Here is a 115,343-nt window from a genome sequence, read left to right as displayed (position 1 = left end):
CGATCCACGAGGCATTGCTCGCGCGGCTGCGGCCGGAGCGCAATACCGGATCGCCGGCAAGAGCGGCACCGCGCAGGTGGTCGCGATCAAGCAGGGTGAGCGTTATGACCGCTTGAAAACCCGAGAGCGTAACCGCGATAACGCCTTGTTTGTAGGGTTCGCCCCGGCCGAGCACCCGAAAATCGTCATCTCGGTCATGATCGAAAACGGCGAGGCGGGTGGCCGCGTCGCCGGGCCGGTGGTGCGACAGATCATGGACGCCTGGCTACTGGATCAGGACGGCCACCTGAAACCGCAATACGCCAGCCCCACCAAATTGCCGGGCGATCCCCACGTATAAGAAATTGACGATCCATGCTGTGGAGTGCTGAGGATTGGATCGATGAGGACTGTCAGAATCCTCTGGTCACCAGGCTGTCCCGGCAGCGGGCAGGCTCCAGAACCGGTGCTCATCGGGGTACCGGGCAGCTCATGTCACCTTCCTCACATTTGAGGTAGCCCTTGAATGTCTTGACCCGTTCGTTGGTCATAATGCTCAGGCAGTTGGCGTAGATGGTCGGGTAGACGCTGCCACCCGTCACGGTGGAGGCCGAAAAGCCGCACTCTGCATCGCGGTAGGCAACCCAGGCACGTTGGGCGCTCACCAGCAGCTTCTTGGTGTCGGGGTCGTCTTTCAGGCGCCCATTGATTTGTTTGTACAGGGCGTTGAGTTCGGCATCGGCGCTTTTGTACATCTTGCCGTAGCACTCATTCATGGTGAGCTGGTCCCTGGCGCTGCCGCAGTCTTCGGCTTGAGCCATGGAGAGGAACAGCAAGGGCGAAAGCGCCACTAGAACACGTTTGTACATGGGAACTCTCTTCTTGAAAAATCGGTGGGCCAGGAGGCCGGCAGTTTAGACGCTGCGGCGCGCAGTCGATGCCAGTAACAGAGCGTCGGCCATTGCCTCAATCTCATCGGCCATGTGCAGCTTGGCTCGCCAGCTCTCGGGAATGCCTTGAGCACCGTAAAACGCCCCGGCCAATTGGCCGACAATTGCCGCCGTGGTGTCGGCATCATCCCCCAGGTTAGCGGCGTGCAGAATGGCGTCTTCCAGGGTGTCGGTGTGTTCGAAGCACCAAAGGGCCGCTTCCAGTGACGCAACACAATAACCGCTGCCAGTGATCTCGGCCCGGGCTTTTGCCCGGTAGCTGCCACGGGCGATGGCCACGACGTTGGGTTCGGTAAAGCGCGCAGTGTCCAGGTTGAACAGCTCGGATTTCGATGCGCCTTGCAGGGCTTTACCGATCAGTTCGGCGAACAACTGACAACACTCGATGGCTTCCGGGGCGGCGTGGGTGGTGCGTGAACTGGCGGCAGCAAACTCGCGCACTTGATGGCACTCGGGGGAGTAAAACAGCACCGCTGGCGCCAGCCGCATCAGTGAGCCGTTGCCTGCCGAGTAAGGATCTGCCGAACCTGCGAATGGATCACCGGTGAGCTGATAACGGCTCAAGGCATCACGTACGGTCATGCCAATGTCGAAGCAATCGCCGGTCGAACTCAGGTAACCCCACTGCCACCAATTAAGATATCGCCCCATCTGGTCGATGGCATCGAAGCCGTTTTTTCTCAGCAGGCTTTCTGCCAGGCACAATGCCATTGAGGTGTCATCGGTCCACTGGCCCGGTTTGAGGTTGAAGGGACCGCCGCCCACCATGTCGGTGAGGGGCCGAAATGACCCTCGTGGCTGGAACTCGACACTGGTGCCAACGGCATCGCCGCAGGCCAGCCCCAACAAAGCGCCGCGATAACGATCGCAAAGAGTGAGTGGCATGAATCGTCCTTGGTCTGGTTTTATCGTCGGCGACAGTAGCATTTTCCACCGTCATCGCAGGCCGACAGAGTCTATCAAAATGTATTAATGCAACACTCAGGTTGCGGATTTCCCATTACCGACCTAGGGTCAATGCAGGAGGTGACCCATGAACCTGTCCGATCGCATCGAAAGAAAGATTCTGCTCAAGGCTCCACGCTCTCAGGTCTGGCGCGCACTGGCCAACGCCGAGTCCTTCGGTCAGTGGTTCGGTGTCGCATTGGAGGGTAAGCGGTTTGTCGCCGGTGAGCGTACCGAAGGGAAAATTACCTACCCCGGATATGAACATTTGTTCTGGGATGTTCAGGTCATGCGGGTCGAGCCCGAGCGCGTGTTCGCCTTTCGCTGGCACCCGTATGCCGTGGACCCCGAGGCCGACTATTCAACAGAACCCACTACGTTGGTGCTGTTCGAACTCGAGGACATGGACGGCGGCACGTTGTTGCGGGTTGTGGAGTCAGGGTTCGATGGCATTCCCGCCGAGCGCCGTCTCAAGGCCTTTCGCATGAACAGCCGCGGTTGGGACGATCAAATGACCAACATCGAGACTTACCTTGCCGCTCCCTGACATCACGACGTTGAAACCCGCACCGCGCCATTCGGCGCTGGATCAGTCTGCTTTGACCTTCGCCGCACTGGGAGACGAAACCCGGTTGCGGCTGGTGGCGGTGCTGTGCGGCGGAGGCGCGATGTCCATCGCGCAACTGACCCAAGGCACCGATATCACGCGTCAGGCCGTGACCAAACACCTGCGGGTTCTGGCGGACGCGGGCCTGGTACGCGATACGAAACTGGGGCGCGAGCGGTTATGGGTGTTCGAACCGACGCAACTGAATGACGCACGCCATTCGCTGGAGGTCATCAGCCAGCAGTGGGATCAGGCGTTGCAGGGGCTGAAGGCGCTGGATGCCTGACGTCTCTAGGGGTTTACGGTAGTGCGGTTATGGCGAAAGGCTTACACGTGTTGGTAGCGTTGTCGTCTTTTGCACACGGGTTCCAATGCGTAATCTACACCCATCAACTGAAGCACAGGATGTGCTCAGGATCACGGATGATCGACCATAAGCAAGGAACGCTGCCGACATGGAGTCGTAATGGTCTTGAAAAAAACCCGCTTAGGCGGGTTTTTTTTCGTCTGCACAACACCCGATTTCTCGACAGCGCTGTCAGATCGTCAAAGGCTTACACACGGTGGATGCTTTGTCGTCTGTTTACCCCTGGACGATGCGTCTAATCTAGCTTCATCAACTGAAGCGCAGGACGCGCTCAGGATCATGGATGATCGACCATAGGCCAGGATGGCCGCCGACAGGATGTCGTTATGGTCTTGGAAAAACCCGCTTCGGCGGGTTTTTTTATGGGCGATGGAAAACCCAGGGTCAGACTTCTTCCCCCCTCACACACGCGGGCACCGGGTCGGATATGCACCGCTGTGAGTCGCCTTCGGTGAGCTCAGCGCCCAGGTGTTTGCGAGCACAGGGCCATGCACCGCGTGCTTTGTATCCAGATCAATTTTTTGTCTGTATCAGATCGGCGCCCTAATCTACGGCCTTAAATGACGGAGCGCCGTGGCCATGGTCGACCTTACAAGCCTTTCGATGTTCATCGGTGCGGTGTTGCTCTTGCTCATGTCGCCGGGGCCGAACATGGCGTTTGTCATCAGTCATGGCGTGCGATACGGCTGGCGCGGCGGCGTTGCGTCGGGGATAGGCATCGGGGTCGCCGACTTGTTGCTGACCGTCCTGACTGCGACGGGCGTCACGGCGATCATTGCCGGTTGGCCCCCGGCTTTTGACCTGATTCGTTATGCCGGTGTGCTTTATTTGCTTTGGCTGGCGTTCAAGGCTTTGCAGCGCCCGGTCAGCGACATAGTGTCGCAGGCACCCCTGGTTCCATTAAAAACCGTGCTGGTGAGGGCGCTGCTCAATAGCGTTTTGAACCCTAAGGCTGTGCTGTTTTTCATGGTGTTCCTGCCGCAATTTGTCCGTCCGGAAGAGGGGGCGGTCGCCTTTCAGTTGATCAATCTGGGCGTTGTTTTGACGCTGGTGAGCGTTGTGTTCCATACGCTACTCGGTGTTTTCGGTGGCGCCCTGAGTCGCTGTTTCTCGGCCTCTTCGAGGTTTTCACGTGCGCAGGCGCGGGTTTTGGCCGTCGTGTTGCTGGTGCTTGCCTTGCGTTTGGCCTTGATGGCACGTCCGGCTTGATCCTGCCCAAAAACGCGGTAGACGGGCGCTGAAATCGTTGACGGTGCAACAGCTCTACCGTTGAGAAAAATTCTCAATGCAAGCACGGATCATCCGTGAGGACCAGTTTAGAGGACCTACCAATATTGGTAGGTTTACCGTAGGAAGAATCCGAGTAGAGTCTGGAACACAAGACGGGGATAACCCCGGATGGAAGACCATTCCTTATTTTTCATGCCCGCAAAGGGACGTGATGATTTGAAATAAGGAGCGGGCGTTTTTCATTCTGCTTAGTTCAATTAAAAAATGTCGCAATTTAGCCTGGTGCTTTGCTGTGTGCGCGGATTCTTTTGTTTTTTAGCTTCAAATATTACGAAAAAGTTATGCCCGGTGGGCATTTTTTGCTGCTTTATTTTCGTTGGTTATTAGTTGGGCTGTCATTAAGTTGTCATGAACTGACTGCCTTGTTATTCGCAGTTTAATAAAAGGGTCAACACGCTTATGAAGCGAGTCCTGGTCGTGCGCTACTCTCAAAGTGGGCAGTTGAGTTCAGTCATCGAAAGTTTGATTTCGCCTTTGCGTGAGGCGAGTGAAGTGTCCATTCATGAAGTTGTCTTGAAGCCTGCGTCGGCCTATCCGTTCCCGTGGCCGGTCACTACGTTCTTCAACGTATTTCCTGAAACCGTGCAACTTTCACCGCCGGCAATCGAGCCGTTGCAAGTGGATACGCAAACGCCCTATGACCTGGTCATCCTGGCTTATCAGGTCTGGTACTTGTCGCCGTCACCGTTGATCACCGCGTTCCTCAAGAGTGAAGAGGGCAAGCGCCTGGTGTCCGGGCGCCCGGTAGTGACAGTGATTGCCTGCCGCAACATGTGGTTGATGGCCCAGGAGGCAGTCAAGCGATTGCTGACCGAGGGCCGGCGCCCAGTTGCGCGATAACGTGGTGTTTACTGACCGTGCCAACACCTTCGCCACCCTGATCACCACGCCGCGCTGGATGTTGACCGGGCGTCGCGAGTCGTTTTTCGGGCTGCCGCGTGCCGGGATCAGCGACGCCGATATCAAGGGCGCCTCGCGATTCGGTCGGGCGCTTCGCGAAGCACTGGCCAATGATCGGGAAAAAATCGATGCGCCGATGCTCAGCGGCCTGGGCGCTGCCGTGGTCAACCCGGGGTTGATTCTCAGCGAGAAAGCAGCCCACCGCGGATTCAGATTCTGGTCCGGTCTTATTGTCCGTTGCAGCAAGTATGGAAGCGCAGTAAGAGCGAGCTTGATGATGTTGTTTCTCGTGTACCTGATGTTGGTAATTACAACCGTTCTGCCGATTTCGTTAGTGTTACGTCGTTTGCTTCATCCCTTCATCCGGGCGCGTATCGATGCATTGCAGCATTACTACGAACAACCGTCCGGGTCGCAACTAAACCTTAAAGCCGAAGAGTGAAATGCTATGAGTGATTCGTTTGCCTATATTACGAAGACGTCCACTTTCATGCCGGGTGAGGCAGTGGACAACGATACGATGGAAAGCATTCTCGGTTATGTGGGTGGGCGTCCTTCAAGATCGCGTCAGGTGGTCTTGCGCAATAACGGCATTAAACAGCGTTATTACGTACTCGACCGGGAAACCGGGATTCCAAAGTTCACCAACGCCGATATCACGGCACTGGCAGTAAAAGGCCTGGTGGGTGATGGTTTTGCCCTCGATAACATCGAATGCCTGTCGACCGGCACCACCTTGCCTGACCAACTCATGCCTAACCACGGCGTGATGGTGCACGGTGTTCTGGGTAACAAACCGTGCGAAGTAGTGTCCACGGCCGGTATCTGCCTGGCCGGTTTGACCGCACTGAAATACGCGTACCTGTCGGTTCTGTCGGGTGCCAGCAACAACGCGGTGGCCACGGCCTCCGAAGTGCTGTCGCCAGTGCTGCATGCACGCAACTTCGACAGCGAAAACGAAGCCCTGGTCGCGCAGTTGGCGGCACGCCCGGAAATCGCGTTCGAGAAAGACTTCCTGCGCTGGATGCTGTCCGACGGTGCCGGTGCGTTCCTGATCGAGAACAAGCCACGCAACACGGGCACTTCGCTGCGGATCGACTGGGTGGACATTTTCTCCTACGCCGACGTCCTGCCAACCTGCATGTATGCCGGTGCAGAGAAGGGTGAAAACGAGGAACTGACCAGCTGGAAACTGCTGAGCCCGGCACAGTGGGGCGAGCGTTCGATTTTCGCGATCAAGCAGGACGTGCGCCTGCTCAACGAAAACGTGGTCAATTACTCCCTCGGCAAGCCGCTGCGTGAAGTCATGGTCAAGCGCAACCTGTCGCCAGAGCACATTGACTGGTTCCTGCCGCACATGTCCTCCGAGTACTTCCGCAAGCCGATTGCGCAGTGCCTGGCAGACAACGAGTTTGATATTCCTCAGGAACGCTGGTTCACCAACCTGTCGCAGCGCGGCAACACCGGCGCGGCATCGATCTACATCATGGTGCATGAGCTGATCGAGTCGGGTCGTCTGAAACAGGGTCAGCGCATTCTGTGCTTCGTGCCGGAAAGCGGCCGATTCTCCGGTGGCCTCATGCAACTGACTGTGATGTAAGCAACCGACCTCTTAATTAGTGCAACACACCAAGGAATGGCTATGGACACTATCGAACAACGCGTCAAAAGAGTGGTAGCAAGGGAATTGGGCGTCGAGGAAGCCAAAGTGCTGAACGTCCATTCGTTTGCCGAGGACCTGGAAGCCGATTCGCTGGCCAGGGTTGAACTGGTGCTGGCACTCGAAAACGAGTTCGACATCACCATCCCGGACGATCAGGCCGATGGCTTGCAGACCGTCCAGCAAGCGATCGATTACGCTCGTGAGGCGCTAGGCAGCGCGGTCACGGCCTAACGTCGCAACGTCGATGTGGCCGGGGCCTGGTTGGCTGGCCGGAGTAGTTACCCCCGGACCACATCTACGTTTGAACACACCCATGGCTTATGCCCGATCAAGTCGCGCCGCAGCACGCTCGACGATCTCGGCACGCAGCTTCACCGATTGCACGGAACGCCGGTTGGCCTCTTCCAGTACTGCCCGTGGCGCAGTCTGCGGGGTGCCGGAGTCGAATGGCGGGGCCGGTGCATACTCAAGTTGTAGCTGAACCAGTTGCGCCACATCATCGCCGAACAGTTCGGCGGCCAGGGTCAGCGCAAAGTCGATACCTGCCGTAATCCCGCCGCCGGTCAACAGATTGCCGTCGCGCACCACCCGATCCTGAACCGGGATCGCTCCCAACGGTTTCAACAAGTCGTGGTAGGGCCCAGTGCGTTGTCGCACGTTTGCCCCGCAATAACCCTGCTGCGCCCAGCACCAACGCTCCCGTGCATACCGAGGTGACATACCGTGCGCTGGCGGCTTTGTGCTGGATGAATTCCAGTGTTTGCGGGTCTTCGATCAATGGCCCGACGCCGCCGCCACCGGGGATGCAGATCACGTCCAGGGCCGGGCAGTCGGCGAACGTGGTGGTCGGCAACAACACCAGGCCGGTGCTGGCAGTCACTGGGGCGAGGTCTTTCCAGATCAGATGCACTTTCACGTCCGGCAGCGAGGCCAGCACGTCGTAAGGGCCGGTCAGGTCCAGCTGCTGAACCTGTGGAAACAACAGAAAACCGATGTGTACCGTCATGGCGTAATCCCTTGGGGCTGGTTGGGCGCACCCGGCATGGGTGGACGGTTTGACTGTAGGCCCGTAGGATTTGGCGTATACGCCAATCACCCCACGAATCACGCCAATCATGCACACATCGCCGAAAACCATTCATGTGCTGGCCTTCGCCAACGTGCAAGTGCTCGACGTTACCGGGCCGTTGCAAGTGTTCGCCTCGGCCAACGACCTGGCAGCCAGCCAAGGCCTGCCGCTGCCGTATGCCGCCAGCGTGATCGCCGCGCCGGGCGGGGCGGTGATGTCTTCGGCCGGGTTGGCGTTGGTGGCCGAGCCGCTGCCGACACAGGCATCCGACACGCTGATTGTCGCGGGTGGCTGGGGCGTTTATACGGCGGCCGAGGACCAACCGCTGGTGACCTGGGTGCGCGAACAGGCGGCAGTGTCGCGGCGGGTGGCGTCGGTGTGCACCGGGGCATTTTTGCTTGCGGCCAGTGGCTGGCTCGACGGTCGTCGAGTGGTAACGCACTGGACACGCTGCGAGCAACTGGCGCGTCAACACCCGTTGCTGAAGGTCGAGCCCAACCCGATTTTCATCAACGATGGGCCGGTCTGGACCTCGGCCGGGGTCACCGCCGGCATTGACCTGGCCTTGGCGCTGGTGGAAGAGGACCTGGGGCGCGCCATGGCCCTGGAAGTCGCCCGGCAACTGGTGGTGTTTCTCAAGCGGCCGGGCGGGCAGTCGCAGTTCAGCGTGACGTTGGCCTTGCAGAACGACGGCCAGCGCTTCGACGACTTGCATGCCTGGATCGCCGAAAACCTGTCGATGGACCTGGGCATTCCCACGCTGGCGCTGCAGGCCGGCATGAGCGAACGCAGTTTCGTGCGTCATTACCGCGCCGACACTGGCCAGACCCCGGCGCGCGCCATCGAATTGATTCGTGTCGAGACGGCCCGGCGCTTGCTCAGTGATACCGGCGTGGCGATCAAGCGGATCGCCGTACAGTGCGGTTTCGGCAGTGAGGAAACCTTGCGTCGCAGTTTCTTCAGGGTCATGGGCGTAACGCCCCAAGCGTACCGGGAGCGTTTTTCGGCCGAGCGCTGAGGGCTTTACTGCACCCGCGTCAACTCACCATCGCGGTACAGCACTTCGCAGCCCAGCCAGGTCGGGTCCACGTGGGGCAACACTGCCGAAGGTTTGCGCAACTCGCGCAACAAGGTCGAGCCGTGGGACAAGCGCCCACCCATGCGCGCGATCACCGCCCGTGCGGCTTGATAGTGGGCGTGACGGCCGGGGTCGAGGGTGTCTTCGAGCAGAATGTCGTCGCCCAGAATGCCTTGCACTTGCCCAGGATAAATCATGAACCCGGTGGCGTGTTCGGTGCCCTCGCGCCCGTCCTGCCAGAAACTCCCGTCGCGGCTGCGCACCTCCGTGTGAGGCGCGAACCAGTAGGCGCGGTCGGCCTGCGGCACCGCGTGGTGCAGGCGGAAAAACACCCGCATCAGGTTGTCGCGATACCACTCGCGCACTTGCAGGTAATGACCGCGCATGCCCGGCAACCCCAGCGAATGGGCGAGGCTGATCGCGCCGGACCACTGTGCAAACGCCTGTAACGGCAACGCCGTCGGTGCCGGGCGTGGGGTGCCCGGATCGGTTTCCCACGGCAGACGATGCGGGCAGTGCTCGAGGTTGTCGTACGCGGTGGGCGGACGGCCCAGCAGGTCGCCGCCGCTGCTGGCCAGCGCCGTGGCGATGCACAGGTTGCCTTGCACCACGAACACGTAGAAACGCGTGAACCAGTCGGCGAGTTGCTGGCCACTGGCGCCAACCGCCGTCAGTTCGGCCAGTTCCTGATCGAAGCGCCGCAGCCCGGTTTCCAGGGTCCGCAGATGCTGGCGGGCCTTGCGCTGCATGCGCAGGAACAACGGCAGCGAGCGCAACAGGCGCAGCGGCTGCCACGGCAGGTGCGGCGTGGCGCCACCGACTTCGCCGGCATAACTGGCGGCCGACACACCCCAGTCCGCCAGCCGTGCCAGGAACAGGTCATTGTTGATATAGGACGCGCCGCCGAACACGGCGGTGAACGGTTCGTTGTCCTGCAAGCCCCGTGAATCCCAGCGCGCCATGATTGCCGGAATGCTCGCCGCTGCGCGCCGTTGGGCGTACTCCACCAGGCGGCTGGGTTGCGGCGGCAGGATCTCGGCGATGTTGGCGGCGGTCAGGTGCCGACGCCAACCGTAATCGCTGATCGGCCGGTATTGCAGCAACCACAACTGGCGGCCGTCCCAGGCCCATTCGACATCGCCGGGCACGTAATGAAAGACCCGCAGCACGCCTTGCAGGAACCGCCACAAACGGTCCGTTGTCAGGCCATGCGTGGTCTTGAATTCACCGCTGCGCCAAGCTTTGCCGAGTCGCGACAGAATCGCCCGCTCAGGCGTGACGTGACCATCGGCCAGAGATTCGAGATGACCTTCGACCCATTCCAGCTCCACCGACAGATGCCGCACGAACGCGATCCCGGACAGCAACGGGGTGATGAAGCGTTGCACCACCACTTCCTCGACACCGTCCGCGCTCAGTTGCGCGATGCGTGTGGGCACGTTATCGGTCGGTTCACGCAGGAACGTGGTGCTCAACCCGGCATTCGCCGCGTCGGCCTGATCCTCGCCGTAGCTGGACGAACGCACCGCCCAGCTCGCGCCGGGCTGGCTCGCCAGAAACGCCGGCAACCGCGCATCGTCGCAGGCGTTCAGCGACAGGGCGGGCGGCACCGCTTGCCCGGCCAGCGTCGCCAACCGCAACCGACCGCCCTTGGTGTGGGCGACGAAACCGCGCTCGCCGGATTCCAGCCACGCGGCGAACTCGGCCGGCGCATCGATCCACGGGTAATGGCCCCAACCGGGTTTCAGGCTGATGGTCAGGTCCGCACGGGCGAGGATGGCTGACCATGCCGCCGCTTGTTCGATGCCCAGCACCTTGTCCTGATCGCCCCAGACCAACTCGACCGAATCGCTGACCCATTCCAGCAGCAGCAGCGCGGTGTCGGCTCGCAGTTGTTCCCAGTACGGCACGAAAGCCCGGCAACGCTTGTAACCGGCACCCATGCGCTGGTACTGCGCGGGCGTCCAGGTCCGGGCGGAAAACTTGTGGGCAAACAACGTCGGTGTGTTCGCCAGCAACCAATGAATGGTTTTACGGATCGGCAGCGGCGACATCAGTGCCGGCAACCGCCGTTGCCACAAAAATGCTCCCACTGGTGCGAGCAGGACGCTGCGGGAAAAGTGCCCCGGTTTGCGTTGCAAGGCATGCAGCACCAACAGCGCGTTGACCCCGACCGCCATGATCGCGCTGCCCACCACCGTCGCGGCCAGTAATGCCTGGGCGTAGGCGCCCAGGTCCGCGCACGGCGCTTGCGGGTTATCGCCAAAGCCTGGCAACTCCAGCGGCACCACCTGGTAGCGTTGGAAATGCGGCACGGCGTCGTCCCACCAATCGGCGGCGCTGCCGTTGCCGGCCAACAGGTACAACAAGGGCTTGCTCATCGGTCGTCCTCAGGCCAGGTCGCGCAGGGCGGCGTCGAGCGTCGGGTAGCGGAAGGTGTAGCCGGCCTCGCTCAAGCGTTTCGGCACGACGCGCTGACCGTCAAAAAACAGCTGCGCCATCTCGCCCGCCAAGGCCCGCACGGGTGCGGCCGGAATGTGCAACCACACCGGACGCTTGAGTGCCTTGCCGACGCTGTCGGCGAACATTGCCTGACTGATCGCGTCCGGGGCGACCACGTTGTACGTGCCGCTCAGGCTGCTGTCGTTGAAGGCGCGGGCGATGACCTGAATCACGTCGTCGCGGTGGACCCAACTCATGATCTGCTGACCATCGCCCATGCGCCCGCCGAACCCCAGGCGGAACGGAATCAGCAGCGGCAACAACGCGCCGCCGGGGCCGAACACCACGCCCAGGCGCATCACCACCTGACGCACGCCAAGGGCCACGGCCGGTTGCGCGGCGGCTTCCCAGCGTGAACACAGTTCGGACATGAAACCATCGCCCATCGAGGCGTTTTCATCCAGGGTTTGCGAGGCATCGCGCACGCCGTAGAAACCAATCGCCGAGGCTTGAATCCACAACTCGGGCGTGTGCCTGGAGTTCTTCAGCCAGGCGATCAACGCCTCGGTGGTATTGACGCGGCTGGCGAGCAACTGTGCCTGGCGCTTGGCGCTCCAGCGTGGCCCTGCGACGGGCGCGCCGGCCAGGTTGATGATCACGTCGAAGGTTTCGCGGTGGCCCAGTTTGCTCAGCGAGCGCAGGCAACGGGCGCGGCCGTCGAACAGGTACGCGGCTTTCAGTGGATCGCGCGCCAGTACGCTGACCGTGTGGCCGGCGTCGAGTAATTGGTTGACCAGGGTTTCACCGATGAACCCGGTGCCGCCCGTCACCAGCACGCGTTTGTAAGCGCCGCCGCCGAACGGGTTAGCCGGTTTGCCTTCGCGCTGCATGCGCAGGGCCGCGAGACCGTCGCGAATTCCCGAGGCGGTCACGCCCACCGCAAACAGCGTGAGCAGCCAGCCGCGCCAGCCGAAATCGATGGCCACCAATCCTGTGGGGAGGTCCGACCACTGCGCCAGTTGCACGCCGTACAGGGCGAAAAATGCACCGCCGTTGACCGCCAGCACCGTGTGCATGATCCGCTCGATGGCCGGCAATTTACGGGTGCGGTCCTCGACCACGAAATCCCACAGCGTCAGGCAGATTTCGAGGGCAAACAACGCCGCGATGACGATCGCCCAGGTGCCGTGAAAGGCCAGATGGGCCATGCCCATGAAGAGGATGCCGTAGAAGCACGAGCGCATCGCGTGGATCGACAACTCCAGCCGCGCGCCGTGGCGATAGGGCAGGGCGACGGTCAGTTCGTGGTGGTAAATCGTGTCCAGCGCACCGAGCATCGCTTGCGCGATCAACAGGGCGACCGCCCAGTCCAGAAGGGAAAAATCAGGCATGGTCAGACTCATTCAATGAATTACGACGGTCATGGCGGTACAGCCATAACAGCGGCGGCAATAGGGTCAGCAGCGCAACGCTGTCGAACCACAGGTGGGACCAGACTTGGGCCTGGATGGAAAGCAGCATGTCCTGCGGCGCCCAAACGATGATCCCGGCCATCAGCCACCCCCAGGCCATGGAAGTTTTGAGCCGATTGCCGATATGCACCAGCGCCAGCATGTACAGCGAATAACTTTGCAGCGTGGCGCCGAACAGCGCGAGCCACCAGACTTGCTGCGAGCGGGCGGCGGCGGGTACGGCATCGACCCAAAAAGCGTGTTCGATGGTGTTCAGATAGCCGTCGAGCACACCCGAGTGGCCGGCCCAGGTCAGCACCAGGCTGACGAGCAAATGCACGAGGGCGGCGGCGTACAGCCAGCGCACCAGCGTGCGTCGAAGGGGAGAAGAGCGGGGCAACATTCCGTGTCCTGATGGCGTCCTTGGCGGGCCGTCAGTGTAACGATTTTTGCCCGGCCAAGGGCCGATCAATCAGAGGTCCGCAACTTGTAGGTGGCGCCAGACAGACTGCCCGGCGCCATGGGGGGGCCTCAGGCAGACATTTCGGCAGGCTGGTTGAAGTACTTGGACTTGTCGGGCGTGAAGGTCACCTGCATCTGCGTCCGGGAGCAGGTCAGCGCCTGTTCCTGAGTCAGGTCGATGTCCAGGTCTTCGCCGCGCAGGCCTTGCCATTGCGCGAGGTATTTGAGGGAGCCGTATTTGTCGCGTTTCTTCAGGCTGCGACTGACGCCGCCCTTCCAGCCGAGCACCGGCAGTTCACCGGCCAGGCAGCGTTGCGCCAGTTCGGGGAAGCGGGCGGCGCGTTCGCGGCCGATTTCCCAGCATTTGATCAGGCCTTTGTCGGCGGCTTCCCAGACTTGGTCCCGGCTCAGGCCTGAGCGGGGAGGGGCATCGATGCTGCACTGCACACGGTGGGTCATTCTGGCTCCTTGAAATCGGGTTTTTATTGAACAGCTCCGCTGTACCCGTTGACGGTTGAATCCTGGGAGGAGGCAGGATAGCTGACAACGGCGAAAATGTTGGCGCCGTGTGGCATTAACCGACGCGTGACGCAGCACGCGTCGTGCTGGGGTCACACCGCTTCGGAGTAACAGGCGATGTGCGTGCGGTTGCAGTTGGTGCCATGGCCCCAGCAGCATGCGTAGGCGCGGGCGCGTTCCTGGCCGTTGGAGCGGAAAATAATCACACGCTCGCCTTTGTGCACGCCTCGGGTCGTCAACGCAGCGCGAGCGGTGAACGGCGTGCCGTCACCCGTGGTGGCGTAAGGCGTGGTCGGGTTGGCGTAAATGTGGGTGAAGGCCGCGTCGAACGTCATGCGGTTGTGTGCGGTGTTGGCGTGGGGGCCGATGTTGGGTTTAGTGGTCATGGCGTGGCTCGCTTGGTGTGGGCACAGGGCCGGGGCGGTGTTGAACGGTGCAGGATGATATCAAGGTGATAGCGGTTTTCAGTGAATGTTTATCGCTGTCGGATGGGTTCCTACGGATACCTTGCGGGATGAGGATATTTCCGACCGGGTTTTCAGGTTGTGGTTGGGAAGGGGGCGCGACTAACCTTTGAAGGTCGCTGCACAATCAGCGGCCGGGTTTGGTCACCCGTTCAATGTCAGGCGCATGAGCGCCAGCCTCAGCATGTCGGCGCTTTTTTTTGCACTTGCCGTTATGCTTCGCGGTGGGCTGTGCGCGGGGCACTTTCGAGTGCGCCGGGTGCCTGACTTCCCGGTTGACCAACCTGCGTACCGCCCACCACCCATCGTTTGGTCACGATGTGGGTGAGCTCCATAAATGTCAGGAGAGTCACGTCATGCACAAGATCACCCCCAATCCTCCCGAAACCCCCAGCGTCTCCCCCTACGAATCCGCCGACACCCGCAAACTCCACGAAGCCGCCGAGCGTGCCCTCGACTACCATCTGCCGCCGGCCTTCCACAAAGCGAAACTCGACACGCGGCCCGGCAACATGTTTGCGGTGGTGCCCGACGTCGACATTGAAACCTTGCTCGCTCACGCCAGCGAAACACTGGCCTCGCTTAACGTCATGGCCAGCGACCTGGCCTTTGAAATCGAAGGTTCGCGGCGGCACATGGCCCTGGCGATTCAACAGATGATCGTGTTGGGGCAGTTGTTGGTAGACCGGGCGCTGGACACCCTCGACCCGCCGGATTCGGACGCCTGACCCACAGGTTTGCCGTGGCCTCGGGCATTGGCAAAGCCTGAGGCCATCAACGTTCGTTGATGGCATCTATAGCATTGGCATCTGCCACCACGCGCAACCCCCGTAACAACAACTCCAGCCCTTGCAGCGCCTCGCGCAGCCGTTCGCCGGGGGCTTCGTCGCGGGCAATCCACAGGGCCGCGTCCACCAGGCTGCCGTTGATCAGGCGTGCCAGCGCTTGCGGTGGGGCGTGGGTGACGAGGTTTTGTTGCATCAGGTGTTCGAGCAAACGGCTCAGGGTGTGGATGCAGTCGTGTTGCAAGGTCAGGGTCAGGTCGCCAAGGACGGCCGGGGCATCGAGCAGCATAATGCGCTGGATTTCCGCTTCCTGAGCCATTTCCAGGTAGGCGGTGCAGCGTTGGCAAAAACCGCTCCAGGGGTCGCTGGCGCTGGCGGAAATCGCGTCGAGCCGGGTGTCCATTTCGGCGTCGATCTGTGCGACGACGGCGGCGAGCAGGCCTTTTTTGTCACCAAAGTGGTGGTACAACGCGCCACGGGTCAGGCCGACCTGCGCGGTGAAATCGTCCATCGAGGTGTTGCCGTAGCCTTGGGTACCAAAGGCCTGGCGAGCACTGGTGATCAGTTTGGCGCGGGTTTCTTCGATCATTTCGGCGCGTGGACGCTGGCTCATGGCTCTCCCTCGGTCAGCGGTTTTCGGGTTTGACATACGGTGCGTATGTTCTCATGCTTTCTCACATACGCATCGTATGTATTTTTACCGCAACGCCCGAATGTGGCAAGTTGCAGGGACTTTCAGAGGTCGGGACGACATGGCAAACCCTTATCGTGAACTGTTCAACGCCCCGGGCAGCCGGGCGTTTGTGCTGGCTGGAATGATTGCGCGCATGCCGATCTCCATGACGGGCATCGGGCTGATCACCATGCTTTCGCAATTGCACGGCGGGTATGGTCTCGCCGGGGCTGTGGCCGCGACCTTTGCCTTGGCCACGGCGTTTTGCGCGCCGCAGGTGTCGCGCATGGTCGACCGTTTTGGCCAGGGCCGGGTGCTGCCGGTCTCGGCGCTGGTGGGGGGCGGGGCGCTGTTGATGCTGTTGCTCTGCACCCGTTTGCAGGCGCCCAACTGGACGCTGTTTGTGTTTGCCGCGCTGGCCGGGTGCATGCCGAGCATGTCGGCGATGGTGCGGGCACGCTGGACCGAGTTGTATCGCGGCCAGCCGCAGTTGCAAACCGCGTATGCGCTGGAGTCGGTGCTCGACGAAGTGTGTTTTATCGTCGGGCCGCCGCTGTCCGTTGGCTTGTGCGTGGTGGCGTTTCCCGAGGCCGGACCGTTGGCGGCGTTGCTGATGCTGGCGGTCGGCGTCACGGCGTTTGTCTGGCAGAAGGGCACCGAGCCGCCAGTTCATCCCCACGAGGAAGAAGCCTACGGTTCGATCATTCGCTCCGGAGAGATCCGCCTGTTGATGCTGCTGATGCTCGCCATGGGGGTGATTGTCGGCGTGGTCGATGTGGTCAGCGTCGCGTTCGCCCAGCAACAAGGGCAACCGGCGGCCGCGAGCATCGTGTTGTCGGTGTACGCCATCGGCTCGTGCCTGGCCGGGCTAGCGTTTGGTGCGTTGAAGCTCCAGGTGCCGCTGCCCCGGTTGTTCTTGTATGGCGGCGTGGCGACAGCGGTCACGACCTTGCCGCTGTTGTTGGCGGGGAACATCCTCGGGCTGTCGCTGGCGGTGTTTGTGGCGGGGCTGTTTTTTGCGCCGACACTGATTGTCGCCATGGCGCTGGTGGAACGCATCGTGCCACCGGCCAAACTCACCGAAGGCCTGACCTGGCTGGTCACCGGCCTGAGTGTCGGGGTGGCGATTGGCGCGGCCGGTTCCGGTTGGGTGGTGGATGCTTTTGGCGCACGCAGCGGGTTCTGGATCGCCATTGCGGCGGGCGCGGTGGTGCTGGGGGCGGCGGTGCAAAGTTATCGGCGTTTGGACGGTTTGCGCTAATTTCCCCGGGCCCTCATGCGTTCTCTGGTTAATGGATAACGAATTGAGGGTAAGCGCGGTGACCAAGCTGACACTGCTGTGCCTGCCGTACTCCGGGGCAAGCGCGATGGTTTACAGCCGCTGGCGGCGCAAGCTGCCGGACTGGCTGCAATTGCAACCGGTGGAATTGCCGGGGCGCGGGGCGCGTTTTGGTGAGGCCTTGCACACCGACATGCGCGAGTTGGCCCAGCAGTTGGCCCGCGAACACAAACAGTCGTTGCACACGCCGTATGCGTTGTTCGGCCATAGCCTGGGGGCGTTGCTGGCCTGCGAACTGGCCCACGCCTTGCGGGCGCTCGGTTGCCCGGAGCCGGTGGCGTTGTTCGCCTCGGGGACGGCCGCGCCGAGCATGCGCGCCGACTATGACCGTGCCTTCGCCGAGCCCAAAACCGACGCGCAGTTGATCGAGCAGTTGCGCAGTTTGAACGGCACCAGCGAAGAAGTACTGGGCAACAAAGAGTTGATGAGCCTGACCTTGCCGATCCTGCGGGCCGACTTCCTGCTGTGCGGCGGTTTCCGTCCGCAGGTCCGTCCCTTGCTCAACTGCCCGGTGCATGTGCTCGGCGGGACGAACGACAAGGCGACCACCGCCCAGTTGATCGGCTGGAGCCAGGAAACCCACGGCAGCTTTTCGGTGGACATGCTGGCCGGTGGGCACTTCTTCATCCATGAGCATGAAGCCAAGGTGATCCGCATGATCAAGGATCATCTGGACGTCCATCACCGGCGCCACGCACGTGCGCTTTCGCTCGACAACGCGGCGCTCGCCTCGTCGTTCTGACCTTCCTTTGATGGCTGCACAAGGCCACGTCACCAGCGGTGACGTGGCGTCTTTTTGTGCGCGCCCGGCCATGCCCGGCGGGCCTTTCTGATTGTTGTCCGGTGTCGCTAATTTTTCCCGAGTGCATTCGTTTTATAGGAACGACGTGCCTTTGTGCTTCCTGCCTATCGACCCGGATGTTAAGAAATGAATGCTGATGACGCCTTGAAACTCGCTCGCCGGTTTATCGGGTTGCCCCTGGAAAAGCGCCGGATGTTCCTCGCGGCCCTGAACAGGGAAGGGGTGGATTTTGCACAGTTCCCCATTCCGGTGGGCGTCGAGGCCGAGGATCGTCATCAGCTGTCATACGCCCAGCGCCGCATGTGGTTTTTGTGGCAGTTGGACCCGCAAAGCGGCGCCTACAACCTGCCGGGCGCGGTGCGTCTCAAAGGCCCGCTGAACGAAGCCGCGTTGCAACAGGCGTTTGCCAGCCTGGTGGCGCGCCATGAAACCCTGCGCACGGCTTTCCAGCGTCAAGACGACGAGCGCATTGTGCAGGTGCCGATTGCCGCCGCGTTGACGGTGCAACGGGCGGACTTCAGCACGCTGCCGGTGGCCGAGCGCGAGCGTGCGGTGATGGGCGAAGTCGAGCAGCAGTCGTTGCAGGCGTTCGACCTGGCCTGCGGGCCGCTGCTGCGGGTCAAGCTGCTGCGCCTGGACGCCGAAGAACATGTGTTGCTGCTGACCTTGCACCACATCGTTTCCGATGGCTGGTCGATGAATGTGCTGATCGATGAGTTCATTCGTTGTTACGACGCCCATGACCGGGGCGATGCACCGGATTTGCCGCCACTGGCGATTCAGTACAGCGACTACGCGTTGTGGCAGCGCCGCTGGCTGGAGGCCGGCGAGCAGGACCGGCAACTCGATTACTGGATGACGTGCCTGGGCAGCGAACACCCGGTGCTGGAATTGCCCACCGATCACCCGCGCCCGGCGATGCCGAGCTATCGCGGCACGCGTCATGAATTTGAACTCGACAGCGCATTGGCCGAACAACTGCGCGCCACCGCCAAGCAGCACAACATCACCTTGTTCATGCTGTTGCTGGGCGCCTTCAACATTCTGTTGCAGCGCTACACCGGGCAATCGGACATCCGCATCGGCGTGCCGATCGCCAACCGCAACCGCAGCGAGATCGAAGGGCTGATCGGCTTCTTCGTCAACACTCAAGTACTGCGCGTGCAACTGAACGGGCAGACCCGCGTCGACGCCTTGCTGCGCGACGTCAAGGAAGCCGCGTTGGGCGCGCAGGCCCACCAGGACCTGCCGTTCGAGCAACTGGTGGAAGCGCTCAAACTGGAACGCAGCTTGAGCCACACACCGCTGTTCCAGGTGATGTACAACCATCAGCCGCACGTGGCGGACATCACGGCGGTGACCACTGCGTCCGGTTTGCAGTTGAGCGCGGTGGACTGGCAAGGGCGCACCACCCAATTCGACCTCACGCTCGACACCTACGAGCGTGGCGGTCAGTTGCATGCAGCCCTGACGTACGCCAGCGATCTGTTCGACGCGGCGACGATTGCACGCATGGCTGAACACTGGAAAAACCTGCTGCGCAGCCTGATTCGTCAGCCTGATGCCGCCATTGGCGAGCTGTCGATGCTCGCGGATGAGGAATACCAGTGCATCGTTCACGACTGGAACCAGGCCACCGCGCTGGCCGAGCCCGGCACGTTGCAGCAACTGTTTGAAGCGCAGGTTCAGCGTACGCCGCAGGCGCTGGCGCTGATCGAGGGTCATCACGAATACAACTACGCCCAGGTCAATGCGCGGGCCAATCAACTGGCGCATTACCTGCGCGAGCGCGGCGTGGTGCCAGGTGTGCTGGTGGCTATTGCGATGCCGCGCACCCTGGACCTGCTGACCGGATTGCTGGCGATCCTCAAGGCCGGTGGCGGCTACGTGCCGCTGGACCCGGATTACCCGGCCGAACGCCTGGCCTACATGCTGGAAGACTGCGGCGCGCGCTGGCTGTTGAGCCACGCCAGCCTGCAAGCCTTGTTGCCGGAACAGGCTGGCGTCGAGCGTTTGTTCATCGACGAGCAAGCGCCGCTTTGGCAGGTCTGCTCGCCGGAGAATCCCGAGCTGTTGAACGACCCTCGCGACCTGGCGTACGTGATTTACACCTCCGGTTCCACCGGACGGCCCAAAGGCGTGAGCATCGAACACCGCAACACCACAGCCCTGATCGACTGGGCGCGACAGGTGTATAGCCGCGACGATCTGAGCGGCGTGCTGGCGGCGACGTCGGTGTGTTTCGACCTGTCGGTGTGGGAGTTCTTTGTCACGCTGTCGTGCGGCGGTTTCCTGATCATCGTCGACAACGTGCTGGCGCTGGCGCAGTTGCCGGCCCGCGAGCGCGTGCGGCTGATCAACAGCGTGCCCTCGGCGGCCACGGCGTTGCTCGCCGCCGAGGCGATCCCGACCAGCGTGCGGATCATCAACCTGGCCGGCGAGGCGCTCAAGCAGAGCGTGGTCGACGGGCTCTATGCGTTGCCGCATCTGGACCACGTTTACGATTTGTACGGGCCGTCCGAAGACACCACGTATTCGACGTATACCCTCCGCGAAGCCGCTGGCCGGGCGAGCATTGGCCGGCCGCTCAACGGCACCCGCAGCTACGTGCTCGATGAGCAGGGGCACGTGGTGCCGGTGGGGGTAGTGGGTGAGTTGTACCTGGCCGGTGTCGGGCTGACCCGGGGTTACCTGAACCGCGCCGGGCTGACGGCCGAACGTTACCTGCCAGACCCCTTCGACACGGCGGGCGGGCGTGCCTACCGCACCGGCGACCTGGCGCGTTACCGCGCCGATGGCGTGATCGAATACGTGGGCCGGATCGACCATCAGGTCAAGGTCCGTGGTTTCCGCATCGAGTTGGGCGAGATCGAGGCCAAACTGCTTGAGCACTCGGTGGTGCTGGAAGCCGCAGTGCTGGCTCAGGACCTCGGTCAGGGTCAGCAACTGCTGGCCTACGTGGTCACCGGTACCGAGTCGGTCGGTGCCGAATCCGAGGCTACGTTGCGCCAGCAACTGCGGGCGCACCTCAAACTCAGCTTGCCGGATTACATGGTACCGGCGCAGATCATGCTGCTGGCGCATTTGCCGCTGACCCCCAACGGCAAGCTCGACCGCAAGGCGCTGCCGCAGCCCCAGGGTGTGACGCGTGATGCCGAGTTCTGTGCACCGCTGGCCGGTGTCGAAGCGCAACTGGCGCAGATCTGGCAATCGGTGCTCGGTGTTGAACAGGTCGGCCGTCAGGACAACTTCTTCGAGCTGGGCGGCGATTCGATTATCTCGCTGCAAATCGTCAGCCGTGCCCGGCAGGCCGGGATCAACCTCAGCCCCAAGGATATTTTCCAGTACCAGACCGTCGAGAGCCTGGCCGCCGTGGCCGGGCAAACACCCCTGGTGGTTCAAGAGCAAGGGCTGGTCAGCGGCGACATGCCGCTGATGCCGGTGCAGGCGTGGTTCTTCGAGGAAGTGACCGAGCAGGCGCAGCACTGGAACCAATCGGTGTTGCTGCGTGCCCGCGAGCCGTTGCGCGCCGACCTGTTGAGCCAGGCGCTGCAAGCGGTGTACGCGCACCACGATGCGCTGCGCCTGGGTTTTGCGCCGGGCAGTGAGCGGGCGCAGCATCGTCCGTTGGACGCGCAGGCCGGGCAGGTGATGCTCTGGCAGCGCACGGTCGACTCGCTAGAGCAAGTGACCGCGCTCTGCGATCAGGCTCAGGCCAGCCTCGACTTGCAACAAGGTCCGTTGCTGCGAGCGGTGTTGATCGAAGCCCCGCAACAGCAGCGCTTGCTGCTGGCCATCCACCATTTGGTGGTCGACGGCGTGTCGTGGCGCATTCTGCTGGAAGACCTGCAACGCGCTTACGTGCAACTGCTCGCCGGCCAGGCCCCGCAACTGCCGGCCAAGACCAGCGCCTTCAAGGGCTGGGCCGAACGTTTACACGCCTATGCCGGTGAGCCAGCGGTGTTGGCGGAACAGGCCTACTGGCAAGCGCAACTGGGCGAAACACTGCCCACGCTGCCCCAGGACAATCCTCACGGCAGCCTGAATAACCACTACGCCCGACGCCTGTCGTTGAGCCTTGATGCGACGCAGACCGAGCGTCTGCTCAAGCACGCGACCCTCAGTTACCGGACCCAGGTCAATGACCTGCTGCTGACGGCGCTGGCCACGGTGTTGTGCCGCTGGACCCAATCGCCGTCGGTGCTGGTGCAACTGGAAGGTCACGGTCGCGAGGACCTGTTCGAGGGCCTCGACCTGAGCCGCACCCTGGGATGGTTCACCAGCCTGTTTGCCTTGCGCCTGACCCCGGCTGCGGAGCTGGCCGGGTCGATCAAACAGATCAAGGAACAGGTCCGCGCCGTGCCGAACAAAGGCTTGGGCTACGGCGTGTTGCGCTACCTGGCCGAGCCATCGGTGCGCGAGCGCATGGCGGCGCTGGCCGAGGCGCGGATCACCTTCAACTACCTGGGGCAGTTCGACCAGAGCTTTGCCGATGACGCGTTGCTGGTGCCGTCCGGCGAAAGCAGTGGGGCCGGGCAAAGCCTGGCGGCGAACCTGAGCAACTGGCTGAGCATCGACGGTCAGGTATTCGAGGGCGCGTTGCGTCTGGACTGGTCGTACAGCAGCCAGATGTACCACGACGAAACAATCCAGCATTTGGTCGATGACATGCGTGCCGAGTTGCTGGCGGTGATCGAGCACTGCTGCGACGCCGGGCATCACGGCGTGACGCCGTCGGACTTCCCGCTGGCCCGACTCACTCAGGCGCAACTGGACGCGTTGCCGCTGTCGGCCGCCGCCATGGCCGACGTCTACCCGTTGTCGCCGATGCAGCAGGGGATGTTGTTCCATACGCTTTATGAGCCGCAGGCGGGGGCTTACATCAACCAGCTACGCCTGGATATTCAGGGCCTGGACCTGCTGGCATTCGGCAGTGCCTGGCAGTCGGCCGTGAATCGCCATGACATTCTGCGCAGCAGTTTTCACTGGCAGGGGCTCGATACGGCCCATCAGGTCATCCATCGGCATATCGACGTGCAGATGCAGGTCATTGACAGCCCGCACGCAGACCTCGATGCCTTGGCCGACGCGGAGCGCGCCCGCGGCTTCGAACTCAGCGCGGCGCCACTGTTCCGTCTGGTGCTGGTACGTAGCGGCGCTGACGGTTGGCATCTGATCTACACCAGCCACCACATCCTCATGGATGGCTGGAGCAATGCCCAATTGCTGGCCGAGGTGATTCAGCACTATGCCGGGCAGCCGCTGGCCAAGCCTCAGGGGCACTTTCGCGACTATCTGGGCTGGTTGCAGCAGCAACCAGCGGCGGCGGGTGAGCAGTTCTGGAAGTCGGCGCTGACCGCACTGGAGGCACCGACCCTGTTGGCCGAAGCCCTGCCGACGCCGGTGGGTGGCAGCGGGATGGGCGAGCATTATCTGACGCTGGACGGCGCCGAGACCCAGCGTCTGCTCGACTTTGCGCGCCAGCAGAAGGTTACGCTCAACACTGTGTTGCAGGGCGCCTGGGCGGTGCTGTTGCAACGCTACAGCGGTCAGGAATGCGTGGCGTTCGGCGCGACGGTTGCCGGGCGTTCGGCACCGTTGCCGGGCATCGAACAGCAGTTGGGGCTGTTCATCAACACCTTGCCGATTATCGCCACCGGCCAGCCACGGCACAGCGTTGCGCAGTGGCTGAGCGACTTGCAGGCGCTGAACTTGAGCCTGCGCGAGCATGAGCATGTGCCGCTCTACGAGATCCAGGGGTGGGCGGGGCAGCAGGGTTCGGCATTGTTCGACAGCTTGCTGGTGTTCGAAAACTTCCCCGTGGCCGAAGCGCTCAAGCAAGGTGCGCCGGCGGGCCTGACGTTCGGTGCTTTGCATAATCACGAACAGACCAGCTATCCGCTGACGCTGGGCATTGAGGTCGGCGCCACCCTGAGTCTGGAATTCAGCTTTGATCAGGCGTTGTTCAGCGCGCTGCAAATCCGTCGCCTGTGCGCCAACCTGCTGCATGTGCTGGAACAGTTTGTCGCTCAACCGCAACAGATGATGGGCGCCATCGGCCTACTGGATGCGCAGGCCCGCCAGGACGTGTTGCAACTGTCCCGTCCCGCCGCCCCTGTGCTCGACAGCCCGTTGCTGGCCCATCAGCGTTTCGAACAACAAGCCGCCCGCACACCGGACGCACTGGCCGTGATGGTTGGTGACGAGCGCCTGACCTATGCCCAGCTCAACGCCCGGGCCAACCAGCTCGCACACTGCCTGCGCGAGCGCAATGTCGCGCCGGGGCAAACGGTGGGCCTGTCGGTACGCCGCAATTCGCAGATGATCGTCAGCCTGTTGGCGATCCTCAAGGCCGGCGCCGCGTACGTGCCGCTGGACCCGGATTATCCGGTGGAGCGTCTGGGCTACATGATTGAAGACAGCGGCATAGACCTGCTGCTGGTGCAACCGGGGCTGCTGGCTGACGTGACCCTGCCCGAAGGGCTGCCGTGCCTGGCGCTGGACCTGTCCGGCGAGGCGCTGGCGGCTTATTCCACGCTTGATCCGCGCAACCTTGCCAGCGCCGACGACCTGGCGTACCTGATCTACACCTCCGGTTCTACCGGGCAGCCGAAAGGCGTGTCTATCGCTCACGCCGCGTTGCGTGAGTTCTGTGTGATGGCTGCCGACTACTCGCAAATCGGTGCCGACGACCGGGTTCTGCAATTCGCCACCTTCAGCTTCGACGGGTTTGTCGAGCAGTGCTATCCGCCGCTGTGCGTGGGCGCGACATTGGTGGTGCGCGGCGATGAGGTGTGGGACACCGACACCCTGTATGAGCAGATCATCGAGCACGGCGTGACCCTGGCTGACCTGCCTGCCGCCTACTGGTATTTGTTGGCGCAGGACTGGGCGGCCAATCCGCAGCGTGATAAAGGCTGCTTGCGTCAGGTCCATGTCGGCGGCGAAGCGATGTCGCTGGAAGGCTTGAAACTGTGGCACGCCGCCGGTCTCGGTGCGGTGCGATTGCTCAACACTTACGGTCCGACCGAAGCCACGGTGGTGTCCAGTACACACCTGTGCAGCCTCGACGATACCCACAACAGCCATGGCGTACCCATCGGCCGGGCATTGCCGGGCCGGGCGTTGTACGTGCTGGACACCGAGGGCCATCTGCTGCCGGTCGGTTGTGTCGGCGAGCTGTGCATCGGCGGTGATGCCGGGATTGCCCGGCAGTATCACCAGCGCCCGGCACTGACCGCCGAGCGGTTCATTGCCGACCCGTTCTCGACCACGCCGGGTGCGCGCCTGTACCGCAGCGGTGACCTGGCGCGCTACCGTGAAGACGGCGCGCTGGAGTACCTCGGTCGTATCGACCATCAAGTGAAAATTCGTGGTTTCCGCGTGGAACTCGGCGAACTCGAAGCTCACCTGCAAGCCTTGCCGCTGATCAGTGAAGCGGCGGTGCTGGTGCATGAAGGCGCCGCTGGCAAGCAGTTGATCGGGTACGTGGTGCCTGCGCACGACGACACCCTGGCCCTCGATCCGCGTGAAGTCACCCACACCGTGCGCCGGGCGCTGGGCGAGCGCTTGCCGGAGTACATGCTGCCCGCGCAACTGGTGTTGATGAGCAGCCTGCCGCTGAACCGCAACGGCAAGCTCGACCGTGCGGCCTTGCCAGCCCCGGTCCTGTGGGCGTCGGCGGGCGGCACTCCGCCGCAAGGCGAGTTGGAAACTCGCTTGGCGGCGATCTGGCAGGAGGTGCTGCACGTCGCCCGTGTCGACCGCGAAGACCACTTCTTCGAATTGGGCGGACACTCGTTGCTGGCGACCCGGATCGTCTCGCAGATTCGTCAGCACCTGGGGCTGTCGGTGAGCCTGCGCAGCCTGTTCGAACACCCGCGCCTGGAGGATTTTGCCGCACAGGTGCAAGGCCTGCAGCAGTCGTCGAGCGTGTGTGAGCGTCCGCCGTTGCTGCCGGATCGCTCAGGTGAGCGCCAGCCTTTGTCGTTTGCCCAACAGCGATTGTGGTTCCTCTGGAGCCTGGAACCGGACAGCTCCATGTACAACATGCCGGGTGCTTTGCGTCTGCGCGGTGAGTTGAACAGTGCAGCGTTGCGCCAGACCTTCGCCGCGCTGGTGGACCGTCATGCGGTGCTGCGTACCACGTTCTACGAAGAGGACGGCCAGACCTGGCAGCGGGTTCACCCTGAGCTGCCGTTGAGCTTTGTCGAAACCGACTTGCGTCACTTGCCGGACGCGCAGGCGCAGGCCGAACAACGGGCTCGCGACGAGGTCGCCCGTCCATTCGACCTGCGTCACGGGCCGTTGCTGCGAGTGCATGTGGTGCGCGTGGCCGATCAAGAGCATGTGCTGCTGTTGACGGTGCATCACATCGTGGCGGATGACTGGTCGTTCCGCGTTCTGATCAACGAATTCGTGACGCTGTACCCGAGCCTGAACCGTGGCGAAACTCCTGAACTGCCCGCGCACAGCGTGCAGTACGCCGACTTCGCCAAATGGCAGCGCCAGTGGCTGGAGCAGGGCGGTGAGTTGCAGCGCCAGCTCGACTACTGGCAAGACCGTCTCGGTGAGCAACAGGTTGTGTTGGAGCTGCCGGCCGATGGCGATCAGCGCACGGCGCAGGAAGGCGCCAGCGAGCATTTCACCTTCACTGGCGAACTGAGCCAGAACCTGCGTGACTTTGCCCAGCGTCACGATCTGTCGCTGTTCATGGTGCTGTTGGCCGGTTTTACCCTGGTGTTGCGTCAGCGCACCGAGGTCAGTCGCGTGCGCATCGGCACCGATATCGCCAACCGAAATCAAGCCGAGCTTGAACAAATGGTCGGCTTCTTCGTTAACCAATTAGTGCTGCAAGTTGAAGTGGACGCTTGCCCGGATGCGGCGCACCTGCTGCAAGCCTGTCGCCGTGCGGTGCTGGAGGCTTCGGACCACCAGGACCTGCCGTTCGAGCGCCTGGTGGAAGCCTTGCGTTTGCCGCGTCGGGCCGGGCGTTCGCCGCTGTTCGACATCAAATTGATTTATCAGGAAGGGGTCGGGCGTTTGCCCTCCATGGACAGTCTCCAGGTTGAAGATTTCCCTTCGGGGCGCCAGGCGGCCGAAATCGGCATGGTGGCCGCGTTCTACAACGACGCGGAGCATATCCACCTGAGTTTCGAGACGCCGGTCGGCCGGTTTCTGCCGAGCACCCTGGAATGCCTGTTCGAACAGATTCAGGCGGTGCTTGAAGCGGTGATCGGCCGTCACGAGACGCCGCTGGACGAGCTGCTGAGCCTTGCTGGCGATGTGCAGCGCCGTGCCGATCTGCGCCTGAGCGATCAACGCAAGGCCTTGCTGGGCGGACGTTTCCCGATCAAACGCCGCAGTGCGACCCGCAGTACACCGGTACAGGAAACGGCTGCGGACTGAATCCATCAGCGGCGTCCGGCCCGGACGCTGCTGTTATCTTTTTCTGGAGGGGTTATGAGCGTTTCAACTACCAAGTCCATTCCCAAAATCGGTCGCGGCGCACGCAAGAGTCTGTCCACCGATCCGACCCGCCTGGTGAGTTTTGCGCCGATGTTCGAAGGCGCCAGCATGCCGCTGGTGTGCCGTCCGGCGGTGTCTGGCGTGAGCCTGGTGGAGTGGGCGACGGAGAATCGCGAGCTGATCGAAGCCAAGTTGCTGGAGCACGCGGTGGTCCTGTTCCGCGGCTTCCAGGTCGCGGACATCGGTGAGTTCAATCGCTGTGTCGATGCGATTTCCGGCGGGGCGCTGGAGTACCTGTTCCGGGCGTCGCCACGGACCCAGATCACCGGCCAGTTCAAGATTTACAGCTCCACCGACTACCCGGCGCCGGAAAAAATCTTCCCGCACAACGAACACTCGTACTCGCCAGTGTTTCCGCTGCACCTGTACTTCTTCTGCGACACGCCCTCGACCACCGGTGGCGAAACGCCGTTCGGCGATACCCGTCAGATCCTCGCCCGCATCGACCCGGCAGTGCGTGAAGAATTCCAGCGCAAACGCATCATGTACGTGCGCAATTACGGCGACGGCATGGGCCTGCCCTGGCAGACGGTGTTCCAGAGCGAAGACCGCGCCGAGGTCGAGGCCTACTGCGCGAAGATCGGCATCCAGGCCGAGTGGAAGTCCGGCAACCGTCTGCGCACGCGCCAGAACGGCCCGGCGATTGTCCGCCACCCGCTGACCGGCGAGCGCATCTGGTTCAACCACGGCACCTTCTTCAATGCCCTGACCTTGCCCGACAGCATTCGCGAAAACCTGTTGCGCGAGTTCGGCCCGCAGGACCTGCCGCAAAACACCTTCTTCGGCGACGGCACGGCCATACCGGATGACGTGATCCGTCACCTGCAAAGCATCTATCGCGACGTGATGGTGGAGTTTGCCTGGGAGAAGGGCGACGTGGTTCTGCTGGACAACATCCTCAGCGTGCATGCGCGCAACGAATTCACTGGCTACCGAAAAATTCTCACGGCCATGGCCATCGCCCAGAAAAGCGCCGACCTGGATCAGGAATAAGGACACCCCACATGAACACCCCTGTTATCGACGCTCAAGCAGACGTTTTTCAGACATCGGCCCAACAAGCCTTCTACCTGCGCGCCCAGGAACTGGGCGGGCAATCGCTGTTTGCCTGTCTGACCCTGGAGCTTGAACGCCAGCCGGATACCCAGGCCCTGGTGGCGGCGCTGGACGAACTCGGCCAGCGCCATGAAAGCCTGCGCACGGCTTACCGTCGCTTGCCGGGCATGAAGTGGCCCGTGCAGAGCCTGTACGACGAGCTGCCGGTCAACCTGCTAGGCACGCTGCCGTCCGTGGCTGAAGCGTTGCACCGCAGCCGCGAGATCATGGCCAATGATCCGGCCCAGGTACTGCTGATCGCTCAGGTCGAGCCCCAGGACAGTCAACCGCTGCTGACCCTGGTCGCACCGGCCAGCAGCCTGGATGAGGCGTCGTTGCGCGTGTTGGCCACCGAGCTCAAGGCGCTGTTGCGCGGCGAGGCACTGGCGGACAACGAAGAAGACCTGCAATACCTGGATTACGCCGCCTGGCAGGAAGAGCTGCGCGAAGAAGACATTGGTCATCAGGGCGCCGCGTTCTGGCGCAATGTCCAGCAGCAGTTCGGCGTTGCGCATCATCTGCCGTTCGAAAAAGCCCAGGGCATTTCCCTCCAGCGCAGCCAGGCCACTTGTGTAGCGCCACAGCTGTTGGAGGATGTGCAGCGCTTCGCCACGACCCATCAGGTTGAGGCCGAACGTGTGGCCTTGCTGCTATGGACGGCCTTCGTCGCCCGTATTGCCCATCAGGAAAAACTGCTGATGGGCTGGCAGGCCGACGGTCGTAACGAGCAGACCGCCGCCACCCTCGGTCGCTTCGCGCGGCGTTTGCCGCTGGCGTTCGACAACCGCCCGGGTGACAGCCTGGTGCAGGCGCTGGCCTCCTTCACCACTGGCATCGAGCAGTCGCTGTCGTGGCTGGATTGCCTGAACGAATTCGAACTGAGTGCCGAAGGCTCCGCACCGCAGCGTTATGGTTTCGTGTTCCAGAACCGCATCGAGCCGGGTATCGAGGTCGATGACGGTAACCCTGAGGTGCTGCGTTTGCGCGTCCAGGCTGAGCAGTTTGTGCTGTCCAGCCTTGAGGGTGCCGTGCCGGCCGCGATGCTCGCGGTCTGGCTGGAGCAGTTCGTCGAGTTCAGCCGTCAGGTGCTGGCGGCGCCGACGCAGGCGCTGGGTGATGCCACGCAGGTCAGCCCGGCGGAACTGTCCCGCCTGATTGAAGATTTCAACCCGCAGGCTTCGGGTCAGGCGTTGCCTTACCGCTACTTGCAGGAGCTGTTCGCCGAGCAGGCAGCGCGCCATCCGGGCCGCATCGCCCTGAGCGTCAATGGCCAGCGCCTGACTTATGCCGAACTGGATGATCGTTCCAATCAGGTGGCCAACACCTTGCGTGTGCAGGGCGTTCAGCCGGATCAGATCGTGGCGGTCTATGGCCAGCGCTCGGCGCAAATCGTCATTGCTTTGCTCGGCACGCTCAAGGCCGGTGCGGCCTACTTGCCGCTGGACCCGAATTACCCGCTCGACCGTCTGGCGTTCATGCTCGAAGACGCCGACGCCCGTCATGTGCTGGCGTGCCAGCCGCTGCCGGAACACCTGGACAGCGACCGCGTAATCTCCTTGATGGCCGGGGCGCCGGTCTGGTCCGCCTCGCAGGCAGCGCCAGATTCGGTGGGTGAAGATGCCCACCTGGCTTACGTCATCTACACCTCCGGCTCCACCGGTACGCCCAAGGGCGTGATGATCAGCCACGCGAATGCCGTGGCGTCGACCCTGGCGCGCAGCGTGTTCTATCGTCAGCCGCTGCGTTCGTTCCTGATGCTCTCGTCGTTCTCCTTCGACAGTTCGGTGGCCGGTGTTTTCTGGGCGCTGGGGCAGGGCGCAACTTTGTGCCTGCCGGACGAAGACAACTACAAGGACCCGGTCCTGCTGGCGGCACTGATTAAGCGCGAGGAGGTTTCTCACTACCTGACCTTGCCGTCTTACCACGCGCAAATTCTTGAACACCTCGACCAGCACGCCCTGGCGTGTGTGATCGTTGCCGGTGAAGCCTGCAGCAATGTCCTGGCAGCGCGCCATCGCGAGCAACTGCCGCACGTGGCGCTGGTCAACGAGTACGGCCCGACGGAGGGCACGGTCTGGTGTTCGGCCTGGGAACTGCCTGAAGGGCAGGACGGCGAGACGATTCCGGTCGGCCAACCGATTCCGGGGATGCGCATTCACGTGCTGGGCCCGGACTTGAGCCCGGTGGCCATTGGCGCCGAAGGTGAGTTGTATGTGGGCGGCGCGGGTATTGCGCGCGGCTACCTGAAACGCCCGGTACTGACTGCCGAGCGCTTTGTACCGGACCCGTTCGCCCGTACGCCGGGCCAACGTCTGTACCGCACCGGTGACCTGGGTCGCTATCGCGCCGACGGCGTGCTGGAGTACCTCGGTCGTCTCGACCATCAAGTGAAAATTCGCGGGTTCCGCATCGAACTCGGCGAGATTGAAGCGGCCATGCGCCAGGCGCCGGGTATCGAAGACGCCGCGGTCATCACCCGCGAAACCCCGACCGGCCCGCAGTTACTGGGCTTTGTCATTGCCCCGGCGGACACCGCGGAAATCCGTCTGGCGGAACTGCGCAGTCATCTGGCCGAAGTGCTGCCCGAGCATATGCAGCCGACTCGCCTGCAAGTGCTGGAACGTTTCCCGCTGATGCCCAACGGCAAACTCAATCGTCATGCCTTGCTGGACCTGGACGTGCGTCGCAGCGAGTTCGTGGCACCGCGCAGCGACCTGGAAAAAGTCCTGGCCGCGATCTGGGCCGAAGCCCTGCATGTGGAGCGTGTCGGCGTGCACGACAGCTTCTTCGAGCTGGGCGGGCACTCGCTGCTGGCCACGCGCATTCGCACCCGCATCCAGGAAGAGTTGAACCTGGCGATTCCGTTGCGGCTGTTCTTCGAGGGCGAAACCCTGGAGCGCCTGGCGACGGAAATCGAGCTGTTCCGCGAGCAGAGCGAACACAAGGAAAACGATGTAGACGCACTGGAAGCGTTGTTTGATGAAGTCGACGAGGAACAAACGCGATGAGTGCTGCACCGGACAGAATGATGACCCTGGCTCAGCGTTTCTGTGGCTTGAGCCCTGAAGCCCGGCGTACCTTGCAGCAAAAAATGCACGCTCAGGGGCTGACCCTCGAGCTGTTGCCGATTCCACCGCGTGACCCGGGCGTCGCGATGCTGCCCGCGTCCTACGCGCAGCAACGCCTGTGGTTTCTCTGGCAGATGCAGCCTGAGGCGACCGCGTACAACCTGACCGGTGCTTTCCGCCTCAACGGCGAACTGAACGTCGCGGCGCTGGAGCAGACCCTGGCCGCGCTGGTGCAGCGTCACGAAGTGCTGCGCACCACGTTCGTCCTGGACGAGCAAGTGGTGTTGCAGAAGATCCATGCTCACATGGCCACGTCGCTGATTCAGGTGACGGCAAATGACGAAGCTGAACTGCGGCACCACGTGGGGCTCAATGCCGAGCAGCCGTTCGACTTGCTCAACGGCCCGCTGATGCGTTGCCGTTTGATCCGCCAGGGCGCGCAGCAGCACGTGCTGGCGCTGACCTTCCACCACATCGTGACTGACGGCGCCTCGTTGCCGATTCTGTTGCAGGAATTCACTCAGCTCTACGGGCAGTTGAGCGCCGGTCTGACGCCGGCGCTGCCTGAGTTGGGCATTCAATACGCCGACTTCGCCCGCTGGCAGCGCCTGTGGCTGGAGGCCGGTGAAGCCGAGCGTCAACTGGACTATTGGCGTGGACAGTTGGGCCAGGAACATCCGCCCCTGAGCCTGCCCACTGACCGTCGTCGCCCGGCGATCCCGAGCCAGCAGGGCGCCAGTGTCGAGTTGAGCGTACCGACCGCGCTGTCCGGCGCCTTGCAAGCGCTGGCACGCCGTGAAGGCTGCACGCTGTTCATGGTGTTGATGGCTTCGTTGCAGGCGCTGTTGCAGCGTTACTCCGGCGAGCGCGACATTCGTGTCGGCGTGCCAATCGCCAACCGGACCCGCCAGGACGTGGAAAACCTCCTGGGGTTCTTCGTCAACACCCAGGTCCTGCGTTGCCAGCCCCACGCCGATCAGCCGTTCCTCGAACTGCTGGCCGAGGTCAAGGCTGCCGCGCTGGGCGCCCAGGCTCATCAGGACTTGCCGTTCGAACAACTGGTGGATGGCCTGAATGTCGAGCGCAGCCTGAGCCATACCCCGTTGTTCCAGGTGATGTTCAACCACCAGCGCACGGCGGGCGGCGAGCAGCGCTGGGACTTGCCGGGTTTGCGCGTTGAGCCGCTGATCTGGGATGAAAAGACCACCAAATTCGACCTGATGCTCGACACCGTGGAAAGCGACGACGGCATTCACGCCTCGTTTGTGTACGCCACCGAGCTGTTCGACGCCTCGACCATCGAGCGTCTGGGCCGGCACTGGCTGAACCTGCTGCACGCCATCACCCAGGATGGCCGCGTTGCCCTGGCGGACTTGTCCATGCTGGACGCGCAGGAGCATCAGGCGACCTTGCTGGACTGGAACCGCTCTGCCGGTGCGCCGGTCGCAAGCTCCTCGGCCGGGTTGTGCGCCCACCAACTGATCGAAGCCCAGGTCGCCGCGCACCCGAACGGCATCGCGGTGACGTGTGACGGCGCGACCCTGACCTACGCCGAACTGAACAGCCAGGCCAACCGTGTTGCCCATCGTCTGCGCGAGCGCGGTGTTGGCCCGGATGTGCTGGTGGGCATTGCCCTGGAGCGTTCGCTGGAGATGATCGTCAGCCTGTTGGCGATCCTCAAGGCCGGTGGCGCCTATGTGCCGCTGGACCCGGAATATCCGCAGGACCGCTTGGCCTACATGCTGTCTGACAGCGGCACGCGACTGCTGCTGACCGACTCGACCCTGGCCCCGCGTTTGCCGCTGCCGGACGGTGTCGAGGTGATCAGCCTGGACGACGCCAGTGACTGGCTGGCCGAGGCCAGCGCCGAGAACCTGTCGAACCTGACCACGCCGGACAACCTGGCGTATGTCATTTACACCTCCGGCTCCACCGGCAAGCCCAAGGGGACGTTGTTGCCCCATGCCAACCTGACGCGGTTGTTCAGCGCCACCGAACACTGGTTCGGTTTTGGCCCGGACGACGTCTGGAGCCTGTTCCATTCCTATGCGTTCGACTTCTCGGTCTGGGAAATTTTCGGCGCGCTGTTCTACGGCGGCAAACTGGTCGTGGTGCCGCACGGTACCAGCCGTTCGCCGGAAGACTTCGCGCAGTTGCTGCGTGACGAGCAGGTCACGGTGCTCAACCAGACGCCATCGGCATTCCGTCAACTGATGCCGTTCGCCTGCGCCAACGCCCAGGGCATGGCCTTGCGTTATGTGGTGTTCGGCGGCGAAGCGCTGGACATGGCGAGCCTGCGTCCGTGGTACGCGACGTTCGATGATCGGCAACCGGTGCTGGTCAACATGTACGGCATCACCGAAACCACGGTGCACGTGACCTATCGTCCGTTGTCGCGCCTGGACCTGGACGGAGCCAACAACTCGCCGCTGGGCGAGCCGATTCCGGACCTGCGCTGGTATGTCCTCGACCCTCGCCTCAACCCGGTGGCCAAGGGTTGCGTCGGTGAGTTGTACGTCGGCGGCGCGGGGCTGGCGCGTGCCTACCATCAACGCCCGGACCTGACCGCGCCGCGTTTTGTGCCGGATCTGTTCAGCACCGAGCCGGGCGTGCGTTTGTACCGTACCGGCGACCTGGCGCGCTACTGCGCCGATGGCAGCATCGAGTACGCCGGGCGGATCGACCATCAGGTGAAGATCCGTGGTTTCCGTATCGAACTGGGAGAAATCCAGGACCGCCTGCAAAGCCATCCGGCCATTGAACAGGCGCTGGTGCTGGCGCCGCAGGTCAATGGCAGCCAGCAACTGGTGGCGTACTTCACCCTCAAGCAGGACGACGCCGAGTTGCGCCAGTCCCTGCTCGAACACCTGCGCGCCGGGCTGCCGGACTACATGGTGCCGGTGCATCTGCTTACGCTCGACAGCTGGCCACTGACCAGCAACGGCAAGCTGGATCGCGGCGCGTTGCCGACCCCGGATGCGGCGCTTGCACAGCAGGACTACAGCGCCCCGACGGATGACATGCAGGCCGCGCTGGTCGCGATCTGGCAGGACGTGCTGAAGATCGAGCGCATTGGCATCAGCGACAACTTCTTTGAGCTGGGCGGCGACTCGATCATCTCGATTCAGGTGGTCAGCCGCGCACGTCAGGCGGGCATCCGCATCACGCCACGCGACCTGTTCCAGCACCAGACGGTGCAGAGCCTGGCCGGTGTGGCAGAGCGAAGCGCCGGTCTGGTGATCGACCAGGGCCCGGTGCGCGGCGAGGTGCTGCTGACGCCGATCCAGCACTGGTTCTTCGCGCAGCACATCGAGTCGCGTAACCACTGGAACCAATCGGTGCTGCTGGAACTGCGCGAGCCGCTGGACAGTGCCTGCCTGCAACAGGCCCTGACGGCGTTGCTTGAGCATCACGATGCCTTGCGCCTGCGCTTCCTCCACGTGGACGGCGTGTGGCAGCAGGCCCAGGCCGAACAGTGGAGCAGCGACGATCTGCTGTGGCAGCGTCAGGCCACGCAGGCCGAAGAACTGCTGGCCCTGTGCGATGCAGCGCAGGCCAGTCTTGATTTGCAGGACGGCCCGTTGCTGCGTGCCTTGCTGGTGGACATGGGCGCGGCCGGGCAGCGGTTGTTGCTGGTGGTGCATCACCTGGCGGTGGACGGTGTGTCCTGGCGCCTGTTGCTGGAAGACCTGCAAGCCGCCTACACCCAGGCACGGCAGGGTGAAACCCTGCGTCTGCCGGCGAAAACCAGTGCCTACAAGGACTGGGCGGCACGGTTGCAGCGTCACGCGCAAAGCACCGAACTACGGAACCAGGCTGCTTACTGGCAAGGGCAGTACCGCGACGTGCAGGTGGAACTGCCGGCGGACAACCCGCAAGGCAGCCTGGCCAGCGAGCATGCGGTGAGCGTCGAAACCCTCCTCGACAGCACCTTGACCCGACAGTTGTTGCAGGACGCTCCGGCGGCTTACCGCACCCAGGTCAACGACTTGCTGCTGACCGCGCTGGCCCGTGTGCTGGGCAACTGGACCGGGCAGTCGTCGACCCTGGTAAAACTCGAAGGCCACGGTCGTGAAGACCTGTTCGACGACATCGACCTGACCCGGACGCTGGGCTGGTTCACCTCGATCTTCCCGGTGAAACTGACCCCGGCCAGCGATTTGGCGGCGAGCATCAAGGCCGTCAAGGAGCAACTGCGCGCAGTGCCGGACAAAGGCATCGGCTTTGGCATTTTGCGTTACCTCGGTGATGCGGGGCTGGGCGACTTGCCCGAGCCGCAGGTCACCTTCAACTACATGGGCCAGTTCGACGCCAGTTTCGACGAGCAGGCGCCATGGCGTCCGGCGCGTGAAAGCGGCGGCGCGGAGCAGGGCGCTTCGGCGTCTCTGGACCGTGGCCTGAGCATCAACGGTCAGGTGTACGCCGGGCAATTGCGCCTGAGCTGGACCTTCAGCGGCGAAGTGTTCGCCCGTGAAAACGTGCAGCGCCTGGCCGACGCCTATGCGCTGGAACTGCAACTGCTGATCGAGCATTGCCTCAGCGGTGCCTGCGGCCTGACCCCGAGCGACGTGCCGCTGGTGAGCGTCGATCAGGCGCAACTGGATGCGTTGCCGATGGCGGCGCGGCAGATCGAGGATATTTTCCCGCTGTCGCCGATGCAGGAAGGCATGCTGTTTCACAGCCTGTTTGCCCCGGATGCCGGTGCTTACATTCCGCAGATGCGCGTGGACGTGCAGGGTATCGAGGTCGAGGCCTTCCGCACGGCCTGGCAACAGGCGCTGGACCGTCATGAGATCCTGCGTGCGGCGTTCTTCAGCGAGAGCAATGGCTCGCGGCCGTTGCAGGTGATTCTGGCAGACGTACAACTGCCGCTGACCGTGCTGGACTGGCGCGACAAAGCGAACCTGCCCGAGGCGCTGGAGCGTCTGGCCGAAGAGGACCGCCAGCGTGGATTCGACCTGACAGCCGCACCGCTGTTGCGCCTGACCCTGGTGCGGACAGCGGCGGACAGCCATCACCTGATCTTCACCAATCACCACATTCTGCTGGACGGCTGGAGCACCTCGCAGTTGTTCGGGGAAGTGCTGCAGCGCTATAGCGGGATAACGCCCGCCGCGAGCAGCGGGCGTTATCGCGACTACATGAAATGGCTTGGCGGTCGTGACCGTGTGGCCTGCGAGGCGTTCTGGCTGGAGCAACTGCAGACCTTTACCGAACCGACCCGACTGGCCGGTGCGCTGTCCGCGCCGACGGCGGCGCAAGCGTTGCAGGAGCTGGGCCATCAGACCCATCACCTGACGCTGGAGCGTGACGCCACCGAGCGTCTGAACCAGTACGCCCGCCAGGCCCGTGTGACCCCGAACACCTTGCTGCAAGCTGCTTGGCTGCTGCTGTTGCAGCGCTACACCGGGCAGCGCACGGTGGCGTTCGGCGCCACCGTGTCCGGGCGTCCGAGCGAGTTGCAAGGCATCGAGCAACAAGTGGGCCTGTTCATCAACACCTTGCCGGTGATCGCGACCCCGCACCCGGAACAGTGCGCGGCGCAGTGGGTGGCCGAGGTTCAGGCACTCAACCTCAAGTTGCGCGACGTCGAGCACACGCCGTTGGCGGATGTGCAACGCTGGGCCGGGCATAGCGGCGAGTCGCTGTTCGACACCTTGCTGGTGTTTGAAAACTACCCGGTGGCCGAAGCCCTGGAGAATGGCAACCCGAGCCCGCTGAAGTTTTCTTCCATCGCGCACTGCGAGCAGACCAGTTTCCCGCTGTCGCTGGCCGCCGAACTGGGCGAGAGCCTGCTGCTGCGCATCAGCTACGACAGCGCCCTGTTCGCCCGAGACGCCATTGGCGCACTGACGCAGCATTTGGTCAGCTTGCTCGATGGCTTGTGCACCACGCCTGAGTGCAAGCTGGGCGACCTGCCGATGCTCAGCAACGGTGAAAACCGCTTGCTGCTGGAAGACTGGAACCACATCGAAACCCGCTACCGCCTCGATGAGTGCGTGCATGAAGTATTCGAGGCGCAAGTGGCCCGCGCGCCGGACAGCCTGGCGCTGATCTTTGGCGAGCGGCAATTGAGCTACGCCGAACTCAACGCCCGCGCCAACCGTCTCGCACGTCGTTTGCGCGAGCAGGGTGCCGGTCCCGAGCAGCGTGTCGGGCTGGCGGTGGAGCGCTCGGTGGAAATGGTCATCGCCTTGCTGGCGGTGCTCAAGTCCGGCGCGGCGTACGTGCCGCTAGACCCGGCGTATCCGCAGGAACGGTTGACCTACATGATGGCCGACAGCGGCATCCGCCTGTTGCTGAGCCAGGCACGCGTGGTCTCGACCCTGCCGGTTCCGGCGGGCCTGAACACCTTGCTGCTGGACGATGCCGATGCACCGACGAATGAGGCCGATGCGGTCAACCTGCCGAACCTTAACGTGGCGCAGAACCTTGCATACCTGATCTACACCTCGGGCTCGACCGGTCAGCCCAAGGGCGTGGCGGTTACCCACGGTCCGCTGGTCATGCACTGCCGTTCGATTGGCGACCTGTATGGCATGACCCCGCAGGACCGCGAGCTGCAATTTGCCTCGATCAACTTCGACGGTGCCCATGAGCGTTACCTGACGCCGCTGTTGTTCGGTTCGGCGCTGATGCCGCGTGACAACGACCTCTGGGGCGTGGACCGCACGGTCGATGAAATCGAGCGCCATGGCATCACCATCGCGTGTTTCACCCCGAGCTACCTGCAACAACTGGCGGACTACGCCGGTGAGGCCGGGCGTCGCCTGCCGATCCGTTCTTACACGGTGGGCGGTGAAGCCACGTCCCGTGCCTGCTTCGACCATATCCAGCAGACTTTGCAGCCGCCGCGCATCATCAACGGCTACGGTCCGACCGAAACCGTGGTCACGCCGCTGATCTGGCGCGCCCATCTGGGTGAAGGCTTCGATGCGCAGTACATGCCGATCGGTCGTCCGGTGGGCGAGCGCACGGCGTACGTGTTGGACCAATGGCTGAACCCGGTGCCGGTTGGCGTCAGTGGTGAGTTGTACATCGGTGGCGGCGGCCTGGCCCGTGGTTACCATGAGCGTCCGGGGCTGAGTGCCGAACGTTTCGTGCCGGACCCGTTTGCCCGCGACAGCGGTCAGATGCTGTATCGCACCGGTGACCTGGTGCAGTACCGCGCAGACGGCGTGGTGGCGTACATCGGACGCATCGATCACCAAGTGAAGATTCGCGGTTTCCGTATCGAGCTGGGCGAGATCGAAACCCGCCTGTTGACCCATCCTCAGGTCAGCGAAACGGTGGTGGTCGCACACGATGCGCCACGCGGCAAGCAACTGGTGGCGTACCTGGTGCTGACCCCGGACGCCGACGGGCAGGCCGAGGCGCAGATCAAGGCCTGGCTGCAAGCCCACCTGCCGGACTACATGGTGCCGGCGCACCTGATCGTGTTGACGCAGATGCCGCTCAACCCGGCAGGCAAGCTTGACCGGCATGCATTGCCGGCTCCGCAGATTGCCCAGCGTCAGCAACAGGTCCAGGCACCGACCAACGAGATGGAAGCAGCGCTGCTGGCCATCTGGCAGGACGTGCTTAACGTCAGCCCGCTCGGGGTCAAGGACAACTTCTTTGAACTGGGTGGCGACTCGATCATCTCGATTCAGGTGGTCAGCCGGGCGCGGCACCAGGGCATTCGGTTCACGCCCAAGGACGTGTTCCAGCACCAGACCGTGCGTGAACTGGCAGCCGTGGCGCGCCTGAGCAGTGTGTCGATGATCGACCAGGGCCCGGTGCTGGGCGAACTGGCGCTGACGCCGATCCAGCACTGGTTCTTCGAACAGGACATTCCACAACGTCACCACTGGAACCAGTCGGTGCTGCTGGATGTGCGCGAGCCCTTGCAGTCGTCGATGCTGGAAAGCGCCTTGCAGCACGTGCATCAGCAGCACGACGCATTGCGTCTGCGCTGGCACTCGAACACCTCGGGTGCGTGGCAGGCCGAGCATGCGGCCATCGGTGAGCAGCCGTTGCTGACCTGCGTCGACGTCGACGTCGCCGACAGCGACGCTTTGCTGGCTTGCTGCGAACAGGCACAAACCAGCCTTGATCTGGAGCAGGGGCCGTTGTTGCGTGCGGTGCATATTCGCCTGGCCGACGGCGGTGAGCGCCTGTTGCTGGTGGTGCATCACCTGGTGATTGACGGGGTGTCGTGGCGCATCCTGCTGGAAGACGTGCAGTCGTTGTACCGCCAACAAGTGGCCGGGCAGGCGATGACGCTGCCCGCCAAAACCAGTGCGTTCCAGAGCTGGTCCCGGCATTTGCACGACTATGCAGGCAGCCCGCAGTTGCTGGCCGAACTGCCGTGGTGGCAGGCTCAGGCCGGTGATCACGGGACGTTGCCGCAGGACAATCCTCAAGGCAGTTTGCAGACCCGGCATTTCGCCTCGGTCAGCAGCCGTCTGGACAGCGACCTGACGCGCCAGTTGTTGCAGCAAGCGCCTGCTGCGTATCGCACGCGGATCAACGAGTTGCTGCTGACGGCACTGGCGCGGGTGATCTGCCGCTGGAGCGGACAACCGTCGGTGCAGGTGCAACTCGAAGGCCACGGTCGCGAAGGGCTGTTCGAGGAGGTCGACCTGACGCGTACCGTAGGTTGGTTCACCAGCATGTTCCCGCTGCGGCTGACCCCGGCCGACGACCTGGCGAGCAGCATCAAAGGCATCAAGGAACACCTGCGCCGCGTGCCGAACAACGGCATCGGTTATGGCGTGCTGCGTTATCTGGGGCAACAACCGGCCCTGGAAAACACCACGCGCATCACCTTCAACTACCTGGGGCAGTTCGATCAGAGTTTCGATGAGCATGCGCTGTTCGTGCCCGCCAGCGAAAGCAGTGGTTCGAGCCATGATGACCGTGCACCGCTGGGCAACTGGCTGAACATAAACGGCCAAGTGTATGGCGCCGAACTGGTGCTGAGTTGGAGCTTCAGCCGCGAGATGTACCGAGAAGACACGGTGCAGTATCTGGCCGATGCCTACAGTGCTGAATTGCGTGCGCTGATCGAGCATTGCCTGGCGCTGGAAAACGCCGGGGTGACGCCGTCGGACTTCCCGCTGGCGGGTCTGGATCAGGCCCAACTGGATGGTTTGCCGTTGGCGCCGTCGGTGATCGAGGACATTTATCCGCTGTCGCCGATGCAGCAGGGCATGCTGTTCCACAGTCTGATCGAAGCCGATCAGGACGATGGCGCCGGTGCCTATATCAACCAGTTGCGCATGGACATTGACGGGCTCGACGTACCGCGCTTCCAGCAAGCCTGGCAAACCGCGTTCGACCGTCACGCGATTCTGCGTGCTTCGTTCCACAGCCGCGCCGACCTGCCGCAAGCCTTGCAGGTGATTGCACGTCAGGTTGCGGTGCCGTTGCAGGTTGAAGACTGGCGCGACCAGGCGCAGTTGCCGGCGCGTCTCGATGCGCTCGCCGATGAGCAACGCCTGGCAGGTTTTGTGCTGGATCAAGCGCCGTTGCTGCGCTTGCAACTGGTGCGCACGAGCGAGGGGCGTCATCACTTCATCTACACCAGCCATCACATCCTGATGGATGGCTGGAGCAGCTCGCAGCTGTTCGGCGAAATCCTGCAAAGCTATGCCGGGCAGGCCTTGGCGCGAACCGCCGGGCAGTACCGCGACTACATTGGTTGGCTGCAACGCCAGGATGCGGCGCTCAGTGAAGCGTTCTGGAAACCGCTGTTGGCGCAGTTGGACACCCCGACCCGGCTGGCGGCCTCGCTGCCAGCGTTGACCGTCGACGGACCGGAGCGTTTCCTCGAATGGCACCACGACATCGAGGGGCCGGCGATGCAGGGCCTGAGCGAATTCGCTCGCGCCAGCAAAGTGACCCTCAACTCGCTGGTGCAGGCCGCGTGGCTGCTGCTGTTGCAGCGTTACACCGGGCAGCCGAGCGTGGCGTTTGGTGCGACCGTGGCCGGACGTTCGCTGGACTTGCCGGGGATTGAGGAGCAACTGGGGCTGTTCATCAACACGCTGCCGGTTATTGCCACACCGCAACCGGAGGCCAGCGTGCTGGAGTGGCTGGCTCAGGTGCAACAGCAGAACCTGGCGTTGCGCGAGTTCGAACACACGCCGCTGTATGACATCCAGCGCTGGAGCGGGGCGAAGTCGGATTCGTTGTTCGACAACATTCTGGTGTTCGAAAACTACCCGGTGGCCGAAGCGCTGGAGCAGAGTGGCCTGACCGGCCTGAAGTTCTCCGACATCGACTCCCACGAGCAAACCAACTACCCGCTGACGCTGTCGGTGGAGCAGGGCGAAAGCCTGTCGTTCGGCTACAGCTACTCGACCGCGCACTTCACCGCCGAGCGCATCGAACGTTTGCACGGCCACTTGGTGCAACTGTTGATGGCGATGAGCCGGGACCCTGCACGGACCCTGGGCGCGTTGCCGATGTTGAGCCTTGACGAACAACAGAGCGTGGTCGACGGCTGGGGCACCCGTGCCCTGGCACTGCCGTCGAGTGGTCAGTCTGCACGTGTGCCGTTCATGCATCAGCGTTTCGAAGCCATGGCGGCGGTAACGCCCGAGGCGCTGGCGCTGGTGTTTGAAGGCCGCAGCCTGACGTACCGCGAGCTGAACGGCCTGGCCAACCATCAGGCGTACATCCTGCGCGAACACGGCGTGACCCCGGACATGCGGGTCGGCATCGCGGTGGACCGTTCGCTGGAAATGGTGGTCGGGCTGTTGGCGATTCTCAAGGCTGGCGGTGCGTATGTACCGCTGGACCCGGAATACCCGCAGGACCGTTTGGCGCACATGATCAGTGACAGCAACCTGACCTTGCTGCTGAGCCAGCAGCACCTGTTGGCGGCGTTGCCGATCCCCGAGCAGTTGAAGGTGTTGTGCCTCGACCAGGCCTGCCCGCAAGGCAAGGAACTGGCCGAACGTGTGGCGGTGGCCGGTGCGGATGTCGCGGCGGGTGGGTTGAGCCCCGACAACCTCGCGTATGTGATCTACACCTCCGGTTCCACGGGCATGCCCAAAGGTGTGGCGATCAGTCATCAGGCGTTCAACCGTCATTGCGACGTGGCCATCGATTACTTCCGCCTGACGCCTCAGGACCGAGTGCTGCTGTTCTCGACCCTGAACTTCGACGGTTTTGTCGAGCAGCTCTACCCGGCGTTGTGCCACGGTGCAGCGGTGGTGATACGCGGCAACCTGTTGTGGGACAGCGAAACCTTCTATCAGAACGTGCTGCGCAGCGGCATCACTGTGGCCGACTTGCCGACCTCCTATTGGTTCCTGTTGGCGCAGGACTTTGCCAGCGCCGGGCCGCGTGACTACGGTTCGTTGCGTCAGGTCAGCGCCACGGGTGAAGCGATGCCGCCGCAAGGCTTGAGTGCCTGGAAAGCGGCAGGGCTGGAGTCGGTGCGCTTGCTCAACACCTACGGCCCGACGGAAACCACGGTCACCGCGACCTTCCTGGAGTGCGCCGATTACCTTGACGGCCAGCGTGCCGTGCCGGCCGTGATGCCGATCGGTCTGCCATTGGCAGGGCGCTCGATGTATGTGCTCGATGCCTGGCTCAATCCGCTGCCGAGCGGGGTCACCGGCGAGTTGTACATCGGTGGCGACTTGCTCGCCCGCGGCTATCACGGACGCCCGGCCCTCAGTGCCGAGCGCTTCGTGGCCGATCCGTTCAGCCAGCAACCGGGCGGGCGTCTGTACCGCACCGGGGACCTGGTGCGTTATTCCGCCGACGGTGAAATCGAGTACATCGGCCGAGTCGACCATCAGGTCAAGGTGCGCGGTTTCCGCATTGAACTGGGGGAAATCGAGTCGCGCCTGCAACAGCACGAACAGGTGCGTGAAGCGGTGGTGGTTGCTCTGGAGGGGGCCGGTGGCAAGCAATTGGTGGGGTATGTGGTGGCGGTGGACGGTTCGCAGTGCGATGCGTTGCGCGTTGAATTGCTGGAGCTTCTGGCCGAAACCTTGCCGGACTACATGCTGCCCAACCCGTTGATCCTGCTCGACAGCATGCCGCTGACACCGGGCGGCAAACTCGACCGCAGTGCCTTGCCTGCGCCGGACTGGCAGGGCCGCGAGTACGTGGCGCCGGGCAGTCGGGTGCAGCGTCAATTGGCAGCGGTCTGGCAGCAGGTCCTGGGAGTGGAGCGTGTCGGCCTGACGGATAACTTCTTCGAACTGGGCGGCAACTCGATTCTGGCCTTGCAGGTGGTCGCCAAGGCCAAGGCATTGTCTGGCGTGACACTGAGCCTGCGCGACCTGATGAGCCGCCCGAGCATCGGCGAACTGGTACAGACGGCGGACGAAGAGGCCAACCTCAACCCGCTGCTGTTGTTGAACACGCCGGTCAATACGCAGCCTGGGCTGTTCTGTATCCATGGCGGTTTCGGGACGGTGTTCGACTATCAACCGCTGGCCCGTCGACTGGATGGCCAACGCAGTGTGTTCGGTTTGCAAAGCCGGATGTTGCTCAGTGCGCAATGGCAGGACGATGACTTCGAGTCCATCGCCATTGATTACGCGCAGTACATCCGTCAGCAACAACCGCAGGGGCCGTATCAGTTGCTCGGTTGGTCCCTGGGTGGACCGTTGGCGATGCTGGTGGCGCATGAGTTGGAGAAGCAAGGGCAGCCGGTCGAGTTTGTCGGCGTGCTCGACAGTGCGTTGGTGGGCGTGGATAACCTTGAGCCATGGCAGGTCGCGTTGCAGGGTTTCCTCGACAGCGTTCTGCCGGGCCAACCCGCCGTTGTGTTTGCTGAACAGGCGACGGAGCCTGATCTGGCTGAGCTGACGGCGTTGATCGGGCGCGGTGTACGCCAGGGCGGTTCGCTCCAGGCCGGGGTCAGTGCCCACGACCTGGCGCTGGCCTTCACCGTGGATCGCCGCCTGAGTCGTTTGGCGGCCGCACATCCGCGACTGCCCACCGTATCGGCGGAAGTGGTCAGTTGGGTGTTGCCGGCTCATGCGCCGGCGGTGCGTGAGACGTTGGCGGCGTCGGGCAACCGGATCAAGGACGAATACGTGATCGATTGCAGCCACACGGCGATTGTCAGCGAAACCGGGTTCCTCGACAGCCTGCAAGGGCAATTGCAGGAGGTACTGGCGACCAGTTGATCAACGCCTGAAGCAATGCAAAAAGCCCCGGTGCCAGCGATGGTGCCGGGGCTTTTTGCTGTCTGCGATTCGGCCGTGGTTCGGGGTATCGGGTGCGATGCAGGGGGTAGCCGCGATACGCGGACGCAGGACGGCCGGGGCGATCAGATTCAGGGGCTTTGGGGAGGGACGAGGCGAGGGGTGTTACACGCTTCGATCACGCCCTGGGGCGTGATCGAAGCGGGGAGGGGATCAGAACTTGTAGTTCATCGACAGGACAGCGGCACGTGGATCGCCGTACAGCACGCTGCCGTAGGAGTCGCGGCCGAAAGTGCTGTAGTAGTGCGTGTCGAACAGGTTGGTGACGTTGACGCTGGCGGTCAGGTGTTCGTCGATTTTGTAGCGGCCGAACAGGCCCACCACGTAGTAGTCGTCCTGGGTGGCTTTGGCCTTGATGTCACCCACTGTGGTTTTGAAGAACACCTGGCTCTGCCAGGTGACGTTGCCGCCCACGGTCAGCGCGTTCCAGTTGCCTGGCAGGGTGTAGGCGGTGGACAGCTTGAACAGATCGTCTGGCTGGTCACCCTGGAGCTTGTTGCCGTCCTTGTCCTTGGATTCGCGGTGGGTGAAACCGCCCGCCAGTTGCAGACCGGTTGCTACTTCACCCGACACTTCAAGTTCGAAACCCTTGGTCTTGGTGTCGTTCATTGCTTTGTAGATGTCACGCGGGGAGCCATCCGGCAGGGTGATGCTGGTGACGTAGTTGGCGTAGTTGTCCTGGGTTACCTGGAACACCGCAGCGCTGGCGTTCAGGCGGCCGTCGAAGAACTCGCCCTTGATCCCCAGTTCGATGTTGTCGCCTTCCTCCGGATCGATGAAACCGCCACTCGTGTCGCGGTAGCCCTGTGGCCGGAAGATGCTGGTGTAGCTGCCGTAGACCGAGAAGTTTTCGTTGAGGTCATAGACGATACCGGCGTACGGAATGATCCGACCGTTTTCCTGGAAGGTCACGTCCGGGTCGCGGTAGCTCGTCGGGTCGATACGCACGCCGGTGGCTTCACGCTTGAAGTTGACGACACGGGCACCCACCAGGAGCGAGAGCGGATCCAGAGGTTTGAAGCGCGCGGTGGCGTAGTAGCCGGTCTGGGTGTCTTGCTGTTCGTCCTTGCCATCAGCCTGGTACTCCAGGCGCGGGCCGGTACCGTTCCAGTCGAAGAAGTTATCGACTTTCGAACTGGTGGAGTACTTGTAGCGGTCCTGGACCAGGTGCGAACGCGAGGCGGTCATCCCGACGGTCATGTCGTGAATGCGGCCAAAGAGTTCGAAAGGCCCCTGGACGTAAGCATCGACGTTATTGGAGCGGCGTTCGCCGTTGCAATGGCAGCGATACTGATAAACACCTGCGCCGGTGACCTTGTCGGGGTAGCCACCCGACGCCGACATCATCAGCGAATCATCCTTGTCGGACTGGTGGCTGAAAGCGACCTTGGCTTTCCAGTCATAGGCAAGCTGTTGCTCGATGTTGGCGAAAACGGTGCTGTTGGTGATGTCCCAGTAGCTCCAGCGGGTGGCGGTGTTCAGCGAGCGCGAGAACTTGGCCTGGCTGCCGTCGCTGTAGAACAGCGGCTGGCTGCCGAAGGCGGCGCCGTTGGTCTGGCTGATCTGGTAGTCGATACCGGCGGTGAGCAGGGTGTCCGGGGTCAGGTCGGCTTCGAAAATGCCGTAGGCGACTTTCTTGTCGTTGCTGTAGTAGTCACGCAGGCTGTCTTTCTTTTGCATGACGCCCACGAAGCGACCGCGCAACGTACCGGCTTCGTTCAGCGGGCCGCTGACATCCGCTTCGGTGCGATACAGGTCGCGGGTGCCCACGCCCTGGGTGACCGAGGCCTGGAATTCCTTGGTCGGCTTCTTGCGCACCAGGTTGATGGTGGCCGAAGGCGAACCCACGCCGGTCATCAGGCCGGTGGCGCCGCGCAGTACTTCTACCCGGTCGTAGACCGCCATGTCGGTGCGGCCCATGCCGCCGGTGTAGGTCGGGTCGTAGTAGCTGGGCATGCCATCGAACTGGAAGTTTTCGATGTTGAAGCCGCGCGAGTTGAAGTTGAACAACTCACTCTGGAAGTTGCTGACGGTGATGCCGGGCGTGAGGTTGAGCACGTCGGGCAGGCTGGTCAGGTTCTGGTCTTCGATCTGCTGGCGGCCGATTACCGTGATCGACTGCGGGGTTTCACGCAGGCTCAACGGAATCTTCATCGCCGTGCTGGTGGCGCCGGTGGTGTACGAACCCGACCCCTCGGTGGTCTGCCCCAACGCCTGGCCGTTGATCGACACGGGCCCCAGTTGCAAGACGTTGGAGTTGCCTGCAATCGGGATCAGCGACACCGTGTTGCCGGTCAGTTGGAAGGTGATGCCGCTCCCCAGCAGCAAGGTGTTGAGCGCCTGTTCAGGTTCCAGGTGTCCGGACACCGCCGTGGATTTGAGCCCCTGGAGGCTGTCAGGGCTGTAGAGCACTTGCAGATTGGCCTGTTGACCGAGCTGTTGCAGTGCACTCCCCAGTGACTGCGCTGGCACATCAACGTCGACCGGAGTTGCGTTCGCCTGTGTCGCACCCATCAGGAGCAGGGTCAACAGAGCACCGGGCAGGATGGTTCTACGCGTCTTGGTTCGCTGAATGGCCGTCGCCAGAGGTGCGCGGGACAAGGTAGGACTTCGCATTGCTCTACATGCTCCTGAAGGGTCGTGTGCAGTTTTTTAGTTAATGATAATTATTATTAGACGCAGCGCCGTGCCGAAACCGGAAAAACAAATCCCACCGACCGCAAACACAGCTGATTCATTGCGGTGGTGGGTGTGTTTAACCGAGGTTCGGTGGATCAGGCGGGCATGAGTTCGGTGACCACACGCCCCGATTCCATGCGGACCAGTTGGTCGGCGATGTCGAAGTAGCGATCATCGTGAGAGATCACAATGATGGTCTTGCCCAGTCGCTTGAGATCCGGCAGCAGCTCGGTGTAGAAGATCCGGCGGAAGGTCGGGTCCTGGTCGGCCGCCCATTCATCGAACACCAGCACCGGACGCTCTTCGAGCCAGGCGTTCACCAGGGCCAGGCGTTTGCGCTGGCCGGTGGACAGGTCGGTGGTGGTGAAGCTGCCATCCTTGACGCTGACCTTGTGGGCGATTTCCAGGCGTTGCAGGTATTTGTTGGCATCGTCGGGAATGTGCTGGTCGCCCTGGACCACATCATCGAACAGGTAGTAGTCGGCGAAAATCGTGGTGAACAGTTGACGGTAGTCATCGCGATTCAGGGCGTTGACGCTCTGCCCATTGAGCAGGATCTCACCCTGTTGTGGCGTGTAGAGCCCCAGCAACAGTTTGATCAGGGTGGTCTTGCCGCAGCCGTTTTCACCGACGATGAACACGATGTCGCCTTCCTTGATCTTCAGGTTCACCGGCCCCAGGCGAAAGGCATCGCTGCCCGGTACGGCAGGGAAGGCGTAACTGACGTTGTGCAGTTCCAGGCTGTTGACGGTAGTCGCGCGGGTGGACTGATCGTCGAGCAGCAGGTGCGGCTCGGGCGACGAGAACTGGCGCGACAGCTCGGCAATGCGGCGGAACGCGATACGGGCCCGGCTGACCACCGGCAGGGTGCCGACCAGCAGTTCGAGCGGGCCCTTCATGTACAGCAGCACCAGGACGAAGCCGCTCATGACCGCTTTGTCGGCGCTCGGCCAGTAGGATTGCAAGGCCAGCGCCAGGCCGATGACCACGAAAAACAGCATCGAGCCGAAGGTCTTGGCCACCACAAAGGTGTTGATCGCACGGATCTGGGTTTTGCAGATGAAGTCAGTGGTGGCTTTGATGCCCGACTCGAACATGCGTTGACGGCGTGGACGGTGAATGCGCAGTTCCTTGGCGCCTTCGGCAATCGAGCTGTAGTGTTTTTGCAGCGTGTCTTCGCTGTCACGGGCGGTATTGAAATCTTCGCTGCCCTTGCTCTGGGCCAGGTACTGGATGCCGGTGCCGATGACGATTGCCACCACCATCATCAGGAACATTGGCCAGGACAACATGGCCAGGTAGCCCAGGCAACCCAGCGTCACGGTGAAGGAAATGGCCAGCGGCGCGAAGGCGTAGGCGAAGTCGCTGATGGTGTCCACGTCGTGGGTCAGGACGGGGATCAGCCGGTGGGTGCGGTAGCGTTCGATCTGCTCGATCGGCGCCGAGAGCACCTTCTCGCCCAGCTCTTTGCGCAACTTGGCAATGATGTGCTGGCCGACGTAGTTGGTGCCGATGTCCGAGCAGATGGCGCTGAGCAGCGCCAGCACGCAAAGCCCGGCAAACAGCGCCACCACACCCTGGCTCAGGCCGCTGTCGGAATTCAGGGCCGTGTTGATCGTGGCCAGCAACACCGTCACGCTCAGGCCGCCGATCATCCCCAGAATGATCGACAGGGTGACAACGAGCCGAAACGGTTTCAACAGGGCGAACAATTCGACAATTGCGCCACGGGTAGGCTGGGACATGAGGAGAAGGTTCCTTGGGTCGAGGTAAATGCAGATACCCAATAGAACGTCTGGTCAGGCGTTTAATTTAACAGGTCGCCGACTGGCGGCGACCTGTGGCAAAGCGGTTGAAAACGGGGGTTCAGAGCTCGCGTGCGACGCGAAAGCCAATCCAGTCGCCGCGCTCTTGCGGGTACTGACTGTTGCGGTTGCCCGAGCGGGAAAACACCGGTGCTTCGCCCCAGTCATTGCCGCGAATGCGCACGGCCTCACAGTTGGCCTCCAGCCAGGCGCTGCCGTCGCTGGGTGCGCCGACGTAATCGGGGTGTTCGCAGTCGGGCGTCCATTCGTACACGTTGCCATGCATGTCGTACATGCCGAACGCGTTCGGCGGGTAGCTGCCTACCGGCGAGCTGTAGCTGTAGCCATCGGTGGGGCCGTAGGTGTTGGCGTGTTTGGCGATGCTGTATTCCTTGCCTTCATCGAACGGGAAGGGGAACGGCCCGCTGGAGCCAGCGCGGGCGGCATACTCACGTTGCGCTTCGCTGACCATGTGGTAGCGCTGGCCGGTTTTTTTCGACAGCCACGCCACGTAGGTTTGCACCTCCTCGACGTTCATGCACACCGCCGGTTGGCGCGGGCTCTGTGCATAACGCGGCTTGCTGGCAATGCATTCGCGACCGGGGCGCGTGTCACCGTTGCCGATGACGGTGCCGCTTTCCTTGAGGTAGCTGTCCCACTCACCGGCAGTGACCTGGAAGCGGCTCATGGCGAACGGCTTGGCGAAGGTCACCGGGTGCATCGGGCTTTCGTCAGGTTCGCGGCCGACTTCATTGTCGGGGGTGCCCATTGTGAATGTGCCCGCGGGCAGCACGACCATCTGCGGGCACTCTTTGCAATCCTTGAATACCTTGCCTGCCAGAGGGGCCGTGGCGGCTTGGGCGCTGGCAGGCAGCAAGGCGCCGAGCAGGGCGCTGAACGCCAGCGCTGCAAGGGTCTTGAGGGGCGGAGCGGCGAGGGTGTCACGGTTCATGAGTTCTCTCGTTCAAGGGGAAAAGGCCCGGGTTCAAACGGTTTTGGCCAGCGTGCGCATGAACCGGTCAAGGTCCGCTTCACTGTTGAGCAGGCAGGGCGCGGTGCGCACGACCGGGCCAACGTCACGGTCCACCGAGTCGCAGATCACCTGGTTGGCCATGAGGTACGCGGCGATCTGCTCGCTGTCCTTGCCCTTGACCCGGAAGAAGGTGAAACCGGCAGACAGTTGCGGGCTGGTCGGGGTGACCATCTCGATGTGCGGCAGAGCCAACAGGCGTTGCTTGAGGTCACTGTTCAGGGCATGGATGCGCGCTTGAACGTCGGCCTTGCCCAGTTCCAGGTGCAGCTTGAACGCCTCGTCCAGCGCCCAGCGGTGTTCGAACGCGTGGTAGCCGCCGGGGGTCATGATGGTGGAGAAATCGGTGGCTTCGGAAAAGGTCGGGATCGTCGGCGTGACGTCGGTGAGGACTCTGGATTTGGCGCAGATGATCCCGGTGCCACGGGGGCCATACATCCACTTGTGAGTGCCGGCAATGAAGAAGTCGCAGTGCATGTCGGGGAAGTCGAGGTCCTCCACGCCAAAGCCGTGTACACCGTCGACCACGTAAAGGATCCGGTCTTTTTCGTCACGGTTGCGGTTGAGTGCTTCTACCAGCTTCCCGATCTTGCCAATCGGCAGTTTCACGCCACTGCCCGAGTGTACCCAGGTCATGCCCAACACACGGGTTTCGGGGCGGATGCCACGTTTGATCGACGTGAGGATTTCATCCTCCGAGACACTGTGACTGTTCTCGAACAACGTGAGCTTGCGCACCCGGGTACGGTCTTTTTGCTGGCGGTAATCGAGCGTGTAGTGGGTTGCGTAATGCTCGTGTTCGGTGGTGAGGATTTCCTGATCCGGGCGTACGTGAATCCCGCCGTAGATCATTGCCAGGCCTTCCGTGGTGCTGCCGGTCAGGGCGATCTGCCGCGGGTCGGCGTTCAGGTAGCGACCGGCCCAGACGCGCACGTTCTGTTCACGCTTTTCGGTTTCACCCAGGTCCCAGTCCATGGCCAGGCCGGGGTTGCGATCAAGGCTGGCGCGGTGCATCGCGATGGCATCGCGTACCGGTTTGGGGTGGGACGTCACCAGAAAGTTGGCCAGGTGCACCTGCGTCGGATCAAGGTCGAACTGCTGGCGTAACCGGGTCCATTTATTTGGGCTGACTGCGGGCTGGGCCGTGGTGCTGGCACAGGCGGGCAGGGTGCCGGCCAATGGCAGGCCGGCCGCGAGGATGCCCGCCTGCTTGAGGAACGTACGACGGTCACTCATGGCTTGTTCCCTTCCTGGCCGGAAATCAGCACCGGTTTGGCGGCTTTCTGTACCACAGCCCAGACCCGCAGGAAGTTGCCGCCCCAGAGCTTGGCGATGTCTGCTTCGGAGTAGCCGCGCGAGATCAGTTCGGCCGTCACGTTGCGACCTTCGCTGACGTCCTTCCAGCCGTCCAGGCCGCCGCCGTCATTGAAGTCGGAACTGATGCCGACGTGATCGATGCCGATCTTCTTGACCGCGTAATCAATGGCGTCGCCATAGTCCTTGAGCGTGGCCTTGGGTTCTTCCTCAAGGATGCCGTAGAGGCCGCTGGCGTATTCGCCGAAGCGCTGTTCCGACCAAACGGTAATGATCGGGTCGCCCGGCATCAGGGCCATTTCCAGAGTGGTCAGCGGTTGCAGGTCAAAGCGTGCGCGCAGCGCATTGAGCTTGTCGCGGGTGGCCTGGCTGAGCGGGCGGATATAGGCCGGGAAGCCGACAATCTGCACCACGCCGCCGCTGTCCTTGATCAGTTGCATTTCCTTGTCGCTGAGGTTGCGCGGGATATCCACCAGCGCGCGCGGTGCCGAGTGCGAGGCCACCATCGGCGTACGGCTCAGTTGGGCGACCTGCTCCAGGGTTTTGGTCGAGCTTTGCGACACGTCGATGATCACGCCCAGGTCATTGAGGCGCTTGACCGCCTGTTTGCCGATGGCGGAGAGACCCCCGAGGGCGTCCGGCGAGTCATTGAAGAACGGCAGCGGGCGCGAAGAGTCGGCCCAATTGTTATTGCCGATGTAGCTGAAACCGAACATGCGCATGCCGCGTGCGGCCCACAGGTCCAGTTGGTTCAAGTCGTTGCCCAGCGGGTAGGCGTTGAGCATGCTGATGAAGATCGCGAACTTGCCTTCGCCGTGCAGGCGACGGAAATCGTCGGGGGTGTAGGCGATGCCGACGCGCTCCGGGAAGTCGCGCAACAAGCCGCTGATGATCTTGTAGCGCACCTCTTGCTCGTTGCGGGCGCCGTCGATGAAGCCAGCAGTGGGCTTGTGCGGGGCGTTCGGGCCGTTCCAGATTTCCGGCCAGCCGAAAATCGTCAGCGCTGCTCCCGACAGGCGTCCGCGAGCGGCCTTGGCCAGGTCGAACGGGTCGGTGCCTTCCTTGTCCGCTTCATTGCCGGCGGTGCCGAACGTCACCGGCACGGTGATGTGGCTGTCGAAGGAAATGATCCGCTCTTGCAGCTCCTCGGCCTGTTTCATCACCTTGACCGGGTACCCGGGGTTGTTCCTGAACCCGTAGTCCCAGGCGAAAAAGCCGGCTGCGGCGGTCACGGCCAATGCCAGGGGCAGGCCAATGTAGAGAGCCTTTTTCGAACGAGGTTTTGTCATTGCCATCTCAGTCAGGTTCGCCGTCGAAGTGCAGGCACAGGGGCCTTTGCTATCTGGGAAGAACGAGCCGGGGCGGTGGAAATTTAGGCTGAGTCTCGCCAGCCCTTCGCGGCGCTAAATTTTGCCGCGCAACAAACGTTCTAGCTTGGATAAAGCCTGCTTCATGGCTGACACAGGTAGGGCAATGACGATTTCTCGACGATGGTTCATGGCGGGCCTGGCGCTGACCGGTGCCGCCGTTCCTGCGGCTTTTTACGGGCATCGCGAACTGACGCGCGTGGACGAGCCGATCACCCCCGGCGAGGCCACCGTCGACCTGGCGACCACGGCGGGGCAGCAGCTTGCCAACAGCCTGCGCGGGGTGTGGGACATCCGCTTCGAAGGGCGCGATGCGGGCCTGCAAGGTTTGCCGCTCACGGGCCTGGAGTTGTTTCTCGATGTGGCCCATCGCGGCCGTGGCCTGCGCGGCTACCTGGACACCGCCGAACACTTGCGGGCAGAGGCCGAGCCGCGCTACCGCGTGGTGGGCGACCTGTTGGCGGCGAGCCCGGCGCAAGTGCGCTGGCGGCTGGTCAGTCGCGACAGCGCCGAGGGCGCGCCGGATTATGAGTTCATCGTCACCCTGGACGAAGTCTGGGCCGATTTCGGCAATGCCGGCAGCGGCACGCTCAGCGGCGTCATCCTGAACCTGAATCACCCTTTGACGTTGCCCGAGCGCGAGAATCGTTTTATCGCCATCAAGCGCATATTCCCCGAAGCCCGCGAGCGAATTGGCCTGACCCCGACATTGTTGGCGTGGCTGATCTCCCCGGAGCATCGATTGTTCCATCAGCTGTGGCATGCCTCGCGGGACAAATGGCACACCCTGTCCGAAGAAAAACGCGGTGCCCTGCGCGGCATCGGCTGGCAGCCCGGCCCGCGAGACCAGGAGCGTGACGCCCGTGGTCCGCGCAAGGACCGCAACGGTTCGGGCATCGACTTTTTCTTCATGCACCGGCACATGCTGGGCACGGCGCGCTCGATGCAGGACATTGCGTCCTGGTCGAGCTTCCCCATGCCTCAGCCCGAGCTGGAGCGTGATCGCCAGGGCTTTGCCCGGTACTTCGACAACCATGACGGCTTTGCCTTGCCACCGACCTGGATGGCCGAGGACGATGCCGATTACAGCCAGTGGGTCAGCGACATCAAGGCGCCCGAGACGTATCACAGCAATTTCCAGGTCTGGGAGTCGCAGTACCGCGACCCGCGTTATCTCTCGAAATTGACGCTTGGCCAGTTCGGTTCGGAAATCGAACTCGGGCTGCACGACTGGCTGCACATGCGCTGGGCCTCGGTGCCCCGTGATCCGTCCAACGGCGCGCCGGTGCCGATGGCGCGTGATCCGGCGGATTTCTCTGCACGCTGGTTCCACCCTGAAAACGATTTTCTCGGGGACCCGTTCTCGTCCCATGTGAACCCGGTGTTCTGGTATTTCCATGGCTGGATTGATGATCGCCTGGAAGACTGGTTCCGCGCCCATGAACGCTTTCATCCGGGTGAAATCACCCGCGTGGAGGCCAATGGCGTGCCGTGGTTTGCCCAGGGGCGCTGGGTCGAAGCCGGTGACCCGTGGCTTGGGCCGATCACCCATGGTTGCAGCCCGACACCGGGCCTGCAGGTCGGAAAATCGGTGGAAATGGACCCGGAAACCATGAAGCTCGCGTTGCGCATCACTTACGGTGATGAAGAAAAACTCGCCAACCTGTTCAAGCGCATTCCGAAACGGCCTTGGTATGCGCGGCATCTGAAGCTCAAGCAAACCGTGTGATGCGCCGCCGGCCTGTTGCATGACAGGGCCGGCGATGACGCGGGGTGGGCAAGCCTCGCACACTGGATTCACTAACTAATTAGTCCTGTTCGTAACTGCACGTGACCACACTTGTTAATGTTTGGGTGTTGGCGGCTTAAGAAAAGTCTTTATAAAACAGGGTGATAACTATCGCTGGAAAAAGCGGTTGACATGAACTAAATCGTAACGTTATGGTTTCGCCTAGGACAATGACACGCTTTTCATGGACGAAAAATATATGTCTCAAGTTATTCCTCGTTTTACCCCTCCTTATGTTTGAATCAGTGTTGCTGTAGATGCGGACAATAATGCGCGTGCGCGATGAGTTGTCGGCTTATGGCGGTATTGTGGTGGGCGACTATTAAATAAACTTGAAACAGCAAACGTTTGCGAGGACGGAGTCTTGCATTACAAAAATAATATGCCCGCTCGACAAGTATTTACCGGTATCAGTCATGGAACACTGGGTGAACTCTTTCAAGGGCCTCATGAGGAAAGTGGCGAATTAAACATTGCGATTATTTCGCTGCCACTGAAAAGTTACAGTTGGGTGCATTTCAGCGTCGGTCCGGGTGCCAGGCAGGATGATGGCATTGGCGCTCGCTCGAAAACCCGCAAAGCCATCGAACTGTACTTGCAGCACCATTCGCGGACGTTGCCACCGGGGTACTGGAATTTCAGTTCACAACTGCTGCAAGGCAAAGGCATGTCGAGTTCGACGGCCGATATCGTCGCAGCCATTCGTTGCCTGGATTCGCACTTTTCCCTGGAGCCCCAGGTCGGCTTGATGACCGACATCCTGCGCCAGATCGAACGCTCCGACAGCGTGTTTCTCGATCACTACGCCCTGTACCTCAGTGGCAAGCAGAAAGTGGTCGAGGATTATCAGTATTCCCCCAGCCTGTATGCGTGTTTTATCGATGAAGGCGAAGTGGTCGATACCGAGAAAACCCACGACAAGTTGATTGCGCATTACGATAGAAACTTCGAAGCCTATGCACGAGTCTTAACCTTGGTTCGTCGTGGCTTCAAGAGTTCGGATGCGTCAATGATTTGCGAGGGTTCTACACGCAGTGCGATATTGTCTCAGGGGATTCTGCCTAAAAAGAACTTTGAGGCTGTTCTTGAGAGCCAACAGGCGCTCCAGGCGGATGGCGTTGTTGTGGCGCACACAGGCAGTGTGTTGGGCTACTTGTTCATTAATAAACCCAGTGCTGTGGATATTGGCAGGGTGTCTGCCTTTTTCTTCGGGCTGGGCAAGCAATGTTCGTTCGTTAAAGTTGGGCTAAGTTAAGGATGACGCAATGATCACTCATATAGCCGATGCAATGAAAGTGCCGAGTATTATCAGGCTGGATAACAACCTGTTCTGTTTGCGCTTCGAAACGATGAAGATTTATTCGGCCTTGGCCGCGGTCGAACACTTGCTGGCCACGGGCGTGGTGAAAAAGGGCGATACCTTGCTGGACAGCTCCAGCGGTATTTATGCCTATGCACTGGCACTGGCCTGCAACAAGTATGAGATGAAGTGCCACATCATCGCCTCCAAGACCGTCGACAAGACGCTCATGACCCAATTGAACATCATGGGCGTGCACGTTGAACAGGTTCCGCCCTCGGCCACGTTGAAAATGGATCAGAGTTACCGGGTCAACCGCATTCAGGAAATCGTACGCGACAACCCCGGCGTTCACTGGATGCAGCAGTATCACGACGACATCCACTACTTGGGATACGCCGCGGTTGCCCGGCAGATCGAGCAGGACCTGGGGGCCGCCAACCTGACGATCGTCGGTGGCGTGGGTTCCGGTTGCTCCACCGGTGGGCTGGTCAAGCCGTTAAGGGACATCGATCCCTCGGTGAAGTTGATCGGCGTGCAGCCGTTTGGCAGCGTCACTTTCAATTCGGACCACATCGAAGACCCCGGCATCGTGATTGCCGGAATCGGCAGCGGGATCCCGTTCCGCAATGTCGATCACACGCTCTACGACGAAATCCAGTGGATTTCCTTCGACCATGGCCTGTCCGGTTCGGTCGACTTGCTCCGCCAGCATGCAGTGTTTGCCGGGTTGTCCACGGGGTGCAATTACCTCGCCGCCCGACGCGAGGCCGCCATGGCGGCGGATAGAAACATTCTGTTTGTCGCGGCGGACACCGGCCATCGCTACATCGACGGGGTATTTGCCCACCACCCGGACGCCAGGCGTGCGGACGAACTTCAACCGACGGTTATCGAACACATCGACCAGCTCCAACTGCCCTGGGCGGTGATGAACTGGAATCGTCGGGAATTTAACGTTGCGGAAGGTACGGTATGACTATTGTTGCGTTGGAAGCCTTGACCTTTGGCTTGGGCAAAATGGTAAGTGCGGCAGAGCACTTTGGGGTGAAGCTGACGCTGTTGACGCGCGACACCTCGGTTTACGCGTACGAGCTGGCGAACATCGACAGCGATACGCTGGAGATCATTGAACTCGACACCTTCGACAAACCCTTGGTGATCGACACGCTCAAGGCCATGCCCGATGTGCAAGGCCTGTTGAGCACAACCGACACCTGGAGCCTGGATTGCCTGGACATTGCCCAGGCCTGTGGGCTGGACAGCCAGGACCCTGAATCCATTCGGCTGGTGCGCAACAAGTTCCGCCTGAGAAATCGCCTGCATGAGTTGGGCTTGTCGGCCGGCAAGAGCATCGAAGTCACCCCGGCCACGGCCGATTCGCGAGAGGTGTGCCGTGGCCTCGAATACCCGGTCATCATCAAGGACACCGCTGGCACCGGCAGCCAGAACGTCTGGATGGCCCATAACGATGAAGACACCTGTCGCGTGCTGGCACAGGCGCGCCAGGCAGCGCTGAAGGGCAAGATTGCCATCGAGCCGTTCATTTCCGGCACCCTGTACAGCGTCGAAACCCTGTCCTGGAAAGGCGAAAACCGCGTGCTGGCCGTCACCAGTCGGGTGGTCTCCGAAGAGCCTGAGTTCCGTGAAGAAGCCCTCGCGTCACCGGTGAACCTGGGGGAGCCAAAAACGCAGGCGCTGTCGTTGTGGATCGACAAGGTGCTGAGCGGCGTCGGTTACACCAACGGTTTCGCCCATACCGAATTCTTCATTACCGAAACAGGCTTTGAAGTGGTTGAGATCAACCCGCGCCTGGGCGGCGTGCAAATCGGCGAAGCGCTGTGCCGGGTCTACGATTACAACCTGTACGAAGCCTTTATCGAAATGGCCCTCGGGCGCCGGCCCGCGTTGATGGACAGGCCTCTGGTCGCGCAAAAAGGAGTCGGCCAGATCATCGTGTATGCCCGCCAGGCCGGTCACTTTGAGCGCGTCACGGGCCTGGAAAGGCTGGCCGGCCATCCCGGACAACCGATGTTCTATCCAACCGCTGAGCGTGGCAAAGCCATCACCAGCCTGACGGACCAGCGCGCCAGCGTCGGCATTCTGGTGGCCGAAGGCGAGAACTCGGAAATAGCCTTGCTCAATGCCTTCGCGGCCCGTTCAAAACTGACGGTGGTGGTGCAGGCCGGAGGGTCGAACGATGCCTAAGCCTCATCTGTTAATGATCGGCGGCTGGAACGACATCATCGAGAAGGCGTTCGACAACGGGTTTGACGTTTCCTATTTCGGCAGCCTGAGCCCCGCCGTGGCGTTTGATCCGGCGCTCCTGGCACCGGCCCGGCACAAGGTGGCACTGAATGTCGCGCAGATCGGTGTGTGCCTGGCCACGGCGCGGCAGATCCATGCGGAAGAACCGTTCGATGCGGTGATTTCATTTACCGAGCTGGGCATGGAAACAGCGGCGGTGATCGCCGATGCGTTGCAGGTGCCCGGGATGGACCTGTGGGCGGTGTCGGTCACCCGCTACAAGGACAAGATGCGCGAGGTGCTCGACAAGCACCCACACTTGAAACTGCCCTGGCAGCGCTTCAGTGCCACGGAGCAACTGATCGATTTTTACCAGGCCCATGGCCCCTCGATTATCGTCAAACCCATCAGTGGGGCGGCCAGCGTCGGGGTACAGCAGATCCGTTCGGTCGAGGAACTCCAGGGTTACATCAGCGCAGTGCCCGAAGAAGAACGCGTGGATTTCATCGCCGAACAACTGGTGGACAGCGACCAGCTCTACAGCATCGAAAGCCTGTCGGTTGATGGCGAGCATCACATCATCACGATGTCGGTGGCCAGGATGGTGGGTTATCCCTACGCGCTGTCGAACCACATCATCGTTCCGCCGCATAACCTTGATGAGCGTACGAGCGCGAGCATCGAGCGCACCGTGCGCGAGTTCCTCACTGCGGTCCGGTTGAGGAACGGCGTGGCGCACACCGAGGTCAAGCTCTCGCGGGATCACCAGCCCTTCATCATCGAGTCACAGACGCGTGTGGGCGGTGACCGGATCTGGAAAATGCTCGAACTCACCACGGGGGTCAAGCAGGTCGACCTGACACTCAACAACCTAGTGGGTGAAAAGCAGGTGCCGGTGCCGAGCGCGATGAATCAGGTGGCGGCGTTTTTCAGCCTGCTACCGGACGCCGGGGTGGTTGCCAGGGTCAGCGATATAGAAGACCTGAAGTCCATCGGCGGGCTGATCGAGGCGACGCTTGAGGTCAAGGTCGGAGACGACATCAAGCCGATTACCAACAACAGCGAACGCAAAGGCAACCTGCTGTTGACCGCCGATTCGCACGACGACCTGTTCAAGAAATTTGCACAGATTCAAGAACGCCTCTGGATTGAATATGAAAACGGCTCGGTTTGGCATCCATCATTTAAGTAACCTACCGTCGAGCTTGAAGTTCCTGATTTTGAGTTCGTTCCTGATCCCGTTTGGCAGCTTCATGGTGCTGCCGTTCGTGCCGATTCTGTTGACCCGGCACAATCACATGGACATGGCGGCAGTCGGCTGGGTGCTCGGGTTTGCTTCGCTGATCCAGTTCGGTGGCGGCTTCATCGGTGGCGTTGTCGCCGAGCGGCTGGGGTTGAAACGCACCATGCTGCTGGCGCTTACGGTGCGTACGCTGGGGTTTGCGCTGTTGCTGGCGTCCCTTGAACGGGCCGACTGGCTGATACCGGCGGTGATCATCATTGCCACCGGCGCGGCGCTGTACCTGCCGGCGAACAAGGCCTACATCGTCAACGCGGTGCCGGTCAGCGAGCGGCCGTTGTTCCTGTCGTTGTCCAGTTCGGCGCTGAACGCGGGGATGGCCATGGGGCCATTGGTTGGCGGGCTGTTTTTGCTGGGCAACAGCGAGGTCCTGTTCTGGGTGATTTTCGTGGTGTTCGTGGTGTTGACCCTGGCGCATTGGGCCTTTGTCGACAGCGCGGCCCAGGTCAGCAAGCATCCTCCGCGCGCGGGCAAGGTGTCGTACCTGAAGTTGATGGGGGTGCCGTTTGCCTTGAATGCCCTGGCCTTTTACGGTTACTTCTTCTTCCAGAACTACATGGGGCCGTACACGACGAGCCTGCACTCGGCGGGGTTGTATGGCGGGCTGCTGACGGTCAATGCGTTGCTGGTGTTCTTTGGCCAGCCGTTGCTGTCCAAGGTGATTGCCGAGGCGTCTTACCGGGCGAGCATGTTCTTCTCGTTCATGATGCTGTCGCTGAGCATGTACTTCCTGTCGATCGGCAGTGTCTGGGCGCTGATTGTGGGCACGGTCATGATTACCTTCGCGGAGATGGTGCTGTTCCTGAAAGGCGATCTGGAGATCCTCAATGCAGTCCCCGACAAACCGGCGTTCGCCTTTGGCATGCAACGATTGTCGGCAGGACTGGGCGCGTTTGTCAGCGCGCTGATCGGTGGGGCGTTGTACGACTACATGCAAAACAACCAGCAGCTCGGTACGTTCTGGAGTGTTCTTGCCATCCAGGCGTTGGTCGTGGCAGTGGTGGTGCTGGCGGTGTTGTCGTTCAAACGCAAGCTGGCGGTGGTCAACAGTCAGGCTTGAAGCTGAAGCTCAAACAAGAACCGCTCGTTTCGTCTGGAACGGGCGGTTTTTGCATTCAGGCATGGCTCACAGCACTTGCCAGCCACCGCCCAGTGCCTTGTACAGCGCAATGCTGGCTTGCAGGCGCGACAAGCGCAGTTGCACGTTGAGGTCCTGGGCGGCGTACAACGTGCGCTGGGTTTCGAGGACCGTGAGCAGGTCTTCGGCGCCAGCCTTGTAGCGACTTTCGGCGATATCGAAGGCGATTTGCGCCTGGCTGAGTTCTTCGCTTTGCCACTGCCGTTGCTGGTCCAGACCGCGAATGCCGGTCAGGGCTTTTTCGACGTCGGCGAAACCATTGATGATTGCCCCACGGTAGGTTTGCAGCAGTTCTTCCTGGCGGGCGCGGGCCTGGTCGCGCCCGGCGCTCAGGCGCCCGTTGTTGAAGATCGGCGCCACCAGCCCGGCGGTCAGGTTGTAGAACGGACTGCGCAGAATGTCCGACACGGTGTCGGCACCGGAGCCCAGGCTGGCGCTCAAGGTGACGGTGGGTAGCATCGCCGCTCGGGCCACGGTGACGTCAGCCTGGGCGGCAGCGAGTTGCGCTTCGGCCCGGGCGATGTCCGGACGACGGCTGAGCAGTTCGCTGGGCAGTCCGGCGCCGATGCTCGGCCAGTTCAGTTGATCGAGGCGCTGGCTGCCGAGCGTCAGGTTCTGGACCGGTTGGCCGAGGAGGGCGGCCAGGGTAATCAAGGCTTCTTCGGCCTGTTGCTGAACCAGCGGCAACTGGCGTTGTTGAGCGGCGACCAGGCTCTTCTGTTGCGCCAATTCAAGGGTGGTTGCGCTGCCTGCGTCATGTCGGGTCTGGACCAGTTTCAACACGTTTTGCGCATTGGCCAGGTTGAGCGCGGCGATTCGGCTTTGCTCGCGCAGCGACAGGGTTTGCGCGTAAGCATTGGCGACGCCGCTGAGCAGTGTCAGCTCAACGGTCGCCTGATCGAACTCGCTGGCGCGCACACCCAGTACGGCGCTGTCACGGGCCGCGCGACGGCCGCCCCAGAAGTCGATCTCGTAACTGGCGCTCAAGGTTGCATCGAAATAGTCCACGGCTTTATTGCTGTTGTCGGCATCCAACTGGCTGTAGCCGTTACCTCGCAACAGTTTCTGCCGGTTGGCATTCACGCCGGCTTTCACCTCGGGCAACAACGGGCCACCGGCCACGACTGCGCCAGCCTGGGCCTGACGAACCCGGGCCGTCGCTGCCGCCAGGTCGTAACTGCCGGCACGGGCCTGTTCGATGAGGCGATCCAGTTCCGGGCTGCCGAAAGTGGTCCACCATTGCCCGCGTTGGAGCGCGGCGGTTTCGGTGTTCGGCGAGTGCCAGGACGCGGGCGCTTGCAAGCCGCTGTCCGGGCGCGGCACCGGGTTGGCGCATGCGCTGAGCAACAGGCAGAGGGAGAGCAGGGTCAGGGGCGATTTCATCGTTCGATCATTCACTGGTCAGGGCCGTTACCGGGTCGAGCCGGGCAGCTTTGCGGGCCGGCATGAAGCCGAAGACAACGCCGGTCACCAGCGCACAGGCGAAGGCGCCGAGCACCGCGAGCGCGGTGAAGGCCACGGCCACTTCGCTGAGAATCAGAATGCCGCCGACCAGCAGCGCCAGGGCGATGCCGGCGATCCCGCCGACCACCGAGAGCATCACCGCTTCGGTGAGGAACTGGCGCAGGATGTCCCGTTGGCGAGCGCCGGTAGCCATGCGGATGCCGATTTCGCGGGTGCGCTCGCGCACGGTCATCAGCATGATGTTCATCACTCCGATGCCGCCCACCAGCAGGGAAATCGCGGCAATCGAACCGAGCATCAACGACAGGGTGTTTTGTGTCCGGGCTTCGGCCTGGATCATCGCGGCGTTGTTGGTCAACTCATAGTCGTGTTTGCCGTCGTGGAGTTTTCGCATCAGTTCGTCGATGGCTTGTTCGGCTTCCTTGACCTTGCGTGCGTCGGCCGCGGCGATCACCACATATTCGGGGTTGTGGCTTCCAAACAGTCGAACGCTGGCGGCCGAGTAAGGCACGGCAATACGATCGTCGCTGTCCTGGTCGCCACTGCTGGAACCTTTTTCGGCGAGTACGCCGACCACCTGAAAGGGCACGTTTTCGATCAGGATGTACTGGCCAATCGGGTCGGCGACATCCTTGAGCAGTTTGTCGCGAACCTTTTTGCCAATCACCGCCACGGCGGCGGCATTGTCTTCGTCGGCCTGGGTGAAGTAGCTGCCCTGGACAACCGGCCAACTGAAGATCGTCGGGAAATTGGTGTCGTTGCCGCCCACGTAACTGGTGTGATCGACGTTACCGAACCGCACGCCGGCTTCGGCGCCATTGACCGGCATGATGCGTTTGACCTGGGGCAACAAGGAGAGCGCGGCGACGTCACTGAGGGTGACGACCCCGGGCGGTGTGCGCGGGTTGGGCGAGGAGCCACTGAGGTAAATGATGTTCGAACCGAAGGCCCCCATTTGCGCCATGACCTGGCGCTTGCTGCCTTCGCCCACCGCCAGCATCACCACGACCGAGGCGACGCCGATGATGATGCCGAGCAATGTCAGCGCAGTGCGAAACCGGTTGATCCACATCACCCGCCAGGCGGCCTGCATGGCATCAATCAACTCGCCTTTCCATGCACCGGTTATTTCGCTGCCTTCGCTCAGGCGCTGTCGCAGGTCTACCGCTTGCAAGGCTCCCGGGTTGGCCGAGTGCTGCGCGTCGGGGTTGTTGTGTGCGCTGTCGCTGATGATCAGCCCGTCACGGATCTCGATGATGCGTTTGGCACGGGCCGCGACTTCGCGGTCGTGGGTGATCAGAATGACCACGTGCCCCTGGCTCGCCAGTTCATCGAGCAGGGTCATGACCTCGGCGCCGCTGTGGCTGTCGAGGGCGCCGGTGGGTTCGTCAGCGAGGATGATGTGGCCGCCATTCATCAGGGCCCGGGCAATCGACACCCGTTGCTGTTGGCCACCGGACAATTGATGCGGGCGGTTGCCGGTGCGCTCGGCCAGCCCCAGCCGATCCAGCAGGGCGGCCGCGCGGGCGTGGCGTTCGGCTGCCGGGGTGCCGGCGTAGATGGCCGGCATTTCGACGTTTTCCTGGGCTGAACCTGAAGGGATCAGGTGATAACCCTGGAACACAAAGCCAAAGGCCTCACGGCGCAGCCAGGCCAGTTCGTCGCTGTCCAGGTGGGCGACATTTTCGCCGGCGAACCGGTATTCACCACAGGTCGGCCGGTCGAGGCAGCCGAGGATGTTCATCAGCGTCGACTTGCCGGAACCGGAAGCGCCCACAATGGCCACGAACTCACCTGCATGGATCGACAGGTCAATACCGCGCAAGACGTGAACTTCAGGAGCATCGCCACCGCCATAGGATTTGCGAATGTCTTTGAGGTCGATCAGCGGCGTTTGCATTCAGCCTCCGCTGCCGTCAGCCGGGCCGATCAACAGGTGATCGCCCTCGTTCAGACCGTCGAGGATCTGCACGCGCAGCCGATCGCTGATGCCGGTGCTGATTTCGCGTTGTTGGATCTGGCCATTCTGGGCGACGACCCGAACATTCTGGATCGAGGCTTTCGCACCATTTTGCAAGGCGGAGACGGGCGCGGTCAGCACGTTCTTCGCTTCCCCGGCGACAAAAAAGACTTGGGTGGTCATTTCCGCCATTAACGTGTTGTCACTGTTATCGACGTCCAGCAACACGGTGTAGAGCACCACGCGCCCGCTGCCGCTTTTGCTTCCCGACGGGCTGCCACTGCCGCCACCCTGGCTGGTTTGATCCAGCGGTTTTGGGGGGACGGGGAGGATCTGGCGAACCGTGCTGTTCCAGCGTCGGGCACCGCCGCTCAGGGTGGTGAAGTAGGCGTTCATGCCGGGTTTGACGTGGCCGATGTCAGCTTCCGAGACTTCAGCCCAGACCGTCATGGGCGACAGTTTGGCAATCCGCAAAATCAACGGCGTCTGTTGTTGCGCATTGAGGGTCTGGCCTTCGCGCGCGTCCACCGCGACCACCGTGCCGGACATTGGCGCGTAGATGCGCGTGTAACCGAGTTCCGCTTCGTCGCTACGCAGGCTCGCCTGGGCTTGGCGGATCTGCGCCTGGAACATTTCGATGCGCGCCTTGGTGGCGCGCACTTCGGCCTGGGCGGTCTGCACGTCTTCTTCGCGGGTGGCGCCGCCGCTGGCGAGTGTCTGTTGGCGGCGGTATTTCTGCTGCGCGAGGTCGTGCAGGGCTTGCTGCTCTTGCAACTGGGCCTTGAGGTTCTCGATGGAGAAACGCCCGGCGTCGAGTTTGGCCTTTTGCGTGGACGGGTCGATTTCCACCAGCAACTGACCTTCCTTGACCACGTCGCCTGCTTCGACATGAATCTTGTGGATCTGCCCGGAGGCCTGGGCGCCCACATCCACATAACGTCGTGGTTGCAATGTACCCAGCGCGGTCACGCTGCTTTCGATGTCACCCCGGCTGACTAGCACGGTGGCGAACTTGTCCCGGCCGGGCGGGATGATTTGCCAGGCGGCGAGCGCAACAACAGGGATCAGGCAAAGTGTTACAAGCAGGGCGCGGCGGGTCTGTCGGGGACGTTTCATGCAGTATTCCGGCCAATGGAAATCGGCCCGTGAGTCAGGACGTGGTCAAGTCTGGACCACCACTGAATGCTGTCGCAGAGCTGACAGGCACGGGAAACTGTCCATTAAACGATGAAACCGAACGGGAATTTAAGTGAAAACACATGGGGTTACAGGTATAGGGCAGGAAAATTTCCCGGCAAATGCATGGGGCGCTTTAAATCTATATGAGAATTACTATAAATTACGCACCCTAGAATCTGCCATCATCGTGCCGCCATCGTTTCCCGAGGCTGGCGGTGTGGCGCAACGATAGAAACCGCGCCCCAAGCGGTCGGGAGTCATGTTGGAGAACTACTATCGCGAGCTGGTGTGTTTCCTTAACGCCAAGCTGGGCAACCGTCAGGTGGCCGAAGATGTGGTGCATGACGCGTATGTGCGGGTACTGGAGCGTTCCAGTGACACGCCGATCGAGCAGCCCCGGGCCTTCCTCTACCGCACCGCGCTGAACCTGGTGATCGACGGCCACCGTCGCAACGCCTTGCGTCAGGTCGAGTCGCTGGATGTGCTGGACAGCGAAGAACGGTTTTTCACGCCTTCACCCCACAGTTGCCTTGATCACCGGCAGCGGCTGGACATGCTGCAACGGGCGTTGGCCGAGCTGCCGGCGCTGTGCCGCGAGAGTTTTCTGCTGCGCAAGATCGAAGGCCTGTCCCACCCGGAGATCGCCGAGCGCCTGGGTATTTCCCGCAGTCTGGTGGAAAAGCACATCGTCAATGCCATGAAGCATTGCCGGGTGCGTGTGCGGCAGTGGGATGCCCATTGATCCTTTCCCAGTAAATTTTTTTTCATTGTCCTCGTTCCTACTCAACAGACGACCTGCTGTCCTGTCCAGGGCCGGCCAGGTCACCCAGGCTTTCGCTGCCCACTGTTGAGCGGCTTATCCAGAGGACACTGGAAATGACACAAGCAATTGCATCGGCCATCGTTCACGATCTGATTGGCATCGGTTTTGGTCCCTCGAACCTGGCGCTGGCCATTGCGCTGCAAGAGCGCAGCCAGGCGCAGGGCGAACTGGATGTGCTGTTCCTCGACAAACAGGCCGACTACCGCTGGCACGGCAATACACTGGTCACCCAGAGCGAATTGCAGATCTCGTTCCTCAAGGACCTGGTCACGCTGCGCAATCCGACCAGCCCTTACTCGTTCGTCAATTACCTGAAACACCACGCTCGCCTGGTGGACTTCATCAACCTGGGCACCTTTTACCCGTGCCGCATGGAGTACAACGACTACCTGCGCTGGGTCGCCGGGCAGTTCACCGAGCAGAGCCGCTACGGTGAGGAAGTGCTGGCCATCGAACCGGTGATGCATCACCAGCAGGTCGAAGCCTTGCGGGTAATTTCCCGGGATACCCAGGGGCAGGAGTTCGTGCGTACCACCCGTTCGGTGGTCGTCAGCGCCGGCGGCACGCCGCGTATTCCCGAGGCCTTCAAGGGCCTGAAGGATGATGCTCGGGTGTTCCACCATTCCCAGTACCTGGAACGCATGGCCAAGCAGCCGTGTGTGAATGGCCAGGCGATGAACATTGCGATCATCGGCGGCGGGCAGAGTGCGGCGGAAGCGTTCATCGACCTCAATGACAGCTTCCCGTCGGTGCAGGTCGACATGATCCTGCGCGGTTCGGCGCTCAAGCCGGCGGACGACAGCCCGTTCGTCAACGAAGTGTTTTCCCCGGAGTTCACCGACCTGGTGTTCCAGCAGGTCAGCAGCGAGCGCGAACGCTTGGTCAACGAGTACCACAACACCAACTATTCGGTGGTGGACATCGACCTGATCGAACGCATCTACGGCATCTTCTACCGTCAGAAAGTCTCGGGCGTTGCCCGTCACGCGTTCCGTACCCTGACCACGGTGGAAAAAGCCACGGCCACCGAGAACGGCGTTCAGTTGGCGCTGCGCAACAATGCCTCCGGCGAGTTGATGGTTCGTCACTATGACGCGGTGGTCCTGGCCACGGGTTACGAGCGTCAGATGCACCGCAAATTGCTGGCGCCGCTGGCCCAGTACCTGGGGGACTTCGAGGTCGACCGCAATTACAAACTGATCACCGACGAGCGCTGCAAGGCCGGCATCTACATGCAGGGCTTCTGCCAGGCCAGCCACGGCTTGAGTGACACCTTGCTGTCGGTGCTGCCGATCCGTGCCGACGAGATTGCCGGTTCGCTGTACGACCACGGTAAATCACGCGGGCACAGCCGTTCGGTGCTGGACCTGTTGTTGGCCACGGCCAGCTGAGATTTGTGGCACCTGTGAGGTCGCCTTCGTCGGTACGCCGCCCGGAGCAAGCCCGCTCCCACATTAGTCCTGCGAACACAGGTCCATTGTGGGAGCGGGCTTGCTCGCGAAGGGGCCAAAAAGAACACCACAAATCTTCAATCCTGAACCCTTCCTGAAGAACTCCCGGATTCATCCGGCGAAAGCTTTTCCTGGGTTTACTCTCTGAATATCGGCGCGTAAGCTTCGCGCGTTTTCATCAATAGCGGAGACCCACAGTGGGTACTTGTTCGAGTGACAGTAGTCGGCCGGTTACGGCAACCGGCATAGTCTCGGCAAGATAACGCGCAGTCTCCTGTGCCGTTGTCTCGCCGCAAAGCGAGAAGCGGCATCCCGATCACGGCCCGTCCTGGCCCGTGTCCCGACGTCCTCTCACCGACGCTGATCAGCGTGTGATTCCGACTTTCCTGTCGTGATCGCAGCTCTATCGACGCGCCTGTCGTTTACGACAGGCGGGCCAGTCCTGTTTGCCTTTTTTCCAGGCAAACCGTGGGCGGGTGTACCTGCTCGAAGGTTTCCCAGCGTTGACCGTCAGGGGAATAGCCATGGGCACCATCATCATTCAGATCCACTGCCGACAGCATCGACCCGTGCTGCCGATGCGTTTGCGATTGTTCCGGGCGTAAGCCCTCTCGCGAGACTCCTAAAAAATGCCTGACTGTTCCGATTTACGACTGCCTGCGTAGTCACCCAAAAGAGGGTGGGGCGTGGGCGGCGCAGGAGTAACACCATGAAACTCACCCTCTTGAAAGAGTTCTTCGCAGGCTTCCTGCGTACCCGGCACTTTGCCCGGCATTTCCGCCGACTGGCACTGCTGGAAAGCTTCACCGACGCCACGGTCAACCGTGAAGTCCCGCCCACCCTGGCGCAAACCCTGGTGAGCGCGGCCAACAGCGACACCGGCCCGTTGCTGGACACCCTCGGCAGCCATACCGATGGCCTGAGCGACGTCGAAGCCGATGCATTGCGCGAGCAGTACGGCCTCAACGAAGTCGAGCATGAGCAGCCACTGCCATGGTGGACTCACTTGTGGCACTGCTACAAAAACCCCTTCAACCTGCTGCTGACCTTGTTGGCGGTTATCTCGTGGCTGACGGAAGACATGAAAGCCGCCACGGTGATTTTCTCCATGGTAGTGCTCTCGACCTTTCTGCGTTTCTGGCAGGAAACCAAGTCGAACAAGGCCGCCGACGCGCTCAAGGCGATGGTCAGCAACACCGCCACCGTCATGCGCCGAGACTCCAGTGCCGAAGCGGCACCGGTGTTCGGCAGGTTCTACGGCGCGGCGACTCACGCCAAAGGCACGCAGCGTATCGAACTGCCGATCAAGCAGTTGGTGCCTGGCGACCTGATCGTGCTCTCGGCCGGTGACATGATTCCGGCGGATTGCCGTGTGTTGAGCGCCAAGGACCTGTTCGTCAGCCAGGCGGCCATGACCGGCGAATCGATGCCGGTGGAAAAATTCCCCCGCCAGCAAGACAGCGACACCAGCAACCCACTGGACCTGGACAACATCCTGTTCATGGGCACCAACGTGGTGTCGGGCGCGGCGACCGCGGTGGTCCTGACCACCGGCAACAGCACCTATTTCGGCGCGTTGGCGCAACGTGTCAGCGCCACCGACCGCGCACCGACCTCGTTCCAGACCGGCGTCAACAAGGTCAGTTGGTTGCTGATCCGCTTCATGTTCGTGATGGCGCCGCTGGTGCTGTTCATCAACGGTTTCACCAAGGGTGACTGGATGGAAGCGCTGCTGTTCGCGCTGTCCATCGCCGTGGGCCTGACCCCGGAAATGCTGCCGATGATCGTCACCTCGACGTTGGCCAAGGGCGCAGTGTTCCTGTCGCGCAAAAAAGTCATCGTCAAACGCCTCGACGCGATCCAGAACTTCGGCGCCATGGATGTGCTCTGCACCGACAAGACCGGCACCCTGACCCAGGACAAGATTTTCCTGGCCCGCCATGTCGACGTCTGGGGTGAAGAGTCCGATGACGTGCTGGAAATGGCCTACCTGAACAGCTACTACCAGACCGGCCTGAAAAACCTGCTGGACGTGGCCGTCCTTGAACACGTCGAAGTGCACCGCGAGTTGAAAGTCGGGACGGCCTTCCAGAAAGTCGACGAGATTCCGTTCGACTTCACCCGCCGGCGCATGTCGGTGGTGGTCGCCGAGAAGGATCGTCCTCACCTGCTGATCTGCAAGGGCGCCGTTGAAGAAGTGCTGGCAGTGTGCAAGCGCGTGCGTCATGGCGAGGCCGAAGAAACACTCACTGAAGAACTGCTGGCGCGCATCCGTGAGGTCACCGCCGACTTCAACGAAGAAGGCCTGCGGGTAGTGGCCGTGGCTGCGCGGCCGATGCAGGCCGGGCGCGACACTTATAGCCTGGCGGACGAGCAGGCATTGACGCTGATTGGTTACGTGGCGTTCCTTGACCCACCCAAAGAAAGCACCGCGCCCGCGCTCAAGGCGTTGGCGGCCCACGGTGTGGCGGTCAAGGTGCTGACCGGCGACAACGAACTGGTCACGGCAAAAATCTGCCGCGAAGTGGGCCTGGAACAGCAAGGCTTGCTGATGGGCAACGACATCGAACGCATGAGCGATGCCGAGTTGGCAGTGGCAGTGGAGACGACCAACGTGTTTGCCAAGCTGACGCCGTCCCACAAGGAACGCATCGTGCGGTTACTCAAGGCCAACGGGCACGTGGTCGGTTTCATGGGCGACGGCATCAATGACGCACCGGCGTTGCGCACTGCCGACATCGGTATTTCGGTGGACAGCGCCGTGGACATCGCCAAGGAAGCGGCGGACATCATCCTCCTGGAAAAGAGCCTGATGGTGCTGGAGGAGGGTGTGTTGGAAGGACGCCGGACCTTCGCCAACATGCTCAAGTACATCAAGATGACCGCCAGTTCGAACTTCGGCAACGTGTTCTCGGTGCTGGTGGCCAGTGCGTTTATCCCGTTCCTGCCGATGCTGCCGATGCACCTGCTGGTGCAGAACCTGCTCTACGATATTTCGCAGATCGCCATCCCGTTCGATAACGTCGATGAAGAGATGCTGAAAAAACCGCAACGCTGGCAGCCAGGCGATGTGGGGCGCTTCATGCTGTTCTTTGGCCCGATCAGTTCGATCTTTGACATCCTGACGTTCGCCTTGATGTGGTATGTGTTCGATGCCAATACCCCGGACCATCAAACCCTGTTCCAGTCGGGCTGGTTCGTGGTGGGGCTGCTGACCCAGACGCTGATCGTGCACATGATCCGCACGCCGAAGATTCCGTTCCTGCAAAGCCGCGCCGCGATGCCGCTGCTGGTGATGACCGGGATCATCATGGCAGTCGGGATCTTCCTGCCGATGGGGCCGCTGGCGCATTACTTCAAACTGCAGGCATTGCCGTCGATGTACTTCGTGTTCCTGCCGGTGATTCTGCTGGCGTACATGGCCCTGACCCAAGCGGTGAAGGGCTTCTACATCCGCCGGTTTGGCTGGCAGTAAACAGTTCGGACAACACAGTCCCTGTGGGAGCAAGCCTGCTCGCGATGGCGGTGTGCCAGTCACATTTGTAATGACTGCACACCGCTTTCGTCGGGTCGCCGTCTGGAGCTGATTCCTTACCGTTCGTCGGAACTGTCAGTTCTGACAGGTAGCTCTTGGCTTCATGGCGTGTAACAGTCGATGCGCAGCCGTTGCGTCTACGCTTGGCAGGGTGATGCAGCGGGACATCGCCATATCGACAGGGAATTTCCATGAGTTCAGTGCTGATCGTCGACGATCATCCGGTTATCCGGGCCGCGGTCAAAATGGTGCTCGAACAGGAGCGCTTCACCGTCATTCTGGAGGCTTCCACAGGTGTCGAAGCCGTGCAAATGATCCGCGAACACTCGCCTGACCTGGTGATTCTGGACCTGGATATCCCCAACCTCGATGGTCTGGACGTGTTGTCGCGGATCAAGGCCAGTGGCGCCTCCAACCGCGTACTGGTGTTCACCGCGAAGGCCGCACAGTTTTACGTCAGTCGTTGTATGCGCGAGGGGGCCTTGGGTTACATCGCCAAAACCAATGACCTGCAAGAGTTGCGCAAAGCCGTGCAGGCCATCATGAACAACTACAGCTATTTTCCCAGGTTGCCCGAAAGCTCAGTGAGCATGAATGACGTTCAGCGCAGCGAGTTGCAAATGATCGAGAGTCTTTCTGACCGTGAACTGAGCATTTTCCAGTGCCTGGCCCGTGGCTCCAGCAACAAGGACATCGCCGAGGCGATGTTGCTGAGCCACAAGACCGTCAGCACCTACAAAACGCGGTTGATTGAAAAACTCAACGTGAAGTCGCTGGTTCATCTGCGCGATTTCGCCAAGCGCAATCAGTTGATCTGAATGAACACGACTGTGCGTGGCTGGCGGGTGACCCTGACATTGCTCGGCCTGTTGTGGTCGATGGCGAGTCTGGGCGCCGAACCTCGCGCCTTGCATCTGCTGGGGCGTTCGACGGTTGATGGCTACCAGGCAACCTTGAGCGAGGACGACTGGCGCTGGTTGCGCGAAAAGGGCCATGTGCGGCTGGGAGCGTCGGCGCCGGACTATGCGCCGTTCGAACTCACCGTCAATGACAACGACCTGGAGGGCATTACCGCCGACTATGCCGACCTGTTGAGCCAGTTGCTGCATGTCAGGGTCGATGTGCAGCGTTATGACTCGCGGTTGGCGGTGATTGCCGCGCTGAAGGCCGGGGACGTGGACCTGCTGGGCACGGCCAACGGTTTCGAGGCAGCGGACCCGCAACTGCTGATGTCCCTCTCTTACGCGGACGATACACCGGCGCTGGTCGCGCGCACGGGCGCCAGCGGCAAGCTGGCCACGGACCTCGCCGGCCAGCGGGTGGCGATGCTTGATCACTATCTGCCAACGCAGGCGGTCGAGGCTTTTTATCCCAAGGCTCGCCTGCAACTCTATCCCTCGACCCTGAGCGCCATCGGCGCCGTTGCCTTTGGCCGGGCGGACGTCTACATCGGGGACTCCATCAGCGCCAGTTACCTGATCAACAATAACTACCTGAATAATGTGCAACTGGTTGATTTCGCGCGGCTGGAAGTCAACCCGTTTGCGTTTACCGTGGCGGCCGATAACACCCGCTTGCGACGGATCATCGATGCGGCCCTGACGGCGATTCCGCTCGAAGAACGCTCCACCATCCTGCGTCGCTGGAGTGCCGGCAGCCGTTTCAGCAGCACGCAACGGTTGCAGTTGAGCGACAGCGAGCAGCGCTGGCTGCACAGCCACCCGTCGGTCAGGGTCGGGGTGAACGCGCGTTTTGCCCCTCTCTCGTTTTACGACGCCAAGGGTGATTTTGTCGGGTTGAGTGCGCAGATCATGGCCCGGATCAGCCTGCGCACCGGGCTGCGTTTCGAGGTGGTGCCGGGCGATTCGTTGAATGAGCAAATCGCCCAGCTCAAGCACGGCGAGCTGGACATGCTGGCGGTTCTCCCTCCCACCACCGAACTTCAGGCCGAGATGCAGTTCACCCGTCCTTACCTGGTCAACCCGTTTGTGCTGGTCAGCAGCACCGATCTGAAACGACCGCAGACCCTGGATGACATGTCTGGCAAACGTCTGGCGATCTACCGCGGGCACGCCCTGCGTGACTTCCTGCTGGCACAGGTGCCGGGCATTCGCTTTGTCGAGGTGCAAACCCCGGCCGAAGGCATAGAGCTGGTGGCCAAGGGGCAGGCCGATGCCTCGGTGAGTTCGCTGATCATCGCCCGCTACCTGATTGCCCGGCAGTACCGCGACCAGTTGGCGGTGACCAGCACCCTCGGCAATGAGCCTGCGCTCGTCAGTTTTGCCACGCAGCGTGGCGAGCTGGAGCTGAACTCGATTTTGAACAAGGCACTGTTGAGCATTTCGCCCGAGGAAATGGACGAACTGAGCAACCCCTGGCGCACCGACCTGGCGGTGGATGACAGCTACTGGCTGCGCCATCGCAGTGCCCTCATTCAGGGGGTTGTGGGGGCAACGCTGTTGTTGTTGCTGGCGCTGGGCTGGATCGGTTACCAGCGCAGCCAGATCCGCAAGCGCCAGCAACTGCTGTTGCAGCTGCAACAGGCCAAGCAGGCAGCGGACGAAGCCAATCGGGCCAAGACCACATTCCTGGCGACCATGAGCCATGAAATCCGTACGCCCATGAACGCCCTGATCGGCATGCTGGAACTGGCGACGAAGCAGGCCGATCACGGCGTGCTTGACCGTCCCGCGATTGAGGTCGCATCAACGGCGGCGCAGCAGTTGCTGGAGTTGATCGGCGACATTCTGGACATCGCGCGTATCGAGTCGGGGCACCTGACGTTGGCGCCTGAACGCGCCAACTTACGCGCAGTGATCGAGTCGGTGGCGCAGGTATTCGAAGGCCTTGCCCTGCAAAAACACCTGAAGTGGAAGGTGACGCTGGACCCACGCTGTGATCGTGATGTGTTGATCGACCCGCTGCGCCTTAAGCAGGTGCTGTCCAATCTGTTGAGCAATGCCATCAAGTTCACCCGCCAGGGCGCAGTGACGCTGTACGTCGAGATCAAACCGCCGCGCGAGCAAGGGCATTTACGTGTCGCACTGCGGGTCGAAGACAGTGGAATCGGCCTGAGCACGGCTGACCAGCAACGGCTGTTCAGCCCCTTTGTCCAGGCCAGCAACCATGGGCAATCATCCCGTAGCGGCTCGGGTCTGGGGCTGGTCATCTGCCGGGCGTTGTGTGAAGCCATGGGCGGACGGTTACGGTTGGAGAGTGTGTTGGGGCAGGGCACCGAGGTCGAAGTGACGCTGGATGTCCCGAGCCTGGCGCCATTGGAGTCACCGCCGCACGACGAGGCGTCAGCACCGATACGCGTCCTGAACATCCTGGTGGTCGACGATTACCCGGCCAATCGGTTGCTGCTCACCCGCCAGTTGAGTTACCTGGGCCATCGCTTCACCGATGCCCCGGACGGCGAACGGGCGTTGCAGCGGTGGCGGGAGCAGTTCTTTGACGTGGTCATCACCGATTGCAACATGCCGGTCATGAATGGCTATGAGTTGGCCGGTGCCATCCGTGACGAGGAGCGGGCCAGTGGTCAGCAAGCCTGTTTGATCCTCGGCTTCACCGCCAATGCCCAACCCGAGGAAAAGGTGCGATGTGTGGAGGCCGGCATGGACGATTGCCTGTTCAAACCCATCAGCCTGAAGGATTTGGGCGATTGGTTGGGGGCAAGGTTTGCCGATAACCCATCCCCGTCGCCTATCGACGATGAACATCCAGCCTCGGCAGAAATGGACCTGAGCGGCCTGGAAAAATTTGTCGGCAGCGACCGCACGCTGATCAACCAATTGGTGCGTGACCTGGCCAGCAGCAATGCCCTGGACCTGGAACAACTGCGAGAGCTTCACCGACGCGATGACCGTAAAGGCCTGAGTGACCTGGCGCACCGGATCAAGGGCGGCGCCCGCATTGTCGGGGCCCATCGATTGCTGGCCGGGTGCGAACAACTGGAAGCCGCCTGTTGGCAGGACGATGTTCAGTTGCTCAACGCGGCGGTCGATGAACTGCAGCAGGCGATGACACGCTTGGGTCGCAGCCTGGAGCCCAATTGATCGGTGCTTCACTCGCTCAGCCGTTTGACGCTCAAGGCTTGTAGCGGCCGCTAGGCAATATCACTGCGGCTGAATTCCTCCCCCAAAAAGTCGATCAGGGTCCGCACCGACGGCAGCAGGCCGCGCCGCGAGGGGAAGATGGCGTGCACGATCCCGCACTTGGGTCGCCAGTCGGGCACCAGCTCCACCAGTGTGCCCGCCGCCACGTCTTCACGGACCACGACGCTCGGCAGGTGGGCGATGCCGATTCCGGCGATCACGGCAGTGCGCAGGGCGATCAGGTCGTCGGTGACCATGCGCGGACGGTGGCGGATCACCGCGCTGGCGGCGTCGGGGCCGAACAGTTCCCATTGATACTCACGCTGCGCCGCGCCCCAGTGCAGGCTCGGCAAACCGCTGAGGTCGGCGGGGCTGGCGGGGGTCGACAGGCGCGCCAGAAAATCGGGGCTGCCCACCAGGCATTGAGTGCTGTTGCCCAGCACCTTCATCACCAGATCGGTGTTTTCCAAGGGCGGGAAGCGCACGCGCAGGGCGATGTCGAACCCTTCGTGAATCAGGTCGACCCGCCGGTTGGTACTCTCGATGAACAACTCCACCAACGGGTACTTGAGCATGTAGCGGGCCAGCATCGGCCCGACCCAGGAATTGAGCAGTGCGGTCGGGCAACTCAGGCGTACCAGGCCTTGGGGTTCGGAGCGGTTGCGCTCGATCAACTCGGCCGCGCTTTCGGCTTCCACGCGCATGGCCAGGCAACGCTGGTAATACGCCTGGCCGATTTCGGTGAGCGAACAATGGCGGCTGGTGCGGTGGATCAACCGCACGCCGAGGCGTTCTTCCAGTTGGGAAATCCGTCGGCTGAGTTTCGACTTGGGCATGTCCAGCGCCCGCCCGGCCGCCGCGAAACCACCGTGCTCGACCACTTGGGTGAAGTAATAGAGGGTGTTCAGGTCTTCCACTATCGTTCTCCAAATAGAACGCTAAGGGTGATTTTTGCAGTCTACCGCACCAAAGGTCCCGGATTTAAGCTGTGTGCATGTTCTGACTCACCCACATTCGGAGGCACCATGAAAAACATCATCGGTATCTACACCAGCCCAAGAGCGCACTGGGTGGGCGACGGCTTCCCGGTTCGCACCCTGTTCTCCTATGACAACCTGGGCAAACACATCAGCCCGTTCCTGCTGCTCGACCATGCCGGGCCTGCGGAGTTCACCCCGACCACCGCACGACGTGGCGTTGGTCAGCATCCGCACCGCGGTTTTGAAACCGTGACTATTGTTTATAAGGGCGAACTGGAGCACCGCGACTCCACCGGCAGCGGCGGCAAGATCGGCCCCGGCGACGTGCAATGGATGACCGCGGCCTCGGGGATCCTGCACGAGGAGTTTCACTCCGAAGCGTTCGCCAAGAGCGGCGGCACCCTGGAAATGGTCCAGCTGTGGGTCAACCTGCCGGCCAAGGACAAAATGGCCGATGCCGGTTACCAGACGATTCTGGATGGCGACATCCCCAACATCGCCCTCGAGGACAAGGCTGGCAGCCTGCGCCTGATCGCCGGTGAGTTCGACGGCCACACCGGGGCCTGCGCGGACCTTCACCCCGATTGACGTCTGGGACATTCGCCTGAACGCCGGCAAGTTGCTGAATCTGGACCTGCACGAAGGTCGCAACACTGCGTTGGTCGTACTGCGGGGCACGGTTCAGGTCAACGGTCTGGAGGTGGTGCGCGAAGGTCAGTTGGCCCTGTTCGAACGCAACGGCGACCAGCTCAGCCTGGAGGCCAATAGCGACGCCGTGGTGTTGCTGCTCAGCGGTGAACCGATTGACGAACCGATCGTCGGCCACGGTCCGTTCGTGATGAACACCGAGCAGGAAATTCATCAGGCCTTCGCCGACTTCCAGTCGGGGCAGTTCGGCCAGATGCACGGCTGACACAAACGCGTTCAAAACTCCGCTCTACACAGGATGCGTAGGCCGGTTCACAGGCCAGGGATGGCTGTTGCCTAAAAGAAAGAGGAAACGCTCATGAGCACCACGAATGCGGCCAACTTCAATGGCCAGAAACCGACCATCGACCCCAACGACAGCGCGCTGCTGTTGATCGACCACCAGAGTGGACTGTTCCAGATCGTCAAGGACATGGACGTGCCGCAACTGCGCGCCAATGCCATCGCCCTGGCCAAAGCCGCAACGTTGTTGAAGATGCCGGTGATCACCACCGCATCCGTGCCACAAGGGCCGAACGGGCCGTTGATTCCGGAGATTCACCAAGAGGCGCCGCACGCTCAATACGTGGCGCGCAAAGGTGAAATCAACGCCTGGGACAACCCTGAGTTTCACGCGGCGGTCAAAGCCACCGGCAAGAAAACCCTGGTGATCGCCGGCACGTTGACCAGCGTGTGCCTGGCATTTCCGTCCATTGCGGCGGTGCATGAAGGCTACAAAGTGTTCGCCGTGGTCGACGCCTCAGGCAATCACTCGAAACTGGCCACTGATCTGACAATCGCCCGTCTGGCCCAGGCTGGCGTGGTGCCAATCGACATCATGGCTACGCTCTCTGAGCTGCAAGGTTCGTGGAATCGCCCGGACGCCGAGCAATGGGCCGCCGTCTACGCCCAGGCCATGCCGCACTATCAATTGCTGATCGAGAGCTACCTCAAGGCCCAGCAAGTGGCGAACGAACACGAAGTACTGGATTCCCAGCGCTAACCGAGCAACCCCACGCCGACTTCCATTCGGCATCGACAAGAAGCGAGGACTACTGCAATGACTACCTCTTACAAACGTCTGGACAAGGATAACGCTGCCGTTCTGTTGGTCGATCATCAGGCGGGCCTGCTGTCGCTGGTGCGCGACATCGAACCGGACAAGTTCAAGAACAACGTGTTGGCGCTGGCTGATCTGGCCAAGTACTTCAAGCTGCCGACCATTCTCACCACCAGCTTCGAAACCGGCCCCAACGGCCCGCTGGTACCTGAGCTCAAGGCACTGTTCCCGGACGCGCCGTACATCGCTCGCCCTGGCCAGATCAATGCCTGGGACAACGAAGACTTCGTCAAGGCCATCAAGGCCACCGGCAAGAAGCAGCTGATCATCGCCGGTGTCGTGACCGAAGTCTGCGTAGCGTTCCCGGCGCTGTCGGCCCTGGCCGAAGGCTTTGATGTGTTTGTGGTCACCGATGCTTCCGGCACCTTCAACGAACTGACCCGTCAATCGGCCTGGGACCGCATGTCGTCCTCGGGTGCCCAGTTGATGACCTGGTTCGGCCTGGCGTGCGAGTTGCACCGCGACTGGCGCAACGACATCGAAGGGCTGGGGACGCTGTTCTCCAACCACATTCCGGACTACCGCAACCTGATGACCAGCTACAGCTCGCTGACTAACAGCAAGTAATCAGGCAACCCATAACCCCCTGTGGGAGCGGGCTTGCTCGCGAAGGCGGACTAACAGTCAACCCATCTGTTGAATGTTAAGCAGCCTTCGCGAGCAAGCCCGCTCCCACATTGGTTTTGTGGTGTTTTGCAACGTGCATTCAGATCGCAGAATCAAACACTCCTACACTGTGCCCAATGTGTGCGATCTTCCCGCTATTGGCCTTCGCTGGAGTTGCATGATGCTGTCATTGCTCACCAATCACCCGTTGCTCGCCGCCCTGGCGCTGATTGTGATCGACATCGTGTTGTGGCGCTTGATCGGCCTCAGTGGCAGCCACTGGAAACTGGCGGTGCGGCTGGTGATTTTTTCGTTGTTCAGCGTGCTGCTGTTCAACGAAGGCATGAACCCGATGCAACCGGCGCCGTGGCCAGAGAACGTGCCGCTGCACCTGGCGGCCACCGGTTTGCAGATCGGTTGGTGGCTGTTCGGCGCGCGGACCCTGACCGTGCTGATCGGCACGCTGATGATGCAGCGAGTCGGGCACACCGGGCGATTGTTGCAGGACCTGCTGGGTGCGGTGATTTTCCTGATCGCGATCATTGCGGCCATGGCGTACGTCCTCGACCTCCCGGTCAAAGGCGTGCTGGCGACCTCCGGCGCGATGGCGATCATCGTCGGCCTGGCGTTGCAGAGCACCCTGAGCGATGTGTTCTCCGGCATCGTGCTGAACACCACCAAACCGTATCAACTCGATGACTGGATCTCCATCGACGGCACCGAAGGCCGGGTCACTGACATCGACTGGCGCGCCACTCGCCTGCAAACCGCTCAGGGCAGCATGGCGGTGATTCCCAACTCGCTGGCGGCCAAGGCCAAGATCATCAACTTCAGCCGACCCACCGACATGCACGGGATTTCCATCAGCCTGCAAGTCAGCCCCCATGCGCGCCCGCAAACCGTGATCGACGCATTGGAGCGTGCCATGCAGGGCTGTCGGCCACTGCTGGGAAAACCCGCGCCCAGCGTGTCCTTGAAAAGTTCGGGCAGCACCGGGGTGGAGTACGAAATCATCGGGTTTGTGTCGTCCATGGCGCAAAAGCGCGAGGTGCGCAATCAGCTGTTCGACCTGGCGTTCCGGCATTTGCGGGCCAGCGGCGTCAGCCTGTTGTCGAGTGCCGAGACCAGCACACCTCTGGGCCTGTCGCGGCCTCGGGCCTTGCTGGAAAGTTCGAGCATTTTTTCCACCCTGCGTCAGGAAGAGAAAGAAACCTTCAGCCAGAACATGACCCTGCAAACCTTCCGCGCTGGCACGATGATCCTGCCGTCCGGCGAAGTCAGCGATCACCTGTTCATTATTGAGTCCGGTGTGGTGTCGGTGACGTTGACCCGCAACGGCACCCCGTTCGAAGCCGGGCGCATGGGGCCGGGGGAGGTGATTGGCGAGGCCGGGATTCTCTCCGATCAATCGGTGCCCGCCGACTTCACCGCCAAGACCTTCTGCAGCTTGTACCGGATCGAAAAGGAATACCTAAAACCTTGCCTCGATGCCCGGCATGACATCAGCGAAGCCATGAAGGCCTTGCTGGATTTTCGCCTGCACACCGCTCAAAAACTGACGGCGGATGTGCCGCCAGCCATCCCTAAAAAGGGCTTTTTGCAGTGGTTGCGTCAACGCGTTTAGAGGGTGAGCCGAGGGCTTGGCATTGCTTGCGATCGATTGGCTTCCTCAACTTCGTCGACATTGGCTATTGGTGTGATCCGCCGCCGGGGCTAACGTATCCGCCATCCCCACTTGATACGGAGCACGCCATGCAACCTCGTGTTGATTTCTACACCGCCTCCCCGGAGGCCCTCAAAGCCATGATCGCGCTGGAGACCGCCGTCTCGAAGCTGCCGCTGGAAATGTCGCTGATCGAACTGGTCAAGCTGCGCGCCTCGCAGATCAACGGCTGTGCTTTTTGCGTGGACATGCACGCTGCCGATGCCCGCAAGGCCGGCGAGACCGAGCGTCGGTTGTACGCGGTGTCGGTCTGGCGTGAGGCGCCGTTCTTCACACCCCGTGAACGGGCCGCGCTGGCCTGGACCGAATCCCTCACGCGGCTGAGTGAAACCCACGCCCCGGACGAAGATTACGTACAACTGAGCGCCGAGTTCAGTGCCAGCGAAATGGTCGACCTGACCGTGGCGATCTCCACCATCAACAGCTGGAATCGCCTGGCGGTGGGCTTTCGTAAAATGCCCAAGGAGTAAGCCATTGGGCGTGGCCGGCAGCGGTATTTTGATCCGCGATGCCTGCCGGCCAACGCTGGAGTGTTATATCCTGCGCGCCCGCAACAGACAGCCCGCACACAGGACGCAGCATGCTCAAATGGATTGGCAAGGTATTGGGTCAGACCGCAGACACTTCCACGGTCTGGATGAGCCGACTGCAAACGCGCTTGACACCGCTCGACGCGTTGCCCGAAGGCCGTCCTGGCCTGGCCGCCGACATGTTGGCCTATGTGCGCGAGGGCGGCAGTGACCGGATTCTCGAAGAAGTCGCGCAACGCGACGCGGTTGGTAGCTACCTGCAAGTGATGGGTCGGCACCATTGCCATGCTTCCAGTGAAGGCCCCGTGCTGTATCACGACATGCAAGGCGTCGCCCCCGAGCCGTTGCTGCGCTGGGCGCGGGTGCTGGAAGCCAGCGCGACTAACCTTTATCCCCGTTTTCGGTTGTTCATGGCAGACGGTTCCCACTGGGCCGAAGCGTTGTTGATGCACAGCGCCGAGCTGCGCCAGGACCCGGTGTCCGGGAATGCCGCGATGCATCAGAACATCAGCGCCAGCCTGATGGAGGCGTTGTTGTTGCAAGCCGGGTTGCCGGGATCTGCGCTGTTGAGCGCCTGCTTCGGTGATAACGGTGACGAGTCCTTCGATGATTACGGCGTGCACCTGATCACCTGGTTGCCGGAATACTCACCCTGGGTCACGCGCCACGCCGAAACCTTGTGCCCGCTGCTGCTGACCGGCGATGTGATTGGCCGTCTGCAAGTGTTGAGCCTGATGCAGCGGCTCGATCAATCGGCCTTGGCATCACTGGCGGTGGAGCTGTGCGAGCTGGCCTGCTCCAGCAGCAAACAGCTGCGCCCGGTGGCCGAGCCTTTGGTGCTGACCTGCGCCAACGGAGCCATTGACCCCCTGTTGAATATCGCCCAGACCGCCAAACCCGAGCAGCGCGGCCATGCCTTGCAGCTGTTGTGGTCGCTGGCCAATCGGCTGGAGGACGATGGTGTGCACGCCCGTGCCCGGGCCATTGCCCTCGCCGATAAAGTGACCAGCGTGCGCGGTTTGCCCGCGCAGTGGGACATTGCCCGGCAACAGGCTCGCGAGGCTGCTCAGGCGCGGGCCGAATGCGCGGTCCCGGTGATTGAGTGGTCGAGCACGCTGACACCGGTCCTGACCGAGGCGCTCGCACAGCTGTGGCGCGACCTGAATGAGGCCGAGGCCGAAGAGGCTGATGATGAGAGCGCCGCGCCAGCCTATACGCCGTCATTGCTCACGCAGCTTGAGCAGTACCTCGTGTCATCTAGCGTGATCTGCGAGCAGGTCGACGCACTGCCTCACGACCCGGACTGGGCGTTTCTGGCCCGTGCACTGGACGACTTCGTCTGCACCGACGACCTGACCCCGGTGATCCTGTTCAAGGTATTGGCGTTCTTTGTGGCGTTGGCCGATCCCGACGGCACACTCACACAACCGGCGGTGGATGGCTTCAACGTCCTGCATGAGATCAGCGTCCGGCCGACCTTGCTGGAGCTGGCACAGATGCTCAAGGAAGCAGGCCTGCCCACCAACGGGTTGCTGGCCAACTGCAGCACTTGGTGGCGGGCGCTGGCGGTTGATTGGGACGCGGCGGCGGTCGGGCCTTACTTTTCTCACCACGTCGAGTGGCTGGAGCGGGCGATTGCGCTGAACGAGGACCACACTGACCTGTTCGCGTTGTTCCGGGCGGCGGTTGCGTTGCCGATACTGCCTGCGCAGTTGATCGCGCAACTGTATGAGGCAGCGTTGGGCGCCAATACAGAGGCGCGCGACGATGCCCAGCGTGCGCTGGCGACATTGCCCGACATGCAGCGCTACATCGTCGATGCGCTGGCGAGCGCCAAGGCGGACGTCAAGCGCCAGGCCGCGCAATGGCTGGGCCGCCTCGAGTACGCCCCCGCAATTCCGGCGCTCGAGTGGGCGCTGAAAAAAGAGAAGTCCGATGCTGTCCGCTCGACCTTCCTCGATACCCTGGAAACCCTCGGCCAGCCCCTGGAACAGTACCTGGATCGCGACCAGTGGGTGGCCGATGCGACGAAGGCGTTGGCCAAGGGCCTGCCCAAAGACTTGGCGTGGTTCCCGTGGGAAACCTTGCCGCCGCTGTACTGGGCTGATTCGGCAGAGCAGGTGCCGGTAGAAGCGACCCACGGCATGCTGGTGCAGGCGATGAAGCTGAAATCCGCCGAACCCGACGCGTTGTTGCGCCGCTTCGGGGTGATGTTCGAGGCCCGTAGCCGCGAGGCGTTCGGTCAGTTTGTGCTGCAAGCCTGGCTGGATGAAGATGTGCGCCCGATTTCGGCCGAGCAGGCCACTGCGCTGGCCGCCGCACAGGCGCAGCGGTTGCAGCAGCACATGCAGGGTTACCCGCAGCTGTACACCGATTCGCCGCTGTCGGGCAAAACCCCGCACGAGTTGATGGCGCGTTTTCTGCCCAGGTACACGCGTCAGCCCCAAGGGACGGCGATTGCCAGCAAAGGCTTGCTGGCAGCGGTGGCGGTATGTGCGAGCCCGTACGCTGCCGCGCCTGTGGCGCGTTATCTGAAAACCTTTTGCAGTACCCGCACCTCCCAATGCAAGGCGCTGATCGCCATGCTGGCCTGGAGCGAACAGCCGTCGGCCATTCAGCTATTGCTGGCGACGGCCCGTCGTTTTCCCACTCGGGGTTTGCAGGACGAAGCCATTGTGCACGCCCGGGCACTGGCGCGGCGCAAGCAGTGGACGCCGGCGCAATTGGGCGACCGCACGTTGCCCACGGCCGGTTTCGACGAGGCGCGGATGCTGGAACTCAGCTACGGCGAGCGTACCTTCAGTGCGCGGTTGCTGGCCGATTTCACGGTTGAACTGTTGAACCCTGAAGGCAGCGTCATCGCCGCGTTACCCGACCCTCGCCCCGAGGACGATGCTGAGTTGGCGAAGGCGTCGAGGCAAGTGTTTGCCGCCGCCGCCAAAGCCGTCGCCACGGTGGTCCAGCAGCAAACCGAGATGCTGTACGAGGCAATGTGCACCGGGCGCGGGTGGACGTTTGCCGATTGGTCGTTGTACTTCCAGCAACACCCGATCATGGGGCGATTGGTACAGCGCCTGGTGTGGGCGCAGGTCGAGGAGGGCGAAGTGCTCGCCACGTTCCGTCCCGTTGAGGAGGGGCGACTGATCGATGCCCAGGGTGGTTCGCTGACATTGCCAGCCGAAGCGCGGGTGCGTTTGGTCCATGACTCCATACTGTCGGCGCAGACCGTTTTTGACTGGCAACAACAGCTGCTGGTGCGTGACATCGCGCCGCTGTTCCAGCAGTGGGGCAAGGGCACTTACACCGTGTCCGAGGACAATGCCGGGTTGACCGCTATCGAGGACTTCCAGGGCCATTTGATCGAGACCTTTGCCTTGCGCAGTCGTGCCGTGAAGTTGGGCTACACCCGCGGCGAAAGCGAAGAGGACGGCTGGTTCTTCACCTATGAAAAGCACTTCACGGGCCTGGGGCTGTTGGCCGATATCCGTTTCACCGGCAATTACCTGCCAGAAACCAACCGCGCGGCAGCGTTGCTCGACCTGTCGTTTTATCAGGGCGGTGAAGTGCTGCCGCTGTCTGAGGTGCCAGGGGTGCTGTTGTCGGAGTGCTACCACGATCTGCGTCTGATCGCCGCCAAGGGCTCGGGTTTCGATGCACAGTGGCGCGCCAAAACCGACGGTTAAACAGCGGATCAAGTGCTGTAGGGCGCACGCGGCGGGAGTTTAATAAATAAATAGTAGGTAGGACGGGTCTTGCAATTGAATGGGAAGGGTCTGATCATCACGCTCATTGATGATGTGGCATTTGGCCATTGTATTTGCCGCAAGGATGTTGAGTGCCGTTTTCGCTTTCCGTTGCTGCCCGCCGTTTGTTCGCCGCCTGGCCACCCTTGTTGGCTGCACTGCTGAGCCTGAGCATTACCTCGCTTGAGGCGGCAGAGCCTTTGGCGTCCGGTCAGGAAGTGCTGCGTCAGCAACAGCAGCAACAGCAAGACCTGCTGCAACTGCAACTGGAACAGCGTCGCCGGCAATTGCAGCGCGGTAGTTTTGGCGCCCCCCCGATCAGCCCGACACAGCCCTCGGCCAACACTGTGGATGAGCGCTGCTGGCCGCTGAGCGGCATGCGCATCGGTGGCGTCACGTTGCTCGACAGCCGCGAACTGCAAGAGCGCCTCAAACCTCAAGTTGCACCGTGCATGGGCGTCAGCCAGATCAACCGATTGCTGGCGACCATCACCGCGCTGTACGTCGACGCCGGTTACATCGCCAGTCGGCCGTACCTGACCAGCGCACCCGCAGCGGGCCAGTCGCTGGATATCCGGGTCGACGAAGGCTACATCGAATCTATCGAACTGGCCGACCAAAGCCTGCCGGTGGCGCTCGGCGGGGCGTTTCCCGGCATGCTCGGCAAGCCGCTGAACCTGCGTGACCTGGAGCAAGGCCTGGACCAGTTGAACCGCTTGCGCTCCCTGGACCTGACGGCCGATATCGCCCCCGGCAGCGAGCCGGGTGCTTCGCAGATCATCCTGCGCTCGCGTAGCAGCGGTGTGTCACGCTGGACGCTGGGCCTTGGCCTGGACAACCTGGGCAGTGCCAGCACCGGGCGTGACCGCGACACGTTCAGCCTCAGCCTGGACAGCCCGTTGCAGCTCAACGATTTACTGAGCCTCAATGTCAGCGACACCCTCAACCAAGGCCCGCGCTACAGTCGCAACGCCAGCCTGTATTACGCCATTCCTTATGGTTACTGGACGTACAGCCTGTTCGCCAGCCATGCCGAATACCGTGCGCCGTTCAAGCTCAGCCGCAGCACGCTGTACAGCACCGGTTTGACCGACCAGATGAACCTGCGCGCCGACCGCGTGTTGTGGCGCGATCAGGGCCACCAGTTGAGCGCCAGCCTGCAACTGGCCCACAAGAATGTCGACAGCTACCTGGAGACGGCGCGCCTGGGCGTTCAGAGCCCGACGCTGACCGTGGCCGAAGCGGGCTTGAACCTGTTCTGGCTCAACAGCGCAGTGTGGAACCTGGACTTCAACTACGCCCAGGGCTTGCGTTGGCTGGGAGCCGACGATGACGCTCAGCGTCAGGTGAGCAACCTGCCCAAGGCGCAATTTCGCAAGTACCGCGCCGGCCTCAGCCAATGGCGCAATGGCCAGTTCGGCCAACAGGCCTGGCAATGGCAGAGTCAGTTGTCGGTGCAGTACAGCCCGGACCCTTTGCCCGCCATCGAACAACTGCTTGGCACTGATGATTCTGCCGTGCGCGGCTATCGCGAAAACAGCGCCTCGGGCGCGAGCGGCGCGGTCTGGCGCAACACCTTGCGTTTGCCATTGCGCAGCGGTTTGCCGGTGCAAATCACCCCGCGCCTGGGCCTGGACAATGGCTGGGTCAAGGCCGACCACGGTGCCCGCAGCCAGCGCCTGAGCGGTGCCAGTACCGGGCTCAACCTGGCCTGGAAAAACCTGCAAGTGGACATCGATTACCAACGCAGCCTCAACACGCCCAGCGGTTTTCAGCAGGAGCCCGAAACCTGGTTGATGCGTGTGGGGTTGCAGATATGAACACCCCCTGTTTTTCACAGCCTGAAACAGCCGCCGAGCCTGAGCGCGACAGCCGCGGCGTACGACCCAACGCGCAGATTGATTCAGTCAAATTATTGAGAGGTTCTCATGCCTAGAAACACATTTGCGTTCCACCTTTCCCCTCGGGGCAAACTGCGTTGGGCAATCGCCAGCCTGTTTCTGGTCAGCCAATTACCGCTGGCGTTCGGCGCTGGCGTCACCGTTGCACCGGGCCCCGGCGGTACGCCTCAACTGCAGAACCAGGCCGGTGTGCCAGTCGTCAATATCGTTGCGCCCAATGGCGCCGGTTTGTCCCACAACCAGTTTCTGGACTACAACGTCGACCGTCAGGGTCTGGTGTTGAACAACGCCTTGCAGGCCGGGCAATCGCAACTGGCGGGTCAATTGGCCGCCAACCCGCAGTTCCAGGGTCAGGCTGCGAGCGTGATCCTCAACGAAGTGATCAGCCGCAATGCCTCGGCGCTCAATGGTGCCCAGGAAATTTTCGGTCGCCAGGCCGATTACGTGCTGGCCAACCCCAACGGTATTTCGGTGAACGGCGGCAGCTTCATCAACACGCCTAACGCCAATCTGGTGGTCGGTCGCCCGGAGCTGAACGACGGCAAACTGAACGCCTTCAACACCCGCAGCGCCGACGGCAGTTTGCAGGTGCAAGGCCAGGGCCTGCAAAACCGCGAAGGCAGCATCAACCTGATTGCGCCGCGCATCGACAGCCAGGGCAGCATCAGCGCCAGCGACCAGTTGAACCTGACGGTCGGCCGTAACCAGGTCGACTACGCCACCGGCCAGGTACGCTCGGTCGATGTGCTCGGCAACACCCACGATCAACGCATCGACGCCAGCCTGTTCGGCGCCATGCAGGCTGGCCGTATCAATATCGTCAGCACCGCCGAAGGTGCGGGTGTCCGTGTCGGGCCGGTGCAGGTCGAAGGCCGTGATGGCGTGCAGATTCGTTCTGCCGGCGACTTGCACGTCAGTGGCGAAGCCGTCGCCAAGAGCCTCGACGCCGTGCGCAGTGGCGTTCGCAGCAGCCAGGGCGATGTCGGTTTGCACAGCGGCAACGACCTGACTCTGGCGGCAGCCGATGTCACGGGCCGCAACGTCAAGCTCGACGCCAGCCGCAACCTCACCTTGAGCAGCGTCGAAAGCCGCAAGCTTCAGGAAAAACGTGAGAGCTGGGACAACAAGACCATCGGCATCACCTGGGAAACCTACGAGCGGACCCAGACCGACAGCAACTCGCGCCAGCACGGCAGCCAGATTGTGGCCAGCCAGAACGCCGAGCTGTCGTCGGGTGCCAAGACCGAACTCAAGGCTGCCAAGGTTGAGGCCGGTGACACCTTGCGCGTCAACAGCGGTGACGACCTGCGCCTGAGCGCGGCCACCGAAACCCGTACCCAGCGCGACCAGGGCAAGCACCGCAAGCACTTGTGGAAAGCCGATTGGGACAACAGCAGCGAAGAGCAGCGCAGCGTCACCAGCCAGTTGAAAGCCGGGAAAAATATCGACCTGAACAGCGCGGCCACCTTGCAGGCGCAAGGCGCGGAACTGACCAGCAAGGGCGATATCCGGCTCGCCGGCAAACAGGTAGAAGTCACCAGCGCCAGCCGCACCCAAAGCAAGACCACCAGCGGTTACTCCGGTGATCTGGTGGGCGGCGGCTTCTTCGGCAAAACCGGCGAAGGCGATCAAGGCAAGACCGTCAACCAGGGCAGCAAGATCAACGCCGACGGCAAACTGATCGTCAAGGGCCGATGACGTGCGCATCAGCGGCAGCCAGGTGCGCGGGCGCACCGAGGCCAGTGTGATCAGCGAGCAAGGTTCGTTGACCGTCGATGGCGTGCAGGATCGCTCCCACACCAACAGCCATGACAAGGACAGCAAATTCTTTGGCATCGCCAAGGATGAAAGCCGCCAGAACCTCAAGGGCAGCAGCACTGTCAGCAGCGAGTTGAGTTCGGACAGCAACCTGCAGCTCAAGAGCGCCAAGGACATTGACGTCGTGGGCGCGAAAGTCACGGCGGGCGGCAACCTCACCGCCGATGCTACCGGTAACCTCACGGTCAGCTCGGGACAGAACACGGTCGACAACAGCACCTCGACCCAGACTCGCGGCTTTGATGCCTACGCCAAGGAAACCGCGGCGGGTGCCAGCCAGTACCGTGCCGGCATTCACTATGAAGGCAAGCAGGAAAACGCCACCACTCAGGAAACCCGTCAGCAGGGCTCAAGCCTCAGCGGCGCCAACGTGGCACTGGCGGCCGGCGGCGACCTGACCGTCAAGGGCGCCAAGGTCAGCGCCACGGCTGGCGATGCTAGTCTGAGTGGGCAGAACGTTGCGCTGTTGGCCGAACAGGACAGCCAGTCGAGCAACAAGGACACCACCAGCAATGGCGGCGGTTTCTACCTCACTGGCGGGCTTGATCGTGCCGGCAGCGGCGTGGAATTCACCCACACCAGCAGCCAGGACAGCAGCGCTAAAACCACCGCCCGTACCACGGATGTGGACAGCAGCGGTGCACTGACGATCAACGCCGGCAAAGGCACGCTGACCACTCAGGGCGCGCAGGTCAACGCCGGTTCCGGTTTGCACGTCACGGCGGGGAAGGTCGACAACCTGGCGGCGAACAACACCGACAGCACGTCCCACAAGGACAGCAGCTGGTCGGTCGATGTCGGCGCCAACGTCGAGTACAAAGGCATTGCCCGTCCGGTCGCCAAAGCCATCGAAGGCGCAGCGCAGGGCAAGGTTCAACAGCCAGGGCTGCTGGATAACCTTGAGCAGGCCAACGTCGGTATCGATCTCGAAGTCGGGCACCAAAGCAAGGGTCGCAGCGAGCAGAACAGCAACGCTGTGGTCAGCCAGTTCAACGGTGGCCAGGTTGACGTGCAGGTCGTCGGGCAGTTGCAGGACCAGGGCACCCAATACCGTGCAACCGATGGCGGGCTGAACATCAAGGCGGGCAGCCAGGTTGCCACGGCCGCCGCCGACACCCACAGCAGTTCGGAGCAGGCGGCAAACGCCAAGGTCGGCGTGCGGGTCTACACCACCACAGGTGAAGACGTGAACGTGCGCGGCAGCGGGGCGGGTGGCAGCAGCAAGGCCAGCGAATCGAGCAGTAAAGCCGTGGTCGGCAACTATGTCGCCAGCCAGGGTGTGCACATCAACCTGCGCGGCGATGGCCAGTTCGAGGGCAGCCAGTTCAACGGCGGCCAGGGCGGCGTGTCGGTCAAGACCGGTGGTGACCTGGCGCTCAATCAAGCCAACAACCGTCAGGACAGCAGCCAATCCAGCCTGGGCGGCAACGCTTCGCTGACCGTCGGCACCAACCCCGGCACCAGCGGCACCAACGTCAACCTGGGCGCCGGTTTCCAGCTTGACCACAAGGCCAGCCAGACTCAGGACAGCCAGGCCCGCGTGGCGGGTATTCAGGGCGCGGGGCCGATCCAGCTCAGCAGCGGTGGCGATCAGGTGCTGCAAGGCACCACGATTGGCACGGTGGTGAACAAGGTCGGTGACGTGTCGCTGAACGCGGGCGGCAAGCTGGATCTGCAAGCATCGAGCAGCACTCATCTGGCCAATGGCAGCAACCTGGGCGGTGGCCTGAACATCGGTGGCGGTCAAAGCAGCACCGAGAAAGGCACCGGCAAGAATGGCAGCCTGAGCGCCAACTTCAACATCGGTCGGGTCGCTGAAGACAACCAGAACCTGAGCGGCGGCAATGTGCACAGCCAGGGCAAGGTCCAGCTCAACAGCGGCGCGACCGGTGCCGACGCGTTGCACCTGCAAGGCACTCAGCTGAGCGCCTCGAACGTGACCCTCGACGCGCGTCAGGGCGGGATTTATCAAGAGTCCGCGCAGTCGACTCAGGCCGTGAACAACTGGGGCCTGACGTTGGGCGCCGGGGGGAACGCCAGCGTTTCCACGCCGTCGGCGAGCAACGTCGAAGACAGCGCCAAGAACGGCCATGGCTTCGATGCGCGGGCCAAGATCGACGTCGACAATCGTCAGGCCACCACCCAGAAAAACAGCCGTATCCAGGCGGATGGTGTGGTCTTGAACAGCGCCGAAGATACCCGTCTGGCCGGTGCGCGCATCGATGCCAAACAGGTCAGCGGTCAGGTCGGTGGCGATCTGAACGTCGAAAGCCGTCAGGACAAGGACAGCAGCGTCAAGGTGGGCCTCGATCTGCGCTTGAACGCAGAAAAGAACCAGCCCGGCGCTGTCGCCAAACTGGCCAAGCAAACCGGCCCGCTCAAGGACACCGTCGAAGCCAAGGCCCAGGACGCGTTCGATAAAGGTCGCGGTGCGTTGGAAAGCGCAGTCGACAAGGGCGTGGACGGCCTGACCTCGACCAAGGACGAGGCCGCCAGCGAGAAGAAAACTGTGGGCACCAAGGTCGCTGACGCCACGCAAAACGCGTTGTTCGGCGACAAGAGCGGCGAGACCTCGTACACCCCGACGCTGGACCTGGACGTCAGCCACACCAGCAAGAACAGTGTCGGCCAAGCCTCCGGGATCAGCGCCAGTCAAGGCGTTAACCTTCAGGTGAGCGGCTGGACACAGCTGACCGGCGCGCGGATCGGTTCCAGCGAGGGTTCGGTCAACCTCGGCGGTTCCAACGTCAACAGCACCGCCCTGAGCGGCAGCGATTACCGTGCCGATGTCGGCCTGCACCTGTCGAAATCACCGGTCAACCTCGTGACCGGCGCCAAGGACGGGCTGACCAAAACCCCGGACGCCGCCACGGCCAAGGACCGCAAGTTCAACCTCGGCCCGCTGAGCGTGGGTGGTCACTACGACACCCAGGTATTGCAGGCAGGGATTGACGAGAAGTCGAACTAAGCACCGTGGCGCCCCCGTGACAGGTGTCACGGGGGCGTCAGGCTGTTTTCCGTTACCCGACCGAGGGTCAACCTCAGGGCATGCGCATCAGCGCACTCCTCAGGCGCCTGATCAGATGCGGCTTCACGAGGCAGTCAACAGGCCTCAAGTCATCCAGAGCCGGCACCGACTGTTCGATCCACCACAGCCCTTCCTCTCGCCCGCGTTTTCCATAAATGATCACGGCCATGTCCAGATGATTGCCCAGCAACCTGGCCAACGCTCTCGCGTGTTCGTCTAGATAGTCCTGCTCATACAGTGCGACCAGCGACTGCCACTCGGCATCGCCCGGGTAATCGTGTTCCAGTTTTTCCATGGTCATGATGGCGTCAATGTGGGTGATGGAGGGGCGTTCAGCACGCCTGTCCCGGGAGGCCTCGGTGAGTTCGCGTCGCTTCGTCACCAGAGATTCCCGGACTTGATGGCGAGAGTCTACAGGTCAGGGAGTTTGAAGAATAAAAAGTGTAAAGATTCTGTCATTTAATATCGGGCGTGTCTGGGTTGAAGTTTAAGTGTATTGGCGGTGAGTTGTTCGTGGTGGGTAATGATTAGTTACTATTGCGCCTGCGTTCTTTCTTTCTTTTATGCGTGGTGGATTTTGCAACTACCAGATTTGGTAGTTGTATTCTGTATGCGCTGTAAGTACGGGTTGCTAAGTGTGTGTTTTAACTATGTTGTACATAGTAGCGGGGGTGTCGCTGTCCGTAAAAAGCAGGTCGTCTGATCTCTAAATAGTGTATCTGATCCGCTATTTTTTGACGGGTGTTGATGTTGTATGTTGATGGTTTATCGAATCCGACGAACGGTCATTTGTGTTGCTTGTGTTTTTTAAAGAGCAGACTAGATTCTTGCTGGCTCAAGTAGTGAGTGTTGAAGTTGATTTAAAAATTAAATAGTGGGTGGGGGTGGTTATGACTGAAAGGAATCAGGCTGTGGGGGAAGTGTGGGCTTCAACTATTGAGGGTGGTTACAAGCGCGGAAGTGGTAATGGCTGTTTAGTCTGCCTGTGCTTCTTCGCTGAGCAGCATGGCGTTAACGTGCTCTATAACAACAGTGGCGTATAGGGGGGCGTATGCGTGAGTTCATTACATTCAACGCGGCAGAACCTGCCTTGGTTGCCCGTAGACGTATAGCGCGTGCCTTGTGTTCCTCCATCAGCAGCAGCCCTGATGATCGGGAGCCGCTTTATAAACTCCTGTTCGGGTCGGTGGGGGAGGGATTTGAGCAGTGGGGCAGTTTGTTTTGCGAGTTTGGTTCGAACATAAACATTGGTGAGGGTGTCTTCATTAATGCCAATGGGGTTTTCCTGGATGCGTTTGAAATCAATATCGGGAACCGTGTTTTTATCGGGCCCCATGTCGGTATTTACACCTCTAACCATGCCAAGGACCTTGAACAGCGGCGCCGTTATATCGAGTCAGGTGCGCCAGTGGTCATTGAAGATGATGTCTGGATTGGTGGCGGCGCAACAATCTTGCCGGGCGTTACCGTGGGCAGGGGCTCAATCATTGGTGCGGGTGCTGTCGTCGCAAAGTCGGTGCCGCCACACAGTAAAGTACTGGGCGCCGGCGCTCAGGTTTATCCGATCTAATTAATAGAAGGCTAAAAGGCATGTTTCTCTATCAGTCACGCGTGAAAGATCAGATTGTCGGCTCTGTCAAAGATGTCAGTGTTCATGCGCAGGGTGGCATCTACACGGATGCGATTTCGGGCATGTTCAACGTACCGTTCGGGTATTCGTGCGATCCCATCAAACAGCATATTTCCAAGACGTTGGCGGATCTGCCCTTCCACCCCAAGGATCACTTCTACTCGTCGGAGCTGTTTGAAACTTCGGAACTGTTGCTCAAGCGCGCCAAGATGGAAGATGGGGGCCTGTTGTATGTCAACAGCGGCTCGGAAGCCATCGAGTCGTCAATTGCCATGGCCCTGGAGTATCACCAGCGCAAAGGCAATACATTCAAGAAGAAAGTGATCTGCCGCAAACACTCCTATCATGGCGCCACTTTGGGGGCCCACAGTATTACCGGCAGGAACGACTTCAAGGATCTGCGTTGCAGTGGTTACGACACCATTCGGATCAATCCGCCATTCCCTGTCGTTCACGAAGGTCAGGCATTGGAAATGCACAGCGTGTCGGATGTGGAGAACATTATTCTTCACTATGGCGCAGAGCAGATTGCTTGCATTATTTTCGAACCCGTCAACCATTTGAAAGGCATGCGGCAAACGCCCCGCGATTACCTGGTTGGTATTCGTGAGCTGTGCGACCGTTACGATATCGTGATGATTACCGATGAAATCGTCACGGGTGCTTCTCGCACCGGCGAGTTTTTGAACACCCATCAGTTTGGGGTTTCGGCCGACATCGTAGCGCTCGGTAAAGGCATCAGCGGTGGTTATTACCCGGCATCCGCCATGGTGACCTCCCATAAGATTGCCTCGGTGTTTGACAAACCAGAGCCCTGGATCCCGTTTTCATACTCGCATACCTATGCAAGTAACCCGGTTTCGATTGCGGCAATCAATGCATCGATGCGCGTGCTGGAGCAGATAGAGGCCGCAGGGCAGGTGCAAAAACTCATCACAAAGACCCAGGCGTTGTGTGAAGAAATTGCCGGGAACGAGCGTATCGCCCGGATTGAATCCCACGGTTTACTGATCGGCATAACCCTGGATTCAAGTCTTGGGGAAACGGCAGGCAAGAAGTTGGGAGAGCGCTGCTTTGAAAGGAAGTTGATTATTCGAGGTGAGGAAGATTGGGCTTGCCTTGCACCCGCATACATCATGTCAGAAGAAACCCTAAGTGACGTGTTCGAGGTGTTAAATGAATCAATTAATCAGTTATGACCTCGAGCCAGTTGCCAGCCTGTTGGAACCGTTGTACGACATTCGCCAATGTTTACATAAACGCAAGGCGTACCTGACGGCCGATGAATATGTGCGTGCCTGTGAGGAAGTTGAAGTCGGTATCGCCGAATCGTCGAAGTACCAGACGATCAACGAACTGGCGGTAGCCATTGCCAGGCAATTTACGCCCTTCTATTCAGACGTAAGCGTGTGCCTGGATCGGATTCATGAAATTGCCGGTTACGGAACCCTGGCATCTTGCTTGTCGTCACTGAACATTGCTGAAGCATTGTTCGCATTGGAGCACTGCAATGAAGCCGGTGTGGCCAATCAGAACCTGGTGATTGGCAGGGGGCATATTGCGCCGTTGTTTTATGCTTATCGTCATGTGCTTAACGGTATGCCTTTGGCCTTTCTGGCCGCGGTTCACGATAAGGTGCCGGCCGTTGTCAATAAACACTACGGTTTTGCCTATAGCATGCGGCATAGCCTGGGTGAGGGGGTTGGCATTGCGTTGGGTCGGGCGAATGCCAACCGGGATGCACGCGTCATCTGTGTGGCGGGTGATGGTGAGTTGAACGAAGGGGTGTCTTTCGAGGCGATACGCCTGGTGGGCGAACTGCAGGTCAACAACCTGACGTTGATAGTGGACAACAATGGCAGAGGTATAGACCCCCTCCCCGGGAGGTTGAAGCCGGAGTATTTGTCTGCCTACTTTTCTGATGTTTATGAAGTGGATGGGCACGACACCCAGGCAATCAGTGAGCGTATTCGCCAGGCAGAGAAGGAGCATCGGTCTACCGCGATCGTCTGCCATACCGAAAAAGGCGTTCATTCCTTCAAGCGTGCCAGCCATTTGAGTCTGATGACGTCAACCGACGATCAGCAAAAGAGCGATCTCAGGAAAGCCACCAGTTGCAGTCGGACGGCCGAGATCATCGAAGAAGTTCGGTCCGGGGTACCGGTTCATGTCTTCACCGCGGACCTGGCCGCCCGGTTTGGCCTGAAGTCATTACCCGGTTATTGCAACACCGGCCTGGCCGAGTCAGCGTTGCTGACCGCCGCGATGGGTTGTCCGGATGACGAACTGAAGTTCGTCCTGACCGATGACAAGTATTACCTCAATGCGATCGATGTACTGCACTCTGCTTTGATTGCCTGTCGTAACTTGCACGTCATTGCCGCTCGGAAAAATGGTGTGTGGGGCGGCGCTACGTATGTGTCAACCGTGTTCAGCTTGCTGACGGAAGAGACCGTGTACGAGCTTACAGACCCTCTCGATCTGTTGGCCTGTATCAGTCGGCAGAAAGCGCAGGGCGGGAATGGTCTGTATCTAATGTACGACCAGTCCATGGAAAGAGTGTTTGCCCTGAGGGAGAAGTACCAGAAACTGTCTAAAGATATTTATATCTTTCAGCCTGAGTTTGCCGCAGGTTCATTGATAGTGTCATCGGAGTCGATGGCGTATGAAGCCTTTCAGGTAGCCACATCGAAAAGATGCACGCATATCCGGTTCCTGTCCGTTCGGCCGGATCTGGAGCTGGCTAAAGAGATGCTGAGCAACTGTGACGAGATTATTGTCGTAGAACATAACGGCGGTCGCTTTAACTTGGCTGAATACATTGAGTCCAGTTTGCTGGTTCGAGTGCGTAAAGTCTTCAGTGATGCCTATGAATGGCCGACCATCGAGACTTTCCAGGCCGACGTCGCACCTCGCAAACTTGGCGCATTGTTGGCTGACCCGCCGTGTGCATTGGTTAATCAGACTTCACACGTTTAAACGCAGTCTCAACTATTTATTGGTGTTCTGGACCCTGTACAGGGTTCGGCAGGCTTTCTATGGGTTCAGGAGTAGTGGTTTATGACGCAGGGAACTAGAGCGCAAGGCAAATTGTCCGGTAAAACAATGATCGTGGTGGGTGGCGCTCGAGGTATCGGTGCCGCGATTGTTGAAGTACTGGCCAAAGAAAATGTTCATGTCTACATCTTTGATACTGACCGGACACCCAATGCAATCAACCACTATCAGAGTCAGGATGTCAGTGGTTATCAGGCGGCGCGTCAACTAGCGGCGGATCTTGTGGCACAAGGGCTTTCGGTCAAGGCCATAGCGGTCGACGCAACGTCTGAAGCCCAGGTCATAGAGGCCGTAGGTGGCGTTGTCCATGAGTCGGAACACTTTTACGGGCTGGTCAATGCCATTGGCAGCAGCCATCTGATCAACACGGTTGAATCATCGCTGGGCGAGTTTGACGCCATCGTGCAAACCAACCTGACAGCGCCTTACCTGACGTCGCGTGAAGTTGCCCGCGCATTGATACAAAGAGGCAAGGGCGGTGCGATCCTGAACATCAGTTCCATTGCCGCAAAAATCGCGTTTCCTGGAATATCGTCTTACTGCGCCGCGAAAGCGGGGTTGCAGGGTTTTTCTGGCGCCCTGGCACTGGAGTTGGCCACTCACAATATTCGGGTCAACTGCGTTTGCCCCGGCATTGTAAAAACCAATATGTGGAAGTACCTGGAGAACCGCCTCATCGAGCCCAACGAATCGATGGATGACTTGTGGGCTCGTATGGAAGGTCTGATCCCGTTGGGCCGTACGCAGACCGCAGAAAACATTGCCCGGTTCTGTCTGGCGGTCCTTGAGAACGAAGACATCACGGCGCAATCCCTGTCGGTCGATGGCGGAATGAACCTCTATGGATGACACCGCCGGCCACACGCCTTTTTTGCAGGAAAGCCCGAACACCGTACTGAGGATCGGTGATCGCGTGTTCGGTGCCGAGCATTGCGCGCAGATCCGTTACGTGGAACCGGTTTTGAAAATGCAAAGCGAACCCCGTAGCGACTCGTTCAACATTCCAGGGCTGCACACAGTGGATAGCCTGGGCACCTTACTCACGTCCGTGGCAGGAGAGTTTGCCCTGGGAGCTGACATCAAGTTGTTCAGCCTGGCCAAGTTTGATGCCGCAGGGCTCTTCATTGAAGTCGGGCTGCATAAGCTGAAGTTTGGTGTTGAGGAGTATGGCGGCCGTCAGAAAATCGTATCGGTGCATTCATCGCCCTATAGCGATGAAGTCAATGGCATTGAGGTCAACGATGGGCCAGTGAGGCTTTTCGTTTCGCGAAGTGGGGATGTGTTTTCGTGTTACCTGAGAGGCACTGAGGGTGTCGTTGTTTTTCATCGGGCGTTCTATGTGAGCAACTGTCCAGATGAAGTTCGCGTCGGGTTCAGTGTGCAGTCGCCCTTTTCCGAGGGGGCGGTCGGGGAGTTTTCCCGGATTGAAATATCCTCACAGTCCATGGGACTCATCAGAGAGTGAACAGGTATGGCGAGCAAAGACACATGGTTGATAGTTTCTGATTTTGACGAGACGTTTATGCCGGTCTTGTCGTCCCGAGAGGCGGATGCCGGGATAGAAAAACTTGAAGACTGTTTGAATCAACTGAAGCGCAAGCACCACCTGTTATTTGGCTGGGCCACGGGAAACAGCCAAACGGTGGTGCTGGACAAGATGAAGAGATACCCCGGCTTTCCCTGGGACTTTGCATTGACCAGCCTGGGGACCGAGTTGTACTGGAACCACCCGGACAGTGTTCAGGAGGATGAAGGTTGGCCGTTGCAGGGAGGCGGAGCGTTTCCTGAGAGGGTCATAAGGCTGAACGCCCTGTTCGAGAGAGAGGGGATCGAGTTGACGCTGCAGTCGGAGGCCTTCCAGCAGAAACGCATCAGGGGGTATTACTTGAAGGCCGATGGCAATGAAGCAACGGCCATCGAGCACATCCATAAACTCTGTTTGCACGTTGGCCTCGAGGCATCAATCACCTATGCCAGCGCCGCCGCTGGCGACCCTGAGAATGTCTATGATGTTGCAATCATGCACCCAGGCTGCGGAAAGAAGCAGGGGGTCGATTTCATCGTCAAGAAACATGAAATTTCCCCCGCCAGGGTCATTTCTTTCGGGGACAGTTGTAATGACATCGAGATGTTGAAGGCCAGTTCACACGGTTACCTGGTGGGCAACGCTTCGCGGGAGGCCAGGCAAGCGTTTGATCGTGTCGTTCAGGGTTTCTATTGTCATGGCATTGTTGATGGTCTTCAACGGCACTTTTGAAACGGAATAGGCATTTACATGGACAGTACCGTGCACAAAGAACACCACAGTGATAAGCAGATCTTTGATATCTACTTTGGGTTTATCAATACCTACACATTGTTTTTTGCGGATGAAGTAAAACTGTTTGATCTGCTTGAAGCAAAAGCGCTGAGGCTGGGTGAAATCGGCTTGGCATTGGAACTGGCGCCTCGGGCCGCACAGGCGCTTGTTGCGATGTGCACCAGCCAGGGGCTGCTGGAGAAGAGTGGGAGTTGCTATGGCCTGACGTCTTTGGCGCAAGAGTTTCTGACCCGAAAGTCGGAGACCTCGTTCAGTGGCGTCTTGCAGTCTGCTCGCCATAAGGAAGATGCGTTCTCTTATGCCTTCTTCAAAGAGTCGATGCTCAGTGGTCAGTCCGGGTTGTTCGGTGAGACGGACCTGTTTGAGAACAATGCGCAGGATCAATTGCATAGCGAAATTTTCACTAAAGCAATGCACAGTAAAAGCAAAGGTCCGGCTCGGGCCTGGTCAGGACGGATTGATCTGTCCGGGTATACCTGCCTTTTGGATGTGGGCGGTGGCTCGGGTGTTCATTCTATTTGCGCGCTGGAGAAGTGGCCTGACCTGAGTGCCGTGATATTTGATCTTCCCTATGTTTGCGATATCGCCGATACCTTCGTCGAGCAATATCAGATGTCGGGGCGTATCAAAACCCATAAAGGAGATATCTGGTCGTCTGACTATCCAGCCGCCGATGTGCATCTTTACAGTGATATCTTTCATGATTGGCCGGTGGACAAGTGCCTGTTCCTGGCCAAAAAGAGTTTTGACGCACTGCCCAGTGGTGGACGCATCATTCTTCATGAGATGTTTTTTAATCCGGATAAGACCGGTCCCCATAATGTCGCGGCCTACAACGCGAACATGCTGCTTTGGACCCAGGGCCAGCAATTGTCAGAAACCGAAGTAAGGGAACTGCTGACGATGGCCGGTTTCTGCGATATCACGGTTTCCCGAACGCAATACGGTGACTGGAGCCTGGCGACCGGAATCAAGCATTAACAGGGTTGATGAACAATGCCCTGTCGGGGCGTTGTTTTCGCACAGTGTGGACTCAAGGTCCGGGGGTACTTGCTCCCGGACTTCACTCGTGTCTTTTCGCGGGAGATTAACGTGATCCCAGTACGTTACCGTATTCTTTGTATTTACTCCGGCATGCTTGCGTTGACCCAATATGAGTGGATGCGCTTTGCGCCCATCACGGACCAGGTGTCCACCCATTACGGCATTAGCTATGGGCAGGTCGGTTCGTTGTCTTTGGCCGTGACGGCGCTGGCATTACCGCTGGCGCTTCCCAGCGGAGGCCTGATTGACCGGATATCGGTGCAAACATCTTTGCGCATTACGGCAGTCGCCATGTTGCTGGCGGCATTGATTCGAGTGTTACAACCCCGTTATGAATACCTGCTTGCCGGTCAACTGTTGTTCGGTTTTGTTCAACCATTGACCATGTCGCTGCTCGTCAAGTTGATGATCACCTGGTTCTCTGAAGACGAGCATGCGCGTGTCACGACGCTGTTCAGTATGGTGATTTTCCTGGGTATAGGTTCCGCGTTCATTATTGTCCCGTTGACGGAGAAGGGGAACATCAGCAGTTCGTTGTTGATTGACGTCGCGATCCTGGGGCTGATTGCGCTATTGACCTTCATTTATGTCCCGCGAGATGGCCCCGTTGGGCAAACAACTTCCGTTCCTGTAATAACCGGTGGCCGTCTACTCGCGCAGGGTGTCGATTTATTGCGCACAGCGCCGTTCACGGCTGTTTTGCTGATGATCTTTTTAACCAACGGGTATTTCTCCGCCATTACGACATGGCTGGAACCGATCCTGTTACGTCAGGGGATCGAAACACAGGTTTCAGGGTTTATCGTCATTCTGATGTTGGTCGGCGGTATTGCAGGCATGACGTTCATGCCCTTTCTGGTGCGCAGCGGGGCAACGGTGGGGGGCATCCTGTCCGGGGTTTCATTGTTGGCGGGGATCGGCACGGTACTGCTCTTTACGTCTGGCTCCCCGTTGGTATTGAGTCTGGCGGGGGTCGTGATTGGCGCAGCACTGTTATCGCCGTTGCCTCTTCTGTTGCAACTGATATCCGACACTGCCGGTCTGTCCAGGTCAGGGACGGCGACCTCGATTTTCTGGTTGGTCGGCAACATGGGCGCCACGATCATGATCGCAGCGTTGGGGTTTATCGCCGACAGCGGTGACTGGGGAATGGCAGCGGTATTGCTGTGTCTGGTCCTGGTCGTCCAGATAACGATTTCTCTCATGGGGTTTCGAGTGGTCGCCGTTCGCACCACCTGACAGCGAGTACGCAAGGAATATTGCCTTGTGCCGGGGCGGCAGCTCCAGGTGCCCAACGGCACTGGTGGCAGTGATATTTCCTTGAACGTCGGCGTTTGAGGCCGACGTCGCGGCTGTCGCCACGCTCCACGGTGTTTATCGACGGCGTGCCCGCGCGTTAGCTTGACCGTGAACAGAGTCTCTACAGGGTGATGCAGAATCTGTAGCCGCGAGGCTTGGTTTGGGCGGCGATCCGACGATGCTTTTAAACCTTCAATACCTTGCCACTGGCCGCAACGGCCAGCAGCAACACGGCGATCAAGCCAAAGGCAACACTCAAGCTGCTGCCATGGGCGATAAAACCAATCACTGCGGGCCCCGCCAGAATGCCGGCGTAACCCAGGGTGGTGATGGCCGGCACGGCGATGTTCTCGGGCATGACGGTCTGCTTGCCGACGGCGGTGTAGAGCACCGGCACGATGTTCGAACAGCCGGCGCCCACCAGCGCATAACCGACCAGTGCCATTTCCCAGGCTGGCGCGAGGGTGGCCAGCATCAGGCCGGCCGCAGCGGTCAGCCCGCCCAGCACAATCACTCGCGTGGCGCCCAGGCGGCGGACGATGGCATCGCCGGTCAGGCGCCCGGCGGTCATGGTCAGCGCGAACGCCGCATAACCGAGGCCTGCGTACGCGGTGTCGAGGTTGCGTTCGGAGGCCAGGAACACCGCGCTCCAGTCGAGCACCGCGCCTTCGGCGAGGAACACCACAAAACACAGGCTGCCAATCAGCAACACCACGCCATGGGGGACGGCGAACGCCGGGGCCGGCGCTTTCACTGCCGTACGGCAACAGGTGTGGCGCAGCCTTGAACAACGACACCAGCAAAAACACGATCACTACCAGCGTTGCACCCAGCGGCGACACGCCCAGGCCCAGCAATGCGCTAACGCCTGCTGCGCCGACAATCCCGCCCAGGCTGAACAACCCGTGAAAGCCCGACATCATGTTCTTGCCGCTGGCCCGTTCGACGATCACCGCTTGCAGGTTCACAGTCGAGTCCACCGTGCCCAGCCCGGCGCCGAACAGGAACAATGCCGCGATCAGCAGCGGAATCGACGACACCGTGGCCAGCAACGGCAGCGCCAGGCAGATCAGGATCGTCCCGCCGCTGAGCACCCGTCGGCAGCCAAACCGCGACGCGAGGACTCCGGCCATGGGCATGGCCAGAATCGAGCCGACCCCCAGGCACAACAACAGTAAACCGAGGGTGCCTTCATCGAGCCCGGCCCGGGCCTTGGCGTAGGGCACGAGCGGTGCCCAGGCGGCGATGCCGAAACCGGCGATGAAGAAGGCGATACGGGTCGACATTTGTTCCAGGCGACCCGGGATGACGGGCGCTGGAGGGGTGATGGCGGTCATGAACAATCCTTGGTCTTTCGGGGGGAGGCTGCGAGCAGGGCAACATCCTTGCACATCAGGGACCGTCCGGCGACCGCAAGGTTCGGCGCCCGGCGTCACTCATCTCCCAGGGCTTCAGCCAGAAAATCGACAAACACCCGGACCTTGTGCGAAAGATGGCGGTTGCTTGCGTACACCGCATAGATCCCCCGGCGGGACATCGAGTGCTCGGGCAGCACCCGCACCAACTGGCCGCTGTCCAGCAGCGGTCGGGCGATGAACGAGGGCAGGGCGCCGATGCCCAGACCGGCCAGCAGCATGTCGCTGAGCATCAGGCTGTTGTCGACGCTGAAGCGCACCGGCACTTGCAACCGCGTCTGGCCGTGTGGGCCTTCGAGCTGCCAGGCGCAGGGATGGTCGGTCAGCCGATACGTCAGGCACTCGTGCTGGTAGAGGTCTTCGGCGCAGTTTGGCGTGCCATGGCTGTCGAGGTAGGTCGGGGCCGCGCAGATGATTTGTTCGATGTCGCCCAGGCGCCGGGCAATCAAGGACGAGTCAGCCAGGCTGGTACGAATCCGCAGCGACACGTCGAAGCCTTCGCTGACCACATCCAGCACCCGGTCATCCAGGGTCAGTTCGACGTTGAGTTGCGGGTAACGCTGCATAAAGCTCACCAGCACCGGCGACAACACTTTGAGCCCGAACGACAGCGGTGCGTTGACCCGCAGGTTGCCGCTGGGTTCGCTCGCGCCGGCCAGGGTGGCGCGCTCCAGGGCATCGAACTCGTCGAGCAAGTGGCAGCATTCCTTGAAATAGGCCTGGCCTGCCTCCGACAGACTCATGCGGCGCGTGGTGCGCAAAATCAGCAGGCTGCCCAGGCGTTCCTCCAGTTGCCGTACCTGTTTGCTGACCGCTGCCGTGGACTGGCGCAGGTCCAGGGCGGCCTGGCTGAAACTGGCGCGCTCGACCACCCGGCGAAAGGTGCGCATGGCCATCAGTACATCCATATAGTTTCTTCCAGGTTGAAAATGTATTAACCAGAACGCTGATTATCTATAAAGCGCAACTTAATACCATGGCACCTTCACTTGGCAAGGAACTGCTCATGACTGTTTTCACCGCATTCAAACGAATCTCCCGACACGCCGCGCTGCCAGCGTTGCTGTCCGTGTTCGCTGGCGCTGCACACGCCGCGCCTGAAGTCGGCATCAGCCCGTGGGGGCCGACCGATGAAATCGGCCGCCTGAACCTGATCACCCCGCAATCGCGCGCCGCGATCATGGCCCGCGTGACGGGGGCCCAGGCCTACGACCTGGCGGTCGACTACTTCATCGGCATGCCGAGCTGGCAGGCGGCGGGCGACCCGCCGTACCAGATGTGGATGACCCACACTCCGCACGGCAACGTGATCGCCGACCCGATGCAGGTCGGTGAACCGATGAACCAGCACGTCAGCTACAGCGGTTCAGCGGTGTCGATGTATGCCCACATGGGCACGCATATCGACGCACTGAACCACTTTGGCCTGAACGGCAAAATCTGGAACGGTTTCCGCGCCGATGAACACTTGGGAGACCGTGGCTGGAACGTCACTGGCGCGGAGAAACTGCCGCCGATCATTGCCCGTGGCGTGCTGATCGACGTCGCGGCGGCCAAAGGCCTGGAGATGCTGCCGGACAGTTATCGGGTGACCCGCGAGGACCTGCATGAAGCGCTGAAGCTGCAAAAGGTGGCCCTTGAAAAGGGCGACGTGGTGCTGATCCGTACGGGCCGCATGCGTGACTATGAACAGGCGCAAAAGTACATGACCAACCCGCCGGGCCTGAGCCTGGACGCGGCGAAGTTCCTGATCGAGGACGGCGAAGCCATGGTGGTGGGGGCCGACAACCTGAGTTTTGAAACCTTCCCCTCGGAAGTGGAAGGCAATTACTTGCCGCTGCACACCTACCTGCTGGCGATGAAGGGCGCGCCGATTCTGGAACTGGTCAACCTTGAAGGACTGGCCCGCGACCGGATTTATCAGTTCGCTTTTATCGGTGCTTCCCTCAAGCTTCGGGGCGCCGACGCCGCGCCCATCCGCCCGATGGCGCTGCCCATCAAGTAAGCGGGCAATACCCCCTCGATCATTGCCAACCCCGGAGAAACGCTATGCCTACAGATAAACCGCACCGCGCTACGTTGCAGCTGTCGAACCCGCCGGGCCTCTACGACCCCGCGCCCAACGGTTACTCCCATCTGGCCCAAGTGGCGGCGGGCGCACGGCTGGTATTTGTTGCCGGTCAGGGAGGCGAGAACGCCCAGAGCCAGCTGTCCAGCGATTTCGCCGAACAGGTTCGCCAGGCGCTGAGCAATCTGCAGTGCGCGTTGGCGGCGGCCGGGGCCGAGGTGTCCGATGTGGCCAAACTGACGGTGTTGATTGTCGACCACAGTCATGAGCGTCTGGAAATCTTCGGCAAGGCACTGCATCAGGTCTGGGGCGCTGCGCCCAAACCGGCGTGCACGCTGATCCCGGTTCCGCGGCTGGCGCTGGACGGCATGTTGTTCGAGATCGACGCCGTTGCCGCCGTCGCAGGCTGAAACCGGAAACAGGGGCCGAGCTTAAGACGTCGGTCCCTGTTGTTCCGCGGCCGCTTGGCCATTTCGTTTTCGGATGGCTCTGGCCGCGGCCATTTTCGACACGGCGATAATCGCCGTCGTCAGGATTACCCAGGGGGTTAGCGCCATCCAGATCAATGAGATGACATCCTCTGTGGCAATGACGATCAGCATGGCAACCAGCCAAGACCCTGAGAGCAGGCCTGTGGCCCACCACCAGTGGGCAGAACTGGGAACAGGCTGGGGAGCGTTTTTCGGGGGCAGGTGGCTCATTGTTCTCTCGTACGGTTGGGGTGTCGGGGATGGTAACGCCTCACCGGTGCGCAAGAAGTTGCGCACTGGGTGTCAGACGCCCGGTGACGTTGGGTGGCGCGGATCTGAGACAAGATGTTTCGGTTGTCGGGTGATCAGCCGAAGCGCACGTCGCTGGCCCATTGCACCTGCGGCATCTGGCGTTGCATCAACACCTTGCCCGCGCGAACCGAATACAACGGCAAGCCCTGGCTGCGAATCACTTCGTAGTCGCTGTCCGCCGAAAGAATCAGCAGGTTGGCCGGACGCCCCGGTTCCAGTCCATAACGATCACCCAGGGCCATGGCCTTGGCGCTGTTGTCGGTCACCAGGTCGAGGGCGCTTTGCAGGTTGCGATAACCGAGCATGTGGCAGATATGCAGCCCGGCTTCGAGTACCCGCAGGATGTTGCCGTTGCCCAGCGGATACCAAGGGTCGACGATCGAGTCCTGACCGAAACACACGTTCATCCCGGCTTCGAGCAGCTCATTGACCCGCGTCACGCCCCGGCGTTTCGGGAAGTTATCGAAGCGCCCCTGCAAGTGAATACTCTCGGTGGGGCACGAGACAAAACTGATCCCCGAGTGCCCGAGCAAACGAAACAATTTGGCGCAGTAAGCGTTGTCGTAAGAGCCCATCGCCGTGGTGTGGCTGGCGGTTACCCGTGCGCCCATGTCGCGGCTGCGGGCTTCTTCGGCCAGCACTTCGAGAAAGCGCGAGTGCGGGTCGTCGGTTTCGTCGCAATGCACGTCCACCAGGCAGCCGGTGCGCTCGGCCAGGTCCATGAGGAACTTCACCGAGCTGACCCCTTGGTCGCGGGTGTACTCGAAATGCGGAATGCCGCCGACCACATCGGCGCCTAGGGCAATGGCCTCGGTCATCAGTTCGCGGCCGTTGCGGTAGGACTCGATACCTTCCTGGGGGAACGCGACGATTTGCAGGTCGATCAGGTGACGGCTTTCCTCGCGCACCTCAAGCATGGCCTTGAGCGCGGTCAGCTCGGGATCGGTGACGTCGACGTGGGTGCGCACATGCTGGATGCCGTGGGCGGCGAGGGTGGCAATGGTCTTTTTGGCGCGGGTCTTGGTGTCTTCCTGGGTGATGGTTGCCTTGCGTTCGCCCCAGCATTCAATACCTTCGAACAGCGTGCCGCTCATGTTCCAGCGCGGCTCGCCAGCGGTCAGGGTGGCGTCGAGGTGAATGTGCGGTTCGACGAAGGGCGGGACCACCAGGTTGCCGCCAGCGTCCAGGTCTTCCGGGCCCAGGGTAGGCGCCTCGGTCTGGCGGGCGATGCTGGCGATCAAGCCGTTTTCCAGGTGCAGCGCATGCAGGCCTTCGTGATTGCGCAGGCGGGCGTTGATGATGTGCATCAGGCAAATCCTTTTATAGGTCTTGTAATGGGCCTGAGTCGGGTGCCGGTGTGCGGGCGCCGAGCAGGCCGGTCAATACGATGTACGTTAACGCGGCGGCGGCAATGCCGACCAGCGGCGCGACCCACGGCGAATGAAATGCCGCCACGGTACCGACGCCATAGGCGCTCAGCCCCGGCCAGTTGAACGCCGGCAGTTGCGCGTCGGCCAGGCGCGGATAGTGGCTACGATAACGGAAGAAGAAATCCGCCATGATCACCCCGCCCATCGGCGGGATCACCGTGCCCAGCAGAATCAGGTACGGCACCAGCAGGTCATACATGCCCAGCAGCGCGAGCAACGTACCGATGACGGCGCCCGCCAGGGTCACGGTTTTGCGCCGACGGGTGCGCAGCAGGTTGCAACCGGCGACGGCAAAGTTGTAGATGGTGTTGTCCTGGGTGCTCCAGATGTTCAGCAACAGCATCGCCATCGCCGCCATGGCAAAGCCTTGCAGGAGCAGTACCTCGACCACGTCCGGCTGCTGATAGACGATTGCCCCGTAGGCGCCGATCAACACCATCAGGCCATTGCCGATGAAAAAACCGATCAGACTCGCCAGCACCGCGACCCGCGCCGAGCGGGAAAAACGCGTCCAGTTGGTGGCTTGGGTCGCGCCGCTGACAAAGGTGCCGAACACCAACGTAATGGCGGTCGACCAATCCAGGGTTGCCGTCGGGACCACGGCGAGCAAACCCTCCAACCCGCCGACTTTCACCGTGGCGACCCACATCGACAGTAACAACAGCACGGCCATGGCCGGCACCGCGATGTACGAGAGGATTTCCAGCCCGCGATAACCGACATACGCCGTGGCGCAAAACACCAGGCCAAACAGCACCATCAGCCCCAGCACCGTGCCTGGCTCCAGCGCGAAGTATTTGCCCAGCACCACCGCGGCGGTGGCGGTGCCCCAGGCGTACCAGCCGATCTGGGTGAAACCCAGAATCAGGTCGCTGAGTTTGCTGCCGATTTCGCCGAAGCAGAACCGACCCATCAACACCGCGTTCAAACCGCTCTTGAAGGCGATGTAGCCCAGCGCGGCGGCGTAGGCCCCCAGCAGCAGGTTGCCGAGCACGATCACCGTGAGCATCTCGCTGAAACTGAACGCGATGCCCAACTTGCCGCCGGCAAACATGGTGGCGGTGAAAAACGTGAAGCCCAACAGCACCATGGCGGTGGAGGCGAGCCCCTTGCGGGCATGCATCGGGACTTCGCTCAAAGGATAGTCATTGCCAGGATCGTTCTGCGTCATGGGGCATTCCCTGCTGGATGAGTGACGCAGGTACGTAGCAGTCACCGTGCCAAGCGCGCGGGCGCCGTGATGACGGGGAGACCTGCCTGTTATTTATAGTCAAACAGCGGGAACTGCCCGCAAGGGGACGTAAAAACGGTGCGGTTATGGTGCGCGTTGGCGCACTATCGGGCGTCGTCATTGATCATCGACGAGGGTTTGCGGCCGATGCACTTGATGTAAGGGGGGAATAGGCTGCGAGGGTGATCGCTTCGATTGGCGCGATATCCGGCGGTGTGGCGAGACGAATAAGGAACGGCATGGGGCAGGCGCCCGGGCTCCGGATCAGGGCTGAACTGTTCCGGGAGCGAGGGCGATGTGGCAGGCATAAGAAACCACCGCAATCGGTGGTTTTTTCATCACAGGCTTACTCGCCGTGATAGATGCACCCGCTGGTGCACGTCTCGTGAATCCGAATCGCACTAAGCTCCGGCAGCAATGGCTTCAACTCGTTCCAGATCCACTTGGCCAGCACTTCACTGGTCGGGTTTTCCAGACCAGGAATATCGTTCAGGTAGTTGTGGTCGAGGCGCTCGTAGAGCGGCTTGAAAATCGCCTTGATCTCCGAGAAGTCGCGGATCCAGCCGGTGTGTGGATCGAGGTCGCCGCTCAGGTGAATCGCCACTTTGAACGAGTGACCGTGCAACCGGCCGCACTTGTGACCTTCCGGGACGTGGGGCAGGCGGTGGGCGGACTCGAAGGTAAACTCTTTAAAAATTTCCACGGTGTTTGAGCTCTGTCAGGTGGCTATCGCCTGCGGCGATCGGGGCAGGCGGCGAGTTTAACAGCTTGAGTTTACGCCTGCGGGAAAACACTGACTAAAGGGTCAGCAAGCGCTCACCCAATCCACCGTTCGCCGCCAGTTCAAGGAACTCGTCGCCCAGGCGACGGCTTTCGTCCATCGCGGCCCGCCAGTACTTCTGCCGGCTCGGGGCGTCGCCCATGAAACGCTTGAAATCGTTACGGTCCGGCAGTTTGCCGTAGGGCAGGCGCGCCAAATAAGCCCTGGACGGCGCCAGCAGCAAAACGTCCTGCAAACGCCCGGGATTGCCGCGTCGCCACGGCAGGGTTTTGTCGAACCAGCCGGGGATCACCCGGTCGGTGAAGTGCGGGTAAAGCACGATATCGTCGCCGCTGTAAGGCAAGTCGAGGTGGTAGTCGAGCAGGCCGCCGTCGCGGTAGGTGCCGGCGCCGGCCCCCGGCAAATCGCGCACGCCTTCCATGACCATCGGAATCGAACCCGACGCCAGCAACGCCTGACGCAGGTTGCCGGTGTTCAACGGCACGAAGCGCGAAGGAAAGTCGTTCAGGGCATTGAGCGGCGGCGCCAGGCGTGGGTCGTGCACGATCAGCCGTTCGAAATGCCGCGACAACCGTGCCCGCCCGCGCAGGTTGTCGGCGATCACCGAGGACAGGCCGAGGCCGAGTCGCCCGCGATGATCGTCGGCCAGCAGGCCATGGCTTTTCACGATCATGATGTTCAGCCGGTACAACGGGTTGTCCAGCAGCGCCGCATCGCGGCCGTCGAGCAAGTCGTCGAGCATGCGCTGCGAGCTCTGGCTGATCTGCGCCATGGTCACGCCCTTGGCGAAATGCTGGGCGTTGTACAGCTCACCCAAACGGCGGATGCCTTCGGCGGCATTCGGCAGGCAGGCGCTGGCGAAGCGCCAGGAACCCACCGATGCACCGATCAGCGAGCGTTCCCGTGGCGCGTCCGGCAGCCACTGGCCGAACAGAGCCAGGTCCAGGCCTTGAATCCCCAGCGCTTTGGGGCCACCGGCGGCGCCCGGCAGCGTGCCCACATCGAGGGCGTTCAAGCCGTGCTCGCGGATTCGCGCAAAGGCCCGAGGCCCGGCCTTGAGGGTCAGTGCGGGGAACTTGATGTGGATAGCGGTCATACCGGCCTCGATGTCTGGCAAGCGGCAATTATAGGCGTGTTGCGCAGCAGTACTTCCACACAGGTTTTGTGCAGGCCGGCAACAATGTGGTGCTATTACGGATGATGGCAATTCAGTTTCAGTTAAGTTCAGATCGCTAAGGTGCCCCCATTGAAACGCCATAAAGAAAAACGGAGACACCTGATGAAAACCCTGACTGCCCTGGCCACCGTCGCCGTCATCGGCATGACCGCCAGCCTCGCACATGCCCGCGATCTGGGTCCCGATGAAGCCCTGAGGCTGCGCGACGCTGGTACCATTCAATCCTTCGAAAAGCTCAACGCCACGGCCCTGGCCAAACATCCGGGTGCGGTCGTTCAGGAAACCGAGCTGGAAGAAAAGTTCGGCAAGTACCTTTACCAGATCGAACTGCGCGATCCGCAAGGCATTGAGTGGGACCTGGAATTGGACGCTGTGAATGGGCAGGTTCTCAAGGATCATCAGGATACGTAATGAAGGTGCTTTTGTTTTCAAATCGGCGCGCCAGCAGCCGTCTGGCGCTGCTGCTTCTGGCATTTTGTTCGGTGGTGGCCGCCCGTGACCTGGATCAGGACGAAGCCCTGCGCCTGCGCCAACAAGGGGTGATTCTGCCGCTCGAACAACTGCTGCAACAGGCCCTGGACCGTTACCCCGGCGCCAAACTGCTGGAGGCCGAGTTGGAAGAAAAACACGACGTCTACATTTACGAAGTCGAGCTGTTGACCACCGACGGGGTGGTGCGTGAGCTGGACCTTGAAGCCCGTACCGGCCGATTACTGAAAGACAAGGAAGATTGACCAATGCGCCTGCTTTTAGTGGAAGACCATGTGCCGCTGGCCGACGAATTGATGGCCGGCCTCAACCGTCAGGGTTACGCCGTCGATTGGTTGGCCGATGGCCGCGATGCGGTGTACCAGGGCAGCAGCGAACCGTATGACCTGATCATCCTCGACCTCGGTTTGCCGGGGTTGCCGGGGCTTGAGGTGTTGACCCAATGGCGGGCCGCAGGCCTGGCCACCCCGGTGTTGGTACTCACCGCACGCGATTCGTGGGCCGAGCGCATCGAAGGGCTCAAGACCGGCGCCGACGATTACCTGACCAAACCGTTTCACCCAGAAGAACTGTACTTGCGGGTGCAGGCGTTGCTGCGCCGTTCCCACGGCCAGGCCAACCAGCCGACGCTCAAGGCGGCCGGCCTGCACCTGGATGAGGGGCGCCAGTGCGTGACCCGCGATGGCGCCGACATCCAGTTGACCGCCGCCGAGTTTCGCCTGTTGCGCTACTTCATGCTGCACCCCGAGCAGATCCTTTCCAAAAGCCACCTCGCCGAACACCTCTACGACGGTGAAACCGAGCGCGACTCCAATGTGCTGGAAGTGCACGTCAATCACCTGCGTCGCAAGCTCGGGCGCAGCGTGATCGAAACCCGTCGCGGTCAGGGTTACCTGTTCGGCGGGCAAGCCCGGTGAGGTCGATCCAGCGCCGTCTGAGCCTGGGCCTGATCAGCGTGATGGTCGTCGTCGGCCTGGTGCTGGCGCAAACCAGCCTGTGGCTGTTCGAAATGGGGTTGCAGCGTTACCTCGAGGCCGGCCCTGCGCGACGACAGCGAAAACCTGCTGGTGGCGCTGGTGCGTGGGCCGCAAGGCGTGCAGCTGGATGAGCGACGCTTGTCGCCGGCCTATCAGCGGCCATTTTCCGGGCACTATTTCCGTATTGATTTCGAGGACAGCCATTGGCGCTCCCGCTCATTGTGGGATCAGGACCTGCCCAAGCTCGATCGCCCCGGCCTGCACAGCAACCTGCAACTGGGGCCGGAAGGTCAGCAACTGCTGGTGTTGCGTTCGGACTATCGACGCCTGGGGCAGGCGATCTCCATCAGCGTCGCCCAGAATTACACCCCGGTACGCGAAAGCTTTCAGCGCATGCGTCAGGTCGGGTTGGGGTTGGGGCTGGCTGGCTTGCTGCTGATTCTGCTGCTGCAACGGCTGACCGTACGCCGGGCCTTGCGCCCGCTGGAAAGGGCCCGCGAACAAATCGCCCAATTGCAACAGGGCCAGCGCTCGCAACTGGATGATCAGGTGCCGCTGGAGCTGGAGCCGCTGGTGGCACAGATCAACCATTTGCTGACCCACACCGAAGACAGCCTCAAGCGCTCGCGCAACGCCTTGGGCAATCTTGGGCATGCGCTGAAAACGCCACTGGCGGTGCTGTTGAGCGTGGCGTCGAGCGAGAAACTCGACGCGCATCCCGAGCTGCGAAAAATCCTCCACGAACAACTTGAACAGGTGCAACAGCGGCTCAATCGTGAACTGAACCGTGCACGGCTGGCGGGCGATGCCTTGCCCGGCGCGCAGTTTGATTGCGATGCCGAACTGCCGGGGCTGCTCGCGACCCTGAACATGATCCACGGCGATCACCTGGACCTGTCGTTCACCGTGCCTGCCGGGCTGCATTTGCCGTGGGACCGGGAGGACCTGCTGGAACTGCTTGGCAATCTGCTGGACAACGCCTGTAAATGGGCGGACGCCGAGGTCCGATTAAGCGTCGTCGAGACGGCTGAAGGGTTTGTGTTGGCCGTGGAAGACGACGGCCCCGGGATTCCCGAGGCGGATCGTGATCAGGTGTTCAGCCGTGGCATGCGGCTGGATGAGCAGACCGACGGGCATGGCCTCGGGTTAGGGATCGTGCGCGACATCGTCGAGGCGTGGGGTGGGGTGTTGCGGTTGGAGGCGAGTGAGTGGGGCGGGTTGAAGGTTGTGGTGGAGTTGCTGAAGCGCTGAGGCTTGAATTCGACCCCTCTCCCCATTGGGGAGAGGGCTGGTTTTCTGCTTCACCACCGACTCATGATCAAACCTTGAACTGATCCATCAGGCTCTGCTGCTGGTTCGCCAGGCTGTTGAGCGACTGACTCACCCGCGCCGATTCATTGGCTTGCCCCGACAGCGATTCAGTCACGTCGCGAATGGTCGCTACGTTGCTGTTGATCTCCTCGGCCACCGCGCTTTGTTCCTCGGCGGCACTGGCGATTTGCAGGTTCATGTCGGTGATCACCGTCACCGCATCGCCGATCTGGCGCAAAGCCGTGACGGCCTGGCTGACCTGCTCGACGCTGCCCTGGGCCTGACGATGACTGTTGTTCATCGAGCCGACCACTTCCTGTGTGCCGGTTTGCAATTGCTCGATGACCTGACGGGTTTCTTCCACCGATTCCTGGGTGCGACGTGCGAGGTTGCGCACTTCATCGGCCACCACCGCGAAGCCGCGACCGGCTTCACCGGCGCGTGCCGCTTCAATCGCCGCGTTGAGTGCCAGCAGGTTGGTCTGCTCGGCGATGGCACGGATCACTTCCAGTACCGAACCGATCTTCTCGCTGTTGGCCGCCAGCCCTTCGACCTGAACCATCGCGTTGCTCATGTCGGCGGCGAGGGTGTCGATGCTGGTGGTGGTGCGGTCAATCACCGTCAGGCCCTGACGGGTTGCCTGATCGGCATCACGTGCGGCCTGCGCCGCTTGTGCAGCGCTGCGGGCCACGTCTTGCGCGGTGGCGCTCATTTCGTGAGACGCCGTGGCGACCTGATCGACCTGACGGTATTGCTGCTCCATTCCGGCGCTGGTCTGGGTGGCGATGGCCGACGATTGATCCGCTGTGCTGCGGGCGTCCTGTACCGAGCGTTTGACCTCGGCAATGATCGGTTGCAGCTTGTCCAGGAAGCGGTTGAACCAGCCCGCCAGTTGTCCCAGCTCGTCCTGCTTGTCGTAGGCCAGGCGGCGGGTCAGGTCACCTTCACCGCTGGCAATGTCTTCGAGCATGTGCGCCACGCCGAGGATCGGCCGGGTCACGCTGCGGGCCATCCACCAGACCAGCAACAGGCCAATGACCGCTGCCAGCAAACCGAGGCCGAGCTCGATCAGGGTGCCGGTGGTGCTGCGTTCGTCGAGTTCTTTTTTCAGGGTTTCTGCCGGGCCGACCAGGACTTTTTCCGGCACGTCGAGCAACACGCCCCATGATTTGCCGCCGGGAATCGGCTGGAACGGCGACAGCACTTTGAGCTCGCCATGGCTGTGCAGGCTCTGGGTCTGGCTGTTGGTGGCGAGCATGCGGATCAGTTCGGCACCGCTGGCCTTGTCCACTGCATCAAGGCGTTGGGCCAGTTTGCTGGCGTCCGGGCTGTAGCCGGCGAGCAGGCCGACCGGGCTGACAATGCTGACGTTGGTCTGGCCGCTGTAGAGCTTTTTGCTCGCTTGCTGGCTGACCGCTTGCAGGCTGTTGAGGTTGATGTCCACCGACAGCGAAGCGATGACTTTGCCATCGACCCGCAACGGGAACACGATGCTGGTCATCAGCACGTTCTGGCCGTCGATCACATAGAAGTAGGGTTCGATCACGCACGGCTTGAGGGTCACGCGCGGGCAGGTGAACCAGGCGTTGGCCGCCTCGCCGCTGGGGCCGGTGCTGGTGTCGGCCATGTCGCTTTCGGGCAGCGACATGGAGGTCAGCTTGCCGGGTGTCGGCTGCGACCAGTAGAGCGCAAAGCGGCCCTTGTCGTTGCTGCCGAGGTCTTTCTGGCCGACGAACAGTTCGTCCTTGCCGTCCAGCGCGTTGGCTTCAAACACCAGCGACAGTCCGAGCAGTTCCGGGTTGGCTTGCAGGGCCGACTTGACCTGGCGGGTCAGGTCTTCACGCAGGTCGAAGGCATCGAGGAAGCGCTTTTCGGCCTGTTCGCGCAGGAACAGCACCTGGCGCGAGAAACCGTGGCCATATTGATAGGCGTCCATGAACTGTTGGCGAATCCCCAACGCCTGGACTTCGCCCTGGGCTTCGATCCGCGCCTGAGCCGCTTCGGTGAGCATTTCCATGCTGGAGGCTTTGACCAGCTCGGAGTTGTGCTCCATGCGGTACAGCGAAAGCCCGACTAGCAGGGTCACGATGCCGAGTAGGCAAAGTCCGGCCAGCAAGGTGATTTTCCATTGAATGGAAAGTTGTCGAAGCGACATGGGGAAGTCCTTATTCTTGATAAACGCATAGGCTTTTGCAGTGTAACGGCCGCGCCGCTGGTTTCTTTATTCGTCGCACTCACTTAGTTGCTGCTGAAACGATTAATAGCCGTCATTAATTTAGGCCTTTAGTTGTTCGTTTTAATGACAAGCGCCTGATCGTCATTAACGGACAGCCAGGCGACAACCGGGCACCGCGCGACCTCGCGCTTTGACAAGCCGGGCCCGCTGCGGCACAGTGCGTGCCCTCTAATAAAACCCTCTCTTCAATCCGCCGTCGGCTCACGAAGCCCTACGGTCGGACTCATCCTGTTTGCGTCGGTTTTCCCCCGTCGCCGTGCTTTGAGGTAACGATGATTAATGCAGTAATTGCCGCGGTTGGCGTCATGCTGGTCCTCAGCCTGTCCCGCGTGCACGTGGTGATCGCGCTGATCGTTGGGGCGCTGGTGGGCGGCCTGACCGGTGGCCTGGGTATCGAAGCGACCTTGAAAGCCTTCAACAGTGGCCTCGGCGGCGGGGCGACGGTTGCGTTGTCCTACGCCTTGCTCGGCGCTTTCGCGGTGGCCATTGCCAAATCGGGCCTGGCCCATGCGTTGGCGGACAAGGTCCTGCAACTGGTCGACCGTCAGGATGCGGCCGGAGGCGGTCAGGTCAAATGGCTGTTGATCGGGTTGTTGTGGGTGGTGGCGATTGCGTCGCAGAATATTCTGCCGATCCACATTGCGTTCATCCCGTTACTGGTGCCGCCGCTACTGTATGTATTAACCAAGTTGCAACTTGATCGCCGACTTATTGCCTGCGTCATGACCTTTGGTTTGATCACGCCTTATATGTTCTTGCCGGTGGGTTTCGGGAACATCTTCCTGA

70 protein-coding genes and 7 pseudogenes (2 of these 77 running past the window's edge) are annotated in these 115,343 nt (G+C 61.3%); 50 read left to right on the top strand and 27 right to left on the bottom strand.

Going from position 1 to position 115,343, the window contains the following annotated elements:
* A protein-coding gene (gene mrdA / locus AABM54_RS17230; RefSeq protein ID WP_347901197.1) for a penicillin-binding protein 2 crosses the window boundary here: on the top strand, positions 1-340 show its end. 1,553 nt of this gene lie to the left of the window's left edge; the window shows 340 of its 1,893 coding nt (coding positions 1,554-1,893); its start codon lies beyond the left edge, outside the window; its stop codon occupies positions 338-340.
* 109 nt (positions 341-449) lie between these two features.
* Here mrdA and AABM54_RS17225 read toward each other — a convergent pair whose 3' ends face one another.
* Positions 450-848 carry a lysozyme inhibitor LprI family protein gene (locus tag AABM54_RS17225; protein ID WP_347901196.1) on the bottom strand — a complete coding sequence of 133 codons (399 nt, stop codon included), beginning with the start codon at positions 846-848 and terminating at the stop codon, positions 450-452.
* Between the two features lie 45 nt (positions 849-893).
* The gene (locus AABM54_RS17220; protein ID WP_347901194.1) at positions 894-1,814 is read right to left on the bottom strand and encodes an ADP-ribosylglycohydrolase family protein; all 921 of its coding nucleotides are present in this window, start codon (positions 1,812-1,814) and stop codon (positions 894-896) included.
* A gap of 148 nt (positions 1,815-1,962) precedes the next feature.
* Between AABM54_RS17220 and AABM54_RS17215 the strand changes: the two genes are divergently transcribed.
* The 6 genes and pseudogenes from AABM54_RS17215 (at position 1,963) to acpP (ending at position 6,932) form a co-directional block, all read left to right on the top strand.
* The gene (locus AABM54_RS17215) at positions 1,963-2,421 is read left to right on the top strand and encodes an SRPBCC family protein (protein WP_347901192.1); all 459 of its coding nucleotides are present in this window, start codon (positions 1,963-1,965) and stop codon (positions 2,419-2,421) included.
* Positions 2,408-2,767, top strand: a complete 360-nt coding sequence (locus tag AABM54_RS17210; protein ID WP_347901191.1) for a metalloregulator ArsR/SmtB family transcription factor — start codon at positions 2,408-2,410, stop codon at positions 2,765-2,767. Before AABM54_RS17215 ends, AABM54_RS17210 begins: the two co-directional genes overlap by 14 nt.
* 660 nt (positions 2,768-3,427) lie before the next feature.
* Entirely contained in the window at positions 3,428-4,057 is a 630-nt protein-coding gene (locus AABM54_RS17205; protein ID WP_347906235.1) for a LysE family translocator, read from the top strand.
* Between the two features lie 480 nt (positions 4,058-4,537).
* Positions 4,538-5,480 (top strand): annotated as a pseudogene (locus AABM54_RS17200) (dialkylrecorsinol condensing enzyme).
* A gap of 6 nt (positions 5,481-5,486) precedes the next feature.
* Positions 5,487-6,638 carry a beta-ketoacyl synthase DarB gene (gene darB, locus AABM54_RS17195; RefSeq protein WP_347901190.1) on the top strand — a complete coding sequence of 384 codons (1,152 nt, stop codon included), beginning with the start codon at positions 5,487-5,489 and terminating at the stop codon, positions 6,636-6,638.
* 42 nt (positions 6,639-6,680) lie between these two features.
* A complete protein-coding gene (acpP, locus tag AABM54_RS17190; protein ID WP_347901189.1) occupies positions 6,681-6,932 on the top strand; it encodes an acyl carrier protein in 252 nt (83 codons plus the stop codon).
* An 87-nt stretch (positions 6,933-7,019) separates the two neighbouring features.
* On the opposite strand, the pseudogene inhA reads toward acpP, so the two are convergent.
* Positions 7,020-7,707, bottom strand: a pseudogene (gene inhA / locus AABM54_RS17185) (isonitrile hydratase).
* A gap of 109 nt (positions 7,708-7,816) precedes the next feature.
* On the opposite strand from inhA, the gene AABM54_RS17180 reads away from it, so the two are divergent.
* Complete coding sequence (locus AABM54_RS17180; protein ID WP_347901188.1) at positions 7,817-8,788, top strand: GlxA family transcriptional regulator; 972 nt, start codon at positions 7,817-7,819, stop codon at positions 8,786-8,788.
* Between the two features lie 5 nt (positions 8,789-8,793).
* Here AABM54_RS17180 and AABM54_RS17175 read toward each other — a convergent pair whose 3' ends face one another.
* From AABM54_RS17175 to AABM54_RS17155, 5 genes are all read right to left on the bottom strand, one after another.
* Positions 8,794-11,229: an alpha/beta hydrolase gene (locus AABM54_RS17175; RefSeq protein ID WP_347901187.1), complete on the bottom strand. Its 2,436-nt coding sequence runs from the start codon at positions 11,227-11,229 to the stop codon at positions 8,794-8,796.
* A gap of 9 nt (positions 11,230-11,238) precedes the next feature.
* Positions 11,239-12,681: a TIGR01777 family oxidoreductase gene (locus AABM54_RS17170; protein WP_347901186.1), complete on the bottom strand. Its 1,443-nt coding sequence runs from the start codon at positions 12,679-12,681 to the stop codon at positions 11,239-11,241.
* The gene (locus AABM54_RS17165; protein WP_347901185.1) at positions 12,674-13,144 is read right to left on the bottom strand and encodes a cell division protein; all 471 of its coding nucleotides are present in this window, start codon (positions 13,142-13,144) and stop codon (positions 12,674-12,676) included. The genes AABM54_RS17170 and AABM54_RS17165 overlap by 8 nt, the downstream gene beginning before the upstream one ends.
* Before the next feature lie 128 nt (positions 13,145-13,272).
* On the bottom strand, positions 13,273-13,662 hold the full coding sequence (locus AABM54_RS17160) for a hypothetical protein (RefSeq protein ID WP_347901184.1): 390 nt from the start codon (positions 13,660-13,662) through the stop codon (positions 13,273-13,275).
* A 152-nt stretch (positions 13,663-13,814) separates the two neighbouring features.
* The gene (locus AABM54_RS17155; protein WP_347901183.1) at positions 13,815-14,108 is read right to left on the bottom strand and encodes a hypothetical protein; all 294 of its coding nucleotides are present in this window, start codon (positions 14,106-14,108) and stop codon (positions 13,815-13,817) included.
* 434 nt (positions 14,109-14,542) lie between these two features.
* Between AABM54_RS17155 and AABM54_RS17150 the strand changes: the two genes are divergently transcribed.
* The gene (locus AABM54_RS17150) at positions 14,543-14,914 is read left to right on the top strand and encodes a DUF6124 family protein (protein WP_347901182.1); all 372 of its coding nucleotides are present in this window, start codon (positions 14,543-14,545) and stop codon (positions 14,912-14,914) included.
* A gap of 46 nt (positions 14,915-14,960) precedes the next feature.
* Here AABM54_RS17150 and AABM54_RS17145 read toward each other — a convergent pair whose 3' ends face one another.
* The gene (locus AABM54_RS17145; RefSeq protein ID WP_347901181.1) at positions 14,961-15,584 is read right to left on the bottom strand and encodes a TetR/AcrR family transcriptional regulator; all 624 of its coding nucleotides are present in this window, start codon (positions 15,582-15,584) and stop codon (positions 14,961-14,963) included.
* Between the two features lie 139 nt (positions 15,585-15,723).
* Here AABM54_RS17145 and AABM54_RS17140 point away from each other — a divergent pair, with 139 nt between their 5' ends.
* The 6 genes from AABM54_RS17140 to AABM54_RS17115 all read left to right on the top strand — a co-directional run bounded on the left by AABM54_RS17140 (position 15,724) and on the right by AABM54_RS17115 (position 44,618).
* On the top strand, positions 15,724-16,905 hold the full coding sequence (locus AABM54_RS17140; RefSeq protein WP_347901180.1) for an MFS transporter: 1,182 nt from the start codon (positions 15,724-15,726) through the stop codon (positions 16,903-16,905).
* Between the two features lie 58 nt (positions 16,906-16,963).
* Positions 16,964-17,725 carry an alpha/beta fold hydrolase gene (locus AABM54_RS17135; protein ID WP_347901179.1) on the top strand — a complete coding sequence of 254 codons (762 nt, stop codon included), beginning with the start codon at positions 16,964-16,966 and terminating at the stop codon, positions 17,723-17,725.
* 186 nt (positions 17,726-17,911) lie between these two features.
* On the top strand, positions 17,912-27,193 hold the full coding sequence (locus AABM54_RS17130; protein WP_347901178.1) for an amino acid adenylation domain-containing protein: 9,282 nt from the start codon (positions 17,912-17,914) through the stop codon (positions 27,191-27,193).
* Between the two features lie 54 nt (positions 27,194-27,247).
* Entirely contained in the window at positions 27,248-28,306 is a 1,059-nt protein-coding gene (locus AABM54_RS17125; RefSeq protein ID WP_347901177.1) for a TauD/TfdA family dioxygenase, read from the top strand.
* Between the two features lie 11 nt (positions 28,307-28,317).
* Positions 28,318-31,416, top strand: a complete 3,099-nt coding sequence (locus tag AABM54_RS17120; RefSeq protein ID WP_347901176.1) for an amino acid adenylation domain-containing protein — start codon at positions 28,318-28,320, stop codon at positions 31,414-31,416.
* Positions 31,413-44,618, top strand: coding sequence for a non-ribosomal peptide synthase/polyketide synthase (locus AABM54_RS17115; protein WP_347901175.1), 13,206 nt, complete (start codon positions 31,413-31,415; stop codon positions 44,616-44,618). The genes AABM54_RS17120 and AABM54_RS17115 overlap by 4 nt, the downstream gene beginning before the upstream one ends.
* A 231-nt stretch (positions 44,619-44,849) precedes the next feature.
* On the opposite strand, the gene AABM54_RS17110 is transcribed toward AABM54_RS17115, so the two are convergent.
* From AABM54_RS17110 to pvdM, 5 genes are all read right to left on the bottom strand, one after another.
* A complete protein-coding gene (locus tag AABM54_RS17110; protein ID WP_347901174.1) occupies positions 44,850-47,312 on the bottom strand; it encodes a TonB-dependent siderophore receptor in 2,463 nt (820 codons plus the stop codon).
* A 158-nt stretch (positions 47,313-47,470) separates the two neighbouring features.
* Complete coding sequence (locus tag AABM54_RS17105; protein ID WP_347901173.1) at positions 47,471-49,120, bottom strand: cyclic peptide export ABC transporter; 1,650 nt, start codon at positions 49,118-49,120, stop codon at positions 47,471-47,473.
* A gap of 121 nt (positions 49,121-49,241) precedes the next feature.
* Positions 49,242-50,132, bottom strand: a complete 891-nt coding sequence (locus AABM54_RS17100) for a formylglycine-generating enzyme family protein (RefSeq protein WP_347901172.1) — start codon at positions 50,130-50,132, stop codon at positions 49,242-49,244.
* Between the two features lie 33 nt (positions 50,133-50,165).
* Complete coding sequence (locus tag AABM54_RS17095) at positions 50,166-51,446, bottom strand: aminotransferase class V-fold PLP-dependent enzyme (RefSeq protein ID WP_347901170.1); 1,281 nt, start codon at positions 51,444-51,446, stop codon at positions 50,166-50,168.
* Positions 51,443-52,813: a pyoverdine-tailoring dipeptidase-like protein PvdM gene (pvdM, locus tag AABM54_RS17090; RefSeq protein ID WP_347901168.1), complete on the bottom strand. Its 1,371-nt coding sequence runs from the start codon at positions 52,811-52,813 to the stop codon at positions 51,443-51,445. The genes AABM54_RS17095 and pvdM overlap by 4 nt, the downstream gene beginning before the upstream one ends.
* A gap of 184 nt (positions 52,814-52,997) precedes the next feature.
* On the opposite strand from pvdM, the gene AABM54_RS17085 reads away from it, so the two are divergent.
* From AABM54_RS17085 to AABM54_RS17060, 6 genes are all read left to right on the top strand, one after another.
* The gene (locus AABM54_RS17085; RefSeq protein ID WP_347901167.1) at positions 52,998-54,620 is read left to right on the top strand and encodes a PvdJ/PvdD/PvdP-like protein; all 1,623 of its coding nucleotides are present in this window, start codon (positions 52,998-53,000) and stop codon (positions 54,618-54,620) included.
* 442 nt (positions 54,621-55,062) lie between these two features.
* A complete protein-coding gene (locus AABM54_RS17080) occupies positions 55,063-55,935 on the top strand; it encodes a hypothetical protein (RefSeq protein WP_347901166.1) in 873 nt (290 codons plus the stop codon).
* Between the two features lie 10 nt (positions 55,936-55,945).
* Positions 55,946-56,959, top strand: a complete 1,014-nt coding sequence (locus AABM54_RS17075; protein WP_347901164.1) for a pyridoxal-phosphate dependent enzyme — start codon at positions 55,946-55,948, stop codon at positions 56,957-56,959.
* Entirely contained in the window at positions 56,956-58,188 is a 1,233-nt protein-coding gene (locus AABM54_RS17070) for an ATP-grasp domain-containing protein (RefSeq protein WP_347901162.1), read from the top strand. The genes AABM54_RS17075 and AABM54_RS17070 overlap by 4 nt, the downstream gene beginning before the upstream one ends.
* Positions 58,181-59,419 (top strand): ATP-grasp domain-containing protein, encoded by a 1,239-nt coding sequence (locus tag AABM54_RS17065; RefSeq protein ID WP_347901160.1) that lies wholly within the window; start codon positions 58,181-58,183, stop codon positions 59,417-59,419. The genes AABM54_RS17070 and AABM54_RS17065 overlap by 8 nt, the downstream gene beginning before the upstream one ends.
* Positions 59,420-59,432: 13 nt before the next feature.
* Positions 59,433-60,587: an MFS transporter gene (locus tag AABM54_RS17060; RefSeq protein ID WP_347901159.1), complete on the top strand. Its 1,155-nt coding sequence runs from the start codon at positions 59,433-59,435 to the stop codon at positions 60,585-60,587.
* A gap of 66 nt (positions 60,588-60,653) precedes the next feature.
* On the opposite strand, the gene AABM54_RS17055 is transcribed toward AABM54_RS17060, so the two are convergent.
* From AABM54_RS17055 to AABM54_RS17045, 3 genes are read right to left on the bottom strand one after another with little or no spacing between them, the layout of a single operon-like run.
* Positions 60,654-62,048, bottom strand: coding sequence for an efflux transporter outer membrane subunit (locus tag AABM54_RS17055; RefSeq protein WP_347901158.1), 1,395 nt, complete (start codon positions 62,046-62,048; stop codon positions 60,654-60,656).
* A 7-nt stretch (positions 62,049-62,055) separates the two neighbouring features.
* Positions 62,056-64,029, bottom strand: a complete 1,974-nt coding sequence (locus AABM54_RS17050; protein WP_347901157.1) for a MacB family efflux pump subunit — start codon at positions 64,027-64,029, stop codon at positions 62,056-62,058.
* A complete protein-coding gene (locus AABM54_RS17045) occupies positions 64,030-65,205 on the bottom strand; it encodes an efflux RND transporter periplasmic adaptor subunit (RefSeq protein WP_347901156.1) in 1,176 nt (391 codons plus the stop codon).
* A 322-nt stretch (positions 65,206-65,527) separates the two neighbouring features.
* Between AABM54_RS17045 and AABM54_RS17040 the strand changes: the two genes are divergently transcribed.
* The 5 genes from AABM54_RS17040 to AABM54_RS17020 all read left to right on the top strand — a co-directional run bounded on the left by AABM54_RS17040 (position 65,528) and on the right by AABM54_RS17020 (position 75,135).
* The gene (locus AABM54_RS17040; RefSeq protein ID WP_347901155.1) at positions 65,528-66,010 is read left to right on the top strand and encodes a sigma-70 family RNA polymerase sigma factor; all 483 of its coding nucleotides are present in this window, start codon (positions 65,528-65,530) and stop codon (positions 66,008-66,010) included.
* A 134-nt stretch (positions 66,011-66,144) separates the two neighbouring features.
* Positions 66,145-67,482, top strand: a complete 1,338-nt coding sequence (locus tag AABM54_RS17035) for a SidA/IucD/PvdA family monooxygenase (RefSeq protein WP_347901154.1) — start codon at positions 66,145-66,147, stop codon at positions 67,480-67,482.
* A gap of 769 nt (positions 67,483-68,251) precedes the next feature.
* Complete coding sequence (gene mgtA / locus AABM54_RS17030; protein ID WP_347901153.1) at positions 68,252-71,017, top strand: magnesium-translocating P-type ATPase; 2,766 nt, start codon at positions 68,252-68,254, stop codon at positions 71,015-71,017.
* A 251-nt stretch (positions 71,018-71,268) separates the two neighbouring features.
* Positions 71,269-71,895, top strand: coding sequence for a response regulator transcription factor (locus tag AABM54_RS17025; RefSeq protein WP_347901152.1), 627 nt, complete (start codon positions 71,269-71,271; stop codon positions 71,893-71,895).
* Positions 71,896-75,135, top strand: coding sequence for a transporter substrate-binding domain-containing protein (locus AABM54_RS17020; protein WP_347901151.1), 3,240 nt, complete (start codon positions 71,896-71,898; stop codon positions 75,133-75,135). It begins immediately after the preceding gene.
* A gap of 50 nt (positions 75,136-75,185) precedes the next feature.
* Here the strand turns inward: AABM54_RS17020 and AABM54_RS17015 are convergent, their stop codons facing one another.
* On the bottom strand, positions 75,186-76,094 hold the full coding sequence (locus tag AABM54_RS17015) for a LysR family transcriptional regulator (protein ID WP_347906233.1): 909 nt from the start codon (positions 76,092-76,094) through the stop codon (positions 75,186-75,188).
* Between the two features lie 105 nt (positions 76,095-76,199).
* On the opposite strand from AABM54_RS17015, the pseudogene AABM54_RS17010 reads away from it, so the two are divergent.
* From AABM54_RS17010 to AABM54_RS16975, 8 genes and pseudogenes are all read left to right on the top strand, one after another.
* Positions 76,200-77,067: pseudogene (locus AABM54_RS17010) on the top strand (pirin family protein).
* 93 nt (positions 77,068-77,160) lie between these two features.
* Positions 77,161-77,844 (top strand): isochorismatase family protein, encoded by a 684-nt coding sequence (locus tag AABM54_RS17005; protein ID WP_347901150.1) that lies wholly within the window; start codon positions 77,161-77,163, stop codon positions 77,842-77,844.
* Positions 77,845-77,901: 57 nt separating this feature from the next.
* Positions 77,902-78,528 carry an isochorismate family cysteine hydrolase YcaC gene (ycaC, locus tag AABM54_RS17000; RefSeq protein ID WP_347901149.1) on the top strand — a complete coding sequence of 209 codons (627 nt, stop codon included), beginning with the start codon at positions 77,902-77,904 and terminating at the stop codon, positions 78,526-78,528.
* A gap of 220 nt (positions 78,529-78,748) precedes the next feature.
* Positions 78,749-80,191, top strand: a complete 1,443-nt coding sequence (locus AABM54_RS16995) for a mechanosensitive ion channel family protein (protein WP_347901148.1) — start codon at positions 78,749-78,751, stop codon at positions 80,189-80,191.
* 128 nt (positions 80,192-80,319) lie between these two features.
* The gene (locus AABM54_RS16990) at positions 80,320-80,760 is read left to right on the top strand and encodes a carboxymuconolactone decarboxylase family protein (RefSeq protein ID WP_347901147.1); all 441 of its coding nucleotides are present in this window, start codon (positions 80,320-80,322) and stop codon (positions 80,758-80,760) included.
* A gap of 110 nt (positions 80,761-80,870) precedes the next feature.
* Positions 80,871-84,503 carry a DUF4132 domain-containing protein gene (locus AABM54_RS16985; protein WP_347901146.1) on the top strand — a complete coding sequence of 1,211 codons (3,633 nt, stop codon included), beginning with the start codon at positions 80,871-80,873 and terminating at the stop codon, positions 84,501-84,503.
* 209 nt (positions 84,504-84,712) lie between these two features.
* Positions 84,713-86,383: a ShlB/FhaC/HecB family hemolysin secretion/activation protein gene (locus tag AABM54_RS16980; protein ID WP_347906232.1), complete on the top strand. Its 1,671-nt coding sequence runs from the start codon at positions 84,713-84,715 to the stop codon at positions 86,381-86,383.
* Positions 86,384-86,491: 108 nt separating this feature from the next.
* Positions 86,492-91,250, top strand: a pseudogene (locus AABM54_RS16975) (hemagglutinin repeat-containing protein).
* 73 nt (positions 91,251-91,323) lie between these two features.
* Here the strand turns inward: AABM54_RS16975 and AABM54_RS16970 are convergent.
* Positions 91,324-91,692 carry a hypothetical protein gene (locus AABM54_RS16970; protein WP_347901145.1) on the bottom strand — a complete coding sequence of 123 codons (369 nt, stop codon included), beginning with the start codon at positions 91,690-91,692 and terminating at the stop codon, positions 91,324-91,326.
* Between the two features lie 669 nt (positions 91,693-92,361).
* Here AABM54_RS16970 and AABM54_RS16965 point away from each other — a divergent pair.
* The 9 genes and pseudogenes from AABM54_RS16965 to AABM54_RS16925 all read left to right on the top strand — a co-directional run.
* Entirely contained in the window at positions 92,362-92,880 is a 519-nt protein-coding gene (locus AABM54_RS16965; protein WP_347901144.1) for a sugar O-acetyltransferase, read from the top strand.
* A 20-nt stretch (positions 92,881-92,900) separates the two neighbouring features.
* The gene (locus AABM54_RS16960) at positions 92,901-94,139 is read left to right on the top strand and encodes an aminotransferase class III-fold pyridoxal phosphate-dependent enzyme (RefSeq protein ID WP_347901143.1); all 1,239 of its coding nucleotides are present in this window, start codon (positions 92,901-92,903) and stop codon (positions 94,137-94,139) included.
* Positions 94,117-95,919 carry a 1-deoxy-D-xylulose-5-phosphate synthase N-terminal domain-containing protein gene (locus AABM54_RS16955; protein ID WP_347901142.1) on the top strand — a complete coding sequence of 601 codons (1,803 nt, stop codon included), beginning with the start codon at positions 94,117-94,119 and terminating at the stop codon, positions 95,917-95,919. Before AABM54_RS16960 ends, AABM54_RS16955 begins: the two co-directional genes overlap by 23 nt.
* An 81-nt stretch (positions 95,920-96,000) precedes the next feature.
* The gene (locus AABM54_RS16950) at positions 96,001-96,846 is read left to right on the top strand and encodes an SDR family NAD(P)-dependent oxidoreductase (protein WP_347901141.1); all 846 of its coding nucleotides are present in this window, start codon (positions 96,001-96,003) and stop codon (positions 96,844-96,846) included.
* Positions 96,839-97,462 carry a DUF1349 domain-containing protein gene (locus tag AABM54_RS16945; RefSeq protein ID WP_347901140.1) on the top strand — a complete coding sequence of 208 codons (624 nt, stop codon included), beginning with the start codon at positions 96,839-96,841 and terminating at the stop codon, positions 97,460-97,462. The genes AABM54_RS16950 and AABM54_RS16945 overlap by 8 nt, the downstream gene beginning before the upstream one ends.
* 6 nt (positions 97,463-97,468) lie before the next feature.
* Complete coding sequence (locus AABM54_RS16940; RefSeq protein WP_347901139.1) at positions 97,469-98,254, top strand: HAD-IIB family hydrolase; 786 nt, start codon at positions 97,469-97,471, stop codon at positions 98,252-98,254.
* Positions 98,255-98,272: 18 nt separating this feature from the next.
* Positions 98,273-99,298: a methyltransferase gene (locus tag AABM54_RS16935; protein WP_347901138.1), complete on the top strand. Its 1,026-nt coding sequence runs from the start codon at positions 98,273-98,275 to the stop codon at positions 99,296-99,298.
* A gap of 111 nt (positions 99,299-99,409) precedes the next feature.
* On the top strand, positions 99,410-100,600 hold the full coding sequence (locus tag AABM54_RS16930; RefSeq protein WP_347901137.1) for an MFS transporter: 1,191 nt from the start codon (positions 99,410-99,412) through the stop codon (positions 100,598-100,600).
* 27 nt (positions 100,601-100,627) lie between these two features.
* A pseudogene (locus AABM54_RS16925) lies at positions 100,628-100,696 on the top strand (hypothetical protein); the annotation flags it as partial.
* 148 nt (positions 100,697-100,844) lie between these two features.
* Here AABM54_RS16925 and AABM54_RS16920 read toward each other — a convergent pair.
* Both AABM54_RS16920 and AABM54_RS16915 read right to left on the bottom strand, forming a co-directional pair.
* Positions 100,845-101,997: pseudogene (locus AABM54_RS16920) on the bottom strand (MFS transporter).
* 95 nt (positions 101,998-102,092) lie between these two features.
* The gene (locus AABM54_RS16915) at positions 102,093-102,983 is read right to left on the bottom strand and encodes a LysR substrate-binding domain-containing protein (RefSeq protein WP_347901136.1); all 891 of its coding nucleotides are present in this window, start codon (positions 102,981-102,983) and stop codon (positions 102,093-102,095) included.
* A 98-nt stretch (positions 102,984-103,081) separates the two neighbouring features.
* Between AABM54_RS16915 and AABM54_RS16910 the strand changes: the two genes are divergently transcribed.
* Together AABM54_RS16910 and AABM54_RS16905 are read left to right on the top strand one after the other, a co-directional pair.
* Complete coding sequence (locus AABM54_RS16910; protein WP_347901135.1) at positions 103,082-104,080, top strand: cyclase family protein; 999 nt, start codon at positions 103,082-103,084, stop codon at positions 104,078-104,080.
* A 44-nt stretch (positions 104,081-104,124) separates the two neighbouring features.
* Complete coding sequence (locus tag AABM54_RS16905; RefSeq protein ID WP_347901133.1) at positions 104,125-104,553, top strand: RidA family protein; 429 nt, start codon at positions 104,125-104,127, stop codon at positions 104,551-104,553.
* A 21-nt stretch (positions 104,554-104,574) separates the two neighbouring features.
* On the opposite strand, the gene AABM54_RS16900 is transcribed toward AABM54_RS16905, so the two are convergent.
* The 5 genes from AABM54_RS16900 to AABM54_RS16880 form a co-directional block, all read right to left on the bottom strand.
* A complete protein-coding gene (locus AABM54_RS16900) occupies positions 104,575-104,745 on the bottom strand; it encodes a hypothetical protein (protein ID WP_347901132.1) in 171 nt (56 codons plus the stop codon).
* A gap of 233 nt (positions 104,746-104,978) precedes the next feature.
* Positions 104,979-106,232, bottom strand: a complete 1,254-nt coding sequence (gene codA, locus AABM54_RS16895) for a cytosine deaminase (protein ID WP_347901131.1) — start codon at positions 106,230-106,232, stop codon at positions 104,979-104,981.
* A gap of 13 nt (positions 106,233-106,245) precedes the next feature.
* Entirely contained in the window at positions 106,246-107,526 is a 1,281-nt protein-coding gene (gene codB / locus AABM54_RS16890) for a cytosine permease (RefSeq protein WP_347901130.1), read from the bottom strand.
* Between the two features lie 406 nt (positions 107,527-107,932).
* On the bottom strand, positions 107,933-108,289 hold the full coding sequence (queD, locus tag AABM54_RS16885) for a 6-carboxytetrahydropterin synthase QueD (RefSeq protein WP_019692825.1): 357 nt from the start codon (positions 108,287-108,289) through the stop codon (positions 107,933-107,935).
* A 94-nt stretch (positions 108,290-108,383) separates the two neighbouring features.
* Positions 108,384-109,463 (bottom strand): patatin-like phospholipase family protein, encoded by a 1,080-nt coding sequence (locus AABM54_RS16880; protein ID WP_347901129.1) that lies wholly within the window; start codon positions 109,461-109,463, stop codon positions 108,384-108,386.
* Positions 109,464-109,646: 183 nt separating this feature from the next.
* Between AABM54_RS16880 and AABM54_RS16875 the strand changes: the two genes are divergently transcribed.
* From AABM54_RS16875 to AABM54_RS16860, 4 genes and pseudogenes are all read left to right on the top strand, one after another.
* A complete protein-coding gene (locus tag AABM54_RS16875; RefSeq protein WP_347901128.1) occupies positions 109,647-109,955 on the top strand; it encodes a PepSY domain-containing protein in 309 nt (102 codons plus the stop codon).
* Positions 109,955-110,278, top strand: a complete 324-nt coding sequence (locus AABM54_RS16870; RefSeq protein ID WP_347901127.1) for a PepSY domain-containing protein — start codon at positions 109,955-109,957, stop codon at positions 110,276-110,278. The genes AABM54_RS16875 and AABM54_RS16870 overlap by 1 nt, the downstream gene beginning before the upstream one ends.
* Positions 110,279-110,281: 3 nt before the next feature.
* Positions 110,282-110,950, top strand: coding sequence for a response regulator transcription factor (locus AABM54_RS16865; RefSeq protein ID WP_347901126.1), 669 nt, complete (start codon positions 110,282-110,284; stop codon positions 110,948-110,950).
* Positions 110,947-112,261 (top strand): annotated as a pseudogene (locus tag AABM54_RS16860) (sensor histidine kinase). The gene AABM54_RS16865 and the pseudogene AABM54_RS16860 overlap by 4 nt, the downstream one beginning before the upstream one ends.
* 67 nt (positions 112,262-112,328) lie before the next feature.
* Here AABM54_RS16860 and AABM54_RS16855 read toward each other — a convergent pair.
* Entirely contained in the window at positions 112,329-114,476 is a 2,148-nt protein-coding gene (locus tag AABM54_RS16855) for a methyl-accepting chemotaxis protein (protein WP_347901125.1), read from the bottom strand.
* A gap of 356 nt (positions 114,477-114,832) precedes the next feature.
* Here AABM54_RS16855 and AABM54_RS16850 point away from each other — a divergent pair, with 356 nt between their 5' ends.
* Positions 114,833-115,343: the start of a Na+/H+ antiporter NhaC family protein gene (locus tag AABM54_RS16850; RefSeq protein ID WP_347906231.1), read on the top strand. Its footprint extends 806 nt past the window's final position; only the first 511 of its 1,317 coding nucleotides appear in the window; the start codon lies at positions 114,833-114,835; the stop codon falls past the right edge of the window.

This window comes from Pseudomonas purpurea (assembly GCF_039908635.1).
GTDB lineage: Bacteria > Pseudomonadota > Gammaproteobacteria > Pseudomonadales > Pseudomonadaceae > Aquipseudomonas > Aquipseudomonas purpurea.
Note: the sequence above shows the minus strand (reverse complement) of the source record. Positions and strands in the feature narration are given on the sequence as shown.

Coding starts and splice junctions, on each gene's coding strand:
- darB (WP_347901190.1), top strand. CDS start 5,487: ATGAGTGATTCGTTTGCCTATATTACGAAGACGTCCACTTTCATGCCG.
- AABM54_RS16985 (WP_347901146.1), top strand. CDS start 80,871: ATGCTCAAATGGATTGGCAAGGTATTGGGTCAGACCGCAGACACTTCC.
- AABM54_RS17155 (WP_347901183.1), bottom strand. CDS start 14,108: ATGACCACTAAACCCAACATCGGCCCCCACGCCAACACCGCACACAAC.
- AABM54_RS17225 (WP_347901196.1), bottom strand. CDS start 848: ATGTACAAACGTGTTCTAGTGGCGCTTTCGCCCTTGCTGTTCCTCTCC.
- AABM54_RS17205 (WP_347906235.1), top strand. CDS start 3,428: ATGGTCGACCTTACAAGCCTTTCGATGTTCATCGGTGCGGTGTTGCTC.
- codB (WP_347901130.1), bottom strand. CDS start 107,526: ATGACGCAGAACGATCCTGGCAATGACTATCCTTTGAGCGAAGTCCCG.
- AABM54_RS16965 (WP_347901144.1), top strand. CDS start 92,362: ATGCGTGAGTTCATTACATTCAACGCGGCAGAACCTGCCTTGGTTGCC.
- AABM54_RS16865 (WP_347901126.1), top strand. CDS start 110,282: ATGCGCCTGCTTTTAGTGGAAGACCATGTGCCGCTGGCCGACGAATTG.
- AABM54_RS17145 (WP_347901181.1), bottom strand. CDS start 15,584: ATGAGCCAGCGTCCACGCGCCGAAATGATCGAAGAAACCCGCGCCAAA.
- ycaC (WP_347901149.1), top strand. CDS start 77,902: ATGACTACCTCTTACAAACGTCTGGACAAGGATAACGCTGCCGTTCTG.
- AABM54_RS16880 (WP_347901129.1), bottom strand. CDS start 109,463: ATGACCGCTATCCACATCAAGTTCCCCGCACTGACCCTCAAGGCCGGG.
- AABM54_RS17065 (WP_347901160.1), top strand. CDS start 58,181: ATGCCTAAGCCTCATCTGTTAATGATCGGCGGCTGGAACGACATCATC.
- AABM54_RS17110 (WP_347901174.1), bottom strand. CDS start 47,312: ATGCGAAGTCCTACCTTGTCCCGCGCACCTCTGGCGACGGCCATTCAG.
- mgtA (WP_347901153.1), top strand. CDS start 68,252: ATGAAACTCACCCTCTTGAAAGAGTTCTTCGCAGGCTTCCTGCGTACC.
- AABM54_RS16960 (WP_347901143.1), top strand. CDS start 92,901: ATGTTTCTCTATCAGTCACGCGTGAAAGATCAGATTGTCGGCTCTGTC.
- AABM54_RS16910 (WP_347901135.1), top strand. CDS start 103,082: ATGACTGTTTTCACCGCATTCAAACGAATCTCCCGACACGCCGCGCTG.
- AABM54_RS17020 (WP_347901151.1), top strand. CDS start 71,896: ATGAACACGACTGTGCGTGGCTGGCGGGTGACCCTGACATTGCTCGGC.
- AABM54_RS17055 (WP_347901158.1), bottom strand. CDS start 62,048: ATGAAATCGCCCCTGACCCTGCTCTCCCTCTGCCTGTTGCTCAGCGCA.
- AABM54_RS16915 (WP_347901136.1), bottom strand. CDS start 102,983: ATGGATGTACTGATGGCCATGCGCACCTTTCGCCGGGTGGTCGAGCGC.
- AABM54_RS17215 (WP_347901192.1), top strand. CDS start 1,963: ATGAACCTGTCCGATCGCATCGAAAGAAAGATTCTGCTCAAGGCTCCA.
- AABM54_RS17120 (WP_347901176.1), top strand. CDS start 28,318: ATGAACACCCCTGTTATCGACGCTCAAGCAGACGTTTTTCAGACATCG.
- acpP (WP_347901189.1), top strand. CDS start 6,681: ATGGACACTATCGAACAACGCGTCAAAAGAGTGGTAGCAAGGGAATTG.
- AABM54_RS17165 (WP_347901185.1), bottom strand. CDS start 13,144: ATGTTGCCCCGCTCTTCTCCCCTTCGACGCACGCTGGTGCGCTGGCTG.
- AABM54_RS17180 (WP_347901188.1), top strand. CDS start 7,817: ATGCACACATCGCCGAAAACCATTCATGTGCTGGCCTTCGCCAACGTG.
- AABM54_RS17025 (WP_347901152.1), top strand. CDS start 71,269: ATGAGTTCAGTGCTGATCGTCGACGATCATCCGGTTATCCGGGCCGCG.
- AABM54_RS17100 (WP_347901172.1), bottom strand. CDS start 50,132: ATGAACCGTGACACCCTCGCCGCTCCGCCCCTCAAGACCCTTGCAGCG.
- AABM54_RS16990 (WP_347901147.1), top strand. CDS start 80,320: ATGCAACCTCGTGTTGATTTCTACACCGCCTCCCCGGAGGCCCTCAAA.
- AABM54_RS16995 (WP_347901148.1), top strand. CDS start 78,749: ATGCTGTCATTGCTCACCAATCACCCGTTGCTCGCCGCCCTGGCGCTG.
- AABM54_RS17150 (WP_347901182.1), top strand. CDS start 14,543: ATGCACAAGATCACCCCCAATCCTCCCGAAACCCCCAGCGTCTCCCCC.
- AABM54_RS16905 (WP_347901133.1), top strand. CDS start 104,125: ATGCCTACAGATAAACCGCACCGCGCTACGTTGCAGCTGTCGAACCCG.
- AABM54_RS17080 (WP_347901166.1), top strand. CDS start 55,063: ATGCCCGCTCGACAAGTATTTACCGGTATCAGTCATGGAACACTGGGT.
- AABM54_RS16945 (WP_347901140.1), top strand. CDS start 96,839: ATGGATGACACCGCCGGCCACACGCCTTTTTTGCAGGAAAGCCCGAAC.
- AABM54_RS17075 (WP_347901164.1), top strand. CDS start 55,946: ATGATCACTCATATAGCCGATGCAATGAAAGTGCCGAGTATTATCAGG.
- AABM54_RS16875 (WP_347901128.1), top strand. CDS start 109,647: ATGAAAACCCTGACTGCCCTGGCCACCGTCGCCGTCATCGGCATGACC.
- AABM54_RS16950 (WP_347901141.1), top strand. CDS start 96,001: ATGACGCAGGGAACTAGAGCGCAAGGCAAATTGTCCGGTAAAACAATG.
- AABM54_RS17105 (WP_347901173.1), bottom strand. CDS start 49,120: ATGTCCCAGCCTACCCGTGGCGCAATTGTCGAATTGTTCGCCCTGTTG.
- AABM54_RS16955 (WP_347901142.1), top strand. CDS start 94,117: ATGAATCAATTAATCAGTTATGACCTCGAGCCAGTTGCCAGCCTGTTG.
- AABM54_RS17115 (WP_347901175.1), top strand. CDS start 31,413: ATGAGTGCTGCACCGGACAGAATGATGACCCTGGCTCAGCGTTTCTGT.
- AABM54_RS17175 (WP_347901187.1), bottom strand. CDS start 11,229: ATGAGCAAGCCCTTGTTGTACCTGTTGGCCGGCAACGGCAGCGCCGCC.
- pvdM (WP_347901168.1), bottom strand. CDS start 52,813: ATGACAAAACCTCGTTCGAAAAAGGCTCTCTACATTGGCCTGCCCCTG.
- AABM54_RS17070 (WP_347901162.1), top strand. CDS start 56,956: ATGACTATTGTTGCGTTGGAAGCCTTGACCTTTGGCTTGGGCAAAATG.
- AABM54_RS17005 (WP_347901150.1), top strand. CDS start 77,161: ATGAGCACCACGAATGCGGCCAACTTCAATGGCCAGAAACCGACCATC.
- AABM54_RS17140 (WP_347901180.1), top strand. CDS start 15,724: ATGGCAAACCCTTATCGTGAACTGTTCAACGCCCCGGGCAGCCGGGCG.
- AABM54_RS16855 (WP_347901125.1), bottom strand. CDS start 114,476: ATGTCGCTTCGACAACTTTCCATTCAATGGAAAATCACCTTGCTGGCC.
- AABM54_RS16870 (WP_347901127.1), top strand. CDS start 109,955: ATGAAGGTGCTTTTGTTTTCAAATCGGCGCGCCAGCAGCCGTCTGGCG.
- AABM54_RS17220 (WP_347901194.1), bottom strand. CDS start 1,814: ATGCCACTCACTCTTTGCGATCGTTATCGCGGCGCTTTGTTGGGGCTG.
- AABM54_RS17125 (WP_347901177.1), top strand. CDS start 27,248: ATGAGCGTTTCAACTACCAAGTCCATTCCCAAAATCGGTCGCGGCGCA.
- AABM54_RS17050 (WP_347901157.1), bottom strand. CDS start 64,029: ATGCAAACGCCGCTGATCGACCTCAAAGACATTCGCAAATCCTATGGC.
- AABM54_RS17095 (WP_347901170.1), bottom strand. CDS start 51,446: ATGAGTGACCGTCGTACGTTCCTCAAGCAGGCGGGCATCCTCGCGGCC.
- AABM54_RS16935 (WP_347901138.1), top strand. CDS start 98,273: ATGGACAGTACCGTGCACAAAGAACACCACAGTGATAAGCAGATCTTT.
- AABM54_RS16940 (WP_347901139.1), top strand. CDS start 97,469: ATGGCGAGCAAAGACACATGGTTGATAGTTTCTGATTTTGACGAGACG.
- AABM54_RS17170 (WP_347901186.1), bottom strand. CDS start 12,681: ATGCCTGATTTTTCCCTTCTGGACTGGGCGGTCGCCCTGTTGATCGCG.
- AABM54_RS17130 (WP_347901178.1), top strand. CDS start 17,912: ATGAATGCTGATGACGCCTTGAAACTCGCTCGCCGGTTTATCGGGTTG.
- AABM54_RS16900 (WP_347901132.1), bottom strand. CDS start 104,745: ATGCTGATCGTCATTGCCACAGAGGATGTCATCTCATTGATCTGGATG.
- AABM54_RS17040 (WP_347901155.1), top strand. CDS start 65,528: ATGTTGGAGAACTACTATCGCGAGCTGGTGTGTTTCCTTAACGCCAAG.
- AABM54_RS17085 (WP_347901167.1), top strand. CDS start 52,998: ATGACGATTTCTCGACGATGGTTCATGGCGGGCCTGGCGCTGACCGGT.
- AABM54_RS17160 (WP_347901184.1), bottom strand. CDS start 13,662: ATGACCCACCGTGTGCAGTGCAGCATCGATGCCCCTCCCCGCTCAGGC.
- codA (WP_347901131.1), bottom strand. CDS start 106,232: ATGCACATCATCAACGCCCGCCTGCGCAATCACGAAGGCCTGCATGCG.
- AABM54_RS17045 (WP_347901156.1), bottom strand. CDS start 65,205: ATGAAACGTCCCCGACAGACCCGCCGCGCCCTGCTTGTAACACTTTGC.
- AABM54_RS17035 (WP_347901154.1), top strand. CDS start 66,145: ATGACACAAGCAATTGCATCGGCCATCGTTCACGATCTGATTGGCATC.